At 61.8% G+C, this 99,957-nt stretch carries 77 protein-coding genes, 1 tRNA gene and 2 pseudogenes; 35 read left to right on the top strand and 45 right to left on the bottom strand.

Going from position 1 to position 99,957, the window contains the following annotated elements; genetic code table 11:
- Positions 1-11,208 (bottom strand): non-ribosomal peptide synthetase (locus tag JFT58_RS13185; protein WP_198834392.1); only part of this gene is annotated, 11,208 nt, incomplete at its 3' end.
- Positions 11,205-24,116: a non-ribosomal peptide synthetase gene (locus JFT58_RS13180; protein ID WP_103299382.1), complete on the bottom strand. Its 12,912-nt coding sequence runs from the start codon at positions 24,114-24,116 to the stop codon at positions 11,205-11,207. The genes JFT58_RS13180 and JFT58_RS13185, both read right to left, overlap by 4 nt.
- A 329-nt stretch (positions 24,117-24,445) precedes the next feature.
- On the opposite strand from JFT58_RS13180, the pseudogene JFT58_RS13175 reads away from it, so the two are divergent.
- The 4 genes and pseudogenes from JFT58_RS13175 to JFT58_RS13160 all read left to right on the top strand — a co-directional run.
- A pseudogene (locus tag JFT58_RS13175) lies at positions 24,446-24,604 on the top strand (transaldolase family protein); the annotation flags it as partial.
- 62 nt (positions 24,605-24,666) lie between these two features.
- Positions 24,667-25,662: a GlxA family transcriptional regulator gene (locus tag JFT58_RS13170; protein WP_103299381.1), complete on the top strand. Its 996-nt coding sequence runs from the start codon at positions 24,667-24,669 to the stop codon at positions 25,660-25,662.
- A gap of 111 nt (positions 25,663-25,773) precedes the next feature.
- Positions 25,774-26,973: an NAD(P)/FAD-dependent oxidoreductase gene (locus tag JFT58_RS13165; RefSeq protein WP_054898763.1), complete on the top strand. Its 1,200-nt coding sequence runs from the start codon at positions 25,774-25,776 to the stop codon at positions 26,971-26,973.
- Between the two features lie 365 nt (positions 26,974-27,338).
- Positions 27,339-27,595: pseudogene (locus JFT58_RS13160) on the top strand (hypothetical protein).
- A 64-nt stretch (positions 27,596-27,659) separates the two neighbouring features.
- On the opposite strand, the gene JFT58_RS13155 reads toward JFT58_RS13160, so the two are convergent.
- The 4 genes from JFT58_RS13155 to JFT58_RS13140 all read right to left on the bottom strand — a co-directional run bounded on the left by JFT58_RS13155 (position 27,660) and on the right by JFT58_RS13140 (position 30,991).
- Positions 27,660-28,220: a hypothetical protein gene (locus JFT58_RS13155; RefSeq protein ID WP_054898764.1), complete on the bottom strand. Its 561-nt coding sequence runs from the start codon at positions 28,218-28,220 to the stop codon at positions 27,660-27,662.
- 22 nt (positions 28,221-28,242) lie between these two features.
- The gene (locus JFT58_RS13150) at positions 28,243-29,430 is read right to left on the bottom strand and encodes a sugar transporter (RefSeq protein ID WP_054917142.1); all 1,188 of its coding nucleotides are present in this window, start codon (positions 29,428-29,430) and stop codon (positions 28,243-28,245) included.
- Positions 29,431-29,542: 112 nt separating this feature from the next.
- Positions 29,543-29,905, bottom strand: coding sequence for a type 1 fimbrial protein (locus JFT58_RS13145; protein WP_054899119.1), 363 nt, complete (start codon positions 29,903-29,905; stop codon positions 29,543-29,545).
- Between the two features lie 87 nt (positions 29,906-29,992).
- Entirely contained in the window at positions 29,993-30,991 is a 999-nt protein-coding gene (locus JFT58_RS13140) for a bile acid:sodium symporter family protein (RefSeq protein ID WP_034127750.1), read from the bottom strand.
- An 85-nt stretch (positions 30,992-31,076) separates the two neighbouring features.
- On the opposite strand from JFT58_RS13140, the gene JFT58_RS13135 reads away from it, so the two are divergent.
- Complete coding sequence (locus JFT58_RS13135) at positions 31,077-31,865, top strand: AraC family transcriptional regulator (RefSeq protein WP_032896737.1); 789 nt, start codon at positions 31,077-31,079, stop codon at positions 31,863-31,865.
- A gap of 91 nt (positions 31,866-31,956) precedes the next feature.
- Entirely contained in the window at positions 31,957-32,388 is a 432-nt protein-coding gene (locus tag JFT58_RS13130) for a hypothetical protein (RefSeq protein WP_103299380.1), read from the top strand.
- A 206-nt stretch (positions 32,389-32,594) separates the two neighbouring features.
- Here the strand turns inward: JFT58_RS13130 and JFT58_RS13125 are convergent, their stop codons facing one another.
- The 10 genes from JFT58_RS13125 to JFT58_RS13080 all read right to left on the bottom strand — a co-directional run bounded on the left by JFT58_RS13125 (position 32,595) and on the right by JFT58_RS13080 (position 43,752).
- Positions 32,595-33,839, bottom strand: a complete 1,245-nt coding sequence (locus tag JFT58_RS13125; protein ID WP_054898267.1) for a zinc-dependent alcohol dehydrogenase — start codon at positions 33,837-33,839, stop codon at positions 32,595-32,597.
- 84 nt (positions 33,840-33,923) lie between these two features.
- Positions 33,924-35,042: a carboxylate-amine ligase gene (locus JFT58_RS13120; protein ID WP_054898268.1), complete on the bottom strand. Its 1,119-nt coding sequence runs from the start codon at positions 35,040-35,042 to the stop codon at positions 33,924-33,926.
- A 7-nt stretch (positions 35,043-35,049) separates the two neighbouring features.
- The gene (locus tag JFT58_RS13115; RefSeq protein ID WP_054898269.1) at positions 35,050-35,994 is read right to left on the bottom strand and encodes a methyltransferase; all 945 of its coding nucleotides are present in this window, start codon (positions 35,992-35,994) and stop codon (positions 35,050-35,052) included.
- An 11-nt stretch (positions 35,995-36,005) separates the two neighbouring features.
- Positions 36,006-37,385: an iron-containing redox enzyme family protein gene (locus JFT58_RS13110; protein WP_054898270.1), complete on the bottom strand. Its 1,380-nt coding sequence runs from the start codon at positions 37,383-37,385 to the stop codon at positions 36,006-36,008.
- Positions 37,386-37,680: 295 nt separating this feature from the next.
- Positions 37,681-39,423 carry an ABC transporter substrate-binding protein gene (locus JFT58_RS13105; protein WP_003192009.1) on the bottom strand — a complete coding sequence of 581 codons (1,743 nt, stop codon included), beginning with the start codon at positions 39,421-39,423 and terminating at the stop codon, positions 37,681-37,683.
- 179 nt (positions 39,424-39,602) lie between these two features.
- Complete coding sequence (locus JFT58_RS13100; RefSeq protein WP_014718862.1) at positions 39,603-39,875, bottom strand: DUF2160 domain-containing protein; 273 nt, start codon at positions 39,873-39,875, stop codon at positions 39,603-39,605.
- Between the two features lie 11 nt (positions 39,876-39,886).
- A complete protein-coding gene (locus tag JFT58_RS13095) occupies positions 39,887-40,687 on the bottom strand; it encodes a carbohydrate ABC transporter permease (RefSeq protein WP_003232361.1) in 801 nt (266 codons plus the stop codon).
- A 10-nt stretch (positions 40,688-40,697) separates the two neighbouring features.
- Positions 40,698-41,564: a carbohydrate ABC transporter permease gene (locus JFT58_RS13090; RefSeq protein WP_003192014.1), complete on the bottom strand. Its 867-nt coding sequence runs from the start codon at positions 41,562-41,564 to the stop codon at positions 40,698-40,700.
- Complete coding sequence (locus JFT58_RS13085; protein ID WP_054898271.1) at positions 41,561-42,658, bottom strand: ABC transporter ATP-binding protein; 1,098 nt, start codon at positions 42,656-42,658, stop codon at positions 41,561-41,563. Before JFT58_RS13085 ends, JFT58_RS13090 begins: the two co-directional genes overlap by 4 nt.
- Positions 42,658-43,752: an ABC transporter ATP-binding protein gene (locus JFT58_RS13080; RefSeq protein WP_014718865.1), complete on the bottom strand. Its 1,095-nt coding sequence runs from the start codon at positions 43,750-43,752 to the stop codon at positions 42,658-42,660. The genes JFT58_RS13085 and JFT58_RS13080 overlap by 1 nt, the downstream gene beginning before the upstream one ends.
- A gap of 289 nt (positions 43,753-44,041) precedes the next feature.
- Between JFT58_RS13080 and JFT58_RS13075 the strand changes: the two genes are divergently transcribed.
- The gene (locus tag JFT58_RS13075; protein WP_054898272.1) at positions 44,042-45,859 is read left to right on the top strand and encodes a sigma-54-dependent Fis family transcriptional regulator; all 1,818 of its coding nucleotides are present in this window, start codon (positions 44,042-44,044) and stop codon (positions 45,857-45,859) included.
- 1 nt (position 45,860) lies between these two features.
- On the opposite strand, the gene JFT58_RS13070 is transcribed toward JFT58_RS13075, so the two are convergent.
- From JFT58_RS13070 to JFT58_RS13045, 6 genes are all read right to left on the bottom strand, one after another.
- Positions 45,861-47,978, bottom strand: coding sequence for a TonB-dependent receptor family protein (locus JFT58_RS13070; RefSeq protein WP_054898273.1), 2,118 nt, complete (start codon positions 47,976-47,978; stop codon positions 45,861-45,863).
- Between the two features lie 128 nt (positions 47,979-48,106).
- Positions 48,107-48,382, bottom strand: a complete 276-nt coding sequence (locus tag JFT58_RS13065) for a hypothetical protein (protein ID WP_054898274.1) — start codon at positions 48,380-48,382, stop codon at positions 48,107-48,109.
- 133 nt (positions 48,383-48,515) lie between these two features.
- Positions 48,516-49,256, bottom strand: a complete 741-nt coding sequence (locus JFT58_RS13060; RefSeq protein ID WP_054898275.1) for a hypothetical protein — start codon at positions 49,254-49,256, stop codon at positions 48,516-48,518.
- 151 nt (positions 49,257-49,407) lie between these two features.
- Positions 49,408-49,764, bottom strand: a complete 357-nt coding sequence (locus JFT58_RS13055; RefSeq protein WP_082423440.1) for a hypothetical protein — start codon at positions 49,762-49,764, stop codon at positions 49,408-49,410.
- A 312-nt stretch (positions 49,765-50,076) separates the two neighbouring features.
- Positions 50,077-50,274, bottom strand: coding sequence for a hypothetical protein (locus tag JFT58_RS13050; RefSeq protein WP_034127763.1), 198 nt, complete (start codon positions 50,272-50,274; stop codon positions 50,077-50,079).
- A 199-nt stretch (positions 50,275-50,473) separates the two neighbouring features.
- Positions 50,474-50,564: transfer RNA gene (locus JFT58_RS13045), tRNA-Ser, on the bottom strand.
- Positions 50,565-50,716: 152 nt separating this feature from the next.
- On the opposite strand from JFT58_RS13045, the gene JFT58_RS13040 reads away from it, so the two are divergent.
- The gene (locus JFT58_RS13040) at positions 50,717-51,388 is read left to right on the top strand and encodes a Bax inhibitor-1/YccA family protein (RefSeq protein ID WP_003192030.1); all 672 of its coding nucleotides are present in this window, start codon (positions 50,717-50,719) and stop codon (positions 51,386-51,388) included.
- Positions 51,389-51,458: 70 nt separating this feature from the next.
- On the opposite strand, the gene murB is transcribed toward JFT58_RS13040, so the two are convergent.
- From murB to JFT58_RS13000, 8 genes are all read right to left on the bottom strand, one after another.
- A complete protein-coding gene (gene murB, locus JFT58_RS13035) occupies positions 51,459-52,478 on the bottom strand; it encodes a UDP-N-acetylmuramate dehydrogenase (protein WP_054898276.1) in 1,020 nt (339 codons plus the stop codon).
- Positions 52,475-52,939, bottom strand: coding sequence for a low molecular weight protein-tyrosine-phosphatase (locus JFT58_RS13030; RefSeq protein WP_054898277.1), 465 nt, complete (start codon positions 52,937-52,939; stop codon positions 52,475-52,477). The genes murB and JFT58_RS13030 overlap by 4 nt, the downstream gene beginning before the upstream one ends.
- Positions 52,939-53,703, bottom strand: coding sequence for a 3-deoxy-manno-octulosonate cytidylyltransferase (gene kdsB / locus JFT58_RS13025; protein ID WP_054898278.1), 765 nt, complete (start codon positions 53,701-53,703; stop codon positions 52,939-52,941). Before kdsB ends, JFT58_RS13030 begins: the two co-directional genes overlap by 1 nt.
- A complete protein-coding gene (locus JFT58_RS13020) occupies positions 53,700-53,885 on the bottom strand; it encodes a Trm112 family protein (protein WP_003174668.1) in 186 nt (61 codons plus the stop codon). Before JFT58_RS13020 ends, kdsB begins: the two co-directional genes overlap by 4 nt.
- Positions 53,886-53,909: 24 nt before the next feature.
- The gene (lpxK, locus tag JFT58_RS13015; protein ID WP_054898279.1) at positions 53,910-54,920 is read right to left on the bottom strand and encodes a tetraacyldisaccharide 4'-kinase; all 1,011 of its coding nucleotides are present in this window, start codon (positions 54,918-54,920) and stop codon (positions 53,910-53,912) included.
- Complete coding sequence (locus JFT58_RS13010) at positions 54,920-55,348, bottom strand: ExbD/TolR family protein (protein ID WP_014718877.1); 429 nt, start codon at positions 55,346-55,348, stop codon at positions 54,920-54,922. Before JFT58_RS13010 ends, lpxK begins: the two co-directional genes overlap by 1 nt.
- Positions 55,345-55,980, bottom strand: a complete 636-nt coding sequence (locus tag JFT58_RS13005; protein WP_034128146.1) for a MotA/TolQ/ExbB proton channel family protein — start codon at positions 55,978-55,980, stop codon at positions 55,345-55,347. Before JFT58_RS13005 ends, JFT58_RS13010 begins: the two co-directional genes overlap by 4 nt.
- A gap of 108 nt (positions 55,981-56,088) precedes the next feature.
- Positions 56,089-58,314: a DNA internalization-related competence protein ComEC/Rec2 gene (locus JFT58_RS13000; RefSeq protein WP_229999415.1), complete on the bottom strand. Its 2,226-nt coding sequence runs from the start codon at positions 58,312-58,314 to the stop codon at positions 56,089-56,091.
- Positions 58,315-58,449: 135 nt separating this feature from the next.
- Here JFT58_RS13000 and JFT58_RS12995 point away from each other — a divergent pair, with 135 nt between their 5' ends.
- Positions 58,450-58,965 (top strand): DUF2062 domain-containing protein, encoded by a 516-nt coding sequence (locus tag JFT58_RS12995; RefSeq protein WP_003192045.1) that lies wholly within the window; start codon positions 58,450-58,452, stop codon positions 58,963-58,965.
- Positions 58,966-58,968: 3 nt separating this feature from the next.
- Here JFT58_RS12995 and JFT58_RS12990 read toward each other — a convergent pair whose 3' ends face one another.
- Both JFT58_RS12990 and JFT58_RS12985 read right to left on the bottom strand, forming a co-directional pair.
- The gene (locus tag JFT58_RS12990; RefSeq protein WP_054898282.1) at positions 58,969-60,327 is read right to left on the bottom strand and encodes a sensor histidine kinase; all 1,359 of its coding nucleotides are present in this window, start codon (positions 60,325-60,327) and stop codon (positions 58,969-58,971) included.
- Entirely contained in the window at positions 60,314-61,042 is a 729-nt protein-coding gene (locus JFT58_RS12985) for a response regulator transcription factor (RefSeq protein ID WP_034127860.1), read from the bottom strand. The genes JFT58_RS12990 and JFT58_RS12985 overlap by 14 nt, the downstream gene beginning before the upstream one ends.
- A gap of 205 nt (positions 61,043-61,247) precedes the next feature.
- Here JFT58_RS12985 and JFT58_RS12980 point away from each other — a divergent pair, with 205 nt between their 5' ends.
- The 4 genes from JFT58_RS12980 (at position 61,248) to JFT58_RS12965 (ending at position 66,065) form a co-directional block, all read left to right on the top strand.
- Positions 61,248-64,001 (top strand): response regulator, encoded by a 2,754-nt coding sequence (locus JFT58_RS12980; protein WP_054898283.1) that lies wholly within the window; start codon positions 61,248-61,250, stop codon positions 63,999-64,001.
- 161 nt (positions 64,002-64,162) lie between these two features.
- Positions 64,163-65,152: a 2-hydroxyacid dehydrogenase gene (locus tag JFT58_RS12975; RefSeq protein WP_054898284.1), complete on the top strand. Its 990-nt coding sequence runs from the start codon at positions 64,163-64,165 to the stop codon at positions 65,150-65,152.
- A 71-nt stretch (positions 65,153-65,223) separates the two neighbouring features.
- The gene (locus JFT58_RS12970) at positions 65,224-65,664 is read left to right on the top strand and encodes a hypothetical protein (RefSeq protein ID WP_003192054.1); all 441 of its coding nucleotides are present in this window, start codon (positions 65,224-65,226) and stop codon (positions 65,662-65,664) included.
- A complete protein-coding gene (locus JFT58_RS12965; protein ID WP_054898286.1) occupies positions 65,661-66,065 on the top strand; it encodes an META domain-containing protein in 405 nt (134 codons plus the stop codon). The genes JFT58_RS12970 and JFT58_RS12965 overlap by 4 nt, the downstream gene beginning before the upstream one ends.
- Positions 66,066-66,757: 692 nt before the next feature.
- On the opposite strand, the gene JFT58_RS12960 is transcribed toward JFT58_RS12965, so the two are convergent.
- Positions 66,758-67,219 carry a TlpA disulfide reductase family protein gene (locus JFT58_RS12960; protein ID WP_003192057.1) on the bottom strand — a complete coding sequence of 154 codons (462 nt, stop codon included), beginning with the start codon at positions 67,217-67,219 and terminating at the stop codon, positions 66,758-66,760.
- Positions 67,220-67,334: 115 nt separating this feature from the next.
- Between JFT58_RS12960 and arsC the strand changes: the two genes are divergently transcribed.
- From arsC to JFT58_RS12945, 3 genes are read left to right on the top strand one after another with little or no spacing between them, the layout of a single operon-like run.
- Positions 67,335-67,688 (top strand): arsenate reductase (glutaredoxin), encoded by a 354-nt coding sequence (gene arsC / locus JFT58_RS12955; protein WP_054898287.1) that lies wholly within the window; start codon positions 67,335-67,337, stop codon positions 67,686-67,688.
- Entirely contained in the window at positions 67,685-68,299 is a 615-nt protein-coding gene (wrbA, locus tag JFT58_RS12950) for an NAD(P)H:quinone oxidoreductase (protein WP_014718885.1), read from the top strand. The genes arsC and wrbA overlap by 4 nt, the downstream gene beginning before the upstream one ends.
- Positions 68,283-68,687, top strand: a complete 405-nt coding sequence (locus JFT58_RS12945) for a DUF2069 domain-containing protein (RefSeq protein WP_054898288.1) — start codon at positions 68,283-68,285, stop codon at positions 68,685-68,687. Before wrbA ends, JFT58_RS12945 begins: the two co-directional genes overlap by 17 nt.
- A gap of 130 nt (positions 68,688-68,817) precedes the next feature.
- On the opposite strand, the gene JFT58_RS12940 is transcribed toward JFT58_RS12945, so the two are convergent.
- Positions 68,818-69,489, bottom strand: coding sequence for a DNA-3-methyladenine glycosylase I (locus JFT58_RS12940; protein ID WP_054898289.1), 672 nt, complete (start codon positions 69,487-69,489; stop codon positions 68,818-68,820).
- A gap of 67 nt (positions 69,490-69,556) precedes the next feature.
- A complete protein-coding gene (ttcA, locus tag JFT58_RS12935) occupies positions 69,557-70,381 on the bottom strand; it encodes a tRNA 2-thiocytidine(32) synthetase TtcA (protein ID WP_014718888.1) in 825 nt (274 codons plus the stop codon).
- A 362-nt stretch (positions 70,382-70,743) separates the two neighbouring features.
- Between ttcA and JFT58_RS12930 the strand changes: the two genes are divergently transcribed.
- Both JFT58_RS12930 and JFT58_RS12925 read left to right on the top strand, forming a co-directional pair.
- A complete protein-coding gene (locus JFT58_RS12930) occupies positions 70,744-71,346 on the top strand; it encodes a Yip1 family protein (RefSeq protein ID WP_014718889.1) in 603 nt (200 codons plus the stop codon).
- A 128-nt stretch (positions 71,347-71,474) separates the two neighbouring features.
- Positions 71,475-71,969, top strand: coding sequence for a SprT family zinc-dependent metalloprotease (locus JFT58_RS12925; RefSeq protein WP_003192067.1), 495 nt, complete (start codon positions 71,475-71,477; stop codon positions 71,967-71,969).
- A gap of 93 nt (positions 71,970-72,062) precedes the next feature.
- Here JFT58_RS12925 and JFT58_RS12920 read toward each other — a convergent pair whose 3' ends face one another.
- On the bottom strand, positions 72,063-73,238 hold the full coding sequence (locus tag JFT58_RS12920; RefSeq protein ID WP_054898290.1) for a CaiB/BaiF CoA transferase family protein: 1,176 nt from the start codon (positions 73,236-73,238) through the stop codon (positions 72,063-72,065).
- Between the two features lie 157 nt (positions 73,239-73,395).
- Between JFT58_RS12920 and tusD the strand changes: the two genes are divergently transcribed.
- The 6 genes from tusD to JFT58_RS12890 all read left to right on the top strand — a co-directional run bounded on the left by tusD (position 73,396) and on the right by JFT58_RS12890 (position 76,833).
- The gene (gene tusD / locus JFT58_RS12915; RefSeq protein ID WP_054898291.1) at positions 73,396-73,788 is read left to right on the top strand and encodes a sulfurtransferase complex subunit TusD; all 393 of its coding nucleotides are present in this window, start codon (positions 73,396-73,398) and stop codon (positions 73,786-73,788) included.
- 1 nt (position 73,789) lies between these two features.
- Complete coding sequence (gene tusC, locus JFT58_RS12910) at positions 73,790-74,140, top strand: sulfurtransferase complex subunit TusC (RefSeq protein ID WP_054898292.1); 351 nt, start codon at positions 73,790-73,792, stop codon at positions 74,138-74,140.
- The gene (tusB, locus tag JFT58_RS12905; protein ID WP_054898293.1) at positions 74,140-74,418 is read left to right on the top strand and encodes a sulfurtransferase complex subunit TusB; all 279 of its coding nucleotides are present in this window, start codon (positions 74,140-74,142) and stop codon (positions 74,416-74,418) included. The genes tusC and tusB overlap by 1 nt, the downstream gene beginning before the upstream one ends.
- Positions 74,415-74,750, top strand: a complete 336-nt coding sequence (locus JFT58_RS12900; RefSeq protein ID WP_054898294.1) for a TusE/DsrC/DsvC family sulfur relay protein — start codon at positions 74,415-74,417, stop codon at positions 74,748-74,750. The genes tusB and JFT58_RS12900 overlap by 4 nt, the downstream gene beginning before the upstream one ends.
- Entirely contained in the window at positions 74,747-75,748 is a 1,002-nt protein-coding gene (locus tag JFT58_RS12895) for a glycosyl transferase family protein (RefSeq protein ID WP_034127873.1), read from the top strand. The genes JFT58_RS12900 and JFT58_RS12895 overlap by 4 nt, the downstream gene beginning before the upstream one ends.
- A gap of 89 nt (positions 75,749-75,837) precedes the next feature.
- On the top strand, positions 75,838-76,833 hold the full coding sequence (locus JFT58_RS12890; protein ID WP_054898295.1) for a glutathione S-transferase family protein: 996 nt from the start codon (positions 75,838-75,840) through the stop codon (positions 76,831-76,833).
- Between the two features lie 125 nt (positions 76,834-76,958).
- Here JFT58_RS12890 and cysG read toward each other — a convergent pair whose 3' ends face one another.
- From cysG to ftsK, 6 genes are read right to left on the bottom strand one after another with little or no spacing between them, the layout of a single operon-like run.
- Entirely contained in the window at positions 76,959-78,353 is a 1,395-nt protein-coding gene (cysG, locus tag JFT58_RS12885; RefSeq protein ID WP_054898296.1) for a siroheme synthase CysG, read from the bottom strand.
- Entirely contained in the window at positions 78,354-79,634 is a 1,281-nt protein-coding gene (serS, locus tag JFT58_RS12880) for a serine--tRNA ligase (protein ID WP_034127876.1), read from the bottom strand.
- Positions 79,635-79,649: 15 nt separating this feature from the next.
- Positions 79,650-80,024 (bottom strand): fluoride efflux transporter CrcB, encoded by a 375-nt coding sequence (crcB, locus tag JFT58_RS12875; protein WP_054898297.1) that lies wholly within the window; start codon positions 80,022-80,024, stop codon positions 79,650-79,652.
- Entirely contained in the window at positions 80,021-81,346 is a 1,326-nt protein-coding gene (locus JFT58_RS12870; RefSeq protein WP_034127878.1) for a replication-associated recombination protein A, read from the bottom strand. The genes crcB and JFT58_RS12870 overlap by 4 nt, the downstream gene beginning before the upstream one ends.
- Positions 81,347-81,373: 27 nt before the next feature.
- Positions 81,374-81,997, bottom strand: coding sequence for an outer membrane lipoprotein chaperone LolA (lolA, locus tag JFT58_RS12865; protein WP_003174700.1), 624 nt, complete (start codon positions 81,995-81,997; stop codon positions 81,374-81,376).
- 54 nt (positions 81,998-82,051) lie between these two features.
- Complete coding sequence (gene ftsK, locus JFT58_RS12860) at positions 82,052-84,460, bottom strand: DNA translocase FtsK (RefSeq protein WP_032896677.1); 2,409 nt, start codon at positions 84,458-84,460, stop codon at positions 82,052-82,054.
- A gap of 476 nt (positions 84,461-84,936) precedes the next feature.
- Here ftsK and aat point away from each other — a divergent pair, with 476 nt between their 5' ends.
- From aat to infA, 3 genes are all read left to right on the top strand, one after another.
- The gene (gene aat / locus JFT58_RS12855) at positions 84,937-85,617 is read left to right on the top strand and encodes a leucyl/phenylalanyl-tRNA--protein transferase (protein WP_054899047.1); all 681 of its coding nucleotides are present in this window, start codon (positions 84,937-84,939) and stop codon (positions 85,615-85,617) included.
- A gap of 56 nt (positions 85,618-85,673) precedes the next feature.
- Positions 85,674-86,381: an arginyltransferase gene (locus tag JFT58_RS12850; RefSeq protein ID WP_054899046.1), complete on the top strand. Its 708-nt coding sequence runs from the start codon at positions 85,674-85,676 to the stop codon at positions 86,379-86,381.
- 100 nt (positions 86,382-86,481) lie between these two features.
- On the top strand, positions 86,482-86,700 hold the full coding sequence (infA, locus tag JFT58_RS12845) for a translation initiation factor IF-1 (protein ID WP_002553999.1): 219 nt from the start codon (positions 86,482-86,484) through the stop codon (positions 86,698-86,700).
- Between the two features lie 245 nt (positions 86,701-86,945).
- Here the strand turns inward: infA and clpA are convergent, their stop codons facing one another.
- Entirely contained in the window at positions 86,946-89,216 is a 2,271-nt protein-coding gene (clpA, locus tag JFT58_RS12840) for an ATP-dependent Clp protease ATP-binding subunit ClpA (RefSeq protein WP_003192090.1), read from the bottom strand.
- Positions 89,217-89,245: 29 nt separating this feature from the next.
- Positions 89,246-89,614 (bottom strand): ATP-dependent Clp protease adapter ClpS, encoded by a 369-nt coding sequence (clpS, locus tag JFT58_RS12835; protein WP_005789091.1) that lies wholly within the window; start codon positions 89,612-89,614, stop codon positions 89,246-89,248.
- Positions 89,615-89,839: 225 nt separating this feature from the next.
- On the opposite strand from clpS, the gene cspD reads away from it, so the two are divergent.
- Positions 89,840-90,124, top strand: coding sequence for a cold shock domain-containing protein CspD (gene cspD / locus JFT58_RS12830; RefSeq protein WP_054899045.1), 285 nt, complete (start codon positions 89,840-89,842; stop codon positions 90,122-90,124).
- A 63-nt stretch (positions 90,125-90,187) separates the two neighbouring features.
- Here the strand turns inward: cspD and icd are convergent, their stop codons facing one another.
- Positions 90,188-91,444: an NADP-dependent isocitrate dehydrogenase gene (icd, locus tag JFT58_RS12825; RefSeq protein ID WP_005789095.1), complete on the bottom strand. Its 1,257-nt coding sequence runs from the start codon at positions 91,442-91,444 to the stop codon at positions 90,188-90,190.
- A 483-nt stretch (positions 91,445-91,927) separates the two neighbouring features.
- Here icd and JFT58_RS12820 point away from each other — a divergent pair, with 483 nt between their 5' ends.
- The 7 genes from JFT58_RS12820 (at position 91,928) to JFT58_RS12790 (ending at position 99,791) form a co-directional block, all read left to right on the top strand.
- Complete coding sequence (locus tag JFT58_RS12820; protein WP_054899044.1) at positions 91,928-94,153, top strand: NADP-dependent isocitrate dehydrogenase; 2,226 nt, start codon at positions 91,928-91,930, stop codon at positions 94,151-94,153.
- Between the two features lie 225 nt (positions 94,154-94,378).
- On the top strand, positions 94,379-94,825 hold the full coding sequence (locus JFT58_RS12815) for an NUDIX hydrolase (RefSeq protein WP_054899043.1): 447 nt from the start codon (positions 94,379-94,381) through the stop codon (positions 94,823-94,825).
- A gap of 59 nt (positions 94,826-94,884) precedes the next feature.
- A complete protein-coding gene (gene mnmA / locus JFT58_RS12810) occupies positions 94,885-96,009 on the top strand; it encodes a tRNA 2-thiouridine(34) synthase MnmA (protein WP_054899042.1) in 1,125 nt (374 codons plus the stop codon).
- Positions 96,006-96,629, top strand: coding sequence for a high frequency lysogenization protein HflD (gene hflD / locus JFT58_RS12805; RefSeq protein ID WP_003192101.1), 624 nt, complete (start codon positions 96,006-96,008; stop codon positions 96,627-96,629). The genes mnmA and hflD overlap by 4 nt, the downstream gene beginning before the upstream one ends.
- A 125-nt stretch (positions 96,630-96,754) precedes the next feature.
- On the top strand, positions 96,755-98,125 hold the full coding sequence (purB, locus tag JFT58_RS12800; protein WP_014718906.1) for an adenylosuccinate lyase: 1,371 nt from the start codon (positions 96,755-96,757) through the stop codon (positions 98,123-98,125).
- An 84-nt stretch (positions 98,126-98,209) separates the two neighbouring features.
- Positions 98,210-99,376 (top strand): ribosomal protein uL16 3-hydroxylase, encoded by a 1,167-nt coding sequence (locus tag JFT58_RS12795; RefSeq protein ID WP_054898723.1) that lies wholly within the window; start codon positions 98,210-98,212, stop codon positions 99,374-99,376.
- On the top strand, positions 99,369-99,791 hold the full coding sequence (locus tag JFT58_RS12790) for a GNAT family N-acetyltransferase (protein ID WP_003192105.1): 423 nt from the start codon (positions 99,369-99,371) through the stop codon (positions 99,789-99,791). The genes JFT58_RS12795 and JFT58_RS12790 overlap by 8 nt, the downstream gene beginning before the upstream one ends.
- The last annotated feature ends 166 nt before the right edge of the window (positions 99,792-99,957 follow it).

Raw genomic sequence — 99,957 nt, 5'->3', positions numbered from 1 at the left:
GCCCTGTCCTCGCCACCCCTCGATCATCACCCCCTGCTCACGCTGGTTCCCCGCCGAATCCAACGCCGGGTCCTGCGCCAACACCAGGCGCACCACCCCGTCATACCGCCCTTGCGGCTGATACACCGTGCGCAACGCCGCCGCGTAAGTGCGCGCCGGCCCATCCATCGCCTCCAGCGCCGCACGCGCCGGCAACAACCCCACGCTCACCATCCCCCCATGCAACGCTTGTCGCTGCGCCACTTCATCGCGCCCGGCAAAGTCCACAGGATCAATCCCGAGCGACTTCCCAGCCGCCAACTGCATCGCCTCGATCAACCGCAACAACGCCGCCGTCGAGGTATATGCCTTGCCCGCACGCCCCGGCGACTCGCTGTCGATCACCGTCAACGACCCCACCTCACGCCCCATTGCCTGCAAGCGCAGCGCCATTTCCAGTGCCACCCAGCCGCCGAACGAATGCCCGACCAGATGCACCGGCCCCTCGGGGCACTCCTGTTCCAGCGCCGCCAGGTAACACTGGGCCGCCGCTTCCACCTGGCTATGGGGCACCGCCTCGCCATCCAGCCCCCGCGGCTGCAAGCCATACAGCGGCCAGTCGCGCCCCAGCGCTTCGCTCAAACCCACAAAGCCGGTGACGCTGTCTCCCGCGCCTGGCACGCAGAACACCGGCGCATAACCGGCGCGCCCGCTCTGGATACGCAGCAAGGGTGAGTGCGCCGCGCAACTCACCGGAGTACTCGCCGCCAGCGCTCGGCTCATGGCCTGGCCAAGGCTCTGGATATGCGGCGCCTGCATCATGCTCTGGTGATCCCCCGGTACCTGCACCTGGCGCAGTTGCCCAGGCGCCAGGGCGATGTCCCAACCCAGCGCGGCACTGCGCCGCGACAATTCGGTAGGCCGCTGCTCGGCGCTGAACAAGTGAACCGGGATCGGCAGCGGGAACAGGCTGTAGTGGGCCAGGGCATGCCCATGCCCGACTTCCCGTTGCAAAAAGCTCAGCAGGTCGGCGTCCGTCGCCGCTGCCATTTGCGCGTATAGCAAACCTTGATCGCGACAGCGTTGCAGCAGAGCCGCAAAGTCCAGCTGTCCAAGGCCTGCCTCCAGTTGTTCCAGGTTCGCCAGCTCATCCACACCTCCCTGTGCCTTCCAATAGGCCGTGCACTGCAACAACAAATGCCGCTTGAGGGCATCCGGCCCGCTCCAGCGTGACTTGCCCTGGTCGGTCATGCGCGGCACGTAGCTGTCGATCAAGCCCAGAAACGCCACGGCCTCATCCTGCCCCAGCAACTGCATGGCAACTTCATAGGCCAGCACACCCCCAAAGGACCACCCCGCCAACCGGTAAGGACCGTGGGGCTGGATCTGGCGAATCAGCCCGACCATGCGCGCGGCCAGGCCTTCCATGCTGTCCAGATGCGCCTCGCCGAGCGCCAGGCCCGGCAGGCCATATATCGGGTAATCGCCAGGCAGGTGCTGGCCCAGCGCCGGGAAGTACACGTCCATGCCACTGAACTCGTGCACCAGGAATAACGGTGCCTGCGCCCCGCGGCTACGCACTGTGATCACCGCCGTCTCAGGTAGCACGTCGTCACCGCGCAGGCGCAGCAGCGCCGCGACCGAGGCCACGCTGGCATGCTCGAACAGCTCGGCCAGCGACACCGGCAACCCGGCCTCGTCCAGCCGATTGACCAGGCGAATTGCCAACAAGGAATGCCCGCCCAGTTCGAAGAAACTGTCATGGCGCCCCACCTGCTCAAGCTTCAATACCTCGGCCCACAGCTGGGCCAAGGTCTGCTCCAGTGCATCGACCGGTGCTTCAAATGTGCCGCTGGCCGAAGCCGCCCACGTCGGTACCGGCAAGGCTTTGCGATCGACCTTGCCATTGGCCGTCAACGGCAGTTGCTCAAGGATCACAAAGGCCGACGGCACCATGTAGGCCGGCAAGTGCGCCTGCAGATAAGCACGCACCGGCTCGATGCCGACCGGCTCGCCCGCCCAAGTGAAATAGGCCACCAGGCGTTTGTCCCCCGGCACGTCTTCGCGGGCCAGCACCACCCCCTCGCGGATTCCGGAGAATGTCGCCAAGCGTGCTTCGATCTCACCCAGCTCAATGCGAAAGCCACGGATCTTGACTTGGTCGTCATTGCGCCCGATGCACTCCAGCAGGCCATCTGCGGTCCAGCGTCCGAGGTCGCCGGTGCGGTACAGCAAGGCGCCTGGATTGAACGGGTTCTGCACGAACTTTTCCGCCGTCAACTCAGGGCGGTTCAGGTAGCCCTGGGCGACACCGTCGCCGCCGATGCAGATTTCGCCGGTCACCCCCAGGGGCAGCAGGTGCAACTGCGCATCCAGCACGTAGACCTGCGTGTTGGAAATGGGTCGCCCTACCGGCACGCTGTCGGCTTCAGCGGCAATGGCGCGCACTTCAAAAGTGGTGGCGTAGGTGGTGGTTTCGGTCGGCCCGTAGCAATGCACCAGGCGCAGCCCCGGAGCCAGCCCCAGCAGGTTGCGGAACGCCGCCGGGTCGGCACGCTCGCCGCCGCACAGCAAAATACGCAAGTCGGCCAGGGCCTGGGGAATCAGTTGCACATACTGGTTGAACAGCGCCGTGGTAACGAACAGCACCGTCACGCCGTTGAGTGCCGCGCCGAACGCCAGCGGGTCGAGCAAGGTGGCGTGGTCAATCACCTGCACCTGACCGCCGTTGAGCAACGGCCCCCAGACGTCCATGGTGCTGGCATCGAAGGCCGGGTTCGAAGCGAAGGCCACGCAGTCATAGGGATTGAAATCGGCGTAGCCGTTGTTGAGCACCAGGCGCGTGATGCCACGGTGAGGCACCAATACGCCTTTGGGCATGCCGGTGGAGCCGGAGGTGTACATGATGTACGCCACGCTCTGCGAGGATTGCGGCAGGCCCGGGTTGTGGTCGGGGTGCGAGTCAAGGCCCAGGGTGTCCAGGTCCAGGCGCTGCGCCGCGCTCTCCACGCTGCAGTCGCTACCGGTCAACAGCCAGGCCGCGCCGCTGTCTTGCAGCATGAAGCCCTGGCGTTCGGCCGGCGCGCTGATGTCCAGCGGCACATAGGCGGCGGCGCATTTGAGAATCGCCAGTTGGCTGACCAGCAACGCCACCGAGCGTGGCAGCAGGATCGCCACGTTATCGCCGGGGCACACACCCAGGCCGACCAGGTGATGGGCCAGGCGGTTGGCGCGGCGGTTGAGTTCGCCATAGCTTATCCGTTGTTCGCCGTGCAGCACCGCCACCGCGTCGGGGCGCGCCTGCGCGTGTGCTTCGAACACCTGCTGCACGCTGTGTTCACGTGGGAACGCACGAGCCGTAGCGTTGAAGCCCTCAAGCAGTTGCTGGCGTTCAGCCAGGGGCAGGATCGGCAAACCACTGAGGGCGATGTCGCTGCGTTCTTCCAGTGCCTGCACCACCTGCACCAAGGCGTTATGCAGGTAGTCGCCCAAGCGTCGGGCCCCCTGCCCCATGGCCGTGAGGCTGAAACCGTCACCCAGGTCATCCACGCTCATCGACACGCCGTAGTGGGTGTGTTCCTCGGTCTTGAGCACCTCGATCCCCTGCCACGCCTCGGCCACGCCCCCGGCCTGGGGCGCACTGTGGCGGTAGTTGAACAGCACGCTGAACAACGGCGTGGCCATGGGTACGCCGCTGCAACGCTGGGTCAGCGCCAAGGGCGCGTGTTCATGGCTGAGCAGTTGGGTCAGGCGCCCATGGGTGGCACGCAGCGCGGTCAGTACCGAGTGTTCACCCAGGTCGACTCGCAGCGGCAAGGTATTGATAAACACCCCCATGGCGCGCTCGGCACCTTCGCCGCTTTGCAGGCGACCGAGCATCACCGTGCCGAACACCACCTGTTCACGGGCGCAGACCGTGCCCAGCACATGGGCCCAGGCCAGGTGCATGAGGCTGGCGGCGCTGACTCCCGCTTGACGCGCCTGGTTGCGCAGGCGCCGACTCAACCCCAGGTCGAGATTCACCTTCACGCGCTCATCGGCACCCAGATGCGGTACGTCGGTGGGTTCGTCGACCTCAGCGAGCATCTCGCGGAAAAAGGGCTCGTGGTCCTCAGCGCCCAGACGAGTCTGGGCCACGTAGTTGCGGTACGGCACGGGCACGGCCAAGGTGTCTTGCGTGCCCAACAGGAAGGCCTGCATTTCGTGTTGCAGGATGTCCAACGCGATGTGGTCCATCACCAGATGGTGGAACAGCAACGTCGCCACCACCCGCTGCGACTCCTCGGCATACACCAGGCGCATCAAGGGTGCCTGGGCGAGGTCCAGGCGTGGCGGCACCGAGCCGTTTTCAATACGTAATGAGGCGGTGCGCCATACCACCTGCACCGGCTCCTCCAGCCCGTCCCAGTGGAAGGATGAACGCAGGATGTCATGGCGCTGGATCACCGCCTGCAAGGCATGGGCAAAGGCGTCCAGGCGCAGGCGGCTGTCGAAGGCAAACTGCGCCTGCAACACATAGGCGTCCTCACCTTGCACGGCGCGATGCTGATACAGGATGCCGGCCTGCAAGGGTGCCAGCGGGTAAATATCCTGCACATTCGCCGCACCGCCGGGGATGCTGGCAACGATGCGCTCGATGGCAGCGGGGTCCAGGGTGATCAGCGCAAGCATGTCCGGCGTAATCCGGGTGCAATCGGCCGCAATGCGATTGGCCGGCACCGTCACTTCACGCCCACCGCCCAAGGCCGCAGCCAGGGCGGACAAGGTCGGTTGGCCGAACAGCACTTTCACATCCGCCGACAAGCCCAGGCGGCGCATGCGCCCGATCAGGCTGACTGCCAGCAATGAGTGGCCACCCAATTCAAAGAAATTGTCATGCCGACCCACGCGCTCCACGCTGAGCAATTCGGCCCACAGTGCGGCCAGGGTGATTTCCGTATCACCCACGGGCGCTTCATAGTCGCGCACGCTCAACGCGTCCAGGCCCGGCGCCGGCAGTGCCTTGCGGTCGAGCTTGCCGTTGGGGCTCAGCGGCAGCGCCTGAAGGTGCATAAAGCTCGTCGGCAGCATGAATTCCGGCAGGTGTTGCAGCAGGTGGGCGCGCAGGCTTTCGACGTCGCTCGGCACGCCGGTGTAATAGGCGATCAGGCGCTGCTCGCGGGCAATCACGGCAGCTTCCTGCACCGCTGGATGCTCGGTCAGGCGCGCCTGGATTTCCCCCAGTTCGATGCGCAGGCCACGAATCTTCACCTGGTCATCATTGCGCCCCAGGTACTCGAGAGTGCCGTCGGGCAAGTAGCGACCCACGTCACCGGTACGGTACATGCGCCCCGGGGTAAACGGGTCGTCGAGGAAGCGTTCGGCTGTCAGCTCAGGACGGTTGAGGTAACCCCGCGCCACCTGCACGCCGGCGATAAACAATTCACCGACCACCCCCAACGGCACCGGCTGCAACTGCTCGTCCAGTACATACAGGCGCGTATTGGCAATCGGCTTGCCGATGGGGGTGTTATCCGGCACCACGGCGCCTGCGCAGTCCCACGCGGTGACATCCACCGCCGCTTCGGTGGGGCCATACAGGTTGTACAAGCCAACCCCCGGCAATTGCTGTTTGAAGCGCCGTACCAGGCTGCCCGGCAGGGCTTCGCCACTGCACATCACCCGCACCAGCCCGGCGGCCTGGCTGACATCGCCGTGGGCCAGGAACACGTCAAGCATCGACGGCACAAAATGCAGCGTCGTGACCCCCTCGGCCTCGATCACCTGGCACAGGTAGTCAGGGTCTTTATGCCCACCAGGGCGAGCCATGACCAGGCGTGCGCCGGTGAACAGCGGCCAGAAGAACTCCCACACCGACACGTCGAAGCTGAACGGGGTTTTCTGCAAGACCGTATCGCTGGCGGTCAACGCGTATTCGTCTTGCATCCACAGCAGGCGGTTGACCACCCCAGGGTGTTCGTTGATCACACCCTTGGGCTGGCCGGTGGAACCGGAGGTGTAGATCACGTAGGCCGCCACGCTGGCCGCCTGCGGGTTATGGGTGGGCTGGTGCTGCCAGGTGGGCGAATCCAGGTTTAATACTGGAACGTCGCCCAGTAACGCGAGGGTGGTGGACTGGCCCAGCACTACCGTCGGCGCGCTGTCGTGGAGCATGTAGGCGATGCGTTCCAACGGGTAGGCCGGGTCCAGCGGCACATAGGCGGCGCCGGCCTTGAGGATCGCGTACAGGCCGATGACCATGTCCAGGCCACGCTCCACGCAGATCGCCACCCGCGCCTGGGGCTGCACACCCAGGGCTTGCAGATGATGGGCCAACTGGTTGGCGCGCGCGTTCAGTTCGGCATAGCTCAGTTGCTGCGCGCCCGCCTTCAGGGCAATGGCCTGGGGTGTACGCAGTACCTGGGCTTCAAACAGGCCGTGCAGGGTCTGGTCGAGGTTGTACTCAACGGCGGTGGCGTTGAAATCCACCAGCAGTTGCCGACGCTCGCGCGCATCCACCAGCGGCACCTGCGCCAGCACCGCCTGGTCATTATCGACCATGGCCTGCAACACGCGGGTGAAATAACCGACGTAACGCTGCATCGTCGATTCGTCAAACAGGGCCACGGCATATTCCAGCGCACCGAGGATGCTGCCCTGCACCTCCCCCAGGTTCAACGACAGGTCGAACTTGGCGAAATGGCTGTTCTCGACAATGCTCTCCAGGGCCAGGTCGCCCAGGGCCAGGGTCGGCGCGCTGCTGTCCTGCCAGCTCAGCAGGGTCTGAAACAGCGGGCTGTGGGCCAGGCTGCGCGGCGGCCGGGTGATTTCCACCACCTGCTCGAAGGGCAAGTCCTGATGGGCCTGGGCTTGCAGCGTCAGCGCCTTGACCCGCGCCATCAACGCCTCGGTGCTCAGCTCGCCCGAGGTGTCGATACGCAGCGCCAGGGTGTTGACGAACAGGCCAATCAGCCCTTCGACTTCGGTGCGCATGCGGTTGGCCACCGGCGTGCCGATCACCAACTCGGGCTGCCCGGACAAGCGCGCCAACAGTGAAGCCCAAGCGCTCATCAAGGTCATGTACAAGGTGGTGCCATGGCGTTGGCTCAAGGCCTTGAGCCCGGCGGTGAGGCGTTCATCCAGGCGCACTTCGACGCTGCTGCCAGCGTAGTCCTGCTGCGCCGGGCGCGGGCGGTCGGTGGGCAAGGTCAGCAACGCCGGCGCACCGGCCAACGCCTGTTGCCAGTAGCTGCTTTGGCGCTGCAGCACCTCGCCGCTCAGCCACAGGCGTTGCCACACGGCAAAGTCGGCGTACTGGATCGGCAAGGGCGGCAGCGGGTCGGCGTGGCCGTGGCTGAAAGCCTGGTACAGCGCCATCAGCTCGCGGGTCAGCACGCCCATGGACCAGCCGTCAGAGACGATATGGTGCAGGGTCAGCAACAGCACATGGTGATCATCGGCCATCACCACCAGGCGCCCGCGCAGCAACGGGCCGCGCTCAAGGTCGAACGGTGCCGAAGCTTCGCCGTGGATCAGCGCGTCCAGGGCCTGTTGCGGCTGCGGATGGCGACGCAGGTCCTGCACTTGCAGCGGCAATACCTCTTCGGCCGGCACGACCAGCACCTGGGCCTGGTCACCCTGCTGGGCGAAGCGGCTGCGCAGGGTTTCATGCCGCCCCACAATGCGCGCCAGGGCCCGTTGCAACGCTTGCACATGCAACTGCCCGCGCAACCGCAAACCGATGGGAATGTTGTAGGCGGTGTTGGCCCCTTCCATCAAGGCCAGGAACCACAGGCGTTGCTGGGCGAAGGACAGCGGCACGTCCTCATCACGGTTGGCCGGCAAGATATCCGGCAAGGTGCTGCGACCGGCCTGGGCCAGTACCTCGGCGACCGCCGCCAGTTCGGCGTTGGCAAACAGGTCGCCCAGCGCCAACTCGACGCCCAGCCGCTGGCGCACCTGGGACACCATGCGCATGGCCAGCAGCGAATGCCCACCCAGCTCAAAGAAATGGTCATAGCGCCCCACGCGCTGCACCTGCAACACATCGGCCCAGATCTGCGCCAGCACGGTTTCGATTTCGCCCAGGGGCGCGGCGTACTCGCGGGTAAAGACGGCGGCCATGTCCGGCGCCGGCAGGGCCTTACGGTCAAGCTTGCCATTGGCCGTCAGTGGCAGTGCGTCGAGTTTCATGAACGCGACGGGCACCATGTAGTCCGGCAGATGCGCCACCAGGTGGGCGCGAATCTGGGCCACCGTCAGCGGGTCCAGTTGTGGGTTTTCGGTGAAGTAGGCCACCAGCCGTTCTTCACGCACCACCGCCACCGCTTCCAGAATCCCGGGCAACTGGTTGAGCTGGGTTTCGATTTCGCCCAGTTCGATGCGCACGCCACGGATTTTCACCTGGTCATCGTTGCGCCCCAGGTAATCGAGTGTGCCGTCCGGCAGCCAGCGCACCAGGTCGCCGGTGCGGTACATGCGTCCTTCGTTGAACGGGTCGCGCACAAAACGCTCGGCGGTTAGTTCCGGGCGGTTGAGGTAACCGCGTGCCACGCCCTTGCCGCCCACGTACAACTCCCCCGCCACCCCCAGCGGCACCGGACGCTGGTGTGGGTCGAGCACGTAGACCTTGGCATTGGCCATGGGCTTGCCGATATGCAACGGCTGGCCCGCCTCGACCTTGCCGGAAGTGGCCACCACCGTGGCTTCGGTGGGCCCGTAGTTGTTGATCAGCTCAAAGCGCTGCGCCCGCCCGAACTGGCGCAGGCGGTCGCCACCGACCAGCAAGGTGCGCAAGGTCGGGTGCTCGATGTTCTGACTGAAGGCGTATTCCGCCACCGGCGTCGGCAGAAAACTCACATCCAGTGGCTGCGCGCACCACCAGGCCAGCAGTGCGTCGATATCTTCGCCGCCCTCATGGGCCGGTGGCAGGTGCAAGGTGGCGCCCACACACAGCGCCGGCCACACTTCCCAGGCCATCGCGTCAAAGCCGAAACCGGCAACACTGGCGGTATGCCGCCCGGCGCGCAGGTCGAAGGCGCTGCAATGCCAGTCCACCAGGTTGGCGACGCTGTGGTGTTCCACCATCACCCCCTTGGGCAAGCCAGTGGAGCCGGAGGTGTAGATCACATAGGCGAGATTCGTCGGGCCGACGGCGATTGTGGGGTTGCTCGCCGAATGGTGCTGCCAGGTGAATTGGTCCAGGTTGATCACCGGCACTTCCAGCACCGGCAGGCGCGTCAGCAACGCATACTGGGTGAGTACCGCCACCGGCGCGCTGTCGCTGAGCAAATAGTGGAGACGCTCGGCCGGGTGGGACGGGTCCACCGGCACATAACCGGCGCCGGCCTTGAGAATCGCCAGCAACCCGGCCAGGGTGTCGAGGCCGCGCCGCGCGACAATGGCCACGCGGTCGTCGGGCTTGACCCCCAGCGCCAGCAGATGATGCGCCAGCAGGTTGGCTTGCTGGTTCAATTCGGCGTAAGTCAGTTGCCGGCCCTGATGCACAGCGGCAATCGCGTGCGGCGTGAGCGCGGCCTGGGCTTCGACGCGGCCATGCAGGGTGGTGCCTTGGGGGAAAACGGTCTGGGTGGTGTTGAACTGTTCCAGCAGCAAGCGCTGTTCGGCAGCGGGTACCACCGAGAGTTGATCAAGCGCGGTATGGGGGGCCTGCTCCAGTGCGCTCACCAGGTTTTCCAGCGCGGTGTGCAGGTAGGCGCAGACGCGCTGAGGGTCAACCAGGGTGCTGGCCAGCAAACTCAGGCCGAAGCCCTCACCCAGGTCGTCCACGCTCAGGGTCAGCGGGTAGTTGGTGCGTTCCTCGGCGCGCAGTGGGGTGATGCCGTGCCAGGCCGACACCGCCTCGGCGCTGGCGGCGGGCGCGCTGTGGCGATAGTTGAGCAGCGCGCTGAACAGCGGCGTCGGCGCGAGCACGCCACTGCAACGCTGGGCCAGGGCCAACGCCGCGTGCTCATGGCGCAGCAAGGTGGTCAGGCGTGCGTGGGTGGCCTTGACTGCGGTGCGTACGTCCTGGGCGTCTACGTCCACGCGAAACGGCAAGGTATTGATAAAAATGCCCAAGGCGCGGTCGGTGTCATGGCTGCCCTGCATGCGCCCCATCAATACGGTGCCGAACACCACCTGGGCCTTGCCGGCCAACACCCCCAGCACCTGGGCCCAACCCAGGTGAAACAGGCTGGCGGCGCTCACGCCCAGTTGGCGCGCCTGCCCGCGCAAGCGCTGGGCCAGTGCCGGCGCCAATGGCAGGCTGACTTCAGCGATACCCCGCGCATCACCTTGCACGTCCTGCAAACCGAACGGCAAGGTGGGCTCGCTGATATCGCCGAGCATCTGCCGGAAGAAACGTTCGTGCTCCTGCTCGCTGATCCCCAACCGCGCCTGCGCCACATAGTTGCGAAACGGTACGGCCTGGCCCAGGGCCGCGCCTTGGCCCAACAGGCACGCCTGCATTTCGTGGCACACCACGTCCAGGGCGCTGTGGTCGAGCGCCATGTGATGGAACAACAGGGTGGCGACGATGCGCTGGTTGGCCGGGTCTTCAGCGCGCACCAGGCGCAGCAACGGCGCCTGGGTGACGTCGAGGCGATAGTGGCGGGCATCAAACAGATCATGCAGTTGCGCGGCGATATCGCCATCGGCCGGGTCCAGCATCAAGGCTTGCACCGGCAGGCGTGCCTGGCGCCACACCACTTGCGAGGGTTGCGTCAGGCCATCCCAGACCACCCCGGTACGCAGGATGTCGTGACGGTCCATCACCCGTTGCAGCGCCTGGGCAAACGCATCGAAACGCGCAAGGTTGTCAAAGGCGAACTGCGACTGCATCACATAGGGGTCACCCTGCTCGGCACTGACATGGTGGAACAGGATGCCTTCCTGCAACGGCGCCAACGGGTAGATGTCCTGAATATTCGCCACGCCGCCCTGCACCGTGGCGACAATACGCTCGATCTCGTCCTGGCTCAGGGTCGACAGGGTCAGCATGTCGGGGGTGATGCGCTCGGCATTGGCCGGGATGCCATTGGCCGGCACCTGCACCTCACCGGCCTTGGTCGCGGTGTATTCACCGGCCTTGATCAGCTCGATCAGCGCCGGCTTGTGTTCACGCAAGGCGGCCAAGATCGACGGGTCGCTCAAGGCTTGCTTGTTGCCGTTCACCGACAACTGCTCGCCCTTGAGCGCCAGTTGCACATCCTTGGTTTTCAGGGTTGCCAGCAGCTCGAGGATGTTCACAGGACGATCTCCATTCGTTCGGTCATTGCGGCGTAGCCGGCCAGGGTCGGTTGTTCGAACAAGCCCCGCACATCGGCTTCCATGCCTTCCTGGCGCAGGCGCCCGATCAAGCTCACGGCCAGCAGCGAGTGCCCGCCCAGTTCAAAGAAGTTGTCGTGGCGCCCTACCCGTTCCACCTTGAGCAGCTCGGCCCAGAGCTGGGCCAGGAGGATCTCGGTGTCGCCTTCGGGCGCCGCGTACTCACGTACCTGCAAGGCGTCCATACCGGGTGCAGGCAGGGCCTTGCGGTCGAGCTTGCCGTTGGGGCTCAGGGGCAAGGCGTCCAGGTGCATGAACAGCGCCGGCACCATAAAGTCAGGCAGGTGCTGCAACAGTTGGGCGCGCAGGCTTTCGATATCGGTGGGCGCGCCGGTGTAATACGCGACCAGGCGCTGGTCACGGGCGACGACCACGGCGTCCTTGACCGCCGGATGCTCGATCAAGCGCGCCTGGATTTCCCCCAGTTCGATGCGCAGGCCACGGATCTTCACCTGATCGTCGTTGCGCCCCAGGTACTCGAGCGTGCCGTCGGGCAAGTAGCGGCCCAGGTCACCGGTGCGGTACATGCGCCCGGGGGTGAACGGGTCGTCGAGGAAGCGCTCGGCGGTCAGCTCAGGACGGTTCAGGTAACCCCGCGCCACTTGCACGCCGGCGATGAACAGCTCACCGACCACGCCCAGCGGCACCGGCTGTAACTGCCCATCGAGTACATACAGGCGGGTGTTGGCAATCGGCTTGCCGATCGGGGTGTTGTCCGGCACCTCGGGCCGTGCGCAGTTCCAGGCCGTCACGTCCACTGCCGCCTCAGTGGGGCCATACAGGTTGTACAAACCAATCCCCGGCAACTGCTGCTTGAAACGCCGCACCAGGCTGCCCGGCAAGGCCTCGCCGCTGCACATCACCCGCACCAACCCCGCCGCCTGGCTGACATCGCCGTGGGCCAGGAATACATCGAGCATCGACGGCACAAAGTGCAGGGTCGTGATCTGCTCCGCCGCGATCACCTCGCACAGGTACGCCGGGTCCTTGTGCCCTTCAGGGCGCGCCATCACCAGACGCGCGCCGGTGAACAGCGGCCAGAAGAACTCCCACACCGACACGTCGAAGCTGAACGGGGTTTTCTGCAACACCGCATCGTGAGCCTTGAGGCTATAGGCGTCCTGCATCCACAACAAGCGGTTGACCACCCCCGCATGTTCGTTGATCACGCCCTTGGGTTGGCCGGTGGAACCGGAGGTGTAGATCACATAAGCCGCGTGTTGGGCAATGAGGTCCGGTACTTGCGGGTTGATGGCGGGTTGGTGTTGCCAGGTGCTGTGGTCGAGGTCGACTACCGCCACGTCCCCCAGCAGGCTGCGGGTGGCGCTTTGGGCCAGCACCACCACCGGCGCGCTGTCGTGCAGCATGTAGGCGATGCGCTCTGGCGGGTACGCCGGGTCCAGCGGCACATAGGCACCGCCGGCCTTGAGGATGGCGAACAAACCGACGACCATGTCCAGGCCGCGCTCGACGCAGATGCCCACCCGTGCATCCGGGCGCACACCGCTGTCACGCAGGTGATGGGCCAGGCGGTTGGCGCGTTCATTGAGTTGCTGGTAGCTCAAGGTGTGCTCGCCGGCCTTCACCGCCACTGCCTGCGGGGTACGTACAACCTGGGCTTCAAACAGCCCGTGCAGGGTCTGGTCGAGGTTGTAGTTCACCTCGGTGGCGTTGAACTGCACCAGCAGTTGTTGCCGCTCTTGCAGCCCCAGCACCGGCAGGCGGTTCAGCGCCTGGTGCGGTGCCTGCTCAAGAGCCTCGACCAGGCCGCTCAACGCGTTATGCATATAGCCGCACACCCGTTGCGCATCCATCTGGGCCAGGGCGGTGAATGCATAGCCGTCGCCCAGGTCATCCACGTTCAAGGTCAGCGGGTAATTGGTGCGCCCGTCATTGACCAAGGTCTGCATGCCTTCCCATGCCAACTGCGCATCCGCCGAGCGGGTGGCGGCGCCGCGATGGCGATAGTTGAGCATCGAGCTGAACAAGGGCGCCGGGGCCGCTACGCCACTGCAACGCTGGGCCAACGCCAGGGAGGCGTGTTCATGGCCGAGCAATTCGGTCAGCCGCGCATGGGTGGCCCGCACGGCGGCGCGGGCGCCCTGGTCGTCGATATCCAGGCGCAGCGGCAAGGTGTTGATAAACACGCCCAGAGCGCGGTCGGCTCCCTCGCCGCCTTGCAGACGGCCCACCAGTACCGTGCCGAACACCACCGTATGGCGCGCCGATACCGCGGCCAGCACCTGCGCCCAGGCCAGATGGAACAGGCTGGCAGCGCTGACCCCCAGCAGCCGTGCCTGGCTGCGCAGGCGGCGGTTGAGCTGGCTGTCCAGTTGCAGGGTGTGTTCGTCGATGGCATTGCCGTCGCCGCGCACGTCCTGCCAGCCGAACGGCAACGTCGGTTCGTCGACATCGCCCAGCATCTGGCGGAAGAACTGCTCATGCTCCTGTTCGCTGACACCCAAACGGGCCTGGGCCACATAGTTGCGATACGGCATTGGCGCGGCGGTGGGCGCTGCGTGGCCCAACAGGTGGCCCTGCATTTCGCGCAACACCACGTCGAAGGCGGTGTGGTCCAACACGATATGATGATAGAGCAACACCGCCACCACGCGCTGGTTGGCCGGGTCCTGGGCGTACATCAGGCGGATCAGCGGCGCCTGGCTGATCTCCAGGCGATACCGCCGCGCATCAAACCGCTCGTGCAGGCCGGCGAGTACGTCACCTTCCAGTTGCAGTTCCTGCACGCACAACTGCGCCTGGCGCCACACCACTTGCAGCGGTTGCGCCAGGCCCTCCCACACCACCCCGGTGCGCAGGATGTCGTGGCGGTCGATCACCTGTTGCAGTGCGCGCATAAAGGCCTGCAGGCGCTCCACACCGTCAAACGCCAGGTGTGATTGCAGCAGGTAAGGATCGCCCTGCGCCGCCGTGAGGTAGTGATAGAAAATCCCTTCCTGCAACGGCGCCAGCGGGTAGATGTCCTGCACGTTGGCAGCGCCGCCAGGCACCTGGGCCACCACCTGGTTGATCGCCGACTGGTCGAGGTCCACCAGGGCCAGCATGTCCGGGGTGATGCGCTGGCAACCGGCACTGATGCGATTGGCCGGCACCTGCACTTCGCGGCCACTGCCGACAGCGGCGGCCAGCGCGGCCAGGGTTGGCTGGCTGAATAGCACGCGCACATCGGCGCTGAGGCCGGCTTGGCGCATGCGCTCGATGAGGCTGACGGCCAGCAATGAATGGCCGCCCAGTTCGAAGAAGTGGTCATGGCGACCCACTTGCTCCACCTGCAACACCTCGGCCCACAGCCGCGCCAGGGTGGTTTCGACGTCACCCTGGGGGGCTTGGTATTCACGGCTGAGCAAGGCGCACTGGTCTGGCTCTGGCAATGCCTTGCGGTCCAGTTTGCCGTTGGCGGTCAGGGGCAACTGATCAACCCGCATGTAGGCGACCGGCACCAGCGCCTCGGGAAGTTGGGCCTGCAGGTGCGCACGCAAGGTCTCGATCTGCAGCGGGCGCTGTTCGGTGAACCAGGCCAACAGGCGGCCTTCGCGCACCAGCACCACGGCCTCGCGGATGCCGTCCAGTGCCGCCAGGCGGCTTTCGATTTCACCCAGTTCCACCCGCACGCCGCGCAGTTTTACCTGGTCGTCGTTACGGCCCAGGTACTCAAGGTTGCCATCGGGCAGCCAACGCACCAGATCACCGGTGCGGTACATCTGCCCTGGGTTGAACGGGTCTTGCAGGAAGCGCTCGGCCGTCAGCTCGGGACGGTTCAGGTAACCCCGCGCCACGCCGCTGCCGCCCACATAAAGTTCACCGGCCACACCCACCGGTACCGGACGCAGGTGCGCATCCAGCACGTAGCTGGTGGCATTAGCGATGGGCCGGCCGATATGCAACACCTGCCCGGCCCGCACGCGGCCGGAGGTGGCAACCACCGTGGCTTCGGTGGGGCCGTAGTTGTTGACCACCGCAAAGCGCCGCTCCTGGGTGAACTGACGCAGGCGGTCACCGCCGATCAGCAGGATGCGCAAGGTGGGGTGCTGCTGGGGCAGGCTGAACGCGTACTCGGCCACCGGGGTGGGCAGGAAACTCACGTCCAACGGCTGTGCCAGCCACCAGGCCAGCAGTTCATCGATGTTTTCGTTGCCGATGTCGGCGGGTGGCAGGTGCAGGGTCGCGCCGACGCACAGGGCCGGCCAGACTTCCCAGGCCATGGCATCAAACCCCATGCCGGCCACGCTGCTGGTGTGGCTCACCGCTGTCAGACCAAAGGCCTCACAGTGCCAATGCACCAGGTTCTCCACGGTGCGGTGTTCCACCATCACGCCCTTGGGCAGGCCGGTGGAGCCGGAGGTGTAGATCACATACGCCAGGTGCGCGGGCGTCAGGGCGGGCAGTTGCGGATTGCTGACGGCGTGGCGCTGCCAACCGGGGTCCTGCAGATCGACCACGGCGACGGGCCCCAGCAGCTCCCGCGTGCTGGTCTCGGCCAGCACCGCCACGGGCGCGCTGTCTTGCAACAAGTAGGCGATACGCTCGGCGGGGTACGCCGGGTCGATCGGCACATAGCCCGCGCCAGCCTTGAGAATGCCCAACAGCCCCACCAGCATCTGCGGGCCGCGACGGCAACACAATGCCACGCGGTCATCGGCTTGCACGCCGAGTTCCAGCAAGTGATGAGCCAACTGGTTGGCCCGTTGATTGAGCTGCTGATACGTCAGCGCCTCGCTGCCTTGCTGCACGGCAATGCGATGGGGCTGGCGCTCGGCCTGCACCTCAAACGCACCGTGCACCGTCTGGCCACGGGGGAAGTCGTGGGCAGTGGCGTTGAACTCGCGCAGCACCGTGTCGCGCTCTGCGGCGGGCAGAATCGGTAACTGGCGCAGCGCGCGGTGGGGCGCCGTCTCAAGGGTGGCAACCAGTTGCTCCACGGCGCTGAGCATGTAGTCGCACAGGCGCTGCGCGCCGATTTGCGGCACGGCCAGCACGCTCAGGCCAAAGCCTGCGCCCAGGTCATCCACGCTCAGGGTCAGCGGGTAGTTGCTGCGTTCTTCACCGCCCAGCAGTTGCACGCCTTCCCAGATGCCGTGGCCGTCGCGGGCCATTTCGCCTGGGTTGCTGTGGCGGTAATTGAGCAAGGCGCTGAACAACGGCGTGCTGGTCGGCACACCGCTGCAACGCTGGGCCAGGGCCAGTGACGCATGCTCATGCCCGAGCAAGGCGCTCAAGCGTGCATGGGTGGCTTTGACCGCCTGCGCTGCGCCGGCTGCAATATCGACCCGCAGCGGCAAGGTGTTGATAAACATCCCCAGCGCACGGTCTGCGCCCTCGCCGGCTTGCATACGGCCCATCAGCACCGTGCCGAATACCACCTCGTCGCGGCCCGAGACCAGGCCCAACACCTGGGCCCAGGCCAGGTGCATCAGGCTGGCGGCGCTGACGCCCAGTTGGCGCGCCTGCTGGCGTACACGCTGGGCCAGGCCCGCTTCCAGGTGCACCTCGGCTTCTTCGATTGCACGACCATCGCCCTGCACATCCTGCAGGCCAAACGGCAAGGTGGGCTCGTCAACCTCGGCGAGCATGTCGCGGAAAAACTGCTCATGCTGCGCCACACTGACGCCCAGTCGCGCCTGGGCCACATAGTTGCGAAACGGCGCGGCGGCGGGCAAATCCTGGGCCTGGTTGAACATAAAGGCACGCATTTCCTGGCCGACCACTTCCATGGCGGTGTGGTCCAGCGCCAGGTGATGGAACAGCAGGATCGCCGCGACCCGGTTGTGCGCCGGGTCCTGGGCATAGACCATGCGCAGCAAGGGCGCCTGGGTAATGTCCAGGCGGTAGTGACGCGCATCGAAACGCTCATGCAGTTGCGCCATCACGTCGCCGTGTGCCGGGTCGAGCATCACCTCGTGCACCCCCAACTGGGCGGTGCGCCACACCACTTGCACCGGGCTTTCGAGCCCTTCCCACACCACAGCGGTACGCAGAATGTCGTGGCGCGCCACCACCTGTTGCAGCGCGCCCATAAAACCGTGCAGGCGCTCGGCAGTGTCAAAGGCCATGCGCGATTGCAGCAGGTACGGGTCGCCCTGCTCGGCGCTGATGTGGTGGTAGAGAATGCCTTCCTGTAGCGGCGCCAGCGGGTAGATATCCTGGATATTCGCTGCACCACCCGGCACGCTGGCGACAATCCTCGCGATGGCCTGCGGGGTGAGTTGCACCAGGCTCAGCATCGACGGTGTGATCTGTATGCAGCCGGTGGGGATGCCATTGGCGGGCACCACGATTTCTCTGCCGCTGCCCACGGCTGCCGCCAGCGCGGCCAGGCTTGGCTGGCTGAACAACACGCGCACATCGGCGCTCAGGCCCACCTGGCGCATGCGTTCGATCAGGCTGACCGCCAGCAACGAATGCCCGCCCAATTCGAAGAAATGATCATGGCGCCCCACGCGTTCAAGCTTGAGCACGTCCTGCCAGATCTGCGCCAGCAGGCTTTCCACCTCGCCTTGTGGGGCTTCGTAGCCACGGCTGATCAAGGCAGCCTGGTCGGGTACCGGCAATGCCTTGCGGTCGAGCTTGCCGTTGGCGGTGAGCGGCAACTGCGCCAGCCACACATAAGCCGAAGGCACCATGTAATCGGGCAACCGGCCTTGCACATGAGCTCGCAGGGTTGCGATATCCAACGTTGCGTCGGCGGTGTAATAGGCCACTAACCGTTTGTGGCCAGGCTCGTCTTCGCGAACCGATACCACAACGTCCCTGATCCCGGCACAGGCACACAGGCACGCTTCGATTTCACCGGGTTCGATACGAAAGCCACGAATCTTCACCTGCAGGTCATTGCGCCCCAGATACATCAAATTGCCGTCGGCTCGCCAGCAGGCCAGATCACCGCTGCGGTAGAGTTGGCCATCGCCGAATGGGTTCGGGACGAATTTTTCCGCGCTCAGCTGAGGCAGATTCAAGTAGCCTTTCGCAACGCCCGCACCGCCGATATAGAGCTCGCCGGTCACACCCACGGGCAGCGGTTGCTGGCGCGCGTCCAGTACATAGGCCTGAGCGTTGGCAATCGGTCGACCAATCGGAATAGCGCCCTCGCCAAGGGTAGTGATCTCAAACGTGGTGGAGAACGTGGTGGCTTCGGTCGGGCCATACCCATTCAGCAGATGCTGGGGTTTGCCGAGCTTGAGTACCCGGCCAATCACCTGAGGGTCAAGCACGTCGCCGCCGACGATCAGGTAGCGCAATTGGCGGAACACCGGCATCAACGCATCGGCGTACTGATGAAATAGCCCGGCGGTCATCCATAACACGCTGACCGCCTGTTCCCGCAACAGCTCGGCGAACGCGGCTTGGGATAACAACTGCACCTGCTCGACCACCACCACACAACCGCCATTGAGCAACGGCGCCCACACCTCGAGGGTGCTGGCGTCAAATGCCGGGTTGGAAGCAAAGGCCACCCGGTCGTGGGCATTGAATTCGGCAAAACCGTTGTTAAGCACCAGCCGCGAGATAGCGAGGTGGGGCACTTGCACGCCCTTGGGCGTCCCGGTGGAGCCGGAGGTATAGAGGATGTAGGCAACGCTCTGCGCGGATTGGGCCGGGTCGGGGTTAGCGGGCGACTGCGTGTCCAGATCCAACTGCGCCAGGTCGTCCAGCACATGGCGTGCGCCGCTGTCTTTGACGATGAAGGCCTGGCGTTCGACAGGCGCGTTGACGTCCAGCGGCACATACACCGCAGCGCACTTGAGGATCGCCAGTTGGCAGACCAGCAGATCCAGGCAACGCGGCAAGGCAATCGCCACGCTTTCGCCGGGCTGCACCCCCTGGCTGATCAGATGATGGGCCAGGCGGTTGGCACGGCGATTGAGGTCACGGTAGCTCAGTGACAGCTCGCCCTGCACCGCCGCCGACGCTTCAGGGCGGGCCAGCGCCTGGGCTTCAAACAGTTGCGAGACAGTAAGTTGCGAGGGGTATTGCCGGGCGGTGGCGTTGAAACCTACCAGCACTTGATGACGCTCGGAAGGCGGCAGGATCGACACCGCCTGCAGCGGCGTGGTCGGCGCATGTTGCAGCGCGCTCACCACATGGCGCAACGCGGTGAGCATGTACTCACCCACGCGTTGCACATCCAGGTGCGCGACGCCTTGCACCGTCAGCGCAAAGCCACTCCCCAGGTCATCAACGTTGAGCACCAGCGGATAGTTGCTACGTTCTTCGGAGCTGAGAATCTCGATACCGGAAGCGGCAAAGGGGTTGTCCCCCGGCGCTTCATCGGCTGCGCTGTGCCGGTAGTTGAGCAAGGTGCTGAACAGCGGCAGCGAGCCCGGCACGCCACTGCAACGCTGGGCCAGGGACAACGAGGCATGTTCGTGCCCGAGCAGTTGCGCCAGGCGCGCATGGGTGGCGCGCACGCCGGCCTGCACGCCGACGCTGCCAACGCTGACCCGCAGCGGCAAGGTATTGATAAACATCCCCAGCGCCCGGTCCGCGCCCTCGCCGCCCTGCATACGGCCCAGCAACACGGTGCCGAATACCACCTCCTGCTGGCCAGACACCTGGCCCAGCACCTGGGCCCAGGCCAGGTGTACCAGGCTCGCGGTGCTCACGCCCAGTTGCCGCGCCTGTTCGCGCAAGCCCAGGTTGAGCGCAGGCTCCAGCGGCAGGCGCGCTTCATGGATGCCGCTGCCGTCACCGTTCACGTCCTGCAAGCCGAAGGCCAGGGTCGGCTCGTCGATGTCGCCCAGCATCTGGCTGAAGAAGGCTTCATGCTGGGCCTGGGTGACACCGAGGCGGGCCTGGGCCACGTAGTTGCGATACTGCACCGCGTCAGGCAGTTGTGCGCTGTGGCCATGCAGGCTGGCACTCATCTCTTTGACCAGCACGTGCAGGGCCGTGTGGTCGAGGAGGATATGGTGCAGCAGCAAAATGCCGACCAAGCCGTGGCTGTCCTGCGCATACGCCAGGCGCATCAGCGAGGCGCGTGACAGGTCCAGGCGATAGTGGCGTGGGTCGAAACGCTGTTGCAGATGCTCCAGTGCATCACTGCCCAGCGCATCCAGGCGTTCGATCACCAAGGGTGCCTGGCGTAACACCACTTGCACCGGCTCTTCCAGGCCCTCCCAGAGGATGGCGGTGCGCAGAATATCGTTGCGCTCGATCACCGTGTGCAGCGCGTTGACAAACCCGTCGACGGCGCCCTGGTCGTGAAACCGCAACTGCACCTGCAACACGTAGGGGTCGCCCTCGGTGGTCGCCAGGTGGTGGTAGAGAATGCCGGCCTGCAGCGGCGCCAGGCCGTAGATGTCCTGCACGTTGGCAACGCCACCGGGCACGGCCTCAAGGATATGGTCGATAGCGGCCTGATCCAGCTCGACCAGGGGCAGCATGTCCGGGGTTATGGCCTGCGTGTCTGCTTGAATAAGGTTGGCCGGCACCTGCACGGTCTGCTGGCCGCCCACCGCCGCAGCGAGCGCCGCCAAGGTCGGTTGACCGAACAGCACGCGCACATCGGCGCTGAGGTCGACCTGGCGCATGCGTTCGATCAGCTTGACCGCCAGCAGCGAATGGCCGCCGAGTTCGAAGAAATTGTCCTCACGACCGACACGGTCGACGTTGAGCAGGTCTTGCCAGAGCATGGCGAGGGTGGTTTCCACCGCCCCCTGGGGCGCCGCATACTCGCGCCGGGCCACGGCGTCGGCATCGGGTGCGGGCAAGGCCTTGCGGTCGAGTTTGCCGTTGGTGGTCAACGGCAGCGTATCCAGGCGCACGAAGGCGCTGGGCACCATGTGTTCGGCCAGGCTCAGCAGTAGATGGTCACGCAGGGCGGCCACGTTGAGTTCGCCATCGCTGATCACATAGGCCACCAGGCGTTTGTCGCCCGGCTGATCTTCACGGGCGATCACCACCGCATCGCGCACGCCGCTGGCAGTGGCCAGGTGCGCCTGGATTTCACCCAGTTCGATACGGAAACCACGGATCTTGACCTGGTCATCGTTACGCCCCAGGTACTCGACACTGCCGTCGGCCAGCAGGCGGCCGAGGTCGCCGGTCTTGTACATGCGCAAGCCGGTGGCCGGGTCGGCAAGGAAGCGTTCGGCATTCAGCGCCTGGCGGTTGAGGTAACCACGCGCCACCCCGGCACCGCCCACGTACAACTCGCCCACCACACCCAGGGGCAAGGGCTCATGGCGCTCATCCAGCACATACAACTGCAAATCGGGAATACGCACGCCAATCGGGCTCACGCCGACCAAGTGCGCGTCGGCCGCTTCCAGCGCACGGTAGGTCACATGCACGGTGGTTTCAGTGATGCCGTACATGTTCACCAGTTGCGTACCGGCATTCACTGCCCGTGCGTACCACGGCTTGAGCATGCCCGGTTCCAGGGCTTCGCCGCCGAAAATCACTTGGCGCAAGGAATGGGACTGGGCACTGTTGCCCTGGGACGCGATCAACTGGCGGAACGCGCTCGGCGTCTGGTTGAGGATGCTCACCTGGGCGTCGCACAACAGCGCGTAGCACTCATCCGGCGAGCGGCTGACCAGTTGCGGCACGATCAGCAACTGGCCGCCGTGCATCAGCGCGCCCCAGATTTCCCACACGGAAAAGTCGAACGCGAAGGAATGGAACAGCGCCCACACATCGTGCGGGTTGAACCCGAACCAGTGGTGGGTGGCGCTGAACAGGCGTGCGACCTGGCGATGCTCGATCATCACGCCCTTGGGCTGGCCAGTGGAGCCGGAGGTGTAGATGACGTAGGCCAGATTGGCCGGGCTCAGGTGCAACCCAGGGTTGGAGATGGGCAACGGGCCCAGGTGGTCCAGGTCGATCCGGGCCAGTGCGCCGGCCCGCTGCGCCGTGTTGGCCTGCACCAGCACCACCACCGGCTGGCTGTCGGCCAGGGTGTAGGCGATGCGTTCCTGGGGATAGGCCGGGTCGATGGGCACATAGCCCGCACCGGCCTTGAGAATGCCAAGCAGGCCGATGATCATCTGCGGGCCACGCTCCACGCAAATGGCCACACGCGCGTCGGGGCACACACCGTGGGCCAGGAGCGCGTGGGCGACCTGGTTGGCGCGTTCGTTGAGTTGGCGGTAGGTCAGGACGTGGTGCTCGAAGCGCAACGCAATGGCATCGGGCTGGGCAGCGGCGTGGGTTTCGACTTGCTGGTGGATCAGTTGGGTGTCGGCGTAATGCGTGGGGCAATGATTCAAAGTGTGCAGCAAATGGTGGCGTTCAGCGTCAGGCAGGATGTTCAGGCCGCAGAGCGGCATATCCGGTCGTTGTTCAAGGGCGTCGGCCAGGCTTTGCAAGGCCGTATGCAGATAACCCGCAACCCGCTGCGCGCCAATGGACGCATCGACCATCACGGTCAGGGCGAAGTCTTCACCCAGGTCATCGACGTTCAGCGTCAGCGGGTAATTGGTGCGCTCCTCGGCGCCCAACACCTGGATGCCGTCGGCGACTTCGATCACCGCCGCCATGTCGGTGGCGGCGCTGTGACGGTAGTTGAGTATCGCGCTGAACAGCGGCGTAGGCGCCGCCACGCCGCTGCACCGTTGTGCCAGCGCCAGGGACGCATGTTCGTGATCGAGCAAGCGCGTGAGGCGCTCATGGGTGATCTTGACCGCAGCGCGCACGCCCTGCTCACCCACATCCACCCGCAGTGGCAAGGTGTTGATGAACATGCCCAAGGCCCGCTCACCGCCCTCGCCTGCGCCCATGCGCCCGAGCATCACGGTGCCAAATACCACCGCCTCCCGACCGGAGACTGCACCCAGCACTCGCGCCAAAGCCAGGTGCATCAGGCTCGCCACACTCACCCCCAGCGGGCGCGCCATGCTGCGCAGGCGGCGGCTCAGAGCGCTGTCGACGGGGATGCGCACTTCGTCGATCCCTTGGCCGTCGCCCTGCACATCCTGCAGGCCGAACGGCAGGGTCGGTTCATCGATATCCGCCAGCATGTCGCGGAAGAACGCCTCATGGGCCTGCTCGCTGACGCCATGGCGCACCTGGGCGATATAGCTGCGAAACGCTACCGGTGCAGGGGCCTGGGCTTGCTGCCCGGCCAGGTACAGCTGGATCTCATGCCGAACGCCATCCAGGGCCGTGTGATCAAGGATGGTGTGGTGGAACAGCAGCATCGCCACCACCCGCTGGTTGGCCGGGTCGTCAGCGAATACCAGGCGCAGCAGCGGCGCCTGGCCCAGGTCCATGCGATAAGCGCGGGCATCATAACGAGCGAGCAATTGAGCGAGGCGGTCAGCACCGTCCAGAGGCACCTCTTCGCAGGCCAGCACAGCCTTGCGCCACACCACTTGCAGCGGCTCGTCCAGGCGCTCCCAGACCATGGAGGTACGCAGGATGTCGTGACGGTCGATGACCCATTGCAACGCCTCGGCAAAGGCCTCAAGGCGTGCGCGGCTGTCGAACACGAACTGCGCGTGCAGCACGTAAGGGTCACCCTTCTGCGCCGAAAGATGGTGATAAAGCATGCCTTCCTGGAGCGGCGCCAGGGGGTAGATATCCTGCACATTCGCCGCGCCGCCTGGGACCGCCGCGACGATGCGGTCGATGGCCGGCTGGTCGAGGTTGACCAGGGCCAGCATGTCCGGTGTGATGCGGTAGGCCGGGCTCAGCCAGTCACCGCCATGTTCGGCGACCAACTGCAACAGTTGGGGTTTGTGCGCGATCAATTGATCCCAGAGCGCGTCGTCCAACGCTTCGTCATCGCCCAGGACGATCAGGTCGCCCTCTTCGGTCTGCAGACGGATCGCATGGGTGGAGATCGCTGCCAGTAAGTCGCTGAACTGCATGGGTAACCTGCCTGATAATTCACGGTTGACGAGAATGTCCGTATTCAGTTTTGCCGCTTGGATCGGCAGTGCCGGGCGCCCAGGAAAAAATAGCGGGCGCAGCCGAGGGCCTGGAGTGGCTTCCGGCAGGCTTGGAAAATTAAGGTATCTGTGGGCTGGGGGGTGACATGGGAAGCGGGGACAAGTGCCCGGCTGAAGGGTTCCACCGGACTCTGGCGGTTACCCCTCTCTGTGGATGCCAAGGCGGCCCGGAGCTGACAGCCTCAGGGTAAACAAGGTGCGCGGGACATGGTAAAACAGCGCCGTGCCCTTTTCCGGAGAACGCGGCGATGACGTCCAAACTTGAACAACTCAAGCCATTCACCACTGTGGTCTGCGACACCGGCAATCTGGAAGCCATCAGCCGCCTGCGGCCCGTGGGCGCCACCACCAACCCGTCGCTGCTGCTCAAGGCCTGCGCCATCCCGGAATACGCTGAGCGATTGCGTGCCGAAGGGATCCGACAGTTTGCGCGGGATCAGGAAAAACTGGAAAAGCTGCTGGCCTGCGCATGACTGCACTCTCTCCTTTGGCCCAACCACGCACGTTGGTGTTCCTGACCTACCCGCACATGGGCTTGCTCGACCTGACTGGCGCCCAGACGGTGTTCTGGGCCGCGACCAAGGCCATGGCCGAGCGCGGTTTGCAAGGTTATGTGTTGCACAACGCCAGCCTGGCGGGCGGGCTGATGCCGACCGCCGAGGGCTTGAGCGTCGACACCGTCGCCTTGGCACAGTTTGACCCCGCTGCCATCGACACCCTGGTGGTACCCGGCGCGCCGGCCATTGAGCAAGCCATGCTGGAAAATACCGCGCTGGTGGACTGGTTGCGCAACGCCTCCGGTCAGGCGCGACGGACCGCCTCGGTGTGCAGCGGCACGTTTTTGCTGGCGCTGGCGGGCTTGCTGGAGGGGCGCCGCGCGGCAACGCATTGGGCCATGTGCGAGCTGCTCAAGCAACGCTTCCCGAGCATCGAGGTGGACGTGGACGCGATCTTCGTGCAGCAAGGCCAGGTGTGGACCTCGGCGGGCGTCAGCGCCGGGATCGACCTGGCGCTCGCGCTGGTGGAGGCTGACTGCGGGCGCGAAGTGGCGCTGCAAGTGGCACGCGAATTGGTGGTGTTCCTCAAGCGCCCCGGTGGCCAGGCGCAGTTCAGCCAGGTGCTGCAAGCGCAAACCGCCGACAGCGCCAGCTTTGATGCGCTGCATGCGTGGATCAGCGACAACCTGCGCGACAGCGACCTCAGCGTCGAGCGCCTGGCCGCGCAGAGCCATATGAGCCCACGCAACTTTGCCCGGGTCTATAAGCAAAAAACCGGTCGCACCCCGGCCAAGGCCATCGAACTGTTTCGCATGGAAGCGGCGCGCCGCATGCTCGAAGACTCCCAGCGCAGCATCGACCAGATCGCCGGGCTTTGCGGGTTTGGCGATGAGGAACGCATGCGCTGCACCTTCCACCGCCACCTGGCCATCTCACCCCGCGACTACCGCGAGCGCTTTTCCGGCTAGGCCGGCAGAGGTGGCAGTCATCCAGGGTTATATGTCCTTTCGGACAGACCCTGCTGCTTTTACAGTGATCCGGCAATGCCTTGCGGCTTATCTGGTCTCTGGAGCAACCCCATGAAACAACACATTCTGATCATTGGCGCCGGGTTCGGTGGCGTGTGGAGCGCCTTGAGCGCGGTTCGGCTACTGGATAAACACGACCGCAACGATGTGCGCATCAGCCTGCTCGCCCCCCAAGCGGAGCTGCGTATCCGCCCGCGGTTCTACGAGCCCGATGTACATACCATGCTGGCCCCGCTTGATGCGCTGTTCGACGCTGTGGGCGTGACCTTTGTGCAAGGCGCCGCCGACAGCATCGACGCCACTAATAAGCAAGTGACCTACCGCAACGCGGCCGGCATCCCGGCCACCCTCGCCTACGATCGCCTGGTAGTGGCCGCCGGCAGCCGCTTGAACCGCCCCGGCATGGACGGCATCGAGCATGTGTTCGATGTGGATCAGATCGAAGACGCGGCGCACCTTGAAGCCCATATCAACGCCCTGAAAAACCTGCCCGACAGCCCGGCCCGCAATACCGTGGTGGTGGCCGGCGGCGGCTTCACCGGTATCGAGACCGCCACCGAAATGCCGGCGCGCCTGCGTGGCGCACTGGGTGAGACGGCCAACATCCGTGTGATCGTGGTCGACCGCGGGCCGCAGATTGCCGCGTCGATGGGCGATGGCATACGCCCATCGATCATCGAAGCCAGCCAGGCACTGGGGCTTGAATGGGTACTGAACACCTCGGTCGCCTCGGTGGATGCCGGTGGCGTGACCCTGGCTGATGGGCAGCGGATTGAATCGAGCACCGTGATCTGGACCATCGGCTTTCGCGCCAACCCCCTGACCGAACAGATTGAGGGCACCCGCGATGCCCAGGGCCGCCTGCACGTGGACGCCCACCTCAAGGTCAAGGGCCAGGCTGCCATCTTCGCCGCTGGCGACGTGGCCTACGCCGCCACTGACGCGCTGGGCAACTTCGCTGCCATGTCCTGCCAGCACGCCATCGCGCTGGGCCGCTACGCCGGCAACAACGTCGCCGCCGATCTGATCGGCGTGGCCCCCATGGCCTACAGCCAACCCAAATACGTGACCTGCCTCGACCTCGGCGCCTGGGGCGCGGTGTACACCGAAGGCTGGGACCGTCAGCTCAAGCTGGTGGGCCAGGAAGCCAAGGAACTCAAACAGCAGATCAATAGCGTGTGGATCTACCCACCGGCAGCGGATAGAAAGGTGGCGTTGGCGGCGGCGGATCCGTTGATCCCGGTGGCGTAGAACTTCGCGTTGCTCACTACAATGACAGGATGTGAACGATCCATTTTTTTGATGTCATCCACTTCCCGGTTGCGATGGAGCATCGCGCAGGCTACTCTTTCAACTCGCAGCAAGTGCTGCGATTGGACTTGGCGGTCCGACCAGATATAGGCGCAACGGCGCCCCCAACACGATTGCAGGCGCTTTTTTTGCGCCCGTGATTTCGTGCAATGGCGGGTTGCGCAGGGACTTCTTCGGAAGTGCCGGGTCCTATATCCCCGGTCCGCCAACCTTGCGTAATCCGCCACCCTAATTCTGCTTGGCGGCAGAAGGTGACGGCTCACTTAGATATAGGAGCAAGAACCATGACCTCATCTGATCGGTATATGCCCATAACGGGCCCCGATTGCACCATACCACACTGCTAATCGATACTCAGGCGCCGCTTGATGCTTTGCATGACGCAGCAGTTTTTCGTATTCGGGCAGTCACTCAAGTTCTGGAAAACCTGGCACTTCGCGATGAAATCAGCAGCGATACCGTGGTGCTGCAGGACTTCGCGTCGCTGTTGAGTATTCCATTGCGGGACGGCTGCGATTTACTGGATGTGATCGGGCGTAGGCTAAGGGCAAGGATGTCGTAACCGAAAACAGGCGACCTTACGGTCGCCCTCTATAAACTCAGCAAATCAGCAAAGCCGCATTTATTCAGCGTACCTTGTGATAGTTGGCCAAAGCATTCATATATGCTGCTTTAACGGTCAGGCCTACAGTATCCAATACCTTCGCGTTAAGGGCAGCAAGCTTGTCACCTATCAAGCTTTGCCCCGCCTGCTTCAACTTGAGCCGGGAATGCCCGGCATATTTCGTGCCGGCGATATCCACCGTCAGGCTAACCTCACAGGCGTAATAGTCAGGAGAGTTCCAAGTCTTGACGAAGACTCTGTCGATCTCGACGCTGGTTTTGAGTGTCGAAGAGGGAGAAACGCCCACCGCACGCTTGGTGAAGTCGGTCCAGTCGTCAACAGGAACGTTGGCGAACCCCTCGTAAAGGCCGACATTGTAATTAGCAGCATGCCAAACAAGCTTGCTCGACTCCTTGCAGCGCGTACACTTTTCAGCGCCAGTCACTTGCACGATGTCGGCCTGTACAACACTACTTTTGATTGCCGCCAACTCGGCCTCCGTCGAGTACGCCGCGAAGTGCAACTGGTTGGTAACGCAACCACTGAGCCCTAACAGAACACATGCAACGATCAAGTACTTCATCAATCACCAATCCCTGTGAAATTCATTTATTAAGCGGCACACCCTGCCCAAACCGCCGAATCGCCAGGCAATACCCCACCAACGCCAGCCCCGCCAACAAACCGCCCGCCGCGCCGATCCAGGCGAAGCCGAAGTGGCTGCCCACCCAACTGCCCATCAACGCGCCGCCGCCGATGCCAATGTTGTAGATCCCGGAAAACATCGCCATGGCCACATCCGTGGCATCCGGTGCCAACACCAGCACCTTGGACTGCATGGCCAGGCCAAACCCCATGATCGCCATGCCCCAGAAAATGCTCAGCCCCACCAGGTAAGACTCGGCGCCGCTCAACGGCAGCATCAGCGCCAGGCACGCGGCGAGGATAGACACTGCGCCGATCACGAACAGGTGGGGGTTGAAGCGATGCACCAGGCTGAACAACAACGAGCCGATGATGCCAGCACCACCGAACACCAACAGGATCAGGGTCACGGCACTGCCGCCCAGGCCGGCGACGCCTTCGACGAAGGGTTCGATGTAGCTGTAGGCGGTGAATTGCGCGGTGACGGTCATTGCGGTCAGCACGTAGAGCGCCACCAGCGCCGGGCGCTTGAACAGCAGCGGCAGGCTGCGCAGGGAGCCGGAGTTCTGGCTGGGCAGCAGCGGCAAGGTGCGCGCCAGCCAGAACACCAGGGCGGCGGCGAACGCGGCGATCACCAGAAAGGTGGTACGCCAGCCCATGGCCTCGCCCAACAGACGGCCTAACGGAATGCCCAGTACCATCGCCAGGGACGTGCCGGTGGCCAGCAAACCAAGGGCCTGAACCTGCTTGCCCTCTGGCGCCAGGCGTACAGCCAGCGAAGCCGTGATCGACCAGAACAACGCATGGGCCAGGGCGATGCCGACCCGACTGACCATCAGCAAGCCGAAGCTGGTGGCCACGCTGGAGAGAATATGGCTGGCGATAAACAGACCGAACAGCACAATCAACAATTTTCGCCGTTCGACGTTGCGGGTCAGCAGCATCACCGGCAGCGAGGTCAGCGACACGATCCACGCATAAATGGTGAGCATCAGGCCGACGCTGGCCACGGGCATGTCAAAGCTGGCGCCGATGGCGCTGAGCAGCCCGACGGGGACGAATTCGGTGGTATTGAACACAAACGCGGCCAGCGCGAGGGCGATGACCGGTTGCCAATTGGCTTGGGGGGTTGCGGCTGAAAGGCTCATTGACGGGCGCGGTACTCTGACGATGATCAAGCGGCCACCCAGGACAAGCGCCGCCGCCGAGCATTCTATAGGTTTCTCGCACCGCTGTTGCTGCGGATCGTCGCCCCAGGGTTTATGGCGAGGTCATGGTAATCACGTAATTGCCCGACTGAATCAGCTTGCCGGCGCGGTCTACCAGCACGTAACGCTGATCGTAATGGCGCCCCTCGCCGGTGTCCGCTACCAGCCGCACATGGGGTGCGTCGACGCTGACCACCGGCGCGACACTGCGCACCTCGATTCGGCTGCCACGACTGGATTGGGCGCAACCGCGCAGTTCCATTACCGAGCCGCTGCGCGCATTTGTCGCACACCCTGACTCGACAATCGCGCCGCTGAACCTGATGGTGCCCTGCCCCACGGTCTGGGCGGCGCCGCAGGTACTTGCCCACAGGCCCAGGAGGCCAGTCATTACCGCAACACGACGAACGTTCATGCCGACACTCCTTCTTGGGTTAGTTAAGAAGTAAGTCGTCGGCACGCCGGTTAACTTGAGCTTATTTACCCGCGAATGAGAGGTGCATCACGGATCTACCTGCCCCATCAATTCAGGAATGCTCTCCGGCCGCTGGGCATAGCGTTGGGCCAACGCCGCGCAGACCATCAACTGGATCTGGTGAAACAGCATCAACGGCAAAATCAACACCCCCATGCTCGCCCCGGCAAACAGCACCTGCGCCATCGGCACGCCGGTCGCCAGGCTTTTCTTCGAGCCGCAGAACAGGATGGTGATACGGTCTTCCTGGTTAAAACCAAACGCCTTGCCCAGCAGCGTCGACGCCACCAACACCAGGGCCAGCAACACGCAGCAGGCCACCACCAACCCGCCCAATTCCCACAGCGGGATCTGGTGCCAGATGCCCTCATTGACCGCCTCGCTGAAGGCGCCGTAGACCACCAACAGAATCGAGCCCTGGTCGACGAATTTCAGCCAGGCTTTGTTACGCCCGACCCAGCCCCCAATCCAGCGGCTGGCGACTTGCCCGGCAATGAACGGCAGCAACAACTGCACGCTGATTTTGACAATCGCATCGACTGTGGAGCCGCCATCCCCATGCACGTTGAGCAGCAGCGCTACCAGCAGCGGCGTCAGGAAGATGCCGAACAGGCTGGACGCCGCCGCGCTGCAGATGGCCGCCGGAATATTGCCGCGCGCCAGGGAGGTAAAGGCAATCGCCGATTGCACGGTGGCCGGCAAGGCGCAGAGGTAGAGCATGCCCATGTACAGCTCGTTGCCGATCAACGGCGACAGCACTGGCTTGAGCGCCAGGCCCAGCAACGGAAACAGTACGAAGGTCAGGCTGAACACCAGCAAATGCAAACGCCAGTGGCCGGCACCGGCGACGATAGCCTTGCGCGACAGCTTGGCGCCGTGGAGGAAAAACAGCAGCGCGATGGCCAGGTTGGTGACCCAGCCGAACGCCACGGCGGTCTGGCCGCTGGCGGGCAGCAGTGAGGCGAGGATCACGGTGGCGATCAGGGTGAGGGTGAAGTTGTCGGGGAGAAACCGGGGCCGGGTCATAAGCAATTCTTCCAGGGGTTGCCAAGAGCGTCGCGACGACTCTAACGTAACCACCTGTTACCGACTAACGCCAATGAGCCAGTAAATGCCGCCTAAAGGACATGAAAAAGCCGTGCGCCGCAGTGTACCTGGGCTTTCCAGCCTGCCGAGGCCGGTGTACGGGCGTACTGAATCCTTGCCCAACCGGGCGCTGACACGACGCCACAGCCACCCGTGGGTGCAGTTGTCCTACGCGATTTCCGGGGTGCTGGAGATCCAGACCAGCGTCGGTCGTTTCGTCGCGCCACCGCAGCGCGCCGTATGGATTCCGGCCGGCATGCCCCATCGTGTGTTCAGTTCGCCCCATACGGAGATGCGCAGCTTGTACCTCGATTGCAGCGTCACCGCGTGGGCCGCCGAGCGTTGCCAGGTGCTGGAGGTGAGCAGTTTGTTACGCGAGCTGATCCGCAACTTCAGCCAATTACCGGTGGAATATACCGAGGACGGGCCGGACGGGCGCCTGGCACAGGTACTGCTCGACCAGCTCGCCGCCGCACCCCAGGTGGATTTGATGTTGCCGCTGCCTCACGACCCACGACTGCGGCAGATCTACCGCAGCCTGAACCTGCACCCCGAGCAGCAGACCACCTTGGGCGAGTGGAGCCGCAAACTGGGGGTCAGCGAAAAGACCCTCAGTCGGGTGTTCCTGAGTGACACCGGGCTGACATTCCGCGCGTGGCGCCAGCGCCTGCGCCTGTTGAGCGCCCTGCCCGCCCTGGAACAAGGCGAGCGGGTGACGGATGTGGCATTGGGGTGTGGCTATGAATCGACCTCAGCGTTTATCAATGCATTTCGTCAGCAGTTCGATTCCACCCCCGGTGAGTTCTTCCGCTGACCCTCCCACGACGCAAATAATCCCCAAACCCACGCTCGGCTGGTATTGTGCCGCGCTTTGAAACACAGCAACCGACTGCGAGGAATGGACGTTGAACACTGACGAAAAAATGACCGGGGACCTGTTCGAGGTTGATAAGCGCCTGTCACTCAAGCCCGTGGTGGACTTCAACGCCTACCTGCGCAGCGCCTTCGGCGACGGCCCTTGCACCTGCGTGCGCTGCACGGCCAACGGCGGCGATGAAAGCGGCTATGAGTTCCAACACACCTTCACCTTCGAGGGTAAGCCGGTGCACCGTCGCTTCGCTTCGACGGCGGGCAGTGATGTATTGATGGCGTTGAAGAAGGCATGGTTGTCGTACACCAAGGCCGAGCTGCCGCTCAGTGGTACGTTGGCGCTGGATACAATCAAAGAGTTTGTCGAGCCACAGTTGCACAAACGCCTGGCGCCGCTGTTTGTCGCCAGTGGGTTGGTCAAGGATGTCGAGGGCCAATTGCGCATCCAGCCGCAAGCCGCAGCCTGACACAGGTTAATGTGGGAAACACCACTGTCGAAGCAAAGAAGAACCAGCTCCCACATTGGTCATGCATCGCCCACAAAATCAGCGTCCGGCACAGATCCCCTGTGGGAGCGGGCTTGCCCGCGAAGGCGGCGTGTCAGTCACTGAATATTCAACTGAACCACCGCTATAGCAGGCAAACCAGCTCCCACATTTTTCCGGTTATTGGCCTAGAAACCGGGAACGCTTTGTACGCGCAACTCAGGGGTCAGTTCGTCCAGCGGCTCGGTCAGCGGCCGGTCGCTCCCACCCGGCAGCAGGATCACCTTGCGGCATTCCTCCTCGGCTTTATCAAACAGCTCATACCCCCGCGCCGCCTGCTCCAGGGGCAGCCTGTGAGTGATGATCGCTTCAGGGTGCAGATGCCCTAGCTCGATGTGCTCCAACAACTCCGGTAAGAACCGCTGCACATGGGTCTGGCCCATCTTGAAGGTCAGGCCCTTGTCGAAGGCATCGCCAAACATGAAGCCATGGATAAACCCGGCATACACCCCGGCGACGCTGACCACACCACCGCGACGTACGGCGGCGATGCACTGGCGCAGCGCCTTGCCGCTGCTGCCCTCGATCTTGAGCGCGGTGAGCAGGGTTTCCGTGGTGCTGCCCTTGGCCTCGAAGCCCACCGCGTCCACCACACCATCGACGCCGCGCATGCCGGCGGTCTGGCGGATGATGGTGTCCGCCGGGTCTTCGTCTTCTTCGAAGTTGATCGGGATCACGCCGTACATTTTCTGCGCATAGGCCAAACGATACGGATGGTCGTCGACCATGAAGATCTGCTCGGCACCCAGCATCTGCGCGCAGGCCGCACTGAGCAGGCCTACGGGCCCGGCGCCATAGATGGCCACGCTGGAGCCTTTGCCGATGCCAGCGTTGGTCACTGCCTGCCAAGCGGTGGGCAGGATATCGGAGAGGAACAGCACCTTCTCATCCGCCAGGGTGCCGGGCACCTTGAACGGCCCGGTATTGGCCTTGGGCACCCGCACCCACTCCGCCTGGCCGCCGGGTATACCGCCATACAGGCGGCTGTAGCCAAACAGCGCGGCACCCGGTGGGATGGCTTTTTTATTCAGGATCGCGCCGCGCCCATCGTTGGTGGTTTCGCAGGCGGCGAATTGCTGGAGCTGGCAGAAAAAGCAATCGCCACAGGCAATCACGAACGGAATCACCACACGGTCGCCGCGTTGCACGGCGGTGACGGCCGGGCCGGTTTCTTCGACGATGCCCATGAACTCATGGCCGAAGATATCGCCGTGCTCCACGGTCGGGATCTTGCCCCGGTACAGGTGCAGGTCCGAGCCACAGATCGCGGTGGCGGTGACCCGCAGAATGATGTCGTCGGGTTGTTCAATGATCGGATCGGGCACGGTATCCACCTGCACCTTGTGTGCGCCCTGGTAAGTCATCGCTCGCATGCTCTGCGCTCCTGCCGTTGAGGGGTTACTGATTAAGGGCGGAGCAAGACCATCAGTGTTCCATCAACCTCGTTCAAGACCCGATCAATGGTCGCCGCGAGTCTGGGCCAACAGCAGGTCGACTACCTGGCGCAAGCTGGCAAGCGCATCGGCGCCGCTCGCCTGGGCCTGGGCATGCCAGCGCAACTGCTCGGCCGCGCTGTTGCCGCGTCGCAGCAGTGCCTGCAGGGTATCGAACAGCAGCGGCTCGCCCATGGCCTCTGCGGTGACGGCAAAGGTCTGCCGGGCGCACTGCAGCCATTGCTCAGCGCTGCCCAGGGTGCCTGCGTCGTCTAACGCGAACGTGCCGGCGGCACCATAACGTTTGGCCTGCCAGCGATTTTCCTTGAGCAGCCAGCGCGCCTCGGCATTGAATCTGGCACCAGGGCGCTGCATCGCGCAGGCATGGGTAACCATTACCCGAAACAGCGTGGCGAGGGCCAAGGCGTCCGCCAGCCGTGGGCAGGCGTCGGTCATGCGAAGTTCCAGGGTGGGGTAACGCGCCGCGGGGCGGATGCCCCACCAGCCATTGCCATCGGCCTTGATCGCGCCGATGCGCTGCAACATGACCAGGTAGCGCTGGTACTCGGCCCAATCGCTGAAGTGTTCCGGCACGCCCATGCGGGGCCATTCGTCGCACGCGGCCTGGCGGTAGCTCATGAAGCCGCTGGGCGCGCCGTCCCAGAAGGGGGACGAGCAACTGAGCAGCAGCAACAACGGCAACCACGGCGACACCTGGTTCATCACCGCGATACGGTCCAGCGTGTGCGGCACCTGCACATGCACATGCAGCCCGCACAACACACTGCGCCGCGCTACATATTGAATATCGTCGAACAGGTGCCGGAAATGCGCCTGATCGGTTGGCCGCTGCCCACGCCAATCGGCCAGGGGGTGGCTGCCGGCGCACACCACACCGAGGCCGAACTCAGCCAGGGATTGCGCCAGGTTGCCGCGCACTGCCCGGAAGTAGTCCGCTGCTTCGGCGCTGGAAGTGAACACCGGAGAGGCCGCCTCGATCTGGCCCTGGAACATCTCAAACGAGAAGCCCGCGCCAATCGCTTCGCGACAGGCCGCCAGCACTGCCGCCGTGGGCTCGCCGACCATCTGGCGGCTGTGCAGGTCGGTGATGAAGTATTCCTCTTCAATGCCAAAGGTGAGCATCGGGTATTCAGCGCAATCGGGTGACAGTCAGTGCGACCACGGCGATGCGCTCCACCTGCTCATAGCCTGGCTTTTCCAGTTCTTCACCGAAAACATCCGGGTCCAGTTCGCGGTAGGTCCAGCCGTAGGCGTCGCTGCCCAGCAGCGGCTTGACCGCCTCCACGAAGGGGTCGCTGCCGGCCACCATCGCCACCCCGGTATACAGCAACAGGCTACCGCCCAGGGCCAGGCGCCCGATGGACTCACTGACGATGCGCAGCGACAACTGCTCCCCCAAGGCGCCGCCGCCATGGCGATAGGCGCGCTGGCGGTCATCTTTCATGTACGGCGGGTTAGCGACGATCAGGTCGAATTCGCCCTCCACACTGGCCAGCACGTCACTGTGGTACACGCTGACGTTATTCAGCGCGGCCAGCTCGGCATTCACCGCGGTCATGCGCAGGGCACGGGGGTTGATATCCACCGCCAGCACCTGGGCGTCATGCCGGGCTTTAGCAATCACCAGCGCACCGACGCCGGCGCCACAGCCAATGTCTACAGCGCGCTTGAGCGGCTCGAAACGCTGTTGCAGATAGGCTTCGATCACGTGGGCAAAGCGGTAGCTGTCGGGGCCGAAAAACACCGCGTCCGCCTGGTCGGTGGGATAAGGCGAATGGGCGAACAGCAGCCCGTCGAGGCTCGACCATCGCACTGCGCTGCGCCATAACGCGCCGTGCTTTTCGATCACATCCGCTTGCTGCAATTCTTCACGCAGGGCCTCGGGCAACAAGCCTTGATCGAACGGCATCGACCAACCGAACACATCGCGCAGCGTCATTGCCAGGGGCGTCGCCAGCCGCCGATAGACACGCTCATGGGTCAAGGGCGTTGGCGTGATAAAGCGATAACCACCCTCCTTCAACCCCCGGCCCAAATTCAACAAGGCACGATCAGCCAGTTGTTGCGCAGACATAGGCACATTCCTTAGCGCAGGCGCGCACGCAGTTGGATAAAGCGGCGAGTGGCATACAGCCCGGCAGGCGTGCAGTGACGGCGGGCCGACAGCCACGGGATCAGCGCATTGAGCTGTTGCTCATCGGGCAAGTTGCACAATGACTCCGCCAGGGCCTGGGTATCAGGATCCGCGGGACGATGCTGCTCGCGGGAAAACCGGCTGCCGCGTCCCGGCCGCACGGGCGGCACACGTTCGCTGGCAACCCATTCACCCGCAATCCAGTCATGGATCAGTTGTTTTTCATAACCGCTGAACACCCCGAACATCGCGGCGCCAGCGCCCTCGATCAATTGCCAGAAGCGGCTGTTGGCGGGGTCCTGGTTGTGTTTGATCCAGCCTTTGTCTTCGAGGGCCTTGAGGAACGCGCCGATCTGCCCAGGCTGGGCCAGCCATTGGTTGACGGTCTGCCCTTCAAAGCGGCAATAGTCCGAATGCATGTGCTGGCCGAAGGTGCGCTTGCGCTCAAGCATCGCCACCACCTCGTCCTGCAAGTTGAATTGTTTGATGATAGACGTGGTACCCAGGCCCAAATCATTCAGACGGTAGCCTGCCGCCACACGGCGATAGAAGTCTGCCCTGCCCTCGCCCAGCGGCAACAGGTTCAGCACCGATTGTGCAGCTTTGCACGCGTGGCCACTGCTGGCGTTGTCGATGGTGACATGCAGCGTGAAGTAATAAGGGTCGATGCCTAGCTCACTGAGTTCATAGGCGGTGATCAACAGGTGCAGCGGCAGTTGCTCGTAACCCAGGTTGAAGCCAATGACCTCCGGCAGGAACTCGTCGGCGCAAACGCCCAGCGCCAGTTGCAGCGCGCCTTGCAGGTAATGGTCATCCTCAAGGCCGGCGTCGCTGTCGGCATCGTGCTCGCTGAGCAACTTGCGGTAGATCACCACATGGTTCTGCGCAGCTTCACCGTCGCCCAATTCTTCCAGGTAAGTGGTGAGCAGGCCGTCGAAGCGCTGGTCTTGCCAATAGCGCAGCAAGCCGTATAGCCAGGCGCCGTCGACCTGTTTGGTCGGCGCCACACACTGCAGGAAATACAACGCATGGGCCTTGTTCTGGAAATACCGTCGTGGCCCCCCTTGCTGGCGCTGCTCAAGGTAGTCGGCATAGGCCTGGGCCACCTCGGCGCAGCGTTGCTCGACCCAGGCCATCAGCTGTTCGGGCGCCTCAGGCAAGTCGCAGTCGGTGGCCTCTACCAGGGCCAATTGATCGTGCAGGTATTCACGCGCCAGTTCGGTGGCGTCTTGGGTTTCGCCATGCAGCTGTTGGTAGACCCGTTGATGGCGGCCCTGGGCCGAGTCGGTGAGAGAGGCCGGCTGGCCTGACAGCGCTGTGAGGAGTGTCATGATGGCAGTTTCCGCAAAGTCCGTTACAACGGGCCTCCCACAAGGTGGCCCCGCAAGAGCGCTCAACATCACGCGCTTCTAAAATGCAGAGCCTCGGGGCATGCGGAAAATTCAAATGAGGTTGGGTTGGGAGGGATAAGCGGTCGTTTGTCAGGGCTCACAAAACCAAAAAATGCCTGTAGGAGCGAGCTTGCTCGCGAAAAACGTCAACGATAACGCGTGCTTCCTGAATAAACGCGGCGTCGGTGAGTTCTTCGCGAGCAAGCTCGCTCCTACAGGGGTTGAGATGGCGCTGTTACTTACGCGCCGCCTCCCACTGCTTGAGCAGGTCGTTGTAGTTCACGGTTTCGCCCTTGGGCTTCTCGTTGGCCAGTTTCGGCTTCGGTGCACCCGGCTGGTCGAACCAGTATTGCGCGTCTCGCTCGGGGTTCATTTTCGGGCCGCACACCGGTTGCACCTTGGAGCGTTCCAGGCGCGTCATGATCGCATCCTGCTCCTTGGCCAGGTTGTCCAGCGCCTGTTGCGGGGTCTTCTCGCCGCTGGCCGCTGCGGCGATATTGCTCCACCACAGTTGGGCCAGGCGCGGGTAGTCCGGCACGTTGGTGCCCGTCGGGGACCACTCGGTGCGGGCCGGGCTGCGGTAGAACTCCACCAGCCCCCCGAGTTTGGGCGCCATGTCGGTCATAGCCTGGGAGTTGATATCGGACTCACGAATCGGCGTCAGGCCAACGATGGTTTTCTTCAGCGACACCGTTTTTGAGGTCACGAATTGCGCGTAGAGCCAGGCCGCGAGTTTCTGCTTTTCGGGGGTGGACTTGAGGAAGGTCCAGGAACCTACGTCCTGATAGCCCTTCTTCATGCCCTTTTCCCAATACGGCCCGACCGGCGACGGTGCCATGCGCCATTTCGGCGTACCGTCGGCATTCACCACCGGCAGGCCCGGCTTGACCATGTCGGCGGTAAACGCGGTGTACCAGAAGATCTGCTGGGCGATGTTGCCCTGGGACGGCACCGGGCCGGATTCGGAGAAGGTCATGCCCGCCGCTTCCGGTGGCGCGTAGGCTTTCATCCAGTCCACGTATTTCTGCGTGGCGAATACCGCTGCCGGGCCGTTGGTGTCGCCGCCGCGGGTGACGCTGGAGCCCACCGGGTGGCAATCCTCTACACGGATGCCCCACTCGTCCACCGGCAAACCGTTGGGCAAGCCTTTGTCGCCGCCGCCGGCCATGGAGAACCAGGCATCGGTGAAACGCCAGCCCAGGGACGGGTCTTTCTTGCCGTAGTCCATGTGCCCATAAATGCGCTTGCCGTCGATTTCCTTGACGTCTTCGCTGAAGAACTTGGCGATGTCTTCATAAGCCGACCAGTTCACCGGCACGCCCAGGTCGTAGCCGTATTTCTCCTTGAACTTGGCCTTCAGCTCCGGCCGCTCGAACCAGTCGGCGCGGAACCAATAAAGGTTGGCGAACTGCTGGTCGGGCAACTGGTAGATCTTGCCGTCCGGCGCGGTGGTGAAAGACAGGCCGATAAAGTCCTTGAGGTCCAGGGTGGGCGAGGTGAAATCCTTGCCTTCGTTGGCCATCAGGTCGGTGATGGATTCGGTCTTGCCGTAGCGAAAGTGCGTACCGATCAAGTCGGAATCGTTGACCCAGCCGTCATAGATGTTCTTGTCGGACTGCATCTGGGTTTGCAGCTTCTCCACCACGTCGCCTTCCTGCAGCAGGTCGTGGGTCAGCTTGATGCCGGTGATTTCACTGAAGGCCTTGGCCAGCACCTTGGATTCGTACTCGTGGGTGGTGAGGGTTTCCGACACCACGTTGATCTTCATCCCACGGAACGGCTCCGACGCCTTGATAAACCACTTCAACTCTTCAAGCTGCTGGGCTTCGGTAAGGGTCGAGGGTTTGAACTCGCTGCCGATCCATTTTTTCGCGGCATCTTCATACGCATCGGCCCAGGCCGAAGCGCTCAAACCACTGAGGGCCAGTACGGCGGCCAATGAAATGCTATGTCGCAGCTTATTGTTTTTATTCAACATAGAGACCTCCAGGTTAATTTCAAACGGGGCTTGTAGGAGCGAGCTTGCTGTGGCGAGGGAGCTTGCTCCCGCTGGGCTGCGAAGCGGCCCCAAAATAGATATCCGAGTCGGTTATCGGTTTGGGAGTGCTGCGCACTCCAGCGGGAGCAAGCTCCCTCGCCACACAAGCCCGTGCACAGCTAGCCCCAACGCATCACACTCAACAGCCATACCAGGGAGAGCGCGGACGCCACCCAGATGCTCCAGTCGGTAACGCCAATGACCAGCAAATGCAGGTAGGCGCTGCCGAGAAGACCGATAAACAAGCGATCGCCACGGGTGGTGCTGATCGGCAGCAAACCGCGCCGCGGGATACTCGGCGAACGCAATTCCCAAGTGGTCATGCCCGCCAGAATCAGGGCAATACCGCCAAAGAACAGCGCAGTGGGGGTGGTCCAGGCCATCCATTCCATCATCGACTCCTCTAGACCCGGCCCAGGGCAAAGCCCTTGGCCACGTGGTTGCGAACAAACCAGATCACCAGCATGCCCGGCAGGATGGTCAACACCCCCGCCGCTGCCAGCACGCCCCAATCAATGCCGGAAGCCGACACCGTACGGGTCATCACCGCTGCGATGGGTTTGGCGTTGACCGAAGTCAGGGTGCGCGCCAGCAGCAGTTCGACCCAGGAAAACATAAAGCAGAAAAACGCCGTGACGCCGATGCCGGAGCCGATCAACGGAATAAAAATCTTCACAAAGAACTTGGGAAAACTATAGCCATCGATGTAGGCGGTTTCGTCGATTTCCTTGGGCACGCCGGACATGAAACCTTCCAGGATCCACACCGCCAACGGCACGTTGAACAGGCAATGGGCCAACGCCACGGCGATGTGCGTATCGAACAGGCCAATGGATGAATACAGCTGGAAGAACGGCAGCAGGAACACCGCCGGCGGCGCCATGCGGTTGGTGAGCAGCCAGAAGAACAAGTGCTTGTCACCGAGGAAGCGGTAGCGCGAGAACGCATAGGCCGCCGGCAACGCCACACTCAGGGAGATCACCGTGTTCAGACTCACGTAGTACAGCGAGTTGAGGTAGCCGGTGTACCAGCTTGGGTCGGTGAAGATCACCTTGTAGTTGGCCAAGGTGAAATCCTGCGGAAACAGGGTCAAGCCGCCGAGGATTTCGGTGTTGCTCTTGAAGGACATGTTCAGCAGCCAGTAGATCGGTACCAGCAGGAACAGGATGTAGATCAGTAATGGAATAAGCTTGCGCTTGCTCATGTTGGCGGCCTCAGCGGTTGGCGTCGGAATGGGTCATGGCGGTGTAGAACAGCCAGGACACCAACAGGATGATCAGGAAGTACACCAGGGAAAACGCCGCCGCCGGGCCCAGGTCGAATTGGCCGACGGCCATCTGGGTAAGCGTCTGACTCAGGAAGGTGGTGGCATTACCCGGCCCGCCGCCGGTGAGCACGAAGGGTTCGGTGTAGATCATGAAGCTGTCCATGAAGCGCAGCATCACCGCAATCAGCAGCACGCTTTTCATCTTCGGCAACTGGATATGTCGGAACACCGCCCAGGCCGATGCACGATCAATCCGCGCGGCCTGGTAGTACACGTCCGGAATGGCCCTTAAACCTGAGTAGCACAGCAGCGCCACCAGTGAGGTCCAGTGCCACACGTCCATCACCAGCACGGTGACCCAGGCGTCCATGGTGTTGGCCGCATAGTTGTAGCTGATGCCCAGGGCGTTGAGGGTCGAGCCCAGCAGGCCGATGTCGGCACGGCCAAAAATCTGCCAGATAGTGCCGACCACGTTCCACGGAATCAGCAAGGGAATGGCGAGGATGATCAGCACCAGCGAGGACCAGCGGCCCTTGGTGGGCATGGTCAGGGCGATGGCGATGCCCAGCGGGATCTCGATCAACAGCACGCAGGCCGAGTAGATGAACTGGCGCAGCAGCGAGTCGTGCAGGCGTGGGTCGAGCAGCACCTGCTTGTACCAGTCGGCCCCGACGAAATAGCGGCTGGATTGGTCGAAAATGTCCTGCACCGAATAGTTGACCACGGTCATCATCGGGATCACCGCACTGAACGCCACCAGCAGGAACACCGGCAACACCAGCCACCAGGCCTTGTTGTTCTGCACCTTGTTCATGGCGCCACCTCCAGCAAGTAATCGTCGGCGTAGAGCATCAGCCATTGCGCGGGGAAGCTGACGGAGGCCTTGCCTTCCGGCACCGGTTTGTCCTCGGCCAGGCGCACCTTGAGGGTGGCGCCATCGAGGTTGAGGGTCATGATCTTGTAGGTGCCGAGGTCTTCCACATGTACGACGTCGGCTTGCAGGGCGTCAGGGTTGTACTCGTCCCACACGTGGATAAATTCCGGACGAATGCCGACCTGGAGCTTTTTGTAGTCGGTGGTGTCGAGACGTTGCTGCATCGCTTCGGACAGCGGCAACAGGGTATTGGCGAACCCTACACCGCCAGCCTTGGCTTGCACCTCGATCAGATTCATCCCAGGGCTACCGATGAAGTAACCGACAAAGGTGTGGCTGGGCCGCTCGAACAATTCACGCGGCGTACCGAACTGCACAATCTGCCCGCCGTACATCACCGCGATCTTGTCGGCGAAGGTGGAGGCCTCCAGTTGATCGTGGGTGACGTAGACCATGGTGATATTGAACTGCTCGTGAATCTGCTTGAGCTTGCGCCGCAGTTTCCACTTCAGGTGCGGGTCGATCACCGTCAGCGGCTCGTCGAACAGGATCGCCGACACGTCATCGCGTACCAGGCCACGGCCCATGGAGACTTTCTGTTTTTCGTCGGCGGTGAGGTTACGGGCTTTTTTGCTCAGCAGGTTTTGCAAGTCGAGGACTTCGGCGATCTCCTGCACCTTGCTGTGAATTTTCGCTTCGGCCATGCCCTGGTTGCGCAGCGGGAACGCCAGGTTGTCGAACACCGTCATGGTGTCGTACACCACCGGGAACTGGAACACCTGGGCGATATTGCGCTTTTCCGGGGTCAAGTCGTTGACGACTTGGGTATCGAACAGCACCTGGCCTTCGGACGGGCTGAGCAGGCCGGAAATGATATTGAGCAGCGTGGACTTGCCGCAGCCCGACGGCCCGAGCAAGGCGTAGGCACCGCCCTGCTCCCACACATGATTCATTTCCCGAATGGCGTAGTCTTCTGGCCCTGTAGGCGTAGGGCTGTAGCTATGGGCCAGGTTGCGCAAATGGATCTCGGCCATCAGGCAACCCTCGCGACACGGCGTCCGGGGGCCTGGACCAAGCGGCCCTGACCATCGAACACAAACAGTTTATGGGTGGGGATATACACGCGGATCGGCGCGTCGACATCGTATTCATGCACCCCCGGCAGGTGCAGCACCAGCAGGAAATGCTCACTGCGCACATGCAGGAAGGTTTCCGAGCCGCTGATTTCGGCGACTTCCACGGTCACCGCCAGCTCCAGGTCATCATCGTTGCTGGGCACCAGGCTGATATGGCTGGGGCGCACGCCAAAGCGGAATTCGCCTTCGCCGATAGGACGCAGGTCAACATTGAGTGGGAAATGCACGAAATTGGCGAAGCTCACTTCGTTGCCGCTGATGCGCCCTGGCATCAGGTTGATCGGCGGCTCGGAGAACAGCTCAGCGGCGAGGACCGTTTGCGGCTGATGGTAGACCTCGGCGGCCTTGCCGCTCTGAATCACTCGCCCCTCGTGAAGAATGGTGGTGGTGCCACCCAAGGCCAGGGCTTCGTTGGGCTCGGTGGTGGCATATATCGCGATGGTGTGGCGCGCCTTGAACAGTTCGCGCATTTCCTGGCGCAGCTCTTCGCGCAGTTTGTAGTCCAGGTTGACCAGCGGCTCATCGAACAGAATCAGTTCGGCATCTTTCACCAGGGCGCGGGCCATGGCGGTGCGTTGCTGCTGGCCACCGGACAATTCCAGGGGGTGGCGCTGCAGGAATTTCTCGATGCGCAGCATCTTGGCGGTTTCCAGCACCTTGCTCTGGATCACCTCCTGGGACACACCGGCCTGGCGCAACGGCGAGGCGATGTTCTCGAACACGGTCATGGTCGGGTAGTTGATGAACTGCTGGTAGACCATCGACACATTGCGCAGGCGTACCGGCTTTTGCGTGACATCCACACCGTTCATCAGGATGCGACCGCTGTCGGGCTTGTCCAGGCCGGCCATCAGGCGCATCAGGCTGGTCTTGCCGGACAGGGTGCGACCGAGCAGGACGTTGAAAGAACCGGCTTCGAACCGCAGGTTGGCGTCGTCGATCCAGGTTTGGCCGTCGACAACGCGGGAGACATGTTCCAGGGTCAATGACATGACACGACCTTTTTTATTATTGGAATGAATCTGGTGCGTTGTCAGAGCGAGTTTCGTGCCAAAACCGCAAGCGCTTGATGTGTAAGGAGATGGGTGAATCATGATGTTCAGGCGTGAACAATCCGGCTGAACAACTGAACACTGCCGGGGTTGACAATGAACAGTTGTGAACAACACTTTATGCGCGACGAAGATCAAATGTGGGAGCGGGCTTGCCCGCTCCCACATTGTTCGATGTCCGACGTTAGATGGCGCAAGACCCGACAACAATAATAAAGAAGGTCGCACGATGGCCGAACCCTTGACCCACGACACCCTTATCCAGGAATCCTGGCGCCGTTGCCGCGCCTACGGCCTGGACCACCAGAGCGCCCCCAGCTTTGACCAACTGCCCGCCGAAGGCATTCGCCAGCTCCTGGAAAGCCAGCATTCCCTGGTGCAGACCACCCACCAGGAAGTATTGCCCTACTACGAGAACATCCTCAGCAATTCCAATTGCCTGATCATGCTGGCCGACAATCAGGGCCAGGTGCTGACCTCGTGGGGCACCCAGCGGTTTATCGAACCCACGCTGGCCCGTGGCTTCAGCCCCGGCGCCAGTTGGATGGAACGCGCCAGTGGCACCAACGCCATCGGCACCGCACTGGCCTGCGCCCAGGCCGTGCATATTGAGCACGATGAACACTTCCTCAAGGCCAACCGCTTCATGACCGGTTCCGCGGCACCGATTTTCGACGCCCAGCGCGAAATCATCGCGGTGCTGGACGTGTCCAGCGACAGTTATCTGCCGCCCTCCCACACCCTGGGCATGGTCAAGATGATGAGCCAGACCGTGGAAAACCGGCTGATCCTCAACCTGTTTCGCGGCGAACATTTCCAACTGACCTTCAACACCGGCTTGAGCAACCTCGACAGCCAATGGGCCGGCCTGCTGATCTTTGATGAAAGCGGCCAGGTGCTGTCGGCCAATCGGCGTGCGGATAACCTGCTGGGCATCAGCCTCTCGCGGGTGATGATCGACAGTCTGTTCAAGGTGTCGCTGCTGGAGTTGCTCAACCAGCCGGAAGGGCTGCCCTTTGCCTTGCATGCGGCGGGACGCAATCGGTTCCAGTGCCTGTTGAAGCGCCCCAGGCAGATGCCGGTGCAGGCCCGGGTGTTCAGCCAACCGCAGCCGCCAGCACCGACCTCGATCAACCTCCAAACCCTGCATTTTGGCGATGTGCGCGTGGAAAAAGCCGTGCGCCAGGCCGAGCGCCTGCTGGAAAAGGACATTCCGTTGTTGATTCACGGCGAGACCGGCGTGGGCAAAGAGGTGTTCGTCAAAGCCCTGCACCAGGCCAGTTCCCGCAGCCGGCAGGCGTTAATCGCAGTGAACTGTGCGGCGATTCCCGCAGAACTGGTGGAATCGGAACTGTTCGGCTACGAAAAAGGCGCCTTCACCGGCGCCAACCAAAAAGGCAGCATCGGTCTGATCCGCAAGGCCGACAAGGGCACGCTGTTTCTCGACGAAATCGGCGATATGCCGCTGCCCACCCAGGCCCGCCTGTTACGGGTATTGCAGGAGCGCTGTGTGCAGCCGGTGGGCAGTAGCGAGGTATTCCCGGTGGACTTGCGCATCATCTCGGCGACCAACCGCGCACTGCGCGAGCTGGTGCAGGCCGGGCGCTTTCGCGAGGATTTGTACTACCGCATCGGCGGCCTGACCCTTGAATTGCCGCCGTTGCGCGAGCGTACAGACAAGCAGGCGCTGTTCCAGCAACTGTGGCAACAACACCGCGAGCCGACGCAATGGGCCGGGCTGAGCGCCGAAGTGCTGAGGCTATTCGAGCAACACCCGTGGCCGGGGAATTTACGCCAAGTGAGCAGCGTGTTGCAGGTGGCGCTGGCAATGGCCGAAGAGCAGCCGATCCGCGCAGAGCACCTGCCCGATGATTTTTTTGTGGATATGCAGGCGACAGTGCCGCTGTCTAAACCTGAACACCTGGATGAAAGTCTCGACCTGAGCCAACGCCTGGAAGCCGTGGGCGGGAATATTTCCCACCTGGCGCGAGAGCTGGGGGTGAGTCGCAACACCCTGTACAAGCGCCTGCGCCAACACGAAGGTTGATTTAACGCCAGCTCCAGGAAACGCCGGTGTAGATACCCCTCCCATCAGCGGGGGTGGAGCGTGCAGCGTCCATGCCTTTGTCGTCGTAGCCCGGCGTGACGGTGTTGGCGTAACGGCGGTTGGTGAGGTTGCGCAGGTCGACCCAGGCTTGCCAGTCCTGCTTGGGCGCGTCGTAGCCGAAGGTAGCGCCGAGCGTGGTGTAGGCCGCCGCGTAGTAGGAATTGGCGTAGTCCACCGCTACCCGTGATGCATGCTCGGTATTGAGGCTGGTGTAGAAACCCGTCGGGTGGCTGTAGCGCAGTTGCGCCTGGTAGTAGTGCTTGGGAATGCCGGGCAAGGTGTTGTCGCCGAAACGCTCGTCGTCGCGGTAGTGGAAGTCGCTGAAGGTGTAGGCCTGGCGCAGCTCGAGCTCACCGCTGCCGCCGCCGTCCCACAGCGGGCTGAGCAGGCTCAGTTCCACGCCCTGGTGCACGGTGGGGCTGGCGTTGGATTCGGCGATGATAGCGTTGCTGGTGGCAGTCTGGGCCTGGGTCTCTACAGAAAGCAGCTCGTGGCGAACTTCCGAGCGATAGAGCGCCAGGTCCCACTGGCCGAGCCAGGCTTCACCGCGCCCGCCGACTTCCAGGGTGGTGGCGGTCTGATTACGCAGCTTCACGCCTTCGCGCTGCAACCCCGTGGCTGCCCCACTGCCCGGGCCAAAGTATTTGTTCGAGCCCCAGATCATCGACCACGCGTGCGGTGGCTCCACCGAGCGGCTCAGGTTGCCGTAAATCTGCAGCTGCGGGGTGAAGTCGTAACGCAGGCCAATGCGCGGCGCGTAGTCCCAATCATGCTGACTGAGAGGCGCCTGGCCATCGGGGTAAGTGACCTGGGTTTCGCGGCGCGTATAGATGGCGGCAAGGCCGGTGGTCAGCCACAGATCCTCCACCAGTTCCAGCTCGTTGCCTACATGCAGCACAGTATCGGAGCCCAGGTAGCTGTAGTCGCGGGTCTTGGTGCCGGGGGCATAAATGGCAGTATTGCCCGCAGGGATGCGCACGTATTCCGACGCGCCATTGTTCGGCATCGCCTGGGTAGTACGCAGGCCGAGAGTGGTGGTGCTGGCATGGCCGAACAGGCTGTCCTGGCGGATGTAATTCAGGGTGCCGCTGATATCGGTGTAGGCAACTTTGAGGCGATTGGTGCCTTCGCGCAGGTCCATGGGGTAATCGTGATAGGCCAGCCCGACCTCGACCCGAGCGTTATCGTCCAACCGCAAGGTGGTCTTGTTGGCAATCCAGGTGGAGCCCGGTTGCAGGCGCTTTGAATCGCGGGCGGCATTGAGGCTGTTGGCGGCACGCGGATCATGGCTGATCTGGTCACGCGTGAGCCTGCCGGGTGAATCGTTGGTGGTTTCGCGGTAACGCAAGTAGAAGCGCGTTTCCAGGTCCGGGTTAAAGCGGTAGCCGAAGTTGGCGGCGATGCCCTTGCCGGTACCAGCGCTTTGGTGCTGATAACCGTCGGACTCCGAATCGGTGAGGCTGATGTAATAGTCGGCGTCCCCCAGCACTTGCCCGGAACTGACTTCACGCTGGGCATAGCCGCGACTGCCGACCTCATAGCGTACCTGTAGCTTGGGCGCGTCCAAGCCGGTGCGGGTGACGTAGTTGACCGCACCGCCCAAGGCCAATGCACCCTGATCGAACCCGTTGGCGCCACGCAGCACCTCTACCCGGCTTTGCCACAGCGGGTCCTTGAGCTCATAGGGCGTGCCGCCTGGGCCGGTAAGCGGCAGGCCGTCGAACATTTCATACAGGCCGGAGGCATGGGCACCGGGGGCGCGGTTCAGGCCCGAGCCACGAATGGACACCTTCACCCCTTCGTTATTGGCCGCCTTCGCGTACACACCGGCTTGGTACTTGAAGACATCCTCGTTGGTGCTGACCCGTCCCTGTTGCACGCTGTCCATATCGATGTAATTGGTGCCACCGGGCACGCTTTTGAGCTGTGCCTGGGCGATTTCTGCGGTGCTGGCCTCAGCCGTGGTGACTTCAACCGGCGCCAATTGCAGGCTTTCAGCCTGTACCAGCGAACTGAGGGTCAAGGCGGCAAAAATAAACGGGGGGTGGCGCAGCAGCATTGGGGCAGGTCCTTGGAATCCGGGAACGTGCCGGGCCAAACCCACCACGCGAACAGTGATGGGATGGCAGGCATGCCCGTCAGGTCACTCCTTGATGACGGACAGGGGCGTTTTAAAAACAGGATGGATCAGGTTTGGTCGTCAGGCGTTGCCAATGCCCGCATCAGGTCATCGGCATCCGACCCCGGCGGAAAGCGGAAGCCATACATTTCGTCAGTGGCGAGAATCTCCCCCAAGGTGTCGCGCAACTGGACTTCCGTGGGCGAGTCACGCAATAACTTATGCGCCGGCAGCAACAACTCGGCAGACACGCCCTGGGCCGTCGCGGCGTCGATCACCGCATAGAGGATAAACCGCAAGCGTATTTCGCGATCCGTGGGCCAAACCGTTTTTCGTTTACCCAAGGGAGGGCCTCGTGTTTAAGAAAAATCCGAGGCTATTGCCCGCAGGCAAGCGTTTCAAGCCGCGAGAGGCAAGATAGGCCGCTTCCTACAGCGGAAAGGGAAACACCGCACCGATTGGTCGATGCGATGGGCCTTATTGCACCGGCAGGAAATTCATCAGCAACAGGCTTTGTGCGTAATTGAGGCCAATGCGCCGGTAGCGCTCATCAAGGATCTGGGTAAGCAGGTCCAAACGCGCGACGATCTTGCCGAACTCAACGGCAAAACTGAGGTTACTGCCCTCCTCCGATATTTCATTGGAAAACAACAGCAACACGCCGTTGGCATCCTGACGCTGGCTGAGCAACCAGGTGGCCTTTTCGATATTGCGCGCGGCATTGCTGACAAACTGCGGGTTGATCGAGTCGGTCACATAAAACTGCGTACGCCCGCCGTGAGCGGTCACGAGCATGCTGCCAATCGCGTAGATGAACGCGCCGACGCGGTCGCCGCGAAAGTCAGGGCTCAAGGAATAACTCAGGGCAGCCAGGTCACTACGATCTCCCAGTGCGGGCAAGGGTTGGCGATTTTCGATGGCCTGGCGGATTTGCCGGGCGGCGGTCACTGCATCCGGATACCCCGATTGACGCCACTGGTTGGGGTTGCGCAGGTAGAGCTTGCTCATCAGCAAGTAGAGGCTTTGCAGGTTGTCACGCATCCCCAGGGTGGCCATGCGGTCGACGCTGGTCTGGAAGAATTCATCCGGCTTGCCATCGCTGAACTGCCTGGCGATATCGCGACCCTGTTGTTGGCTGCAACCTGCGGCACACAGCGTTAATATCGCAGCCAGCAGCAGCGGCCATCGGGAGGTGGAAACAGTTGACGTTCGATCCATCGGCACCGGGTCTGATTCTGTTGGCCACCCGTGGGAGTCGGGTGGCTGGGACAGGGTAGATCAGCAGAATGGAAAAAAGTGCAGCGGTGCAGGCCAGATAAGCATCGGACTACAGACGCTGATCTGACCCGACACTTGATTCCCCGGCGTGCTAGAGCACTACCGTCGCAAGCATCCCCAAGACGCCCAGGCAGAACCCGATCAACGCGCCCCGCCCTGGAGCTTCATGAAACAGCGCCCAGACCACCACAGGCTCCAGAAGCAATAACGAAGTGACCGAGACTACCGTGACATTCCAGATATCACCGACAACCACAAACCCCAGCCAATAGGCGCCCAGCAGGCAAAGCCCGGCAAAACACATCAAGACCACGGGAAGTACAAAGACCTCCCAGGAACCACTGCCGGCCTGGGCCAACTTGGCGGTCACCACCTCACTGTAGATTGCACAAAACTCACCGACCACCATCAACCCTAGAGCAAAAACTCCGAGTAATTCTTTGGACATATCAAAAACTCCTTCGTATTCAGCGCACTGTTTTTCAGCTCCCAGTCGGCAGTGCTGCAGCCGTCGTGAGCGTCGTTGCCTTGATACGAAGGGTTCTTGAAAAGGCCCGAATTACCGAAATGCTTGTCCATGCTCATGTCCTTCAAAGGGTTGAGGCTCAGCGATCCAATACAGTGCGTGCTGATCATAGAGGCATCGTGAAGCCATTCACAATTATGCGATGCCAATACTTAAGGATTACGGTTATTTAAATGAGCCGAAAGCCGCAATAAAAACCCGGCGCTGGGCCGGGTTTCATTGATCGGGAGGTCTTCAGGTAGCGGGGTGCTCACTTGCTACGGAGTCCGCCGCGTCTACATCCGACATGTCCTCCTCGATCGGGGCCTCGTCATCCGGGGGTAGCGGGATATCGTCCTCATCGCGCCTCGGGTCATGTCCCGTCTCATTATCGGTGTTACGAGTAACCGCTTGCTGGGAAATGTTGCCTTGGGCTTTCTCGTTGATTTCCATGCTGGCTCTCCGTGTATCGCTCGGGATATCCGTGCTTAAGATTGAGAGGAAGCAACGGATGGAGAGTGCCGGATGTTAGACGAATGGTGGTTCGTCTTTGAAAGGTATGAATGCGAAAAACAGCGTTTATTTGATTATCAGCACACCCAAACCCCAGAAACGCAAAAGCCCCGCTTTCGCGGGGCTTTCGTATGAATCTTGGCGGGAAACCAGGGATTCGAACCCTGGAGACGCTATTAACGTCCGCCGGTTTTCAAGACCGGTGCATTCAACCACTCTGCCAATTTCCCTTGTGCATCACGGGATTATAGTAGCCCATCCCGTGTCAGCGGGCGCCATAATACCCGAATGAAACACACTGTCAAACTCTCTGCATCGCTTGTTACAAGGCGTCTGTTATGATCTTTGCGACTGAACGTTTCAAAACTGAAGGAGTGTCGCCATGCGCGAACAGAATTACGCAGTGAATGGCAACGCGCAGGCTGAGCAGCTTGAAGTCAGCCGCGTGTTGCGCAACACCTACGGCTTGCTCGCCCTTACCCTCGCATTCAGCGGCGTGATGGCTTACGTGGCCCAGCAGATGCGCGTCGGCTACCCGAATATCTTTGTCGTGTTGATCGGCTTCTATGGTCTGTTTTTCCTGACCAACAAGCTGCGTGACTCGGCCTGGGGCCTGGTGTCGGCGTTTGCCTTGACCGGTTTCATGGGCTTTATCCTCGGCCCGATCCTCAACCGTTACCTGGGCATGGCCGGCGGTGCGGAAGTGGTCAGTTCGGCGTTTGCCATGACGGCCCTGGTGTTTGGTGGTCTGTCGGCCTACGTGCTGATCAGCCGTAAGGACATGAGCTTCCTGGGTGGCTTCATCACCGCGGGCTTCTTCGTGTTGCTGGCGGCGGTGGTGGCCAGCATGTTCTTCCAGATCAGCGGCCTGCAACTGGCGATCAGCGCGGGTTTTGTGCTGTTTTCCTCGGTGTGCATCCTGTTCCAGACCAGCGCCATCATCCACGGCGGTGAGCGTAACTACATCATGGCGACCATCAGCCTTTATGTATCGATCTACAACCTGTTCATCAGCCTGTTGCAGATCTTCGGCATCATGAGCCGCGATGACTGATCAATCGCAGCAATAAAAATGCCCCGTATCGCGAGATACGGGGCATTTTCATTTTCAGAGCAGATAAAGCTCAGTACTGATTGGGTTCCATTTCCAGCTCGACCTTGAAGCGCTTGAAGATATCTTGCTGGATGCGTAGCGCCAGCTGGGCGATCTCCTGCCCGGTGGCGGAGCCGTAGTTGACCAGCACCAGCGCTTGCATCTTGTGCACGCCCGCATCGCCCTCCCGGAACCCCTTCCAACCGGCCTTGTCGATCAGCCAGCCGGCGGCGAGTTTCATTTGGCCGTCTGCCTGAGGGTAGGCCACCAGGTCCGGATACTGGCTTTGCAGTTCAACCGCCAGGGCCTGGGACACCAGTGGGTTCTTGAAGAAGCTGCCCGCATTGCCCAGCTCTGCCGGGTCTGGCAGTTTCTCGCGGCGAATGCTGCAGATCGCGCGGCTCACATCGCTTGGCGTGGCGTGGGTGATGCCCTGCGCAACCAGACGCTGTTGCACCGGGCCGTAGTCGAGTTTCAGGTGAGTGGCACGGCTGAGGGAAAAGCGTACCCGCAGGATCAGCCAACGCCCGACTTCGTGCTTGAACAGGCTGTCACGGTAGGCGAACTTGCATTCGTCGAGGCTGAAGTCCCGCAGTTCGCCCGTCTGGCGATCCAGGGCGGTGAGGCCGGCGAAGACATCCTTGATCTCTACACCATAGGCGCCGATGTTCTGCATCGGCGCGGCACCGACAGTGCCGGGGATGAGGCTGAGGTTTTCCAAGCCGCAGAAGCCGTGTTCAAGCGTCCACAGCACAAACGGATGCCAGGCTTCGCCCGCTTCGGCTTCGACCACCACGTGCGTGCCATCATCGCTCAGCACACGAATGCCTTGGGTCGCCATACGCAACACCAGCGCCGGAACGTCCTGGGTCAGCAGCAAATTGCTGCCGCCACCGATCACCAGCAACGGCACCGCATGTGCGGCGGCATAGGCGATGGCCTCGCGCACGTCAGCATCACTGTGGGCCTCGGCAAATAATTGCGCGCTCACATCAATGGCAAAGCTGTTGAATGGCTTGAGCGATACCTGCGCACGCACTTGCAAGGTCATAACCGCCCCTTCAATTCGATCACCAATAAGTCACAGGCGCGTTCGATCAGGTCAAGGACCCGTTCGAAACCTTGCTCACCTTCATAGTAAGGGTCTGGCACCTCGTCCACTTCGCCATCAAAGCGACGCAGGAACAAATCCAGCTCCGCCTTGCCCTGCCCTGGCTGCATGGCTTTGAGGTTGCGCAGGTTACTGTTGTCCATGGCCAGGATCAGGTCATAGCGGGCAAAATCAGCACGGGAAACCTGCTGGGCACGCTGGTCCGACAAGTCATAGCCGCGCGCCAGCGCCGCACGCTGGCTGCGCTGGTCCGGCGGGTTGCCGATATGCCATTCTCCGGTGCCAGCAGACGCCACCTCAACCTGGCCAGCCAAGCCTGCTTCACGCAACTTATGGCGCAAGATGCCTTCAGCGGTTGGCGAGCGGCAGATATTGCCCAGGCATACAAACAGAACTTCCATCAGGCGCCCAGCAGGCGACGGACGCGTTCGAGGTCTTCCTGGGTGTCGACACCGGCCGGCGGTGCTTCCAACGCATCGCCCACGTGGATACGCACGCCGTGCCAGAGGGCGCGCAGTTGTTCCAGGGACTCGGTATTCTCGAGCCAGCACGGGCCCCAACTGACGAAGTCGTGCAGGAAACCGGCGCGGTAGGCATAGATGCCGATATGGCGGCGATATGGCACGCCCTCCGGCAACACGTCGCGATTCTTGGCAAAGGCATCCCGCGCCCACGGCAAGGTGGAGCGACTGAACGTCAGTGCCAGGCCGTTGATGTCGCTGACCACTTTCACCACGTTCGGGTTGAACAGCGTCTCGATGTCTTCGATCGGTTCGGCCAGGGTCGCCATACGCGCCTCGCCATGGGCCGCGAGGTTGGCAGCGACCTGATCGATGACGCCCGGCGGTATCAATGGCTCGTCACCCTGCACGTTCACTACGATCGCGTCGGGTGCCAGACCCAGCTGAGTGGCGACTTCGGCCAGGCGATCAGTGCCGGAGTTATGGTCTTCGCGGGTCAGGACCGCTTCGGCTCCAAAACCTTTGCACGCCTCGATGATACGCGGGTCATCGGTGGCCACCACCACGCGCTCGGCGCTGCTCTTGCACGCTTGCTCCCACACCAGCTGGATCATCGGCTTGGTGCCGATCATTTGCAGCGGCTTGCCCGGCAGGCGGGTCGAGGCATAGCGCGAGGGAATGACGACGGTAAAGGCGGTGGTCATTTATCCAGGCGCTCATCGGTGGTCAGGGTGCGGGCTTCGCTTTCGAGCATGACCGGGATGCCGTCGCGGATAGGGTAAGCCAGGCCGGCACCTTTGCTGATCAGCTCGGTTTTGTCGGCGCTGAGCTTGAGCGGGCCTTTGCAGATCGGGCAAGCAAGGATATCGAGCAGTTTGGTGTCCATGAATGTTTCCTGGAAAAAAGCGTTTTAAGGCAAAAGACGGTTGGGCAACAGACGCATCAGCTGCGTGTCGAACCAGGCGACGAACGCCGGCGACGGTACCGCATCCACCGCAAGGTACCACCAGTCGGGCTGGGCAAAGGCGCGGCACTTCACCGCGTCCTTTTCGGTCATGACCAGCGGCAATGACGGGGTAAAATTCAAGACCTCGGCGCTGTAGGGCGCGTGATCGGCAAAAGCATGGGGTAACGCCTGCCAGTGTAGCGTTTCAAGGGTATTGAAGAAACGTTGCGGATTGCCTATTCCGGCCACCGCATGCACCTGCTGGCCCTGCGGAAAATAGGTGACCGGCTGACGCTCGCCGCTGTGCAGGTTGACCAGCGCTGTGGGCTGCAGGCGGAAGGCAAAGCCATCTTCACGGTCTGAAAGGGCACCGTTATAAAGCACCCCGTCCACACTCTGCAGGCGCTCCACCGGTTCGCGCAACGGCCCGGCAGGCAGGCACCGGCGGTTACCGAGGCCACGGGCGGCATCGATCAGCACCAGTTCAAGATCGCGGGCCAGACGATAATGCTGCAGGCCGTCATCGGAGAGGATCAGGTCCAGGGGCTCGCAGGCCAGCAGGGCCTTTACCGCACGACTGCGATCAGGATCGATCATCAGCGGTACACCGCTGCGCTGCACGATCAGCAAGGGTTCATCACCGGCCACCTCGGCACTGTGGCCGGCCTCGACCCGCCACGGCAACTGCGGCGGCTTGGCACCGTAGCCTCGACTGACCACTCCTACGCGCAAGCCGCTGCGTCGGCAGTGCTCGATCAACCACAGGATCAAAGGCGTCTTGCCGGTGCCTCCCACTGTAATATTGCCCACCACGATCACTGGCACAGACGACTGATAAATCTCGCCCTCGCCCGCCACGAAGCGCGCACGCTTACGTTGAACCACGCAGCGATACAGCGATTCCAGCGGTCGCAGCAACATTAGTGCTGGATGACCTTCGTACCATGCCTTGAGTAAACGGTCGGAGATGGCCATCAGGGCGGGCTCGCCGCCTCGACGGTGGTCATGCGCAAATGGCTGAAACCGAGCTTGCCGGCAGCGTCCATGGCGGTGATCACGGCCTGGTGCGGGGTTTTGCCATCAGCGCTGATGGACAGCGGTAACTGGGTGTCGCCACCAGACTCCTTCTGCAACGCCTCCATCAGGCTGGCAAGGTCATTTTTCTCCAGCAACTGGTTATTCACCGAAAACACCCCTTCGGCGCTGATAGCGATGTCCAGTTGTTTGACTTGCTGGTCTTCGGCAGGCGAGCCACTCACCGCTTCAGGCAGGTCGACACGCAACTGGGTTTCGCGGGTGAAGGTAGTGGTCACGACAAAAAACAGCAGCAGGATGAACACCACATCGATCAACGACGCGAGGTTGATATCAACATTTTCCCGTTGCTTGCGGCGAAATTTCACGCTTTGCCCTCGACCAGGTCTACATCACGGTCGCCCTGCACCACCTCCACCAGCTTGATGGCTTCCTGCTCCATGCCGACCACCAGTTCATCAATGCGACGCAGCAGGAAACGGTGGAAGAAGACCGAAGGGATACCCACCATCAGGCCGGCTGCAGTGGTGATCAACGCCTTGGAGATCCCCCCGGCCAGGACCGCTGCGTTGGTGGTCATGCCCGAGCCTGTGAACGAGCTGAAGATATCGATCATGCCGAGTACTGTGCCGAGCAAACCGAGCAACGGCGCCATGGCGGCGATGGTGCCAAGGGCGTTGATGTAGCGTTCCAGTTCATGGATGACCCGGGCGGCCGCCTCTTCAATGCACTCCTTCATGATCTCGCGACCATGCTTGGAATTGGCCAGACCGGCGGCGAGGATTTCACCCAGCGGCGAATTGGCGCGCAGCTCCTTGAGTTTCTGCTTGTCGAGCTGCTTGTTCTTGATCCAGCCCCAGACCTGCCCCAGCAGATGCTCAGGGGTGACGCGACTGGCGCGCAGGGTCCACAGGCGTTCGGCAACGATGCCGAGTGCAGCGATGGAACTCAGAATGATCGGCAACATCATCCAGCCGCCGGATTTGACCAATTCCCACACAGTGAATGCCCCCTCGAAAAAGTGCGCCACTTTAACATATAGGTTCGACAGCGGGGTTCGTCGGCTACACACCCGCCTGTTGCGGCTCGGGTCTTTGGTAACACGCGATTACGGTAACGGTTCGCGCCAGAAACGGCGTTGACTGCGCGCAACCATCGGTGGCAGAAACGCCCCCAGGCGCAGGCGTACGGCACCCTGCTCGGCGCTGTCGTAAACCCGGCTGCCCAGCACGTGGTAGCGCTCCAGGACCTGCGGATGGGGATGACCGAACGTATTGCTGCGCCCGCGGGAAATCAACACCGATGTGGGCGCCAACCGCTGCAGGAACGGCCAGGATGACGAACTGCGGCTGCCATGGTGCGGGGCTTGCAGCCAGTCGGTCTGGACCGCCAGCGAAGAGGCCAGAAAAGCCTGTTCGGCGGCGCGATCAATGTCACCGGTGAGCAGCAGGCGTTCTCCATTGGCCTCAACCTGCAACACACAAGACCTCGGATTGCCATCAAGCCCATCAGCCCACTGCCACAATTGAAATGACACACCCTCCCATTCCCATCGTTCGCCGCTGGTACAGGGTTGGGTGGCAAGAAAGTCTGGCAAACCTTCGGTTTCACCGCCCACTACACGCTTGACGGGCACCCCCCGAGCCACCGCCGCCGCACCCCCCGCGTGATCGGCATCGGCATGGCTGAGCAGCATCATGTCCAACTGGGCTACCCCGAGCTTTTTCAACGACGGCAACACGACGCGCGCGCCCAGGTCGACAGGCCCCGAGCGCGGCCCGGCATCGTAGAGCAACGTATGATGACGGGTGCGCAGGATCAGTGCCTGCCCCTGGCCGACGTCCAGTTGCACTACATCTACCTGCCCGTGGGGCACCCACTCCCTGGGCGCAAATACAGCCATCAACAGCATGGGCCAGCCCAGCACCCGGAACGGCAACCCCTTGGGCAGCAACAAAATCACCGCGCCAGCCAGGCTAACCAACCAATACCCCAAAGGTACCTCGGCGGGTACCCAGGCCGGCAATTGCGCGGCCAGCAACCCCAGGCCTTTAAACAATCCGTCCAGCGCACCGCCGGCCAGCCACAGCAACCCCTCCCCAGCCAGCGGCACCCACAGCAGCGCCGTGCCCAGCAGCGCCAAAGGCAGCACTACCAGGCTGATCCAAGGCACGGCAAGGAGATTGGCCACAGGTGCGCTGAGGCTGATGGGCAAACCCAGCACCAACAACACTGGAAACAAACCAATGGCAATCAGCCACTGGGGTCGGGTCCACACCTGCCAGGCGCTCCAAGGCCCCAGGCGCCCGCCGAACGCCAACAGCAACACCGCGACCGCCGCAAACGACAACCAGAACCCTACCTGCAGGCTGGCCAAGGGCTCCAGTACCAGCACGCCGTTCAGTGCCAGCAGCAACGGCCACCACACGCCCAAATGGCGGAAACGCAGACGCCACAGCAGCACCAGGCCAACCATCATGCAGGCCCGTTGCACCGGCACGCCGAACCCGGCCAGCAGCCCATAACCCAACGCCGCGCCAAATGCCAGACCGCACGCCCACGGCAGCCACGGCCAGGTTCGGGGCCAGCAACCATAACGCGCCAGCATCGCGACCAAGCCGTAGATCAACCCCGCCAGCAAGCCGATGTGCTGCCCGGAAATCACCAGCAGATGCACCGTGCCCGTGTCCTGCAACACCTGCCAATCCTCAGGCGCCAGGCCGGAACCGTCGCCCAATACCAGCGCCGCCAAGCCCGCCTCGCGGCCTTGGGCATCCACCGCCATCAGGCGCTGGCGCACAGCATCGCGCCAGGCATTGCGGGCCGGTGCAAGACGCTCTCCGTCTTTTACCGTTGCGGTGGCACCGATACGCTGGGCCAGCAGCCAGGCTTCGTGGTCGACCCCATGGAAATTGAGCAGGCCCGCAGGCCGCTTGAGTGTCAACGCCAAACGCCAGCGTTCGCCGCTGTTCACCACTGGCCCGCCGTGCCAGGACACGCGGATACGTTTGGGCAGCCGAACCTTGCGCGACCGGCCGTCGGCCAGTTCAAAGCGCACGCCCGTACCCGTCTGCTGAGGCAAGCCCACCACACGCCCCTCCACCCAGCGAGTCTGCCCGTCCAGGGCCGGCTGCAGCCGATCATCCAGCGCCCGCTGCGCGCTGAGACAGGCCCAACTCAAGCCCACCAGAAAGAACGCCACGGGATAGGACCGAAAAGGCAACAGCATCAAGGCCAGCACCAGCATTGCCAACAACCCGGCGCCAGGCGGCAACACCGGTAACCAACGCAACGCCAGCAACCCCAGCGCCAACGCCAACATCCCTGTCTTCATGGATCATCCTTTTCCAGTGATCCACTCAGTCTTAGCCGGCTGAACGACAGCGCCTATGATGTTTTGTCACAAAGTCTGAATTTTCTGTTTATAGAATCCGGGCATACTTGCCCCTCGAATTGACCTGGACCCCTTATGCCCCGGCGCTTATTCAAACGGTACATGCCCGATCCCAGCAGTATCAGGGAACACAAGTCATTACAGTTTCTTGGCACGCTGCTGCATGACCCCAACCTCTGGCACCTGAACCGGCACTCAGTGGCTCGCGCCATGGCGGTGGGTTTATTTGCGGCGTTTATCCCGATTCCATTGCAGATGTTGCTTGCCGCGGTCCTGGCGATTTCGGTGCGCGGCAATATGCCTATCGCCATCAGCCTGGTGTGGTTGACCAACCCCATCACCATGCCGGTGGTGTTCATCTGTACCTATATGACCGGCGCCTGGCTGATGAATGTGCCGCCACGCAGCTTGCCCGATAACCTTACGTGGGAATGGATCAGCGGCCAGTTGAGCACTCTTTGGCAGCCATTCCTGCTGGGTTCGGTGGTATTGGGGGTGGTATTGGGCGCCTTGGCTTATTGCCTGACCATGGCGTACTGGCGCTGGTGGGTGGCGCACCAGTGGAAAAAACGCAAACTGCGCCGGCGCTGAGCGCTAACGGGCCAGCAAACGCAAATGCACCCGCAGACCCCGCCCGGTATTTTCCGCCCATAAGCGGCCGCCCTGGCGCTGCACGGCGTTGCGGGCAATGCTCAGGCCCAGGCCGAAACCGCCATCGCCGGGCCGCGAGCCGTCCAGGCGGGTAAAGGGCGCGAAGATGCGCTCCAGATCATCCTCAGCAATCCCGGCCCCCTGATCCTGCAGCCAGATATGCCAATAGCCCCCCTCCCGACATCCGTCGAGTTGCACGCAGCCGTCGTGGGGCGAGTGGCGTATGGCGTTGCGCAGGATATTTTCCAAGGCCTGGGCCAGTGCATTGAGGTTGCCACGCACCCAACTGTCCGCGGGTAACAGGCACGGCAAGCGCGATGCGGACCAACCGCTTTCAAAACAAGCATTCTCGCGCAATATGTCCCACAAGGCCTGGAGCTGAATATCTTCCTGGGGCAACGGTGTAGTTTCGCTGTCGAGCCAGGCCAGTTGCAGGCTGTCTTCCACCAGGCGCTGCATGGCGTCGATTTCCCGACCCAGGCGCTCGCGCAGCTTGGCCAGGTCTTGCTCGCTGTCGCAGGCTACCCGCAGGCGGCTCAAGGGTGTGCGCAGTTCATGGGACATATCGCGCAGCAACTGCTGCTGCAAACGCACCGTGCCCTGCAAGCGTTCGGACATATGGTCAAAGGCGCGGCCCAGCTCGCCCAGTTCGTCCTGGCGGCTGGTGGCATCCAGGGACATCCGCGTATTGAGTTGGTCCGCACGCCAGGCATTGGCCTGCTCGCGCAATTGATTGAGGGGCATGATCAACAGCCGGTAAAGGCCGATGCATAGCAAGAGGGTAAACAGACCTGGGATCACACCATTGGTGACCACCCGCCAGAACAGTTGATAGCGCCCAGGCATAAAGCGCTGCGGCAGCTCGATCACCAGCGACCCCGCGCCAGGGTCGACCGGAAACGGTACTTTCATCCAGGGCAAACCAATGACATGCCGGCTGACCGGCCAGTCCAATCCACGCAAAAACGTCAGGCGCTGGCTTTCCTTGTCACTCAAGGGCGTGCTGCCCAGGGACTGCAGGTCGTTACCGATCACCCCTACCCAAGTGCTTTCGCGCTCGGCCATCCGCTGCAGCCAGGCATCTACGCCCGCGCTGCCTTGCGTGCTCCACGCCAGTTCGGCACCCGCGGCATAGCCATTGAGAATCTCCCGCGACTTGTCGGACAGATACGCGCTCTGCTGTTCCATATAGCGGCCCCACGACCAACTGAGCCAAATCATCAGCAAACAGAAGGCGATCAACAGGCAGGCCAGCTTCCAGAACAACGAGTGCTTGCCGGGCAGTCGCTCAAAGCCCTTCATCGTGACCGCTCAGCACGTAGCCCTTGCCCCATACGGTGCGTACTTCACGCTCGATGTAACCGATGGCCTTGAGCTTGCGGCGGATCTGGCTGACATGCATGTCGAGGCTGCGGTCATGGGGCGCATAACCGCGCTGCAACACCTGCTGATACAGGAAGGCTTTGCTGAGGACTTCTTCGGCGTTGCGGTGCAGGGTTTCCAGCAGGCGGTATTCGCTGCGCGTGAGCGCGGCCCACTGGTCCTGGCAGGACACATCGCAGCGTTCATCATCAAAGTGCAGCACCCGGGCATCTTCAAGTGCCGGGGCGCGCGTCGGCTCGGGCCGGCGATCCAGGGCAACGCGGCGCAGGATCGCTTCAATACGCACGCACAGTTCAACCATGCTGAACGGCTTGGGTAAATAGTCGTCCGCGCCCAGGCGAAAACCGCTGATACGGTCGGCTTCAGCGCCCAGGGCTGACATCAGGATCACGGGCATGGCGTGGCTCTGGCGCAAATGAGTGAGGATCGACAAACCGTCCAGCCCCGGCAGCAGAATATCCATCAGCACCAGGTCGAAGGCCTGGGCGCGGGCCAGTTGCAGGCCCTGCTGGCCGTTCTGGCACCAGGTCACCTGGAAACCACTGCGGCCCAGTTGCTCGTGCACGTAGGCGCCCAACACAGGGTCATCTTCGATGGTCAGGATACTGGGTAGGCCAACTGCTGCGGGAGTCATTAGCGTCTGCAAGTCATTCTCAATCACTGATTATTCAAGATTAAACGTTCACAGGCAATCGCCACCCGGCGCCGAATGGCCCGAAGATTGCCGCATGTCATTAATTTGCAAGATTCCAGGCCGCGCAAATGGCTACACTGCGCAGGTGGCGCTGGCCGGATGCCGGCGTGGATGATTGATAACAACGTGGTAGCAGGAGAGTGGCGTGCTTAGAAGAATGGGGATAAAAGGCCGCGTACTGTTGCTGACCTTATTACCGACCAGCCTGATGGCGCTGTTGTTGGGCGGCTATTTCACCTGGATGCAGCTGTCGGAGTTGCAGACCCAGCTACTGCAACGCGGCGAAATGATCGCCGAGCAATTGGCACCGCTGGTGGCCCCAGCCATGGGCCACAAGGACACCGACCTGCTGGAGCGTATCGCCACCCAGTCCCTGGAACAGCCGGATGTGCGCGCCGTGTCGTTCCTGGCGCCAGACCGCGCGTCCCTGGCCCATGCCGGCCCGACCATGCTCAACCAGCCACCCACCGGCAACAGCTCGCAACTGTTACAGCGTTCCGGCAACGACGCCACCCGCTATCTACTGCCGGTGTTTGGCCGCCATCGCAACCTGGCGGGCGAATTGATTCCCGATGAGGCCGACCGCCTGCTGGGTTGGGTGGAAGTCGAGCTGTCCCACAATGGCATGCTGTTGCGCGGCTATCGCAGCCTGTTCGCCAGCCTTCTGCTGATCGCCATCGGCCTGATGTGCACCGCCGCCCTCGCCCTGCGTATCAGCCGTACCATCAATTCGCCGATTGGCCAGATCAAGCAAGCGGTGGCGCAGCTCAAGGACGGCAACCTGGAAACACGCTTGCCACCCTTGGGCAGCCAGGAATTGGACCAACTCGCGTCTGGCATCAACCGCATGGCCGAAACCCTGCAAAATGCCCAGGAAGAGCTGCAACACAGCATCGACCAGGCCACCGAAGACGTGCGCCAGAACCTGGAAACCATCGAGATCCAGAACATCGAGCTGGACCTGGCACGCAAGGAAGCCCTGGAAGCCAGCCGTATCAAGTCGGAGTTCCTGGCCAACATGAGCCATGAGATCCGCACACCGCTCAACGGCATCCTCGGTTTTACTCACTTGCTGCAAAAAAGCGAATTATCACCGCGCCAGCTGGATTACCTGGGCACTATCGAAAAATCTGCGGATAACCTGCTGGGCATCATCAACGAAATCCTCGATTTCTCGAAGATTGAAGCCGGAAAACTGGTGCTCGACAGCGTGCCTTTCAACCTGCGCGACTTGCTGCAAGACACCTTGACCATCCTCGCCCCCGCCGCGCATGCCAAGCAGCTCGAACTGGTAAGCCTGGTGTACCGCGACACGCCCCTGGCGTTGGTGGGCGACCCGCTGCGGCTCAAGCAGATCCTGACCAACCTGATCAGCAATGCGATCAAGTTCACCCGCGAAGGCACCATTGTGGCCCGGGCAATGATCGAGGACGAGCAGGAAGACAGCGTGCAATTGCGCATCAGCGTGCAAGACACCGGCATTGGCCTGTCCAACCAGGATGTGCGCGCCCTGTTCCAGGCATTCAGCCAGGCCGACAATTCGCTGTCGCGCCAGCCCGGCGGTACCGGTTTGGGCCTGGTGATTTCCAAGCGGTTGATCGAGCAGATGGGCGGCGAAATCGGCGTCGACAGCACGCCGGGTGAAGGTTCGGAATTCTGGATCAGCCTGAACCTGCCCAAAACCCGTGACGACGTCGAAGACCTGCCCGCCGCGCCGCTATTGGGGCGTCGTGTGGCCGTGCTGGAAAACCACGAACTGGCGCGCCAGGCCCTGCAACATCAATTGGAAGACTGCGGCCTGGAAGTCACGCCGTTCAATACCCTGGAAAGCCTGACCAACGGCATCACCAGTGCCCACCAGACCGAACAGGCCATCAGCCTGGCGGTGCTCGGCGTCACCGCCAACGACATTCCGCCCGAACGCCTCAATCAACACCTGTGGGACCTGGAACACCTGGGCTGCAAGGTGCTGGTGCTGTGCCCGACCACAGAGCAGATGCTGTTCAACCAATCGGTGCCCAACCCCAACAGCCAACTGCAGGCCAAGCCCGCCTGTACGCGCAAGTTGCGCCGCTCCCTGGCCGACCTGATCAGCCCGCGCCCTTCGCGCAGCGAACCCGGTGAGCCGTTGTCCAGCCGTGCGCCACGGGTGCTGTGCGTGGACGACAACCCGGCCAACCTGTTGCTGGTGCAAACCCTGTTGGAAGACATGGGCGCCAAGGTGCAGGCGGTGGAAAGCGGTTACGCGGCGGTCGACGCCGTGAAGCAGGAAACGTTCGATTTGGTGCTGATGGACGTGCAAATGCCCGGCATGGATGGCCGCCAGAGCACCGAGGCGATCCGCCAGTGGGAAAGCGAACGCCACGGCACACCGCTGCCGGTGGTAGCCCTCACGGCTCACGCCATGGCCAACGAAAAACGCGCCCTGCTGCAAAGCGGTATGGACGACTACCTGACCAAACCCATCAGCGAGCGGCAATTGGCCCAGGTGGTATTGAAATGGACCGGCCTGGCGCTGCGTAACCAAGGCCCGGAGCGTACCCACGAAGGCGCGGCCCAGGGCGTGCAACTCTTGGTACTCGATCACGAAGAAGGCCTGCGCCTGGCCGCCAACAAGGCCGACCTGGCCGCTGATATGCTCGCCATGCTACTGGCCTCCCTGGAGGCTGATCGCCTGGCAATTACCCACGCCCGCGAAGCCAATGACAACCACGCCTTGATCGAGCGTGTGCACCGTTTGCACGGCGCCACCCGCTACTGTGGTGTTCCGCAATTACGAGCAGCCTGCCAACGCGCCGAAACCCTGCTCAAGCAGGATGACGCCAAGGCCACGGCCGCGCTGGACGAACTGGACATGGCGATTGCACGGCTGGCCAGTGAAGCCAGAGTGAGTGCCTGACCCTGTTTTCATGGGCAACGAATCAACAATGTGGGAGGGGGCTTGCCCCCGATAGCAGTGTGTCAGTAGACGAATCCATCGCTGATGTACCGCTATCGGGGGCAAGCCCCCTCCCACATTCAGTCAGCATTCCAATGTGTAAATTGCAGGGAGCCTTCTTAATGCGCGTCATTCTCTTCAGCAGCCAAACCTACGACCGCGAGAGTTTCCTCGGCGAACCGCTGCCGGCTGGCCTGGAACTGCAATTCCAACCCGCCCGCCTCAACCTCGATACCGTGGCCCTGGCCGAACACCACGAGGTGGTCTGCGCCTTTATCAACGACGACCTCAGCGCCCCCGTGCTGGAGCAACTGGCCAAGGGCGGCACACGCCTGATTGCCCTGCGCTCGGCGGGCTACAATCATGTCGACTTACCCGCCGCCCAGGGCCTGGGCCTGACCATCGTGCGCGTGCCCGCCTATTCGCCCCACGCGGTGGCCGAGCACGCCGTCGCCCTGATCCTGGCCCTCAACCGTCGCCTGCACCGTGCCTACAACCGTACCCGCGACGGTGATTTCAGCCTGCACGGGCTGACCGGCTTTGATCTGGTCGGCAAAACGGTCGGCGTGGTCGGCACCGGTCAGATCGGCGCGACCTTCGCCAGGATCATGGCCGGCTTCGGCTGCCAGTTGCTGGCCTACGATCCCTTCCCCAACCCACAGGTGCAGGACCTCGGGGCCCGCTACGTAAGCCTGCCTGAACTGTTGGCCGAGGCACAAATCATCAGCCTGCACTGCCCGCTGACCGCCGACAGCAAACACCTGATCAATGCCCGCTCGCTCGCGCAGATGCAAACCGGTGCGATGCTGATCAACACCGGGCGTGGTGGCCTGGTCGATACGCCGGCACTGATCGAAGCGCTCAAGCTGGGCCAGTTGGGCTATCTGGGGTTGGACGTCTACGAAGAAGAAGCCCAATTGTTTTTTGAGGACCGCTCGGACCTGCCCCTGCAGGATGACGTGCTTGCCCGCCTGCTGACCTTCCCCAACGTGATCATCACCGCGCACCAGGCCTTCCTCACCCGTGAAGCCCTGGCGGCGATTGCCGGCACCACATTGGCCAACATTGCCGCGTGGGCCGATGGCCGCGCCCAGAACCTGGTCGAGGGATGATCAGCGGTCACATACCAGGCTCATGATAGGCCGGCACCCGTGATAGGATGCCGCGCCTATTTGGAGGATCCATGGCCGAACACGATTTCCGCTTCAGCTTGCTGAGCCCGCAACACACCCTGATCGAATGCCGTGCCCTGGTGCCGGGCCGTTACCAGGTCACCGGCAACGGTGGTTCGATCAAACATGGCGACGTCCTGATCGTCAGCCTGCGCGGCAGTAAAACCCTGTCGATGCGACTCACCGTCGAAGGTGACGCACGCTACTCCATCCGCCCGGCGGGCCAGTGGGTCGCCATGGCCCAAGGGCCGAAGTTCGGCGAACTCGAGATCCACACCTGGAAGGTCAATTGCGACAGCTGCGACGCCGTGCTGGAGTTTGAATTCGCGGTAGAAACCAAGCTGACCAAGGCACCGCTGCAACCGGCCGCCAACGCGCGTATCAAAGAACTGGGCTGGGCCAGCGAAGGCGATAAGCACCGCTGCCCGAAATGCCAGCAGGCCGCGCAATGAAAGGCCGGCTGCTGCTCGCCGCAATCGGCCTGGGCCTGGCAGGCTGTGCCGCCGATGGCGCCAAGCTGGAGCGCGACCACAGCTACGTCGTGGAATGGATCGGTGAGCGGCCGCTGATGGACTACGCGCACCTTACCGTCACCCTGGGCGCCGATGGCCGCGCCTATGGCAATGGCGGCTGTAACCACTGGTTTGCGCCGTACACGGTCGAAGGCGACAAGCTCAGCTTCGGCCCGGTCGGCAGCACCCGGAAAATGTGCGCCGAGGCCCTGATGGAGCAAGAGCATCGCTTCTTCCAGGCCCTGCAAGGCGTGCAGCGCTGGGACATCTCGCCGCTCGAACAGACGCGGTTCTGGCCGGCCGAAGGCAAGCCGATCCGCCTGTGGCTCGAAGAAGGCTGACCTAGGCGCACTCTCCTGTATTAACGCGTTGTCCTCGGGCTCTGTGGGAGCTGGCTTGCCTGCGATGCGGACGACGCGGCGTATCAGGTACACCGCAGCGATGCCATCGCAGCATAGGTATCTACACAACTTTGTGGGTTGTAACAGCAGACGGTAACCACGATGCGAAGCGAGTCGCTCTTGATCTTGATCTGCTTTTAATCTTGATCTCAGGCGCCCCGTCAAACCACGCTGGCCGGAATTCGACAGGGATTTTGGGGGTAAACCGGCAGGGATGCCGGTTTAGCCGCCCCGCGCCATGGATGGCGCGTGGCGGCGGCCCCCCAAATCACTGGCGGATTACGGGCACACCGAGCCTAAGCGAGGTGCCGAGTGGTGGGGCAAGAGCGTTTTGCTTACTTTTGTCTGGGCCGGCATTCCGGCTTTTCAAAAGTGAGCCGCTGTCAGAGCGGAACCATCGGTGGCCGTTACCTAAATAATGGATATGTACTCGGTCAAATCCAATATCCCGGTCGGCTGGCAGGCCGCCTTCGCAGGCAAGCCAGCTCCCACATTTGGATCACCGTGCCTCAGTTAGATCAGCGTCGGCTGTCAAGCCGTCACGGGAGCAAGCTCCCTCGCCACAGGTCCAGCGTCACTCCAAAATTGTGTAGATACCCATGGCCATCGCAGGCAAGCCAGCTCCCATAGTTCTAGCCTTTCAGGGCCTTGAGCTTGGCCAACACCCCTTCCGCTGTCTGCTCACCCATCAACTGCTCACGCACCTTGCCCTTGTCGTCGATGATGTAGGTCACCGGCAAGGCCTCACTGCGCGGAATCTCGAAGATCCCGTCCGGGTTCTGGGCCAGTACCGTGAACTTGATCCCCAGCTTGTCGCTGGCGGCCTTCAGTTCCTCACCCTGCACATTGTCGAAGTTGACGCCGAACACCCCGACATTCTGGCCTTTCAACTGTTCTGCCAGGGCATTGAGCTCGGGGATTTCCGTGCGGCACGGGCCACACCATTCGGCCCAGTAGTTGACCACCAGCCACTGTTTGTCCAGGCGTTCGGCCGCCACTTTCTGGCCGTATTGGTCAACGCCGTAATCGTTACCGCAGCCGCTGAGCAGCAGGGTTGTGATGATCGCCAATGCACCGATCAGTCGCCTTGTCATGGGGTATTCCTTCGCAAAAATGAACGTTGGCTGCGGCCTATCGCCTCTTACGGTTTAAGGACAGGCGCCAGCGCAGGTAGAATACCCGCCACCTTACGCAAGATGCGACCCGCACATGACCGATCTGACGCTTTATCACAACCCGCGCTGCTCGAAATCCCGCGGTGCGCTGGAACTGCTGGAAGCCCGCGGCCTCACCCCGACCGTCGTGCGCTACCTGGAAACCCCGCTGGATGCCGCGCAAATCGAGGCCCTGCTGAAAAAACTGGGGATCAGCGCACGCCAACTGCTGCGCACCGGCGAAGACGAATACAAAACCCTGAACCTGGCCGACGCCAGCCTCAGCGACCCCCAACTGATCGCCGCCATCGCAGCCCATCCCAAGCTGATGGAACGCCCGATCCTGGAAACCGCCGACAAAGCCATCATTGGCCGCCCGCCCGAGAACGTGCTGGAGATCCTGCCGTGACTACGCCCTATGTGCTGGTGTTGTATTACAGCCGCAACGGCTCGGTGAGCGAGATGGCCCGACAGATTGCCCGCGGTATCGAGCAAGGCGGCATGGAAGCGCGGTTGCGCACCGTGCCGGCGATTTCCACCGAGTGCGAAGCGGTGGCGCCGAGCATTCCCGACGAGGGCGCGCTGTATGCCAGCCTGGACGACCTGAAGCACTGCTCGGGCCTGGCCCTGGGAAGCCCGACCCGGTTCGGCAACATGGCCGCGCCGCTAAAGTACTTCCTCGATGGCACCAGCAACCTGTGGCTCACCGGCGCTCTGGTCGGCAAGCCGGCCGGCGTGTTCACCTCCACCGCCAGCCTGCATGGCGGCCAGGAAACCACGCTGATGTCGATGCTGCTGCCGCTGCTGCACCACGGCATGCTGATCACCGGCCTGCCCTACAGCGAGCAGGCGCTGCTCGACACCCAGGGCGGCGGCACGCCGTATGGCGCCAGCCACCATTCCGGGCCAGACGGCAAGCGTATGCTCGATCAACATGAAATCACCTTGTGCCGGGCCTTGGGCCTGCGCCTGGCCAAGACCGCCACGCTGTTGGAGAACGGCCGTGGCCAGGAAGCCTAAGGTCCTGCCGCCACGGGAGTGGCTGGAGCCACGGGTCAAGGTGGCACGCGCGCTGAGCCTGCTGGCGTTCTTGGGCCTGGTGGGCTTGTTGTGCGTGTACTACCTGTTGGTCGCCGACCTGCATGGGGCGCGCCCGTGGGTCATCCTGCTGATCGAGCTGGTGCCGCTGCTGATACTTGCGCCAGGCATGCTGATGGGCAGCGCACGCGGGCATTCGTGGATGTGCTTTGCGGTGAACCTGTATTTCATCAAGGGCGCACTGGCGGCGTATGACCCGAACCGCCAGTGGTTTGGTGCGCTGGAGATGCTGGCGAGCCTGGCGGTGTTTTGCACGGCGTTGCTGTATGTGCGTTGGCGGCATCAATTGAACCGGCGGCTGGCCGATTGACTGATCGCTGATCGTTCCCACGCTCCGCGTGGGAATGCATCCTGTGACGCTCCGCGTCACCCTTGCACTAGGCCCGGGACGCAGAGCGTCCTGGGCAGCATTCCCACGCGGAGCGTGGGAACGATCAGTATCAATGGTTGACGGTATAGGCCAACATCATCGACAGCTGACACATCGGCCGCCCACTCTCGGCATGCCACTGGTTGAAGGCACCCTGTACTGTCGCCAAATCGCGCAGGCTGGTCGGCGCCTTGTCGACGATCTTCTGCGCATTCAACGCTGCCACCACGTCATCGCTCGGTACAAAGGTGTCCTTGCCGACCATGCGCAGGAAGCGAGGCGCCGACAGGCCGCCCAACTGGTGGCCGTGCTTGCTCAGGTACTTCCAGAGCCCGACGATATCGGTCACCGGCCAATCAGCGATAAACGCGCCGAAGCTGCCTTTCTCCTGCTCGATATCCAGGATCATCTGCGCGTTGCGCGGCACACTCTTGAGCTTGCCCAGGTGGCGGATGATGCGGGTGTCCTGCATCAGCCGTTCCAGGTGTTCGGCACCCATCAGCACGACTTTTTCCGGGTCGAAGCCAAAGAACACCTGCTCGAACGCCGGCCATTTGGCATCGACCACGCTGTGCTTCAAACCGGCGCGGAACACTCGCAGCGCCAAGGTCGACAGGTAACGGTCATCCGCTATCTTGCGCAATTGCGCCGGGGTCTTGGGCACCGGCAGATGGGCTTCCAGCTTGGCCGCCGAACCGAAGCGGTTCAGACAATATTCGTGCAGCCACTTGTAATCGCGCATGCCCTCTCCTGTCAGTCGAATTGAAAACGGCGCCCGCAAGCGCCGTGTACTAGAGCCTCGGGAAGACTCAGAGGTTCACTACATTGACGAAACGCGATGCGGCGGTCTCATCGATTTTCAAGCTGGTGAAGTCGAACAGGTTGCGGTCGGCCAATTGCGACGGGATCACGTTTTGCAGGCTGCGGAAGATACTTTCGGTACGCCCAGGGGTCTTGCGCTCCCAGTCCACCAGCATCTCCTTGACCACCTGGCGCTGCAGGTTTTCCTGGGAGCCGCACAGGTTGCACGGGATGATCGGGAATTGCTTGAAATCGGAGTAAGCCTGGATGTCCTTCTCGTTGCAATACGCCAGCGGGCGGATCACTACGTTGCGTCCGTCGTCGGCGCGCAGCTTGGGCGGCATGGCCTTGAGCGAGCCGTTGAAGAACATATTGAGGAAGAAGGTTTCGACGATGTCATCGCGGTGATGACCCAGGGCCATCTTGGTCGCGCCGATCTCATCGGCAAAGGTATAGAGCGTGCCACGGCGCAGGCGCGAGCACAGCGAGCAGGTGGTCTTGCCTTCCGGGATCAATTCCTTGACCACCGAGTAGGTGTCTTTCTCGACGATGTGATACTCGACGCCCAGTTCTTTCAGATAGGCCGGCAGCACATGCTCAGGGAAACCGGGTTGCTTCTGGTCCATGTTGACCGCCACGATCTCGAACTTGATTGGCGCGACCTTTTGCAGGTGCAGCAACACGTCGAGCATGGTGTAGCTGTCTTTGCCGCCGGAGAGGCAGACCATGACCTTGTCGCCATCCTCGATCATGTTGAAATCGGCGACCGCTTCACCGGCCAGGCGACGCAGGCGTTTTTGCAGTTTGTTCTGGTTGACTGTAAGAGTGCCCATGGCGCTTGGATCCGCAAAGGTGTGTGACGAAAAGCGCAGCATTTTACCGGTAAGACTGGCGCAGATCCAATGTGGAAGCTGGCTTGCCTGCGATAGCGGTGTGCCAGTCAACATCTCTGTTCCTGACAGGCCGCCATCGCAGGCAAGCCAGCTCCCACACTGGATCCCATGAACTCAGACAGACCACACCGCGATTAGCCCCCCTGTTTACAGCGCAATTTGCTCTAAAGGCCCTACGGTTATTCCGGTCATCCCTTTCTATACTGCGACTTGAGGTCGCACATCTATCCAGACCTTTCAGGCCATATGGCCCGTGGGCGCTCCGATGGGGGGCGATGGTAATAACGACAGGAGTGACTGGCATGATCCATCACGTCGTGGGGCTGTTTACCCATCCCGACCAGGAATGGCGGGAAATCCGTGGCGATAAAGAAGAAAGCATCAGCCACATGTACCTCACTCATACCCTGATTCTCGCGGCGATCCCCGCCATTTCAGCCTTTATTGGCACCACTCAAGTCGGCTGGGTCATCGGCAACCGTGCCCCGGTGATGCTGACCCAGGAAAGCGCGCTGTGGATGACTCTCATGTCCTACGCGGCCATGCTGTGCGGCGTGGCGGTGATGGGCGCGTTCATTCACTGGATGGCCCGCACCTACGACGCCAGCCCAAGCATGGCCCGCTGCGTGGCATTTGCCACTTACACCGCCACACCCTTGTTTATCGGCGGGCTGGCGGCGCTCTACCCGCATATGTGGCTGGGCATGGTCGTGGGCACGGCGGCGATCTGCTACACGGTGTACCTGCTGTATGTGGGGCTGCCGACCTTCATGAGTATCGACCCGGATGAAGGCTTCCTGTTTTCCAGCTCGGTATTGGCCGTCGGCCTGGTGGTGCTGGTAGCGATCATGGCCTTTACCGTGATCGTCTGGGGCCTGGGCGTCGGGCCGATCTACACCAGTTGAACGAAAAACCCCGCAGGCAAGGCCACCGCAAGGTGGCTTTGTGCGTTATGCATGACCATTCGGCGCCTGACAGATTCGGAAACACCCAGCTTTGCGGCATACTGGGCGTCTCTGGAGATATGTACAGCATGCCCGAGCAACTCAATACCCGCGTCGAAGATTGTTTCCTGCAAGCCGAATCCTTTTTCAAACGAAGCTTCAAACGCCCCCAGGTCAGCCTCAAGCTGCGGGGCCAGAAAGCCGGTGTCGCGCATTTGCACGAGAACCTGCTGCGCTTCAACCCTCAGTTGTACCGTGAAAACAGCCAACACTTTCTCAAGCAGACCGTGGCCCACGAAGTGGCACACCTGATTGCCCACCAATTGTTTGGCGAGCGTATCCAGCCCCATGGCGAGGAATGGCAGCTGATCATGCGCGGGGTTTACGAACTGCCGCCCGACCGTTGCCATACCTACGAGGTCAAGCGCCGACAGGTGACTCGCTATATTTACCGCTGCCCGTGTGCGGACAGTGATTTTCCGTTCTCCCCGCAGCGCCATGGGCTGGTGAACCAGGGGCGGCGGTATTTGTGTCGGCGGTGTCGGCAGACGTTGGTGTTCACCGGGGAAACTCGGGTGGAATGAGGGCCTCTTCGCAGGCAAGCCAGCTCCCACATTTGGATCTGTGAACACAATCAAAATGTGGGAACTGGCTTGCCTGCGAAAGCGTCGGCTCAGTCAACCTACAACCTTGGCCTGCCGCAATTGCTCTATCCGCTCAATACCGAACCCCAACTCCGCCAGCACCTCATCACTGTGCGCCCCCACCGCCACTCCAATATGCCTGGGCGCCGGCAACCCCTCGGAGAATTTCAGCGGGCAGGCCAATTGCGCTTGTGTCGAGCCATCACCCCGGGGCACTTGGCTGACCAGCTCCCGCGCCTTCAACTGGGGATGCTCCACCGCTTCGCTCAAACTCAACACTGGCTCGACACAGGCATCCACCCCGGCAAACAACTCACACAACTGGTCAAAACTGCGCTTCTCGAACTCCACCTGCAACGCCTGCTTGAGCACGCCCTGCCGTTCGGGCGTCACACTGTATGCCGCCAGCTCCGGGCGTCCCAAGGCCGCGCACAGCTGCTGCATAAACCCCGGTTCCAAACTGCCCACCGACATCCAGCGCCCATCGCGCGTGCGGTAATAGTCATAGAAACTCCCGCCATTGAGCACATGGTTCTCCCACCCAGGCTCGACCCCGCAAGCCAGATAACCGGCCCCAGCCATGGCGTTCAGGCTGAACGAGCAATCGGTCATGCTCACATCCAGGTATTGCCCCACCCCGCTCTGCTGCCTGGCAATCACCGCCGCCAGCAAGCCCACCACGGCATGCAGTGAACCGCCCGCCACATCCGCCAGCTGTACGCCCAGGGGCAACGGGCCGGTGTCCTGGCGCCCGGTATGGCTGGCGACGCCGGCCAACGCCAGGTAGTTGATATCGTGCCCGGCGCGGTCCTTATAGGGGCCGGTCTGGCCGTAGCCGGTGATCGACACATAGATCAGCCGCGGGTTGATCGCCTTCAGCGCCTCATAGCCCAGGCCCAGGCGCGCCATGACACCGGGGCGGAACTGCTCGAGCAGGATGTCATGGCCCTTGACCAACTCACGCACAATCTCCAGCGCCTCGGCCTGCTTGAGGTCCAGGGCCAGGCTACGCTTGTTGCGATTGAGGTAGGCGTGGCTGGCCGAGGTGCCACGATCATGGGGCGGCAACACACGCAACAGGTCCATCCGCGTGGGCGATTCGATACGCAGCACCTCGGCGCCCATGTCCGCCAGCATCAGGGAGGCAAACGGGCCGGGCAGCAAGGTGGAAAAATCCAGCACTTTAAGGGACGCCAAGGGACCTGACATGGGGACTCCAGTTGGGTTGCGAATACCCACAGACTAGGCAGCCTGGCGCCTGCCGGCAATCGTCAGAACGATCAACCACAGTGACCGTTTTGATCACGGCGGGCTTTTTCGCGGCGGCGGCTTTATCATTGGCCGACGTTTGTTGGCAGAGTCTTCCATGAAGTTCGCGATTGCACTGTATAGCGCCGCCCACGCGCCCTCCTCGCGCCGCGCCCTGTTGTTCGCACAGGCGGCGTTGGCCGGCGGGCATGAGATTGTGCGGATGTTTTTTTATCAGGATGGCGTGTACAGCGCGTCCAGTAACGTCGTTGCGCCCCAGGACGAGCCAGACATTGCGCGCCAATGGCGCGAGTTCGTCAGCCAGCACCAGCTCGACGGTGTGGTGTGCATCGCCGCCGCCTTGCGCCGTGGTGTGCTGAATGCCGAAGAGGCTACGCGCTATCAACGCAGCGCCGTGAATCTGGAGGCACCCTGGGCGTTATCGGGCCTTGGGCAGTTGCATGACGCGATCCAGGACGCCGACCGCCTGATCTGTTTTGGAGGGCCGTGACATGCCCAGATCCTTGTTGGTGATCAGCCGCCAGGCCCCGTGGTCCGGGCCGAGTGCGCGGGAAGCACTGGATATCGTGCTGGCCGGTGGCGCGTTCGATCTGCCCATTGGCCTGTTGTTCCTGGATGACGGTGTGTTCCAACTGGCGCCGAACCAAGCGGCCAAGGCCGTGCAACAGAAAGACCTGAGTGCCAACCTGCAGGCCCTGGGCCTGTTCGGCATTGATGACGTGTTCGCGTGCAGCCATAGTCTTTCCGCACGCGGGTTGCCGCCACCCGCCAACGCACAGGTGCTCGACAGCCAAGCCATTTCCCAACTGATTGACCGTTACGACCAGGTGATTACCCTCTGATGTCGACTCTACATGTGGTGTCTCATTCCCCGTTTACCGACAGCCGCCTCGATAGCTGCCTGCGCATCTGTGGCGCCGAGGACGCAATCCTGCTGTGCGGCGACGGAGCCTACGGCCTGCACACGCCCGCCCTGCAAACCAAAGGCGTAAAGGTGTTTGTGCTGGCCGAAGACATGCAGGCGCGCAACCTGCCGCTGCCCGACTGGGCTGACAGCGTCGATTACCCAGGCTTCGTGCAACTGTCGATCGACTACGACAAGGTCAACACCTGGCTATGAACACCTTGACCGTCGGCGCACACACCCTGGAACTGGATAAGGACGGCTATCTCGTCGACCTCAACGACTGGTCCGATGAAGTGGCGAATGCCCTGGCCGCTGCCGAAGCCTTGGAGCTGACCCCGGCACACTGGGAAATCCTCACCCTGCTGCGCCAGTTCTACACCGAGTTCCAGCTGTCCCCCGCCACGCGCCCGCTGATCAAGTACACCACCTTGAAGCTGGGCCCGGAAAAGGGCAACAGCCTGCACCTCAACAAACTGTTCAACGGCACTCCCGCCAAACTCGCCGCCAAGCTGGCGGGCCTGCCCAGGCCGACGAATTGCTTATGACCGACTTTGCCCCCCTGACTCTCGTAACGCCCCAAGAGCATCCCTTTGCGCAGTTCGTGCGCATCCTCGGCAAAGGCAAGCGTGGCGCGCGCAACCTCACCCGCGAGGAAGCGCGGGAAGCCATGGGCATGCTGCTCGACGAAAAAGTCGAGGACACCCAGCTCGGCGCCTTCCTGATGCTGCTGCGCCACAAGGAAGAAAGCCCGGAAGAACTCGCCGGTTTCACCGAAGCCGTACGTGAGCGCCTGCACGCGCCAGCGCTGAACGTCGATATCGACTGGCCCACCTACGCCGGTAAAAAGCGCCACCTGCCGTGGTTCCTGCTGGCAGCCAAATGCCTGGCACAGAACGGCGTGCGCATCCTGATGCACGGCGGCGGCGCCCACACTGCGGGGCGGTTGTACACCGAGCAATTGCTGGACAGCTTGCAGATCCCGCTGTGCCGCGATTGGCAACAGGTCGAAAGCGCCTTTGCCCACGGCAACCTGGCGTTTATCCCGCTGGGTGATTGGGCGCCACAGCTGCAACGCATGATTGACCTGCGCAACACTCTGGGCCTGCGTTCGCCTATCCACTCTCTGGCGCGCCTGCTCAACCCGCTGAATGCGCGCTGTGGCCTGCAAAGCATTTTCCACCCCGGTTACCAGGGCGTGCATCGCGATGCCAGTGGCTTGCTGGGTGACAACGTGATTGTGGTCAAGGGCGACGGCGGCGAGATCGAAATCAACCCCGACACCGTCAGTCATCTTTATGGCACCACTGGCGGCCAGAGCTGGGACGAAGAGTGGCCCGCCCTTTCCGTCCAGCGCCACGTCAAGCCGGCAACGCTTGAGCCCGAGCACCTAAAAGCACTGTGGCGCGGCGACGTTGAGGACAGCTACCCGCAACTGGCGTTGATCGCCACCATGGCGTTAGCCCTGCGCGGCCTTGGTCACCCGCGGCAGCAGGCGTTCGAGTTGGCCCAGGAGTACTGGGACGCACGGGATAAATCGATTTAATCGATCATTCACGCCGGTTTTTTGCGCTTTTAGTTCGAACTCATCCCTTTAGACTGGGCTCCAACGCTTATCAGCCAAGGGAGCCAGTCATGGGTTTATTGATCGAAGGACAGTGGAAAGACCAGTGGTACGAAAGTAGCGCAGACGGCGCTTTTCAACGGGAACAGGCACAACGCCGCCACTGGGTGACCGCCGATGGCGCGCCCGGCCCGAGTGGCGAAGGCGGCTTCAAGGCTGAGGCCGGTCGCTACCACCTCTACGTGTCCCTGGCCTGCCCCTGGGCGCACCGCACCCTGATCCTGCGCAAGCTCAAAGGTCTGGAAAGCCTGATCGATGTCTCAGTGGTCAGTTGGTTGATGCTGGAAAACGGCTGGACCTTCGACAAGGCTCACGGCTCCAGCGGTGACAAGCTGGACGGTTTGGACTTCATGCACCAGCGCTACACCGCCGATACTGCCGACTACACCGGCCGCGTCACCGTACCGGTGCTGTGGGACAAGAAACTCAAGCGCATCGTCAGTAATGAATCGGCGGAAATCATCCGCATGTTCAACAGCGCGTTCAATGAGCTGACCGGCAATACCCTGGATTTCTACCCCCAAGCCCTGCATTCGACCATCGACAGCCTCAACGAACGCATCTACCCCGCTGTGAACAACGGCGTGTACCGCGCAGGCTTCGCCACCTCACAACAGGCGTATGAAAGTGCGTTTGATGATGTGTTTGCCGAGCTGGATCATTTGGAGCAGCACCTGGGCAGCCATCGCTATCTGGTCGGCGAGTACCTGACCGAAGCCGATGTGCGGCTGTTCACTACGCTGATTCGTTTTGATGCGGTGTACTACAGCCACTTCAAATGCAACCTGCGGCGGATTGCCGATTACTCGAATTTGTCGAACTGGCTGCGGGAGATATATCAGTGGCCAGGCGTGGCCGAGACGGTGGATTTCGAGCATATCAAGGGGCATTACTATGCCAGCCATCGCACGATCAACCCGACGGGGATTGTGCCGAAGGGGCCGTTGCAGGGGTTTGATAGCGAGCATGATCGCCATACATTGCCCGGCAAAGGTGTATGGAGCTGACATAAACCGCCTGTAGGAGCGAGCTTGCTCGCGAAGAACGCCAACGATAACGCAGCGCTATCAGGTAGCCCTTGGCGTCCTTGAGTTTTTCGCGAGCAAGCTCGCTCCTACAGTGGGTCAGTCGTTCAGACTTGGGATTGAGCGCCCTCGAACCACTTGAGCTTCTCACGCAACACCACCACCTCACCCACGATCACCAATGTCGGCGCATGCACCTCATGCTCCGCCACCATGCGCGGCAGGTCGGCCAGGGTGCCGGTGAACACGCGCTGGTTGGACGTGGTGCCCTGCTGGATCAGCGCCGCTGGGGTGTCCGACGCACGCCCGTGCTTGATCAACTGCTCGCAAATGATCGGCAAGCCAATCAAGCCCATGTAGAACACCAGGGTCTGTGAGGGGCCGACCAGGTCTTGCCAAGGCAAGTCCGAGGTACCGTTCTTCAAGTGCCCGGTAATAAAACGTACAGATTGGGCATAGTCGCGATGAGTCAGCGGAATCCCGGCATAGGCCGCGCAACCACTGGCTGCCGTAATACCCGGCACCACCTGGAACGGAATGCCGTGGGCCGCCAACTCTTCGATCTCTTCGCCACCACGACCAAAGATGAACGGGTCCCCCCCCTTGAGGCGCAGCACGCGCTTGCCTTGCTTGGCCAGGTCTACCAGTTGCTGGTTGATCTGGTCCTGGGGCACCGCGTGATCGGCGCGACGCTTGCCGACGTACACGCGCTCGGCATCACGACGGCACAGTTCCAAAATCGCCGGTGCAACCAAACGGTCGTACAGCACCACGTCGGCTTGCTGCATCAGGCGCAATGCACGGAAGGTCAGCAAATCCGGGTCGCCTGGGCCCGCACCCACCAGGTACACCTCACCGGGCGCGTAAGGCGGCGCGCCATTGACCTTTTCGATCAACAGGCGCTCGGCCTCCTCGCCCTGCCCGGCCAACTGGCGGTCGGCAATCGGGCCCTGGAACACTTCTTCCCAGAACGCCCGGCGTTGCTGCACATCCGGGTACAAACCTTTGACCTGAGCCCGAAAACGCGCGGCCAGCCCAGCCAATTGACCGTAGGTTGAGGGAATCCAGGTTTCCAGCTTGGCGCGGATCAGCCGTGCCAGTACCGGCGCGTCACCGCCGCTGGAGACGGCAATCACCAAGGGTGACCGGTCGACAATCGCCGGGAAGATCACGCTGCACAACGCTGGCGCGTCCACCACATTGACCGGCACGCAGCGACGCTTGGCATCACTGGACACTTGCGCATTCAGTGGTTCATCGTCGGTGGCCGCGATAATCAGGGTGCAACCGTCCAGGTCGGCCTCCTGATAACCGCGCAACATCAGTTCCCCGCCACTGCCCAGCACCAGCTCACGCAGCTGGCTTTCGATCTGGGGAGCAACCACCCGCAACACCGCGCCGGCGTCGGCCAGCAGCCGGGATTTGCGCAAGGCAATCTCCCCACCACCGACGACCAACACACGGCTGCCGCGCAGGTTATGAAACAGCGGCAGAAATTCCATTTAGCGGATGACCTCAACGCCCGCCATGTAAGGCTTGAGCACCTCAGGTACACGGATCGAACCGTCCGCCTGCTGGTAGTTTTCCAGCACGGCCACCAGGGTACGGCCTACGGCCAGGCCCGAACCGTTGAGGGTGTGCACCAGCTCCGGCTTGCCGGTTTCCGGGTTGCGGAAACGCGCCTGCATGCGACGGGCCTGGAAGTCACCGCAGTTGGAGCACGACGAAATCTCGCGGTATTTGTCCTGGCTCGGCACCCACACTTCCAGGTCGTAGGTTTTCACGGCGCTGAAGCCCATGTCGCCCGTGCACAGGGCCAGTACGCGGTAAGGCAGCTCCAGCAACTGCAGCACACGCTCGGCGTTGGCAGTCAGGCCTTCCAGGGCTTCCATGGAGGTCGACGGCTCTACTACCTGGACCATTTCAACCTTGTCGAACTGATGCTGGCGGATCATGCCACGGGTGTCGCGACCCGACGCGCCGGCTTCGCTACGGAAGCACGGGCTGTGAGCAACCAGCTTCAACGGCAGTTGCTTGGCGTCGAGGATTTCGCCGGCGACGATATTGGTCAGCGACACTTCGGCGGTCGGGATCAGGTACAGGTCGGCTTCGCCGTCGCGGCTGATCTTGAACAGGTCTTCTTCGAATTTCGGCAGTTGGCTGGTGCCCATCAACGCCGGCGCCTGAACCAGGTACGGGGTGTAGGCCTCTTCATAACCGTGTTCGCCGGTGTGCAGGTTGATCATGAACTGCGCCAGTGCACGGTGCATGCGCGCAATCGGGCCGCGCAACAAGGCAAAGCGTGCGCCGGACATTTTTGCCGCGGTTTCAAAATCCAGGCCACCGGTCAATTCGCCCAAGGCGACGTGGTCCTTGATCTCGAAATCGAAGGCTTTCGGCGTGCCCCAGCGGCGCACTTCGACGTTGCCTTCTTCATCTTCGCCGACCGGCACAGATTCGTGGGGCAGGTTCGGAATGCCCAGCAGGATCGAATCCAATTGGGTCTGAATGCCTTCCAGCTCGATTTTGCCATCGGACAGCTCAGTGCCCATGCGCTCGACATCCGCCATCAACGGCGCGATGTCTTCACCGCGCTGCTTGGCCTGGCCGATGGACTTGGAGCGCGCATTACGTTCAGCCTGCAGTGCTTCGGTGCGGGTCTGGACGGTCTTGCGCTGTTCTTCCAGCGCTTCGATGCGCGCAACATCCAAGGCAAAGCCACGGGATGCCAGGCGGTCCGCTACGTCCTGAAGGTTGCTACGTAACAGTTTGGAATCGAGCATGTCGGTCTCTCGTTATCAAAGTTTGGTCAAGGACAGGCCAGCCCAGGTGGCGAGCAGCCCGCCGAATACGCTGATGGCCGCATAGCCAATCGCCAGCGGCACTTGCCCGCTTTCCAGCAGGCGCACGGTATCCAGTGAAAAGGATGAAAAAGTCGTCAGGCCGCCAAGAAAGCCAACCATCAGGCCGGCACGTACCTCGACAGGCACTTCCGGGCGTAACAAAAACAGGCCGTATAACACGCCGATCAACAGGCAGCCCACGATATTAACGGCGAGCGTCGCCGTATAGAAGTGTTTCGGCCAATTGGCGTTGATCCAATTGCCGGTGGCGAAGCGCAGCAGTGTACCGGCGATACCTCCCGCCGAGACGGCGATCACCAAAGGAATCATGTTTTTCTCCGCTGCCTGGGGCTCAGACGGTCGAGGGTGGCCAGGTGGTTGAGCTTCTCACCGATCTTCAGCTCCAGGCCACGGGGCACTGGCTGGTAGAACGGCTGCGGCTCCAGCTCATCGGGGAAGTAGTCTTCGCCGGCCGCGTAGGCGTCCGGCTCATCGTGGGCATAACGGTATTCGTCGCCATACCCCAGCTGCTTCATCAGCTTGGTCGGCGCGTTGCGCAGGTGCAGCGGCACTTCGAGGGAACCATGCTCGGCGGCCGCACGCAGGGCCGACTTGAAGCCCATGTACACTGCGTTGCTTTTGGGCGCGCAGGCCAGGTAAGTGATGGCCTGGGCGACCGCCAACTCGCCTTCCGGACTGCCGAGGCGCTCCTGCACCTCCCAGGCGGCCAGGCACAGGCTCAGGGCCCGCGGGTCGGCATTGCCGATGTCTTCGCTGGCCATGCGCACCACCCGACGCGCCAGGTACAGCGGGTCGCAACCGCCATCGATCATGCGCGCAAACCAATACAGCGCGCCATCAGGGTTGGAACCGCGTACGGATTTGTGCAGCGCGGAAATCTGGTCGTAGAAGGCTTCGCCGCCCTTGTCGAAACGCCGGCGTGTGTCACCGAGCAAGCTTTGCAACAGGTCGACGCCAATCTCGCCGCCGTCTTCGGCCAGGTCGGAAGCATTCTCCAGCAAGTTGAGAAAGCGGCGCCCGTCGCCATCGGCGGCGGTCAGCAAAATCTTGAAACCTTCATCGCTGAGGCTCAGCTGGCGCTTGCCCAGCCCCTTGTCTTCGCTCAAGGCACGGTGCAGCAGCTTTCGCATCGCCGCTTCATCCAGGCTCTTGAGCACATAGACCCGCGCCCGTGACAACAAGGCGTTGTTCAATTCAAAGGAAGGGTTTTCGGTGGTGGCGCCGATAAAGATCAGCGTACCGTCCTCGACATAAGGCAGGAACGCATCCTGCTGCGACTTGTTGAAGCGATGCACTTCGTCGACGAACAGGATAGTGCGTTTACCGTATTGCCCGGCCTGCTGCTTGGCGACTTCCACCGCCTGGCGGATCTCCTTGACCCCGGCGAGCACCGCCGAGACCGTTTCAAAGTGCGCATCCGAGACCTTCGCCAGCAACCGCGCCAGGGTGGTCTTGCCCACGCCCGGCGGCCCCCAGAAAATCATCGAATGCAGCGCACCCTGCTCCAGGGCTTCGCGCAAGGGCTTGCCCCGAGCGAGCAGGTGTTCCTGACCGACGTACTCATCCAGGTTGGTCGAACGCAAGCGCGCGGCCAACGGCTGGGCAATCGGGTCACTTCGAAACAGATCCATGGGCAGCGTTTGAAACCTCTGGGCAGTTTATTCCTGGATCACGTCGGCACCCTTGGGGATGTCGAACTTGAACTTGGACGCGGGCACCGGCTGGTTGGCCTTGACCCCGGAGAACAGGATATCGGTGCGCTGGCCGACGCTGTCGACCAGGCGCATGTTGTTGATCACGCCGTTGCCGAACGACAGGGACAGCGTGTCAAACAACGTGTCCTTGGATTTTGGCTTGAGGGTGAACTCGATGACGTTGCTGGTCTGCTTGGAGGTGATGTCGAAGCTGTCGTTGATTTTCGACACATCACCCGACAGCAGCAGTGCCGGGGTCTGGTTCAGGCGCGGATCGAGCTTCTTGATGGTCGCCTGTTCCAGGTCCGGGTCCCACAGCGTGACTTTCTGGCCGTCGGAAACAATGGTCTGCTCCGCCTTGCCTTCGGTATGCCAATAGAACAGCCCTGGGCGCTGCACGGCCATTTCACCGGCGGTTTCCTGCAACTGGGTGCCGCCGGCATCCAGGGTCAGCTGGGAGAAGCGCGCGGTGAGGGTCTGGGATTTGTCCAACAGGTTCTTCAGGCTGGCGACGGAAGCCGGGTCAGCGTGAGCTGAAACAGCGGTCAGGGCCAAGGCTGGCAACAACAGCATGCGGATAAAGCGCATGGGAGTCCTCATTGAGTAGTCAGGGCACGCCGCGTGTTGCCACGCGGCGCGGAATCAGTCGCGCATCTGCCCGGGGGCGATGACTTCACGCGAGCCATTGGTGTTCATTGCGGTCACGACGCCGGCCATTTCCATGGCTTCGATCATGCGGGCGGCGCGGTTGTAGCCGATTTTAAGCTTGCGCTGCACCGCCGAAATCGAGGCACGGCGGCTTTCCAGTACGAAGGCCACGGCTTCGTCATACAAAGCGTCGGTCTCGGCATCGTCATCACCGCCACCGCCGCCATTTTCAAAGCCGCTGCCGGCTTCTTCGACGCCGTTGAGGATGTCGTCGTTGTACTCGGGCGCGCCGCGCAGTTTCCAGGCTTCGACCACACGGTGGACTTCGTCATCGGAAACAAAGGCGCCGTGAACGCGAATCGGCAGGCTGGTGCCCGGCGGCATGTAGAGCATGTCACCGTGGCCCAGCAGTTGCTCGGCGCCACCCTGGTCGATGATGGTGCGCGAGTCGATCTTGCTGGAGACCTGGAACGCCATGCGCGTCGGAATGTTGGCCTTGATGAGGCCGGTGATCACGTCCACCGACGGCCGCTGTGTCGCGAGGATCAAGTGGATACCCGCCGCCCGTGCCTTCTGGGCGATACGGGCGATCAGCTCTTCAACCTTCTTGCCGACGATCATCATCATGTCGGCAAATTCATCGACCACCACCACGATGGTCGGCAGCTTGGTCAGCAGTGGTGCTTCATCGTGAATGCTTTCGCGCTTGTACAGCGGGTCGGTCAGCGGTGTGCCGGCGTCCTGGGCTTCCTTGACCTTGGCATTGAAGCCCGACAGGTTCCGCACGCCCATCTTCGCCATCAGCTTGTAGCGGCGCTCCATCTCGGCAACGCTCCAGCGCAGGGCGTTGGCGGCGTCCTTCATGTCGGTGACCACCGGGCACAGCAGGTGCGGGATGCCTTCGTAGATCGACAGTTCCAGCATCTTCGGGTCGATCATGATCAGCTTGGCGTCATCCGGCCCGGACTTGAACAGGATCGACAGGATCATGGCGTTCACACCCACCGACTTACCGGAACCAGTGGTACCGGCTACCAGCAAGTGCGGCATTTTCGCCAGGTCGGTAATCACCGGCTTGCCGCCGATGTCATGGCCGAGCGCCAGGGTGACCGGCGATTTGAAGTTGTCGTATTCCGGCGTCGACAGCACTTCGGAGAAGCGCACGATCTGGCGGTCTTCGTTGGGAATCTCGATACCCACGGTGGTCTTGCCCGGGATCACTTCCACCACGCGCACGCTGGTCACGGCCAGGGAACGTGCCAAGTCTTTGGCCAGGTTGGAAATGCGGCTGACTTTTACCCCGGCGGCCGGTTGGATTTCGTAACGGGTGATCACCGGGCCCGGATGGATCGAGTCCACCGACACTTCGACGCCGAATTCCTTGAGCTTGATTTCCAGCAGGTGGCCGACGGCCGCCAGGGATTCGGGGGAATAGTTGAGTTGTTTCTTTTCGGCCGGGTCCAGAATCGAGATCGGCGGCAAGGTGCCTTCGACGGCGCTGTCGATGAACAGCGGTGCCTGCTTCTCTTTTTGCACGCGATGGCTGGGCTCCGGCGCCTTGGGCGGTGCCGGGGCGATCACGGGCGGCACCTGCTTTTCACGGTCCGACATGTGCTTGCTCAGGGCCTGCTCGCGCTCGATCAAGCGCTCCTTGACCTTGGCTTGCTCGCGCCGATCCGGCGTGCTTGGGGCCACCACCTCGTTGACACGGGTGTCCACCTCACGCAGCTGCGCAACCATTTGCTTGCGCTCGACACGGGCGGCCCACCAGCGGTTGGCGGCGCCCTGGAACAATTCGAACAGGTCGAGGGTGATCTTGCCGGTCACATCCATCACCTTGAACCATGACAGGTCGGTGAATACCGTGAGGCCGAACAGGAACAGCGCGATGAACATCAGGGTGCTGCCCTGGATATTCAGGGTCCTGCGCGCCAGGTCGCCAAGGCTTTCACCCAGGGCCCCGCCCGCGCCCGCCGGCAGACCGGTCGGGGCATGGAAGTGGATATGCGCCAGCGCAGCGCCCGACAGCACCAGGAACACCAGGCCGATCAGGCGCCAGGAGAACAGCCAGCCGCTCCACTGCCACGGCTCGTGACGCTGGCGGAAGATCTGCCAGGTCTTGATCGCCAGCAACAGCGGGAAAATGTAGGCAAAGTAACCCAGGATCATGAAGAGGATATCGGCGCTGTAGGAACCTACAGGGCCGCCGAAATTCTGCACGTCATCGATCTTGCTGTTATGGCTCCAGCCCGGATCGTCCTTGCCATAGGTCAGCAAGGCCATCATCAGGAACAGGCACAGCGCACCGATGGCAATCAGTGCGCCTTCCTTGAGTCGGTAATGCAGGTGCTGGCGCCAGGCCGGTACGACTGCTGCTTTAGGTGCTGCGGCGGATTTCTTCAAAACGGGTCTATTCCTGCGCCTTTAGCGCGTCCATCTGTTGAATGACTACACACGACTGCTCTATCCGGAGCAGTTGAAAAATGAACGAATGTTGCTGAATCTACTTTTAACACCCGGTGACGGATAGGTGAAATGGCGATAACGCCACAATGGCCGCATTGTACGGGTTTGCGTGCGCGATGCCACACACTTGCCCTTCACCTGACTGCACGGACAATTTGAGCATGCATTGCCTTTGCTGACAAAGGCTTATGAGCTGTATTTAGCAATCCAGGCAAGCTTGGCAAATGGCCGGCATGCGCCAGACCCGATTACGACCACACCCTGTGTACAGAGTTGCAGAAACACCCGTTCATGCTAATACTCGTCAATCGCCTATTCGGGCTGGCCCCATGGCGCAGGGTCGTCAATAATCAACGCTTGCGGTGCAGGTGCATGACCTGCCACTCCCCTCCCCTTCCCTAAGCCTGGATGCCATGCTGACCTGGTTACAACGCGACACCCTGACGTTCCCTCCCTTGGCCAAGGCCATGCGCGAACCCAACGGCCTGCTCGCCGCCGGTGGCGACCTGTCGGCCGAACGACTGATCCAGGCCTACCGCCATGGCTGCTTCCCCTGGTTCTCCGAAGGCCAGCCTATCCTCTGGTGGTCGCCAGACCCGCGTACGGTGATTTTCCCCGACGAGCTGCATGTTTCCCGCAGCCTGGGCAAATTATTGCGCCAGCAGCGCTATACCGTGACCTTCGACCAGGATTTCGCCGCCGTCATCCATGCCTGCGCCGCGCCCCGTGCCTACGCCGATGGCACCTGGATCACCGAAGGTATCCAGAAGGCTTATCTGGAGCTGCACCAACGCGGCTATGCGCATTCCGTCGAGGTCTGGGACCAGGGCGAACTGGTAGGTGGCCTTTATGGCCTGGCGATGGGCCAGTTGTTTTTTGGCGAGTCTATGTTCAGCCGCGCCGACAACGCCTCCAAATTCGGCTTCGCCACGTTGACCCGGCAACTGCAAGCCTGGGGATTTGTGCTGATCGATTGCCAGATGCCCAACGATCACCTGCACAGCCTGGGCGCCCGCGGCATACCCCGCAGCGTCTTCGCTGACTTCCTGCATAAACATCTGGACCAACCCAACGCTGGGCCGTGGGTTTCCTAGGCGACTTTCGCGCACGTGGCTTACACTTATTTCAAAGCTTATCCCGAGGGTTGATCATGACCGAGCTGGCGCGCTTGAAGTTCTATGCCACTCAAGCCCACTCATGCAGCTATCTGCCCGACGAGCAGGCCACCACGCTGTTCCTCGATCCCAGCCAGCCCATGGACGTGCATGTGTATGCCGACCTGTCCGAGATGGGCTTCCGGCGCAGCGGCGATCACCTGTATCGCCCCCATTGCCAGAACTGCAACGCGTGCGTGCCTGCGCGTATCCCGGTTGCGCAGTTTTCGCCCGACCGTAATCAGAAACGCATTCTCAAGCGCAACGCTGACCTGACAGTACACGCCACCAAACCCCAATACAGCGAAGAATATTTCGATCTCTACCAACGCTATATCGAGCAGCGTCATGCCGACGGCGATATGTATCCGCCCAGCCGCGACCAGTTTTCCACATTCCTGGTGCGTGACTTGCCTTTTTCGCGTTTCTACGAGTTCCGCCTCGACGGCCGCCTGCTGGCCGTAGCGGTGACCGACCTACTGCCCAACGGCCTCTCGGCGGTGTACACCTTCTATGAACCGACCGAAGAACGCCGCAGCCTCGGGCGCTTCGCCATCCTCTGGCAAATAGGCGAAGCGCTGCACCTGGAGCTGGAAGCGGTGTACCTCGGATACTGGATCAAGAACTGCAAAAAGATGAACTACAAGACCCAATATCGACCCATTGAGCTGCTGATTAATCAAAGATGGGTCACGCTTAACTAGAACCCCTTGGCTTGAAGACCCTTTTTCGGGCACAATGCACGCCGCTTTTGCCTGGCGCAGTTGCACCGGGCCATTCACTGGATACCGAGGGCTTTACTGCATGTCGAAAGAAGACAGCTTCGAAATGGAAGGCACTGTCGTCGACACCCTGCCCAACACCATGTTTCGTGTGGAGTTGGAAAATGGGCACGTCGTAACCGCGCATATCTCCGGCAAGATGCGCAAGAACTACATTCGTATTCTTACCGGTGACAAAGTGCGCGTCGAGCTGACGCCCTATGACTTGAGCAAAGGGCGCATCACTTACCGCGCTCGCTAAGCAAGTCAATACAAAACGCCCGGTTATGCCGGGCGTTTTTGTGTGCGCAGGATTTAACAGTCGCCACTTGACCCTGTGGGAGCTGGCTTGCCTGCGATAGCGGTGGGCCAGTTAACGATGTGCGACTGAAGGACCGCCATCGCAGGCAAGCCAGCTCCCACAGTTGACGGTCACTGTCTCGTAAATCGTATTTCAGACAGCAAAAAGGCGCCTTTCGGCGCCTTTTGCAATGTTGCAGCTAACGATCAGGCCATTTCAGCCGTGGTCTCGAACTCGAAGGTCAGCTCGCCGTCCTTCAGGTCGATGTGTACCACCCCACCATGGTCGGAGAGTTCGCCGAACAGGATCTCTTCGGCCAGTGGCCGCTTGATCTTGTCCTGGATCAGACGCGCCATTGGGCGTGCGCCCATTGCCGCATCGTAGCCGCCCTCTGCGATCCAACTGCGGGCCGCTTCCGTCACATCCAGCTGCACGCGCTTGTCTTCCAACTGCGCTTGAAGCTCGGTGAGGAACTTGTCCACCACGCTTTTGATGACCTCATGGCTGAGGCGACCAAACTGGATAATGGTGTCCAGGCGGTTGCGGAACTCCGGCGTGAAGCTCTTCTTGATCACTTCCATGGCATCGGAGGAGTGATCCTGATGCGTAAAGCCGATCGAAGCCCGCGCCGCGGTTTCGGCACCAGCGTTGGTGGTCATGATCACGATCACGTTGCGGAAGTCTGCCTTGCGCCCGTTGTTATCGGTCAGGGTCCCGTGGTCCATGACCTGCAATAGCAGGTTGAAGACTTCCGGGTGAGCCTTTTCGATTTCATCGAGCAACAATACGCAATGTGGCTGCTTGGTGATCGCTTCGGTCAACAGGCCGCCCTGGTCGAAGCCGACATAGCCCGGAGGCGCACCGATCAAGCGCGACACAGTGTGGCGCTCCATGTACTCGGACATGTCGAAACGGACCAGTTCGATGCCCATGGCCTTGGCCAACTGGCGAGCCGCCTCGGTCTTGCCGACGCCGGTCGGGCCTGCGAACAGGAACGAACCGACTGGCTTGTCCGGCGACTTGAGGCCAGCACGCGACAACTTGATCGCCGTGGACAGCGAGTCGATGGCCGCATCCTGGCCAAACACGGTGAGCTTGAGGTCGCGCTCCAGGTTACGCAGCAACTCCTTGTCGGAGCTGGTGACGTGTTTTGGCGGAATCCGCGCGATCTTGGCCACGATGTCCTCGACTTGAGGCACGTCGATGCGCTTCACGCGCTTCTCGACCGGCTGCAGGCGCTGATAGGCACCCGCTTCGTCGATCACATCGATGGCCTTGTCAGGCATATGCCGGTCATTGATGTAGCGCGACGCCAGCTCAGCCGCCGCACGCAAGGCCTCATCGGTGTATTCGATGCCATGGTGCGCTTCAAAACGCCCCTTGAGCCCGCGCAGGATACCGATGGTGTCTTCAACCGACGGCTCGGACACGTCGACTTTCTGGAAGCGACGCGCCAGGGCACGGTCTTTTTCGAAGATGCCGCGGAATTCCTGGAACGTGGTCGAACCAATACAACGGATATCACCCGAGGACAGCAGCGGCTTGAGCAGGTTGGAAGCGTCCATCACCCCACCGGAAGCTGCACCGGCGCCAATGATGGTATGGATCTCGTCGATGAACAGGATGGCCTGTGGACGCTTTTTCAACTCACCGAGCAACGCCTTGAAGCGTTTCTCGAAATCGCCACGGTACTTGGTCCCGGCGAGCAACGCGCCCAGGTCAAGGGAATAGACGACACTGCTGGCCAGCAGGTCTGGCACCTGGTTGTCGACAATGCGCTTGGCCAGACCTTCGGCAATCGCGGTCTTACCCACGCCCGCCTCGCCCACCAGCAACGGGTTGTTCTTGCGACGACGCGCAAGGATCTGCGCTACACGCTCAACCTCATGCTCACGCCCCACCAGCGGATCGATCCGCCCCTGGCGCGCCATTTCATTGAGGTTGCTGGCATAGGCATCCAGCGGATTGCTCGAGGAAGAAGACTCACCACCCTCCTCGTCCTGCATATCCTGCTCACCCTCGGAATGATCGCCGTGCCCAGGCACTTTAGAGATACCGTGGGCGATGTAATTGACTACATCAATACGGGCAACGCTCTGCTGCTTGAGCAGGAACACGGCCTGGCTTTCCTGTTCGCTGAAAATTGCCACAAGCACATTCGCGCCCGTGACTTCACGCTTACCGGAGCTCTGTACGTGGAACACAGCACGCTGCAATACCCGCTGGAACCCCAGGGTTGGCTGGGTTTCGCGGTCCTCGTCATGCACGGGGATCAGTGGCGTGGTGGAGTCGATAAACTCCTGCAGGTCATGCTTGAGCTTGTCGAGGTTGGCGCCGCACGCACGTAGAACGGTGGCGGCAGCTTCGTTATCCAAAAGTGCCAGCAGCAGGTGTTCGACGGTCATGAATTCATGACGCTTCGAACGAGCCTCCTTGAAGGCAAGATTGAGGGTGACTTCGAGCTCGCGGTTTAACATAGCTTCACCTCATACCCAAGTGGTCGGCGTTAACCGTCCTTCTCGATTTCACAGAGTAGCGGATGCTGGCTTTCCCTGGCGTACTGGTTGACCTGCATGGCCTTTGTCTCGGCGATGTCGCGGGTAAACACTCCACATACTGCCCGTCCTTCTGTGTGAACGGCCAGCATTACCTTGGTCGCCAACTCGCGGTTCAGGTTAAAAAACACCTCGAGCACTTCGACGACGAAATCCATCGGTGTGTAGTCATCATTGAACAAAACCACCTTGTACATCGGCGGCGCCTGTAAAGCAGGCTTGGCCTCCTGAACAGCAATGCCTGCAGAACCGTCGTCGTCATGTTCCTGATCCGGGCGATCCTGATTGAATGTTAGTCGAATCTGGCTGTTTGCATGCATGGGAAAGAAAGGTTCGTCAGTGGTTCAATTACAGTGGTGGGGGCGACCTGTCAGAATTTCAACTCTGACTCTTGGGTCACCTTGACTATCGGCGAAACGGTGTTACAACAAATAGAGCCCACAGTGGGTAAAAAAGGTCCGCGCAGTCAACCTTATTTATTCGGGTTAGGACGGATAGACAGGATGATACTCCAGTGATGGAGTCTGGTGCAGAGGGATAAGGGAATGGCTAGTGGTAAGGTCAAGTGGTTCAACAATGCCAAGGGTTACGGCTTCATTAATGAAGACGGCAAGCAAGAAGACCTTTTTGCGCATTTCTCAGCGATCCAGGCGGATGGGTACAAAACGCTGAAGGCGGGTCAACCGGTATCCTTTGACATTACCCAGGGCCCAAAGGGCTTGCATGCGGTGAATATCAAAGGCATCACCACCACGCCTGCTGTAGAAAACGGCGCGGCGCACGGTCACAAATCAAGACAAGAAAAGCAAGCAGGCCTGACCAGCTTCTGAACAAAGCACTGAAAGCAAACCGGCCGCCCCGAATCATCAGGGCGGCCGGTTTTGTCTACCTGTTTACATATGCTTGATCAACGCGTCACCAAAGCCCGACGACGACACCAACGTAGCGCCATCCATCAGACGCTCGAAGTCATAGGTCACAGTCTTGGCCGAAATCGCGCCATTGGTGCCCTTGATGATCAGATCCGCTGCCTCGACCCACCCCATATGCCGCAGCATCATTTCCGCAGACAGGATCAATGACCCAGGGTTGACCTGATCCTTGCCCGCATATTTAGGCGCAGTACCGTGGGTGGCTTCAAACATTGCCACGGTGTCAGACAAGTTGGCCCCCGGCGCAATACCAATACCGCCCACTTCCGCCGCCAGGGCGTCGGACAGGTAATCACCATTGAGGTTGAGCGTGGCGATCACGTCATATTCGGCCGGGCGCAGCAGGATCTGCTGGAGCATGGCGTCGGCAATAGCATCTTTGACCACCACATTCTTGCCGGTCTTGGGGTTCTTGAACTGCATCCACGGCCCGCCATCGAGCAAGGTCGCACCGAACTCTTCAGCCGCCACCTCATAGGCCCACTCCTTGAAGGCACCCTCGGTGAACTTCATGATGTTGCCTTTGTGCACGATGGTCAGCGAGTCGCGATCGTTATCCACCACATATTGCAGGGCCTTGCGCGCCAGGCGCTTGGTACCCTCTTTGGAGACCGGCTTGACGCCAATCCCGCAATCCTGGTCGAAACGGATCTTGGTAACGCCCATTTCTTCCTTGAGGAACTTGATCACCTTGATCGCTTCCGGCGAACCGGCCTTCCACTCGATGCCCGCGTAAATATCCTCGGAGTTCTCACGGAAAATGGTCATGTCCACGTCGCCTGGTTTTTTCACCGGGCTGGGCACGCCTTCGAACCAGCGCACCGGGCGCAGGCACACATACAAGTCGAGCTGCTGGCGCAAAGCCACGTTCAGCGAACGGATACCGCCACCGACTGGCGTTGTCAGCGGGCCCTTGATGGACACCACGTAATCCTTGACCGCATCCAGGGTTTCCTGGGGCAGCCAGGTGTCCTGGTCGTAGACTTGAGTGGCCTTTTCACCAGCGTACACCTCCATCCAGGAGATTTTGCGCTTGCCGCCGTAAGCCTTTTCAACAGCGGCATCGACCACCTTGATCATCACCGGGCTGATGTCGACGCCAATACCGTCTCCTTCGATGTAGGGGATGATCGGTTGGTCAGGAACATTGAGAGAATGGTCTGCATTGACGGTGATTTTGTCGCCGACTGCCGGAACCTGAATCTTCTTGTATCCCATGCTGAACTCCATCTATGGATTGAACATCTGGCTGCGTTCGAGCCTACTCCAGATAAATGGCGACTGAAACCTCACGCCATGCTCATTTGCATCGAAAACAGCACATTTGGTGGCCTACAAGCCTGAAAGCAAAGGGAAAAGCGCCAATCTTGAGCACATCTCACCACCCCATGCACCTGCGACCTTTAGACCAATGGACGAGCCCCCTTTTGTATGAAGGCTCAGCGTAAGCATAGCGACCTATGTATAATGCCGCCGCTGACCAAAGAGTCACGACGGCGGACCGCTCTAGAACGTAGCCTTTCGCCAGAAAGCCGGACTATTACCATAGCCCACCCGCTTGACGCTCGACTGATGCAAACCAACATCACCGCGAAGAAACCTCGACATTTCGCTCATGGATGACTTTGAACGAACGCGCTCTACCCGGCGCATCTCGAGTTTCTGCGCACGCTTTCAGCAAAGAAGAGAGTTAATCCGAATATGCCCACCCGCTCGAAGATCATCTACACCTTCACCGACGAAGCCCCAGCCCTCGCCACCTATTCACTGCTGCCTATCGTAGAGGCCTTCACCGCTTCCGCTGATATTGCCGTGGAAACCCGCGACATTTCCCTCGCCGGGCGCATCCTCGCAAGCTTCCCCGAGCAACTGGGCACCAAGGCCATCCCGGACCACCTCGCCGAACTGGGCGACCTGGCCGTTACGCCTGAAGCCAACATCATCAAGCTTCCCAACATCAGCGCCTCGACCCCGCAGCTGCAAGCCGCGATCAAGGAACTGCAGGCCCAGGGCTACGCCCTGCCGGACTACCCTGAAACCGTAACCACCGACGCGGAAAAAGAAACCCGTGCACGTTACGACAAGGTCAAGGGCAGCGCCGTGAACCCGGTACTGCGCGAAGGCAACTCCGACCGTCGCGCACCGCTGTCGGTCAAGAACTATGCACGCAAGCACCCGCACAAGATGGGCGCCTGGGCTGCCGACTCCAAGTCGCACATTGCCCACATGAACAACGGCGACTTCTACGGCAGCGAAAAAGCCGTGCAGATCGAAACCGCTGACGCGGTCAAAATTGCGCTGGTTGCAAAGGACGGCACCACCACCGTCCTGAAGGAAAAGACCAGCGTTCAGGCCGGCGAAATCATCGACACCGCCGTGCTGAGCAAGAAAGCCCTGCGCAGCTTCATCGCCGCTGAAATCGAAGACGCCAAGAAGCAAGGCGTGCTGCTGTCGGTTCACTTGAAAGCCACCATGATGAAGGTCTCCGACCCGATCATGTTCGGCCAGATCGTTGCCGAGTTCTATAAAGACGCCCTGACCAAGCACGCCACGGTGCTGGAGCAGATCGGCTTCAACCTGAACAACGGCATCGGCGACCTGTACGCCCGCATCAAGGCCCTGCCGGCCGACCAGCAAGCGCAGATCGAAGCCGACATCCAGGCGGTCTACGCCGTTCGCCCTGCCCTGGCGATGGTCAACTCCGACAAAGGCATCACCAACCTGCACGTGCCAAGCGACGTCATCGTCGACGCCTCGATGCCAGCGATGATCCGTGACTCCGGCAAGATGTGGGGCACCGACGGCCAGCTGCACGACACCAAGGCTGTGATCCCGGATCGCTGCTACGCCACCATCTACCAGGCGGTCATCGAAGACTGCAAGGCCCATGGCGCCTTCGACCCAACCACCATGGGCAGCGTGCCAAACGTTGGCCTGATGGCGAAGAAAGCCGAAGAGTACGGCTCCCACGACAAGACCTTCCAGATCAAGGCTGACGGCGTTGTCCGCGTCACCGACAGCCAGGGCAACCTGCTGATGGAACAGAACGTCGAAGCTGGCGACATCTTCCGCATGTGCCAGACCAAAGACGCGCCGATCCAGGACTGGGTCAAGCTCGCCGTCAACCGTGCCCGCGCCAGCAACACCCCGGCCATCTTCTGGCTGGACCCCAAGCGCGCCCACGATGGCGTAGTGGTCGAGAAAGTTCAGGCTTACCTGAAAGACCACAACACCGAAGGCCTGGACATCCGCATCATGGCCCCGGTCGATGCGATGAAGTTCACCCTGGAGCGCACCCGCAAGGGCCTGGACACCATCTCGGTGACCGGCAACGTACTGCGCGACTACCTGACCGACCTGTTCCCGATCATGGAGCTGGGTACTAGCGCCAAGATGCTGTCGATCGTGCCGCTGATGAATGGCGGTGGCCTGTTCGAAACCGGCGCTGGCGGTTCGGCTCCAAAGCACGTGCAGCAACTGCTGGAAGAAAACTTCCTGCGCTGGGATTCCCTGGGCGAGTTCCTGGCCCTGGCCGCGTCCCTTGAGCATTTGGGTGTGACGTACAACAACCCGAAAGCCCTGGTACTGTCCAAGACCCTGGACCAGGCCACCGGCCAGTTCCTGGACAACAACAAGTCGCCATCGCGCAAGGTCGGCAACATCGACAACCGCGGCAGCCACTTCTACCTGGCGCTGTACTGGGCACAAGCCCTGGCGGCCCAGACTGAAGACACTGCACTGCAAGCGCAGTTTGGCGAACTGGCCAAAACCCTGGCCGAGAACGAAGCAACCATCGTTGCCGAACTCAACGCCGTACAGGGCAAGCCAGTGGACATCGGCGGCTACTACGCGCCGAACCCTGAGCTGACCAGCAAAGCCATGCGCCCGAGCAGCACGCTCAATGCGGCGATTGCCAAGTTGAAGTAAGGTTGTAAGGATGCGAAGAAGCCCCGGCCCAGTGCCGGGGTTTCTGTTTCGGACTGCCACCGATTTAACTGAAGAAACCCAATAGAATGTGGGAGCTGGCTTGCCTGCGATAGCGGTGGGTCAGCTACTGAATAGCTTGCTGGTAGACCGTCATCGCAGGCAAGCCAGCTCCCACATTGCCCGCAATCCTGCCCGAAGACCGCGGGGCATCCCAAGAGACTTCCCATGACCTGGCAACCTCACATCACCGTCGCCACCATCGTCGAAGACAACGGCCGCTTCCTGATGGTCGAAGAACTCAAGGGCGGCCGCGCCGTGCTCAACCAGCCCGCCGGCCATCTGGACCCGAATGAAACCCTGACCGAAGCCGCCGTGCGCGAAACCCTGGAAGAAACCGGCTGGGACGTGGAAGCCACCGGCATCGTCGGCATCTACCTGTATACCGCCCCGAGCAATGGCGTGACCTACCAACGGGTCTGTTTTATCGCCAAGGCACTGAAACACCACCCGGAATATCAACTTGACGAAGGCATCCTGCGCGCCAGCTGGCTGACCCGTGACGAGTTGATGGCCCTGCGCGAGGACTGGCGCAGCGAGCTGATTATCCGCTGCATCGATGATTATCTGGCCGGCCAACGCCACAGTCTCGAATTGATCCGCCCTTCTCTTTAGCCTTGCGGGCCCAGGCCTGCTAGAATCGCGTCCTTTTTCAAGACACCCGTTGAAACCCTATGCGTGATCCAGCCCCTTCTGACACACAAAAGAAGCGCGTCATCGTCGGCATGTCCGGCGGCGTGGATTCTTCCGTTTCCGCCGTTCTGCTCATGGAGCAGGGTTATGAGGTGGAAGGCCTGTTCATGAAGAACTGGGAAGAAGACGATGGAACCGAATACTGCACCGCCATGGACGACCTGGCGGACGCGCAGGCCGTGTGCGACAAGATCGGCATCAAGCTGCACACCGCCAACTTCGCCGCCGAGTACTGGGACAACGTGTTCGAGCACTTCCTGGCCGAATACAAGGCCGGCCGCACGCCGAACCCGGACATCCTGTGTAACCGCGAAATCAAGTTCAAGGCCTTCCTCGACTACGCTATGATGCTCGGCGCCGACCTGATAGCTACCGGCCACTACGTGCGCCGTCGCGATATCGATGGCCGCACCGAACTGCTCAAGGGCCTGGACCCGAACAAGGACCAGAGCTACTTCCTGCACGCCGTGGGCGGTGAACAGATCGCCAAGACTCTGTTCCCGGTCGGCGAACTGGAAAAACCGGAAGTGCGCAAGATTGCCGAGAAACACGGCCTGGCCACCGCCAAGAAGAAAGACTCCACCGGTATCTGCTTTATTGGCGAGCGACGCTTCAGCGACTTCCTCAAGCAATACCTGCCGGCGCAACCGGGCGAGATCAAGACCACCGAGGGTGAAGTGATCGGCCGCCACCACGGCCTGATGTATCACACCATCGGCCAGCGCCAGGGACTGGGCATCGGCGGCTTGAAAGACGCCGGTGAAGAGCCGTGGTACGTGCTGGTCAAAGACCTGGAAAACAACGTGCTGGTGGTCGGCCAAGGCAACGAGCACCCGCTGCTGTTCTCCGGCGCCCTGCTCGCTTCCGAGATTTATTGGGTCAACCCTATCGACCTGAGCACCCAGCGCCGCCTGACCGCCAAAGTGCGTTATCGCCAGAGCGACCAGCCCTGCACCCTGGAAAAGACCGCCACCGGCTACCGTGCCACCTTCGATGACCCGCAACGCGCGGTCACCCCTGGCCAGTCCGTGGTGTTCTATGACGGCGAAATCTGCCTGGGCGGCGGCGTGATTGAAGTCGCGCAAGCCTGGAGCGACCCGGCATGAGCCCGACCCAGGAGCAATTGACGGCCCTTGGCGGTGTCTTTCTCGCTGCGGTACTGGTGGACAAGATCGCCAAGACCGGCCAGGTCACTGAAGCCGGCCTGACCTGCATGCTCGGCAGCCTGCTGATCCGCGACCCCAAGGACACCCTTGAGGTTTACGGCGGCGACGACCTGGCCCTGCGTGAAGGCTATCGCGCCCTGATCGGCGCCCTGGAGCGCGACCCCAGTACTTTGCAGCGCGAGCCGTTGCGCTATGCCCTGTCGATGCTCGGCCTTGAGCGCCAGTTGGCCAAGCGCGACGACCTGCTGGACACCATCGGCAAGCGCCTGCCGCAGATCCAGTCCCAGGTAGAACACTTCGGCCCGGCCCACGAAAACGTGATCGCCGCCTGTGGTGCGCTGTACCAGGACACCTTGAGCACCCTGCGCCAGCGCATCCAGGTGCATGGCGACATGCGTAACCTGCAGCAACCCAACAACGCGTCGAAAATCCGCGCCCTGCTCCTGGCCGGTATTCGTTCGGCACGCTTGTGGCGCCAACTGGGCGGTCATCGCTGGCAGTTGGTGATCAGCCGACGCAAATTGCTCAAAGAGCTTTACCCGTTGATGCGCAACGAATAAGTCGCACCAGCAGGCTGTTTTCAAGCCATTACGCGTAATACGCCGGTCAGTTGGCGACGGACCGGCGGATTTTTTCATGTATGATACGCGCCCCATTTCGTTGCCCGACTGTCCGAGAACACCCCATGCAGCTCTCTTCGCTCACTGCGGTTTCCCCTGTTGACGGCCGCTACGCCGGCAAAACCCAGGCCCTGCGCCCTATTTTCAGCGAGTACGGCCTGATCCGTGCCCGTGTCCTGGTTGAAGTGCGCTGGCTCCAGCGCCTGGCCGCTCACCCCGCCATCAGCGAAGTGCCGGCGTTTTCCGCCGAGGCCAACGCTGTATTGAACACCCTGGCGGAAAACTTCTCCCTGGAGCACGCCGAGCGTGTGAAAGAGATCGAGCGCACCACCAACCACGACGTCAAAGCCATCGAATACCTGCTCAAAGAGCAAGCGGCCCAACTGCCGGAACTGGCCCAGGTCAGCGAGTTCATCCACTTTGCCTGCACCAGCGAGGACATCAACAACCTGTCCCACGCCCTGATGCTGCGCGAAGGCCGTGATGACGTGATGCTGCCGCTGATGCGCCAGACCGCCGAAGCCATCCGCGAGCTGGCGATCCGTTTCGCTGCCGTGCCAATGCTGTCGCGCACCCACGGCCAGCCGGCCTCGCCGACCACCCTGGGCAAAGAACTGGCCAACGTGGTGTACCGCCTGGAGCGCCAGATCGCCCAAGTCGCCGCCGTGCCATTGCTGGGCAAGATCAACGGCGCTGTAGGCAACTACAACGCCCACCTGTCGGCCTACCCTGAGATCGACTGGGAAGCCAACGCCCGCGCCTTCATCGAAGACGAATTGGGCCTGGGCTTCAACCCCTACACCACGCAGATCGAACCCCACGACTACATCGCCGAGCTGTTCGACGCGATTGCACGCTTCAACACCATCCTGATCGATTTCGATCGCGATATCTGGGGCTACATCTCCCTGGGCTACTTCAAGCAGCGCACTATTGCAGGCGAAATCGGTTCGTCGACCATGCCGCACAAGGTCAACCCGATCGACTTCGAAAACTCCGAAGGCAACCTGGGTATCGCCAACGCCCTGTTCCAGCACCTGGCCAGCAAGTTGCCGATCTCCCGCTGGCAGCGCGACCTGACCGACTCCACCGTACTGCGCAACCTCGGTGTCGGATTTGCCCACAGCGTGATCGCGTACGAAGCCAGCCTCAAAGGCATCAGCAAGCTGGAGCTCAACGAGCAGAAAATTGCCGCTGACCTGGACGCGTGCTGGGAAGTATTGGCCGAGCCGATCCAGACCGTAATGCGCCGCTACAACATCGAAAACCCCTACGAGAAGCTGAAAGAATTGACGCGCGGCAAGGGCATCAGCCCCGAAGCGCTGCAAACTTTCATCGACGGCCTGGACATGCCAGCCGCAGCCAAGGCCGAGCTGAAACTGCTCACCCCGGCCAACTACATCGGCAACGCTGTAGAACAAGCCAAGCGCATCTGATCCAAGCAAGCTCCTTTGAGACGCCCGGCCGCGCCGGGCGTTTTTATTCCTGTCTTAAAAGTGCTTTTTTTCAATAGGTTACACATGAATCCTGATATCCCTCTTCAACTTCTGGGCGGCATCACGGCACGGGAATTCCTGCGCGACTACTGGCAGAAAAAACCGCTGCTGATCCGCCAGGCCATCCCTGACTTCGAAAGCCCGATCGACGCCGACGAACTGGCAGGCCTGGCCCTGGAAGAAGAAGTCGAGTCGCGCCTGGTGATCGAACACGGCGAGCGCCCGTGGGAACTGCGTCGCGGCCCGTTCGCCGAAGACGCTTTCAGCACCCTGCCCGAGCGCGAGTGGACCCTGCTGGTGCAGGCAGTCGACCAGTTCGTGCCGGAGGTGGCTGAGCTGCTGGAGCACTTCCGCTTCCTGCCGAGCTGGCGTATCGATGATGTGATGATCAGCTTCGCCGCGCCGGGTGGCAGCGTCGGTCCGCATTTCGATAACTACGATGTGTTCCTGCTGCAAGCCCAGGGCAAGCGCAACTGGAAGATCGGCCAGATGTGCAATTCCGAAAGCCCGTTGCTGCAACACGCCGACCTGCGCATCCTCGCCGAATTCGAAGAAAGCGCCGAATGGGTGCTCGAGCCGGGCGACATGCTCTACCTGCCGCCGCGCCTGGCCCATTTCGGTATTGCCGAAGACAACTGCATGACCTATTCCGTAGGTTTCCGTGCACCGAGCGCCGCTGAAGTGCTGACCCACTTCACCGACTTCCTCAGCCAGTACCTGACCGACGAAGAGCGCTACACCGACGCCGACGCCCAGCCGGTCAACGACCCACACCAGATCCAGGGCGACGCACTGGACCGCCTCAAGGGCCTGCTCGCCGAGCACATGAGCGATGAGCGCATGCTGCTGACCTGGTTCGGCCAGTTCATGACCGAGCCACGCTACCCGGAACTGGTGGCCGGTGAAGAGTTGGGCGAAGAAGACTTCATCAACAGCCTGCAAGACGGCGCGATCCTGGTGCGCAACCCGAGCGCACGCCTGGCCTGGTCCGAAGTGGATGACGACGTACTGCTGTTCGCCAGCGGCCAGAGCCGTTACCTGCCGGGCAAACTGCGTGAACTGTTGAAGCTGGTGTGCTCGGCCGATGCACTGCACAGCGAAAACCTGGGCGAGTGGCTGGCCGACGAAGACGGTCGCGACCTACTGTGCGAACTGGTCAAGCAAGGCAGCCTGGGGTTCGCGGATGAATAAAATTCACGTAAGTGTCGCGGACTGGCGAAAGGATATCGACGAGATTCGGCGCATTCGTGAAGCGGTATTCATCGCTGAACAATCGGTCCCGCCTGAATTGGAGTGGGACGCGGACGATGCCGGCGCCATGCATTTTCTTGCATACGAAGGCGACTTCCCGATTGGCACCGCTCGATTGCTGCCCAGCGGCGAGATCGGTCGGGTATCGGTGCTCAAGGACTGGCGCGGACTGAAAGTCGGCGACAAGCTGATGGAAGCAGTAATTGGCGAGGCCGTGAAACGCGGCCAGACCAGGCAATTCCTGAGTGCGCAGGTGTATGCGGCACCGTTCTATGAGCGACTGGGTTTCAAGATCGTCAGCGATGAGTTTCTTGAGGTCGGGATTCCGCATGTGGATATGGTGCGCGAGGGCTGATTCAAGCCCGCATCGCCTTTATCGCAGGCAAGCCAGCCCCCACAGCTGACCGAGCACATCCCTGGAATACGCTCAAGTGTGGGAGCTGGCTTGCCTGCGATAGCTATTTCAACAACACCACAAAATGCCCTGCCTGCCAGGGCATTTTGCCGTCTACGATTCAACT

The sequence above is a fragment of the Pseudomonas sp. MF6767 genome, from assembly GCF_016405475.1.
In the GTDB taxonomy this organism is placed as follows: domain Bacteria; phylum Pseudomonadota; class Gammaproteobacteria; order Pseudomonadales; family Pseudomonadaceae; genus Aquipseudomonas; species Aquipseudomonas paracarnis.
Note: the sequence above shows the minus strand (reverse complement) of the source record. Positions and strands in the feature narration are given on the sequence as shown.

Excerpts from the sequence above, each read along its gene's own strand:
- JFT58_RS12920 (WP_054898290.1), bottom strand. The coding sequence starts at position 73,238 with ATGTCAGGTCCCTTGGCGTCCCTTAAAGTGCTGGATTTTTCCACCTTG.
- JFT58_RS13155 (WP_054898764.1), bottom strand. The coding sequence starts at position 28,220 with ATGAAGTACTTGATCGTTGCATGTGTTCTGTTAGGGCTCAGTGGTTGC.
- purB (WP_014718906.1), top strand. The coding sequence starts at position 96,755 with ATGCAGCTCTCTTCGCTCACTGCGGTTTCCCCTGTTGACGGCCGCTAC.
- JFT58_RS13055 (WP_082423440.1), bottom strand. The coding sequence starts at position 49,764 with ATGTCCAAAGAATTACTCGGAGTTTTTGCTCTAGGGTTGATGGTGGTC.
- JFT58_RS12985 (WP_034127860.1), bottom strand. The coding sequence starts at position 61,042 with ATGACTCCCGCAGCAGTTGGCCTACCCAGTATCCTGACCATCGAAGAT.
- JFT58_RS12960 (WP_003192057.1), bottom strand. The coding sequence starts at position 67,219 with ATGACAAGGCGACTGATCGGTGCATTGGCGATCATCACAACCCTGCTG.
- JFT58_RS13120 (WP_054898268.1), bottom strand. The coding sequence starts at position 35,042 with ATGCTCACCTTTGGCATTGAAGAGGAATACTTCATCACCGACCTGCAC.
- JFT58_RS12995 (WP_003192045.1), top strand. The coding sequence starts at position 58,450 with ATGCCCCGGCGCTTATTCAAACGGTACATGCCCGATCCCAGCAGTATC.
- JFT58_RS12870 (WP_034127878.1), bottom strand. The coding sequence starts at position 81,346 with ATGGATCTGTTTCGAAGTGACCCGATTGCCCAGCCGTTGGCCGCGCGC.
- ttcA (WP_014718888.1), bottom strand. The coding sequence starts at position 70,381 with ATGGGCACTCTTACAGTCAACCAGAACAAACTGCAAAAACGCCTGCGT.
- JFT58_RS13020 (WP_003174668.1), bottom strand. The coding sequence starts at position 53,885 with ATGGACACCAAACTGCTCGATATCCTTGCTTGCCCGATCTGCAAAGGC.
- JFT58_RS13110 (WP_054898270.1), bottom strand. The coding sequence starts at position 37,385 with ATGACACTCCTCACAGCGCTGTCAGGCCAGCCGGCCTCTCTCACCGAC.
- JFT58_RS12895 (WP_034127873.1), top strand. The coding sequence starts at position 74,747 with ATGACCGACTTTGCCCCCCTGACTCTCGTAACGCCCCAAGAGCATCCC.
- JFT58_RS13125 (WP_054898267.1), bottom strand. The coding sequence starts at position 33,839 with ATGCGAGCGATGACTTACCAGGGCGCACACAAGGTGCAGGTGGATACC.
- JFT58_RS12815 (WP_054899043.1), top strand. The coding sequence starts at position 94,379 with ATGACCTGGCAACCTCACATCACCGTCGCCACCATCGTCGAAGACAAC.
- JFT58_RS12975 (WP_054898284.1), top strand. The coding sequence starts at position 64,163 with ATGCGCGTCATTCTCTTCAGCAGCCAAACCTACGACCGCGAGAGTTTC.
- clpA (WP_003192090.1), bottom strand. The coding sequence starts at position 89,216 with ATGTTAAACCGCGAGCTCGAAGTCACCCTCAATCTTGCCTTCAAGGAG.
- JFT58_RS13030 (WP_054898277.1), bottom strand. The coding sequence starts at position 52,939 with ATGGAAGTTCTGTTTGTATGCCTGGGCAATATCTGCCGCTCGCCAACC.
- JFT58_RS12900 (WP_054898294.1), top strand. The coding sequence starts at position 74,415 with ATGAACACCTTGACCGTCGGCGCACACACCCTGGAACTGGATAAGGAC.
- JFT58_RS12930 (WP_014718889.1), top strand. The coding sequence starts at position 70,744 with ATGATCCATCACGTCGTGGGGCTGTTTACCCATCCCGACCAGGAATGG.
- JFT58_RS13145 (WP_054899119.1), bottom strand. The coding sequence starts at position 29,905 with ATGAACGTTCGTCGTGTTGCGGTAATGACTGGCCTCCTGGGCCTGTGG.
- JFT58_RS13090 (WP_003192014.1), bottom strand. The coding sequence starts at position 41,564 with ATGAACAAGGTGCAGAACAACAAGGCCTGGTGGCTGGTGTTGCCGGTG.
- JFT58_RS13040 (WP_003192030.1), top strand. The coding sequence starts at position 50,717 with ATGCGCGAACAGAATTACGCAGTGAATGGCAACGCGCAGGCTGAGCAG.
- JFT58_RS13075 (WP_054898272.1), top strand. The coding sequence starts at position 44,042 with ATGGCCGAACCCTTGACCCACGACACCCTTATCCAGGAATCCTGGCGC.
- cysG (WP_054898296.1), bottom strand. The coding sequence starts at position 78,353 with ATGGAATTTCTGCCGCTGTTTCATAACCTGCGCGGCAGCCGTGTGTTG.
- kdsB (WP_054898278.1), bottom strand. The coding sequence starts at position 53,703 with ATGACCACCGCCTTTACCGTCGTCATTCCCTCGCGCTATGCCTCGACC.
- JFT58_RS13080 (WP_014718865.1), bottom strand. The coding sequence starts at position 43,752 with ATGTCATTGACCCTGGAACATGTCTCCCGCGTTGTCGACGGCCAAACC.
- tusC (WP_054898292.1), top strand. The coding sequence starts at position 73,790 with ATGCCCAGATCCTTGTTGGTGATCAGCCGCCAGGCCCCGTGGTCCGGG.
- aat (WP_054899047.1), top strand. The coding sequence starts at position 84,937 with ATGCTGACCTGGTTACAACGCGACACCCTGACGTTCCCTCCCTTGGCC.
- JFT58_RS12965 (WP_054898286.1), top strand. The coding sequence starts at position 65,661 with ATGAAAGGCCGGCTGCTGCTCGCCGCAATCGGCCTGGGCCTGGCAGGC.
- JFT58_RS13180 (WP_103299382.1), bottom strand. The coding sequence starts at position 24,116 with ATGCAGTTCAGCGACTTACTGGCAGCGATCTCCACCCATGCGATCCGT.
- arsC (WP_054898287.1), top strand. The coding sequence starts at position 67,335 with ATGACCGATCTGACGCTTTATCACAACCCGCGCTGCTCGAAATCCCGC.
- crcB (WP_054898297.1), bottom strand. The coding sequence starts at position 80,024 with ATGATTCCTTTGGTGATCGCCGTCTCGGCGGGAGGTATCGCCGGTACA.
- JFT58_RS12890 (WP_054898295.1), top strand. The coding sequence starts at position 75,838 with ATGGGTTTATTGATCGAAGGACAGTGGAAAGACCAGTGGTACGAAAGT.
- hflD (WP_003192101.1), top strand. The coding sequence starts at position 96,006 with ATGAGCCCGACCCAGGAGCAATTGACGGCCCTTGGCGGTGTCTTTCTC.
- JFT58_RS13070 (WP_054898273.1), bottom strand. The coding sequence starts at position 47,978 with ATGCTGCTGCGCCACCCCCCGTTTATTTTTGCCGCCTTGACCCTCAGT.
- clpS (WP_005789091.1), bottom strand. The coding sequence starts at position 89,614 with ATGCATGCAAACAGCCAGATTCGACTAACATTCAATCAGGATCGCCCG.
- JFT58_RS12795 (WP_054898723.1), top strand. The coding sequence starts at position 98,210 with ATGAATCCTGATATCCCTCTTCAACTTCTGGGCGGCATCACGGCACGG.
- lolA (WP_003174700.1), bottom strand. The coding sequence starts at position 81,997 with ATGCGCTTTATCCGCATGCTGTTGTTGCCAGCCTTGGCCCTGACCGCT.
- JFT58_RS13105 (WP_003192009.1), bottom strand. The coding sequence starts at position 39,423 with ATGTTGAATAAAAACAATAAGCTGCGACATAGCATTTCATTGGCCGCC.
- JFT58_RS12820 (WP_054899044.1), top strand. The coding sequence starts at position 91,928 with ATGCCCACCCGCTCGAAGATCATCTACACCTTCACCGACGAAGCCCCA.
- JFT58_RS12850 (WP_054899046.1), top strand. The coding sequence starts at position 85,674 with ATGACCGAGCTGGCGCGCTTGAAGTTCTATGCCACTCAAGCCCACTCA.
- JFT58_RS13135 (WP_032896737.1), top strand. The coding sequence starts at position 31,077 with ATGCCGCCTAAAGGACATGAAAAAGCCGTGCGCCGCAGTGTACCTGGG.
- JFT58_RS12990 (WP_054898282.1), bottom strand. The coding sequence starts at position 60,327 with ATGAAGGGCTTTGAGCGACTGCCCGGCAAGCACTCGTTGTTCTGGAAG.
- lpxK (WP_054898279.1), bottom strand. The coding sequence starts at position 54,920 with ATGGCCATCTCCGACCGTTTACTCAAGGCATGGTACGAAGGTCATCCA.
- mnmA (WP_054899042.1), top strand. The coding sequence starts at position 94,885 with ATGCGTGATCCAGCCCCTTCTGACACACAAAAGAAGCGCGTCATCGTC.
- JFT58_RS13085 (WP_054898271.1), bottom strand. The coding sequence starts at position 42,658 with ATGGCCGAGATCCATTTGCGCAACCTGGCCCATAGCTACAGCCCTACG.
- serS (WP_034127876.1), bottom strand. The coding sequence starts at position 79,634 with ATGCTCGATTCCAAACTGTTACGTAGCAACCTTCAGGACGTAGCGGAC.
- tusB (WP_054898293.1), top strand. The coding sequence starts at position 74,140 with ATGTCGACTCTACATGTGGTGTCTCATTCCCCGTTTACCGACAGCCGC.
- JFT58_RS13050 (WP_034127763.1), bottom strand. The coding sequence starts at position 50,274 with ATGGAAATCAACGAGAAAGCCCAAGGCAACATTTCCCAGCAAGCGGTT.
- JFT58_RS13060 (WP_054898275.1), bottom strand. The coding sequence starts at position 49,256 with ATGGATCGAACGTCAACTGTTTCCACCTCCCGATGGCCGCTGCTGCTG.
- JFT58_RS13150 (WP_054917142.1), bottom strand. The coding sequence starts at position 29,430 with ATGAGCCTTTCAGCCGCAACCCCCCAAGCCAATTGGCAACCGGTCATC.
- icd (WP_005789095.1), bottom strand. The coding sequence starts at position 91,444 with ATGGGATACAAGAAGATTCAGGTTCCGGCAGTCGGCGACAAAATCACC.
- JFT58_RS13095 (WP_003232361.1), bottom strand. The coding sequence starts at position 40,687 with ATGAGCAAGCGCAAGCTTATTCCATTACTGATCTACATCCTGTTCCTG.
- JFT58_RS13000 (WP_229999415.1), bottom strand. The coding sequence starts at position 58,314 with ATGAAGACAGGGATGTTGGCGTTGGCGCTGGGGTTGCTGGCGTTGCGT.
- murB (WP_054898276.1), bottom strand. The coding sequence starts at position 52,478 with ATGACCTTGCAAGTGCGTGCGCAGGTATCGCTCAAGCCATTCAACAGC.
- JFT58_RS12925 (WP_003192067.1), top strand. The coding sequence starts at position 71,475 with ATGCCCGAGCAACTCAATACCCGCGTCGAAGATTGTTTCCTGCAAGCC.
- JFT58_RS13170 (WP_103299381.1), top strand. The coding sequence starts at position 24,667 with ATGACTGCACTCTCTCCTTTGGCCCAACCACGCACGTTGGTGTTCCTG.
- JFT58_RS13115 (WP_054898269.1), bottom strand. The coding sequence starts at position 35,994 with ATGTCTGCGCAACAACTGGCTGATCGTGCCTTGTTGAATTTGGGCCGG.
- tusD (WP_054898291.1), top strand. The coding sequence starts at position 73,396 with ATGAAGTTCGCGATTGCACTGTATAGCGCCGCCCACGCGCCCTCCTCG.
- JFT58_RS12970 (WP_003192054.1), top strand. The coding sequence starts at position 65,224 with ATGGCCGAACACGATTTCCGCTTCAGCTTGCTGAGCCCGCAACACACC.
- JFT58_RS13140 (WP_034127750.1), bottom strand. The coding sequence starts at position 30,991 with ATGACCCGGCCCCGGTTTCTCCCCGACAACTTCACCCTCACCCTGATC.
- JFT58_RS13165 (WP_054898763.1), top strand. The coding sequence starts at position 25,774 with ATGAAACAACACATTCTGATCATTGGCGCCGGGTTCGGTGGCGTGTGG.
- cspD (WP_054899045.1), top strand. The coding sequence starts at position 89,840 with ATGGCTAGTGGTAAGGTCAAGTGGTTCAACAATGCCAAGGGTTACGGC.
- JFT58_RS12790 (WP_003192105.1), top strand. The coding sequence starts at position 99,369 with ATGAATAAAATTCACGTAAGTGTCGCGGACTGGCGAAAGGATATCGAC.
- infA (WP_002553999.1), top strand. The coding sequence starts at position 86,482 with ATGTCGAAAGAAGACAGCTTCGAAATGGAAGGCACTGTCGTCGACACC.
- JFT58_RS13100 (WP_014718862.1), bottom strand. The coding sequence starts at position 39,875 with ATGGAATGGATGGCCTGGACCACCCCCACTGCGCTGTTCTTTGGCGGT.
- JFT58_RS12940 (WP_054898289.1), bottom strand. The coding sequence starts at position 69,489 with ATGCGCGATTACAAGTGGCTGCACGAATATTGTCTGAACCGCTTCGGT.